Origin of the sequence: Pseudoalteromonas amylolytica, from assembly GCF_001854605.1 — a bacterium.
GTDB classification, from domain to species: domain Bacteria; phylum Pseudomonadota; class Gammaproteobacteria; order Enterobacterales; family Alteromonadaceae; genus Pseudoalteromonas; species Pseudoalteromonas amylolytica.
In genome coordinates this window covers 189139-304481 of the sequence record NZ_MKJU01000027.1, presented here as the reverse complement: position 1 = coordinate 304481, position 115343 = coordinate 189139, and the positions used below count along the sequence as shown (strand labels likewise).

Sequence of the window (115343 nt, the reverse complement as noted above, 5' to 3'; positions counted from 1 at the left end):
TGTTATAGGTGGTGGACAGTTAATACTGTCTGGTGCGGCATTCCCGCCAGCACTATATGCATGGTCTTATTACGCTAAAAAAAGCGGTACTCCACTTTATCTACTCGGTGTAGGTTGTGGAGAGCATTTCCACAAAAGTGAATCTTGGTTAGTTCGCCGCGCATTAAAGCTAAGCAATCGAATTTGTGTCCGAGAAAACGAATCAATCACTAAGCTAAGCACATACTTTGACGCCAAAGCTGAATTTTGCCCTGATCTAGCATTCGGCTTACAACCGCTTAAAAGTTCAGCTAAACGTTCAGGGCTTATGGTTGGAATGACCGATTATGCAGTATTTCAGCGTTATCACCATGAGGTAAAAGCGCCAACAATTAACAACTACCAAGAGTATTTAACCGCTTGGTATGACAAAGTGATGTCAGTGCATATGTCTGGCGAACCGATTGTGTTGGCGTCTACGACACTGACCGATGCCCAGTGCAACAGAGACCTATATCAGCTGTTGTTAAATAGCCCCGCCAGCAATGACGTACGGCTAATAGATGGTGTTTTACCGCTAGACAAGTACCGTCAGGAATTGTCACAAGTCCGCAGTGTCTTTTCAGGCAGAATGCACTCTTTAATTTTAGGAAAAATAGAAGGTGCAACTATAGAGCCTTGGATAATTTCCAAAAAAATAGAAAACTTTTTAGGACTCTATGCACAAAAAGACCCAGCTGTTTTAAAGCAACAGCTGCAAGTTATAGCAAGTGAAATTGGGGCCTAAGGTGAGTAAGGCGAAAACAGTCTATCTTTTAAGTCATGAACAACCCCCTATGCTTGGTGGAGCAGGTGTTGTTGCGCTCACTATGTTTGACGGATTGCTTGCGATGGGAGTAAGAGTCAAAAAAAATATAGCGGCTATCGACTTAGAAGCCCGATTAGCACGATTTGCTGGTTTGTTTTTTGTACTGCGTGCAATGTTCGCAGACGTAATCATTTTAAACGACCTGTACTATAAAAAACTTTGGTTAAGACTCTTTCGCGGCCACTTTTGTCGACGCTGTATAGTATACTTGCATGGTTCTGAGCCAGAGTTTTTGATCCACGATACAAGATACCGTAAAGCATTTTTGACTATGTGTATGAATGCAAAAAGGGTCGTAGCTGTTTCAGACTATATGAAAGAGAAATTACTCGATAGCATCACTGACCAGACATACAAAGCACAAATAGAGAAAAATATTACTGTGATCCGTAATGGTATAGACACTAGCTGTTTTCAGTTGCAACCAAAGCAAAACATTTATCAGGGTCTTACCATCATCACTGCAAGTCGAATTGTAAAAGAGAAGGGCTACATTGAAGTCGCCCAGCAAATAGCTCAGTTACGCGACATGTTAGCTATACCAATTAGCTGGAATATCGTAGGCGATGGCCCTTTTACTAACGAGCTAAAAGCGTATGTTAAATCGTTAGACATGTCACATAATGTCCACTTTCTGGGAAGTTTAAACCATACTGAGTTAGCAAAAGCGTTGAACCAAGCAGATGTTTTTGTACTGCTATCTAACTTACGCGAATCGCTAGGTTTAGTCTTCATGGAAGCAAGCAGTTGTGGCTGCTGGTCTATCGGTTACAACCGCTTCGGCGCCAAAGAAGCCATAATACCGGGAGAAACAGGTAGCTTTGTAGACTCACCAGAGGCACTACCTCAAGCAATAGTAGACTTCTACAGCAATCCAATGAAAACGAGAAGCCAGATCAGCACTTGTGCACAAGCTCACTTTTCTTCAGTTAATGCTGTAACTCAGCTACATAAAACGATTTTAGGAATAGAAGAATGAACGTAATTTTTTACCTTGATGATTTATATGGCGGCGGCGTGCAAAGACGTACAATGCGCCTACTTCAAGGCATTAAAGATAACGATGACAACAATAGCCTTAATGTACAACTCATCGTCAATCAGCCTGGCGGTGAAAACAAGGCTATGGTACCGAAACAAGTTACCTACCACACGCTGGGGGGGATGACAGGTCGAAAATTGGATCTAGCTCTAGGTGATAAGCTATCATCACTGGCACCGGATATCGTTGTATGCTGTATGGGTCAGCAGTTTATGCAAGCCCTAAAACATCGCTCTCGCTTACCTCAGCACTGCAGATGGTATGTAATTCAGGCTGTACCAGTCAAGCTTATAGCTTATAGCTGGCTCAAAAACAAAATCAGAGAGCTGGCTATGAAGAGATACTACCCCAAAGCAGACAAAGTACTATGTGTCTCAGATGATGTGCGTGTAACCGTTGCACGCCTCAGCCCTGTGTTACAAGAAAAAGCTCAAACTATCTATAATCCGGTAGTTTCAGAAAACCTACTAACACTCGCCCAAGAGCCTGTAGAACATCCATTCTTCAATGCCGGCAATATTGTTTTAGTCGCCGCAGGCCGTTTAAACGTGCAAAAAGACTACGGTACGATGTTACAAGCTTTCGCGCTATTAACTCAACAGCACCCGAATAAACCTTTCAAACTCATTATTCTTGGTAATGGAGAGCTAGAAGCTCAGCTACAAAGACAGATAGAAACTCTTGGCATTAAAGACAAAGTAGATTTGGCAGGGTTTACTGATAATCCTTATAAATATATACGCCAAGCAGATGTATTTGTCATGTCATCTTTGTGGGAAGGGCTGCCGAATGCCATGATAGAATCGCTAGCAATTGGTAAACCTGTCGTCTCTTGTGATTGCGTCGCCGGACCCAGAGAAATTCTAAAAGACGGGCAATTAGGCACTTTAGTGCCTATGAAAGATCCGCAAGCCTTTGCTGATGGAATTATCACTGAGTTAGAACAGCGCAGAGATACCGAAAAGCTTCAAGCAAGAGGCTGGGAGTTCAGTGTGAATAATGCTGCATCAAAATACATCGAATTATTTAAAAGTAAATAGTTACAGGCTATATGGAACTTTAGCCTCAGGTAGTTGCTATAAAAGTTATCAAACTACCGTCTCATATTAATAGGTGGAGCTATAAATTATGAAAATAACCGTCGTGGGAGCAGGGTACGTAGGTATCTCCAATGCGGTACTACTAGCACAACACAATGATGTCATTGCTTTTGACGTCGATGAGCGCAAAGTGGCAATGTTAAATCAAGGTACGTCACCAATTGAAGATGAGTGTGTCACAGAGTTTTTACGTGAAAAAACGCTGTCACTAACCGCTACATCTGACAAACAACTCGCATATGAAGATGCTGATTTCATCATCATTGCCACGCCAACTGATTATGATCCCCAAACCAACTACTTTAATACCGAGACAGTAGAAAGTGTGATTAGTGAAGTTCTGGCGATTAATCCAACCGCAACGATGATAATTAAGTCGACTGTACCAGTTGGATACACCGATAGAGTTTCAGAACAATTTAACACAGAGAATCTTATTTTCTCGCCAGAGTTTTTGCGCGAAGGGAAAGCACTATACGACAACTTACACCCCTCACGAATTATTGTCGGTGAGCGTAGTGAGCGTGCTCAAAAGTTTGCCGAACTCCTATCGCAAGGAGCATTAAAGCGTGATATTCCTACCCTATTTACAGGAGCCACGGAAGCCGAAGCAATAAAGCTATTTTCCAATACTTATTTGGCGATGCGTGTTGCCTACTTCAACGAACTCGACTCGTATGCTGAGGCCCATGGACTAAATACAAAGCAAATCATTGAAGGGGTAGGCCTAGATCCTCGTATTGGCTCTCACTACAATAATCCTTCATTTGGTTACGGGGGCTATTGTTTGCCAAAAGACACTAAGCAATTACTGGCTAATTACAAAGATGTTCCCAATAACCTTATTCGCGCTATTGTAGATGCCAACACGACCAGAAAAGACTTTATTGCTGATGCTATCCTAAAGCGTAACCCCAAAACCGTGGGGATTTACCGCTTGATTATGAAAGCTGGTTCTGACAACTTCCGAGCCTCTTCTATTCAGGGCATTATGAAGCGCCTAAAAGCTAAAGGTGTCGAAGTCGTCGTATATGAACCAGTGCTTGAAGACGCTGAGTTCTTTGGCTCAAGAGTCTATCGAGATATCAACGAGTTTAAAGCCTATAGCGACGTGGTAGTTGCCAACCGTGTGGTCGATGAAATTAGAGACGTAGCTGACAAAATATACACTCGGGACCTTTTCGGTTCTGATTAACGGAGAATTTCAATGAACTATTTAGTGACAGGCGCAGCTGGGTTTATTGGTAGTGCTGTAGTAAAACGCTTAACCAATTTAGGACACAAGGTTATTGGTGTTGATAACTTAAATGACTACTATGATGTTTCGCTCAAAGAAGCACGCCTTAAGCGAATTGAACATACTAATTTCCAATTCATTAAGCTTGATATAAGCAACCGTGAACAAACACAAGCGCTTTTTGAGCAACACCTATTTGACCGTGTTATTCATCTTGCTGCGCAGGCTGGTGTGCGTTATTCAATTGCAAACCCACATGCTTACGCGGACTCTAACTTAGTTGGACATTTAAATATTCTGGAAGGCTGTAGAGCAACAGAAGTTAAGCATCTGATTTATGCATCATCTAGCTCTGTTTACGGCTTAAACCAGAAGGTACCATTCTCAACTGAAGACTCTGTTGACCACCCAGTTTCTTTATACGCTGCAACGAAAAAGTCCAATGAGCTGATGGCCCATAGTTACTCTCACCTTTATCAAATTCCCACTACTGGGCTGCGATTTTTCACTGTTTACGGTGCTTGGGGCAGGCCTGATATGGCGCCTCATATCTTTACTAAAAAAATCCTTGCTGGTGAAACCATAGATATAAATAATCACGGAGACATGTGGCGAGATTTCACCCATGTGGATGACATCGTTGAAGGAATTGTTCGAGTAGCTGACGTTCCACCTCAGGCTGATATTAACTGGACTGTGGAACAAGGCTCACCCGCCTCAAGCTCCGCTCCATACGCAATCTACAATATCGGCCATGGACACCCAATTAATTTAATGGAGTTTGTTCAAGCTATAGAGTCTGAGCTGGGTATGGAAGCCAAAAAGAACTTCCGAGGTATGCAAGCCGGTGATGTTTACCGTACTTATGCAGACACGACAGACTTATTCGAAGCTACTGGCTATAAGCCCAAAGTAACCGTTGCTGAAGGTGTCGCAGAGCTAGTTAGCTGGTTTAAAAGTTATTATAAAACCTAAAAATAGAGATAATTCTACAAGGGAAGCTTTAACCTAGCTTCCCTATCTTATATTCCAATGACAGAAAGCGCTACTCTACAGCCCTCTTCCTTGTACTTTGTTGTTTACCTTCTGCCCTTGTCCTTGGTAATCTTATGTTTCTTGGTCGAAAGATCTGATCACCACAAGGGCTTTTAGTTCATTTTCTTATGCGCAGCTCAGGTTAATTAATTGCCAATACTTATTCTTACAACGCCCCATGGTGAAACCTCACCTGCTGGATTGATCACTCGAAATGGGATCATATCGAACCTATTGACGCCTTGTGTGTTGTCTGCCATATACAAAAGCTTACCTTTGAATTTGATCCAGCGACTATCTAGGGTGTTGTACGCAACCGACTGACCATAAGCCGTTTCAGTTTTGTCATAAAAACTTATTTGCTCGTACGACTTATTAGGGTCAAGTTGAATACGTAATTCGCTATTTGGGTAATCAGGGTCAAATACATAAGCATCTGCAAACACGTTATATTCTTCTTGAATATACATTTGAGCATCATATTCCAGCGTTGCCTGACTAAGCTGAGGTGCAGCACTTGTTAGAGATGTGACTAATACAGAGCTTGCGCAAATTGCCTTTAACCAATGTGAGTATAATTTCATTTCAATATTTCCTTATTTTCATATGTTAACCCCACGAAAACAACGCTATCAAAATCAAATGCTTGAAGCAAATTTAATAAATTTTTTATGAGTATTTTTTCGTTTCAAGCGAACGGATTAATCAGCCTAAAAGGATTATAGAGTTCATGAAAAAACATTTAGTTAACATGGAAATGGCGCAGTATTTATTAACTTACGTGAGCCGTGTGGGCTCCTAAAACTTAGCATGTGAGTGAACTAAGTTAGGTGTGCCAAAGCAGGTCTACTGCAAAGAGCTTAAAGCACTGCCCCCTGACACCCCATGACAGTACGCTATCATCGGTGTTCATGTCATTCCCTGTTCGAATAGCACTTTGCTTATCCCAATCTAGTCCCTAAAAAATGAAAACCTTTCCTTTAGTTTTTTGCAGCAAAAATATATTTCGAATAAGCGAAACGTATTTAAGCTGGACCCCACCTTAAAAGGTGTTTCCAGTGAGCGAGTTAAACAATTCAGCCGCTTTTAAGTCGGATGGCGCTTCGCTTATGCCCACATACCATGTTCATTTTTGATTAGTGCCAACAATGAGCGGTGATAATGTCACGTTTATAGGTATCACAAAGTCAAACTAAAGGGTCGTAAATATACAACCCCTTTAGCTGTGTTGTGCTAGCTCTGATTGGAGGCCCGCTATGGTATGTTGGCTGAATACTTTAATACCTTCGCGTTTTAGCTGTGAGGCCGTGACGCCCAAACCATCTATTTTTGTGCCACTAAATGTACCATCGTAGATTTTTGAGCTACCACACGAGGGGCTACCCTCAGCAAGAATTGCGTACTTAATTTGTTGCGCTTGGCATAATTGCAATGCATTTTGGGCGCCAGCAACAAATTGTTCGGTAACATCTACACCATCATTTCCCAACACTTTTGCAGTACCGAGCAGGACGTCCTCTCCTTTACCTGCAATTATTTCTGCGGGGGCTCTGGGAATAAGCAGACCTGACGAAACTTCTGGACAAAAAACAACAAGTTCAACATGTGATTGTAACCAATTCCAATCTGGCTCTGACATTGATAAACAGCTCGCGTTGTATCGAACTTTGTTTCCGACCAAACACGAGCTGATCAAAACCTTTTCCAAAAGTAGCTCCTTCAACTTAGCAAAATAGCTGACTTGCGATTAATGGGTTAAAAGTACGGGCTAAGATTGAGCAAAGCGAATAGTGCGTCTGCCTTAACCCCAGCTTGATGACTCGTTCGGCTTAGACTAACTAAGGGTGTACCCTAGCGCCGCCAAATTCCTTTGCTAAGTAATTGATTATTTCTATTGGATCGGTAATCGTTTTACTTTTTTCTAATATAAGAACGGGTAACCATTGATTATCTTCACCCAATAACTCAACAACTTCTAATCGGGGTTTAGAAAAATCAATGCGGCGAATATCTACTACATCTTCCCAGTGCCTATTAACTGATAACGCACCTTCTATTAGCGCACAATGCGAACAAATCCACATTTCCCCCGGTCCATCTTCAAATGGCATTTTTAGAACAAATAATTTTGGCTTCACCGACTATAACTCTGTATTGATTTGCGAACCTCTTGGTCTTGTACGGTAGTCTACCTTGTATCGTTTGTATCTACCAGCGTCCCTTTTGTTAAAGGGTAGCGCGACATCCACCAATTAAACTTCAATACCGTCAATCAAATACAAGTGCTGCTATTCATTCCTACGGATTTGTATAGCTTATTCCAAATTGTTATATTGCGTCCGCAAATTGATTTTTGGCTCAATCTTTCATGTATTGTGCCCGTGATTTCTTTGCGTAATTAAACTTAAGGATGAAGATATGAAAAAATTACTCTTACCATTATTTATGGTTGTCGCCACAGCCGCCTTCGAAAGCGCGTCATCAGCGCAAGCATCTGACGTTAAAATGTTAGAAAAAGGCACTTCCGTAAACCTCTCTTTTGGAACATCAAAGGTAAAGCTGGGATTAAATTTACCATCAGGTCGTTTTGAGCCGATATTAGATACGCAAAATTTTACGCCAGATGATGTCTTCAGCTATAACGCAAGCACTGCTGCTTATGTTTGTACGCGTGGTGGCACTCAGCAGTTATTGCAAATCTACCTGCTTCGAGTTGACAGTTTAAAGTGGGATGCATATTTTAGCTTAGATGGCGAGTTGGTGAATATTGAAGAGGGCGCATTGGGTGGCTCTGGTGTTAATAAAGCATCTATCGAGTTTGACGCAAATGGTGAGTTTGTAAGGCAAATTCCTTATATATTAAACACGGTTACAATCCACGCTCCAAGATTAAAGCAAAAAATTGAGTTCGACTTTTACAGTAGCGAAACAACCAGCTTTGATGCGTATTTTGAAGTAAAAAACTTTGCTGTTAACGGATGCAGATAACATCTAGCTCTCACATGAGAAATACATTGTGTGAGTAATACATGGACACCCACCTTAACGTGCAAATTGGAGTGGGTGTCCACATTGCAAATTGTTAAGTTCTCAAACTGGAGTGGGCACATTACACGCAAAATACACGGATTTTTCGCGGGCGAGTCAAAGAAAAATACGCGTTCATAAAAGCTAGGCTCAAGAATTATCCAACAAAATTGATGTGTGAAGTGTTGTCGATACAACGATGCGGCTTCTATGCATGGATGGAAAAACCGAAATCAAAACGGCAGATGGAAGACGAGCGCCTGACGGGGTTAATTAAACATTCTTGGCTAGAAAGTGGCTATGTCTACGGGTATAGAAAAGTAACCAGTGACCTTAAAGATTTAGGCGAGGCTTGCAGCAAGCATCGTGTAGCCAAGCTGATGAAACTAGAAGGTATGAAGGCACAAGTCGGTTATAGAAAACACAAAGGACATTACAGCGGCAAACCAGCAGTTGTTGCAGATAACGTGCTAGATAGGCAGTTTACTGTTACTACACCCAACAGGTACTGGGTAACAGACATTACCTACATTCGAACCCACGAAGGCTGGCTCTACCTTGCGGTCGTCTTAGACCTTTACTCTCGCGCCGTTGTTGGTTGGTCGATGAGTTCTCGCATGGAATCAGAACTCGTTACTCAAGCACTTCTAGCTGCCGTATGGCGACGAAAGCCAAAAAAGCAGGTGCTCATACACTCAGTCAATTTACGGGTTATGAGTGGAGTGACTTCTTAACAGAGCACAATTTAAAGGCTAGTATGAGCCGTCGAGGAAACTGTCACGATAATGCGGTTGCAGAGAGCTTCTTCCAGCTACTGAAACGAGAGCGGGTGAAGAGAAAAATATACGTAACACGTGAACAAGCAAGATCTGACATATTCGATTATATCGAAATGTTTTATAACTCTAGACGCAAGCATGGTGAGGCGAATAATATGCCTCCTCTGGCTTATGAAAAGTTAGAAGAATTCAAGCAAAGATCTGTCTAGTAAAGACTGGTCGATTCACCTCCCCTGTCAATGGGAGTAACAAAGTGGCTCTATTGCTACCGCTGTCACTTAAGCACTCATAAAATCCCTTGCTAAAAAACCTCTTTTTTATCAATACACAAGCGTATTTTCATTAGAAAAAATCGATTTGTAATCGGCTGTAACATACATTTATTTACATACCTGCTACATTTATTTAGGTCTACAAGGATTGATGTACTGACGTTGTCGCGTGAAGGACCATGCGTGCTATACATGCTCAGTTTAAATCCATTAACAAGCAAAACGATTTATATCGCTAATCATGCAAGGAAGGCATCTGTTGTTACCAATGCTTTGTCGCTTACCTGCTTGATTTGTGACGCACAAACATTATCAAGGAACTATCATGACCCATTACAAGTTTGGCAGTGAGATTAAGAACAAATCGATACCTAAAAACGTAAAAGTCGCCATAGTTGGTGCTGGTATGTCAGGCCTTTACAGCGCTTGGCGATTAGAAAATGAAAGTAACATCAATGATTTTGCTATATTTGAGCGCTCAGATCGCACAGGTGGCCGCCTAGATTCAGACCTTATCAACTTCAAAAACCAAAAGTCAGGCCCAAATCAACCAAGCACTATCACGGTAAAAGAAGAACAAGGCGGAATGCGCTTTCTATTCGATGGCATGGACGATTTAATGGCGCTGTTCTTAAAGCTAGATTTGCAAGACCAGATTGTGCCATTCCCAATGAACAGCGGCGGCAATAACCGCCTGTATTTCCGTGGTGCAGGGTTTTCAGTCAGCGAAGCGGCAGACGATGAATATGCGATTTGGTCAGCTCTTTACAATCTAGACCCAGCCGAGCGCGGTATGAACCCAACCGAGATTGTGAATGTCGTGTTCAACCGTATCCTACAAGTCAACCCACACTTTAGCGAGCGCCCAAAAGTGAAAGGGCCAGAATTTTGGCAGAAATTCCGCTTAGACTGTCAATGGAATGGTAAACCTTTAAATGAATGGACGCTTTGGGATCTATATTCAGACATGGGTTATTCTCAAGAGTGTATCACCATGTTGTATCGCGCACTGGGATTCAACGGTACATTCTTATCAAAAATGAACGCGGGGGTTGCTTATCAACTCTTGGAAGACTTTCCAGCGGATGCGAAATTCCGTACTTTCAAAGATGGTTTTAGCACTTTGCCGAATGCGTTGGTAGATAAAGTCGGCACCGAGCGCATTCACCTACAAACCGAAATCGAAGCAATCGATTACGATGAAGAATGTAAAGAGTATATTCTACGCTACACCCACATTGATGAGCATGACCAAGAGCACCGCGGCCACATCCGAGCTGAAAAAGTCATTTTAGGCCTACCAAGGCTCGCTTTAGAGCGCTTATTTATTGGCTCGAACGCATTTCACCGCTTGCCAAAGCCAGAGTCACAGAAAATCTGGAACACCTTGCAAACCGCTACCAATCAGCCTTTGCTAAAAATCAATCTGTATTACGATAGTGCTTGGTGGGCAACGGGTATTACGGGTCGTCCTTCGGTTGAATTTGGCCCTAACTTTGCGGATTTACCAACAGGCTCTGTCTATCCATTTTATGCGGTCAACGACACCCTTGCAGCCGCATTGATGTACGAAGAACGTCGCACCAATCCAAGTAAAGAAACCCAAGCTAAACTGGATGAAATCAACGCTGAAAAGTACGAGCGTCCAGCGGCATTGACCATCTATTGCGATTATTTAAATATAAACTTTTGGAGCGCGTTGCAAGACAAGGGCGAGCTGTTCCACAATCCAAATCAAGATCGCTACGTGCAAAGTGTACCGTCAGACATTTACCCTGCATCTGTGGCTGTGGTTGAACAAGCCACCGCGTTTTTCAAGAAAATCTTCGACACACACTATGTGCCAGAGCCCGTGCTTACCAGCGCTCGCATTTGGGAAGGTAGTGTGGATTTCGATTTACCGCAGAGCCAACAATTTGGCTACGGTGTTCACCAATGGGCAGTGGGTGCCGACGACAGAGCTGTCATGGAAGAACTGACCGAGCCACTACCTAACCTATTTACCTGTGGTGAAGCATTCTCTGACTATCAGGGCTGGGTTGAAGGCGCACTACGTTCAACCGACCTTGTACTACAAAAAGGTTTTGGCCTTGCACCACTTAGCGAAGTGTATGAGCAACAAACTGGCGTTCCTCCTTCAATAGCAATTACCGCTGTATACGAAGAAAACGCCTCGAAACTTATCCATGAGTATATTGACCCACAACTGAGTCTCAGTGATGCACCGATTGATCATACCTGCGATAAACGCAGCGTATTGGGTGTAAACCTGACTTACTTCGACAAGATTTAAGAGCGCTCGTAGGAGGTGGCACACACCTCCTACTCAACACACAATCACAGAGAAATATTATGAACAATGTAATCAACGACTACTGTGTTGCTGACTATCTAAAAGCACGTCTGGAAGAAATTGGTGTCGAGCAAATGTTTGGCGTTGCAGGCAATTACACCGCCGCCCTACTTGATACCATACTGGCAGATGATAACTCCCCCATTAACATATCAGGTAACGCCAATGAGATTTGTGCGGGTTTTGCGGCCGATGCGTATGCTAGGTTGAAAGGGGTCAGTGCGCTGTACGTTACCTATAGCGTGGGCGCATTTAGTTTGCTCAACACCATCGCGGGCTCATTTGTAGAGCAGGTTCCTGTTATTTTGATCAACGGTGCGCCTACCAATAAAGAAGATCAAATATCTAAACAAGCAGGGCTGCTGTACTCTCACACTACCGGCTATGACTTTGTGGACATTCACATGTTCAAGCCCATCACGGTAGCAGCTGAGCGCATCACCAATGCGCAACAAGCACCATACCAAATTGATTCAGCCATCACCGCTATGCTGACGCAAAAGCGGCCAATCTACTTTGAGGTAGCCGAAGATGTTTGGCGTACCCCTTGCGCTAAACCTACCGGCAAACTTAGCTCTGGGGCAGAGGCAACCATTACGGTGAGCGAGGCAAGCAATGCCGCGCAAGCCACCGTTGAGCTAATGTTAAGTAAGCCAAACAGTATCTTTTGGGCGGGTATTGAGCTACAGCGTTATGGCTTGCAGGATAAGTTTTTGACCCTGCTAGATATCCTTAACCGCTCGCATACCTTGCCAAATCAGCATATCCATTTTGTTACCACCGCTTTGAGTAAATCCGTTATTGAAGAGACTCACCCATGGTTTGAAGGCTGTGTAACACTTAAAAATGAAGAGATTACCGATTTGGTCGGTGAAGACGGCGCGTTAATCGGTATCGGCGCGTGGACAACCGGCAAAGACACCGGTAATGAAGACATTCGCAGTGATAAAACTGTACTTGCAGCACATGGTGGCGTGTTTGTTGGTGCCAACTTCTATCCATCTGTTCAACTGGATCAGTACCTTGATGCGCTGATTGACAAGTTCACAGAGCTTGCCAAAGCCGAACCCGCTAAACTAGCTGGGCTTCGATTAACCAAACAATTAATGAAAACCGCAAGCCTAGCGCCAAACAGTGATAGTACGCTGGGCTATGACAATTTCTTTCACGCTATGAGCCAGTGGATCAGCGAAGATGATGTGATGATAGTCGATGCGGGATTTCCCCTGATTGGTGCACAAGGGGTTAAGATCCCAAGCCGAAATGGCTTTGTAGCACAAGCCGCTTGGTTGTCTATCGGTTACTCCGTACCTGCAGGTACAGGCGTAAAATGTGCGTTTCCCGATAAACGTTCAATCGTTGTAGTGGGTGACGGTGCTTTTCACGAGACCTGCCAAGCCGTGGCAGACCAACATACCTACGGGCAAAACACCGTGGTGTTTGTTATCGCCAATGGTATTTACGGTATTGAACAGTATTTGGTAAACCCCAACCCATTTAGAACGCCGCCAGTTGATTATGACGACAAGCTACTAGACGATGTTTATGCTTACAACGAGTTGCCTAGCTGGAACATTTCTAAACTGACCGATGCTTTTGGTGGAGTCGGTAGAAAAGTGAGCCATATGGGTGAGTTAATGGCGGTAATGGAAGAAATTCGCTGCAACCCAGAGAGTAACTTCTTGGTAGAAGTGGTGATCCCAAAAGAAAACGTGCCACTTTCTATTGCCCAAGAGGCTGGCAGTGCGGTGGGTGAAGATGAAATTGAAAACCCAAATTGGCCACCTGCTGGCAAATTCTAACCTCTCATAGCTTTTGCTTTATGAAGCCCACACATCTGTGGGGCTTCATTTCTCTCCCTAGCGATTATGGTCCTTTTTACACCGACCTTAACACAGCCCTCACACCTAAATAGCATCTCAACTTTTAATCATTCTTCATTTGATATACATTATTCCCTGTTTTAGAAAACACACGTTAAATCAATTGTTTCTAAACTCATTTACTTTGATCTCGCATTTATATAAGGAAGCACAATGCAATTCATCGTCACAGCCTATGACCACACCGATAGCGACGCACTTAACCGCCGTTTAGCCTGTAGAGAAGCCCACCTTGAAGGCATCAAACGCATGATCAAACAGGGGATTTTTTTAAGTGGTGGTGCCATGTTAGATGATCAGGGAAAAATGATAGGTTCATCCGTTCATTTACAGTTTCCAACCCGAGCCGCGCTTGATGAGTGGCTGGCCAAAGACCCCTATGTGAGTGAAAAAGTATGGGACCGTATTGAAGTTTGCGAGGCTCGCTTAGTACCGACTGAGCAGTTTAAATAGCGACGAGCTAGTCATTTTCATAGCCAAGCCCTGTGATTTGACTGTGGAAAATACTTGCAATACCCCAATGTAGGAAAGAACATGAAAACATTCATCGCTTTGTTAGCGTTTGTTACCAGCATTTGCCAAGCTAATGTAGAGCGCTTTTCAATCACCTCTAAAATCATTGATGAAACCACTACCGTGCGCGTTTCACTCCCCGATACCTATACCCACTCCAGCTCATTTAGTTACCCACTATTGATTGTGCTTGATGGCGCGACCCAGTTTCCACACGTTGCAGCAAGTACACAGTTTTTAAGCACCTATGCAATTTTGCCAGAAATGGTCGTGGTGGGAGTAAGCACCCACAAACGTCTACAATATTTCACCCCAACTGAGCATGAAGAATTTGTAGGGCGCTCTGGCCAAGCTAGCGCATTTAAGGGATACCTGCACAAAGAACTACTCCCAAGCCTAAAATCTAAATATCGGATAGCGCCGTATTATGTGATCTCAGGACATTCTATGGGCGGACTATTCACCAGCTATTTAGCACTGCAAAATGAGAACGAGTTTAACGCGCACATCGCAATTAGTCCCAGTCTCTGGTGGGATGAAAAAACACTGATGGATACTTATTTGTCCACCGAGCAGCTTACCCAGCCAAAGCGCTGGTTTTTGAGTATGGCCAACGAACCTGGCGAAATGAACGACTCGTATATTGCTATGCTTGATGCCTTAAAGAAGAAGCCAGTCAAAAACTTACACTGGTTTAGTCAGCGCTTTAATGGTGAAACCCATGACAGCACCCCATTGGTTGGCAATGCTCAAGCACTCAAGTCACTATTTCATAATTGGAATGCAGTGCCCGAGGTTGACGTGATGTCACTGCAGCAACTACAAGTGTTTTATCAACACATAAGCGGCGAGTACGGTTACAATTTCCCGTTATCAGCACATCAATACAATGTGTATGGCCTCAAAGCAGCCTACGAAGGAAAAACCGCTTGGGGCGTTGAGATTTTAGAACAAGGCGTAAAACACTTTGCTCAATCGGAAATCTTATGGGATAGCTTAGCGACGGCTTACAATCTCGATAACAAGCCCGTTAAAGCGTTGTCAGCCTCAAAGCAAGCGCTGCAACTGGCCAAAACAAATGACTCTATTTACCTTCATGAGATCACAAGCCAGAATAACCAACTGATGTCTAAGGTAGAATCGTTGAATGGCGTAGAATCACTGTAACAATACCAATAGAACAAAGCCTAAGTAACCGATGGTTTACCTATCAGTTTGGGTAAACCACCTACTACTTTTTGTCACAATTTGATAAAAATTCATCAAATCTAGCTATCTGATCCATGCTTTGTCTAACAGGCTCAGTGGCTACTCATGAAAATTCTGTACTTTCAACTGACTGCCTCTAATTAAAGTGGCAGCAATTATTTCTACTTAACCTGATGATATCGATTTGCCGGTCTATGGCGCTCAAAAGAGTAAACTTAATAAGCCATTTTGCGTGATTACCTCGAACAGTACACTCTCTGTATCCCACCAACTTAAGTTTGTTTGACCATACTTAGCACGACGCTTTGTGTACAAATCCTCCGTTCGAACACAGCATCGCACTGTGTTAAGTACACAGCGCTGAAAAGGACTCCATTAAGGAGATTCGTTAACCGGAATAAGGAGAGAGCCGTAATGAAACGCTTATTAGCATGTTGCATAGCTGCGTGCGCAATATCAAGCACAGCAGTACAAGCACAACTTTACAAACCAACGTTAACTCAAGAAGGTAATCAGTGGATGATCACGTTCCACGATGACCGTTCTTCCATTCATGCTCGCTGGGCCACACAAGGCCTATGCTTTTACTTTGTAGGCGTGAGTGGTACACATGAAATCTATCGCTGGGTTTCAAATACTTACCCCAACTGGAATGGCGTAGCCGAAAAAGAAGGTGATCAGGTCTTTATGTATGGTGACTTCTGGAACGAACGCGGCCATGATGGCATGGAATGGGAGCTGGTTACTCAAGTCAAAGACTCGCGCCCCGAAATCGGTGCTGGCCACTGGCATGAATGGGTGGAAAACTCCGCGTTTGGTAGCCTCTGGTTCTTTGGCAACGCGCATTTTGAACGAAAAGGATATTGTAGTATCAGTCGCCAAGGCGTAACAACGAAAAGTACCAGTGGCGAATCTTATGATGACGATGTAGGTTTACAGTTATCAGAGCAAGCGATGGAAAGATATAACACGCTAGAGCCACCAAGAGATGAAAAAGGCAGGTTGCTCTCACCTATGGGGCAAACTGAGCAGCAATAGCGAGTGCAATAAGATAAGCAAACGAGGCAGCCTGTTGGCTGCCTTTTTGGTTATATGTCAGATCAACAGACACCCGGTGATGTATAACATACTGGATAGCTATGTTGGCACATCCAAGGGGCTGTATATCCCCCACCCACCTGCTGAGTTTGCTGCTCATTTAGTTGTTTGTTGGTGTTTAAGTCTTTGATAGATTTTTTATTCAGTTTTATTTTCATTGTTTTGCTCCTTTATTGACTACAAAACAGCCTAATAAATTAATAAAACTTCATAAAGTGAATAAAATTCAAACAATAGCAATCTTAATACAAGCACCTTTTATAACATAAAAATTATTAATAATCGCGACCTACTCTGTAATATAAAAATTAAAATGAAGAGAAAAAAAGAAAAATATTATTAATTTTTATACAAACATCTGATCAAAGCTAAGATATCAATTAAAACCCATCATGGGGCACATACAGTAATTAAGCGTACAGGCTTTATAATCGTTAATTAGAGATGTTAAATACTTGCCAAAATGAAACTTATTCCATTTATCTCATTACAACCAAGTAAGGCCGTCATAGGGCTTTTGCTTTAATGTATTAAGACGGCTTTCTAAATTACCTACGTGTAACTCAAGCTTATGACCATCAGGGTCTAAAATATAAAGAGAAAGCCCTTCGCTTTGGTTTTTCTTCCACTGCGACACACCAGCCGACAAAACTCGGCGACTGAAGCGCTCAAAATCCGAAGGTGACACAGCAAAAGCAATATGTGTGTAATCATTCCTAGCGCAAGGTTTACCACAGCTCAGACACAGCCAAAGTTCCCCAATAGACAAGTAAGCACCGCCGTGCCATTTAACATGGGCCTTAAACCCCAATACATCCTTATAAAATGCTAATGAACGTGTCAGGCAGCTCACAGCAAGCGTGATATGGTTTAATCCTTGAATCATATTTTTTGTATGTTGTAGCGACGGGATGAAAGCAGCATATTGATTAACAAGTATTTTTGCAACGGTTCATTGAGGCGAATAATCCAGTCAAACATAAATAGAGCTTACTCACTACCACAATACAATCGATAGCCAATAAGCTCTCTTTAGCACTATTTACTTGGTTGCTTTTCTAGTGTGTTTATACTCACATGAGGCCATTTGATAAGGCCAGGCCCAATGGGACTGTCAAAAAACTCTAGCAATACCGTTTGAGTGTATTGCAACAACATTTTTGGCTCACCATTTGGGTGCTTTTCTTTAAGCTCATAAATCCAAAAGATAGAGCTCACTTCTGTTGCATTCGCTTGTCGAGTGATAAACGGAATATTGTTCACGCCACCACTGGCCAGTGCAGAATCAACTTTCAACTGCGTTACACTTTCTACTTTGTCTTGCTGGAAGAAAGGTAAAATCGCTTGATTGAGCAGCTCGTTGGGCTTGGTTGGGTCAAACACACCTTGGAATAGGTGCTCATGGAAGTGCAAATATGGATGCAGGTATGGATTGTCCAAGTTCTGATTGACACCAATTGGCAACCCACTAATGCTAGGAATGTCGAATCCCGTATGGTTTTTTTGGCTTTTCCCCAGTGCCATCACGGCATCACCATGCGGAATGCTGGACAGACGGGCTATATCTAAGTCCCCTGTTGTGTGATCTTTCATGTGCAGCCATAAACCCGGTTCATGGTGGATAGCAAGCCCAGGCTCCCCCGCTAATCCCGATTCTGGAAAATCAGCTGCTGCAATTTGTTCGATTGCTTGGACATAATCTACGGTAAATACTTCTTGATCGCCTCTCATGCCACGATTAGGCACATTTTTGTCGACCAGTTGAAAAGTGAGTGTTTCGTTGTATTGGTTATTGAGTAAACGGTAATCATGATTACCCGATGGAAAAGGTACTGCGATCATGTTCCAACCATGCCCATGAAACTGCCCCGAGTTTTTCCACACGCCAGGTAACTGGCTCAGTGGCCCTAACGCGGGCTCTGGGGTGCATGTGCTCTTAAGTGAACGTTTTGAAATTTTTTGCTCTGTGTGACCTGAATTAGACATATTCCCTCCTACTTTTCAGCTCCGTTGCTACAATTAGCCACTTATGTGTAGTTCAAATATGCCTGAATTGCTATTACATCCCCTTACAAATAAGGCGCTTTAGCGCGCCTTTATGATATGTAATTGTTTTTGCCTGCCATTTAGATATTTAACACCATCAGCATTAAAAAATGCGTCTTCTTCTAGCATGATGCGAATTTGCTTTTGCCACGCTTCTAGATAAACGTCATTGCTCAACTCTATTGAGTAGGCCGTATTTAAGTGTAAGGGATAGTCCCCATCACCAGGTTTACCTTGTTGCGCATCCCACATGCCAATTGTGGTGCCTGCCGCATGACCATGCAGACCAAGAGGATGTGTATATATGGTTGGTTTCAGCCCTCTTTCGATTGCAGCTTCGCGTGCCATTTTCAGTACTTCGTTACCTGTTCTTCCTGCCTTAAATTGTTCAACTAACGCGTCCTGAACTTGATTGCCCGAGTGTAACGCTGCTTGAAGATATTCAGGTGGTGACGTTTCGCCTGCTTTTAATACATAAGCGTGCTGCTGTGTATCAGTGTGTAATCTCAGATAAACAATACCAAAATCAACATGCAATAAGTCGCCCGGTTGAATGACATTGTCTCCATCCACGTTGGTAAAACTGGACTCATGGTCAAATTGACGTTTATCAGCGCGCTGAATCGACACGCTAGGGTGAAACCAAGTCTGTAGCTTTAATTCTCTAACGCGTTCGCGCAGCCACCAAACCAAATCATCGGTGGTGGTTTGCCCAGGCTCAATCACCTCGTTAGAAAAGCCTTGCGCAATAATTGCCTGCGCAATGGCAACGGCTTGTTTAAAATAAGGGATTTCTTCATTGATGCGCTGCTCAAGCCAACCAACCGCCAAACGTTCGGCCGAGGTTAGACGCTGCTGATATTTAGCTGGTATTTTGGCCAATAGTTTTTTCTGGTCGCTCACCACCAAGCCATCTGCGTGAGCCCAGTGCTTCGAGGTATTCACACCGATACGCTTAGGCTGGTACTTGTCTATCAAGTCCACCAATGCCTGCCACTGATCGGGTTGCGTATGTTTATCCCACGCACTTTTGAATACATTACCAATTTTATAAGGGGCAACTGCATAGGCATTGACCTGCCCTTGCTTATCAAGAGCAAAAACCAAAATTGTGGTGCGCCGTGCTGAAAGCCACGTGGCTGGCAGCATGGTTTTTAGAACTGGGTCTTCGTTGTATTCACGGCTAATCAAAACCCACATATCCAGATTGGTTTGCTTCATCAGTTTTGGTAGCAAAGTACTGACCCGCTTGGCGGTCAACTCATCAATCACAGCAGCGCGTTCTTTCATAGGCAAGATGCTAGAAAATAGCGCGTCACTTGCCATGCTAAAGCCACTAAAAACAATTAATGTCAGAAACTTAAACGGCAATAATGTGCGATATAAGGATGAAAAAGATCTACTGCTGGGCATATTCTCACTCCAATTATGAAACGTGTACAATTATCAGCCTATGCAAACTACTGACCTGCCACAATCACAATGAGATGAAGCCCCCATATTTACAGTTAGTTGAATTTTTTGGTTTTTTTAGGTACGAAGGTAGACTAGCTAAAAAGCGCTGTGCACATTAAGAGGCGCTGCGTATATTCAACTACTTAATGAAGATAACGCTACGCCTTAATCAATCACACAGTGTGAAAAGCCGTTTTAAGCTCTTTCATTTTCAAATAACCAAGCTTTAGCCTGTGAATACTCACTAAATTGCTCAACTTTTGCACCAATAAACCAACCCGCGATTTTAGCCAACGCGTCCTGCCAAGGTTGTGCGCCAATTAAAGCGACCTTTTCAAAATGAGATCCATATTTTAGTGCCAATTTAAAATCATCCCACGCAGCGTGCAATTCCCACCCTTCTAGGTGGGTCATATCTGCCAACACTTTCACGTGTGGGTGCTTCACCTGTTGAAAGGCGCCTTCAAGCATCGGGGTAATGGTTTTATAGTCTTCATGAGTAAGCGTACCAAATGCCTTCATGTGAATTACAAATTCGTCATTCATGCGACCAATGCCAATCGAAAATCCGTGTTGCTGTGACATACTTAATCTCCAGAGTATCAGTCAGTCCCATAATGAATTTAGTTGTACTTTGTAGACTCTACAAGCCGCAATACAAGCAGCTTTGATCGAACGCATTGTTTAAGGGGTTTTTTCATAACACCTACCTGTTATTGTTCCCCGCGGCATCATTCACTTGATCAATTGCACGTGCCTTTTTAGGCAGGTTACTCGCCAACGTGGCCCCCCCTAAAATCGTGGAGCTCGTCTTGCCCGAGTTGAGTCCTGTGACCCCCGCCCCTGTAGCAGCAACTAGTTCCAGCACATGTAAACCTGAATTTAACCATTTTAGTGCTTTCATACGTTTTGGATGCTTATGGTTACCCTGTTCATCCTTCACGTTCTGCAGGTAATCTGCATACGCTGTAGTTGCGCTTCGAAACGCTTTGATTGCACCAAACACAATACCAAAGACATTACCAGAGAACGCACCACCGACAATTGCCGAAATGGACTCTAAGGCGCGACATGCATCCATGATTGCCACTGCTGATTTCGATGGCTTGCCTTGACTTGTGTACGTTAAAATACCACGCAATATTTTTGAACCACCCACAATAATGGCTGCAATCGCAGGCACCGACAGAGCAAAATGGCTAGCAATTAAAACCGCCACCCCTGCAGCAAGTGTTAATCCACCCTCAGCAATTAACAGTCCTCCTTTGACCTTATGACCTAGGCCTGCGAGTTGTTTTGTGCCAAGTTCCTTGTCCTGAAATTGCGTAACAATGATGTTTTGTCCATGCTCGCATTTGCCATGTAACTGAGCCGTGGCCTGCTCTGAATGTTGCCACCTTTGATAAGTTTTGCGGCTCATGACGGCGTAGCCAATACCTTCAAGGCCAACGCTATCCATTGATTTAAATTGTGCAAACTCGCTGGTCTTCAAACGCTGCTGTTGTAAGGAAAAATTGGCTCCCGCGTATCTGTCATGGCTTGCACGCTGCAACGCTTTATTGCCCATTACTGTGGCTTCATGCTCAAGCGCAGCATTGTCGTTAACGTTCATACCGTTTACTTGTGTCGTTGGTTTAACACGCCCTTGCGCCTGTTGGACCACATGCCCCAATTCATGAGGTAAATGATGCGATTGCCCCGGAGCCAGATGAATGTCACTGCCTTGTGCATAAGCATGCGCTTGCACCATGGCGGGCTTACTAGAGTTATAGTGCACTTTTACATGATCCAAGCTCATGCCAGATAACGATTCCATCCCTGACTTTAAATTATCAGGCAGCCCTGTGGTATTGCGCTTTTGTCGCTGTACTGATGCCGGCCGATTATCAGCCAATACGCTTGCTCCTTGCAGCTGAGCCGCTTGTTGGGTGCTCGCTTTTTGTTTTCGTTGGTACTGCCGCTTGTTATCACTCATGTCACTATCCTTACTCTAAAACCAGTGGTTTATATCTGGCCCTGCTATTGCCTTGCGATCATTAGTTGATGCCTACGTCTTATTCAACGTAATGCCTCCACACCAGAGATATTGATTGTCTTATTATCCTTTTGAAACTCTTGACGAATACTCTCTAGTAAGTCGGCCTGATAGACCACACGTTCATCTCTGCGAATGGCCTGTAGAGCACATTGGCGTAAAACATTAATGATTTGTCCCCCAGCCAGCTCAAAGTCTTGAGCAATCCGCTCAAGGTTAACGTCTTCGGCCAGATCACAAACTTGATCAAAGGCGTTTTGCCACAGCTTTAACCGCTCTTGTGGTCCTGGGATGGTAAACTGCACCATATTTTGGAAGCGTCGGGTAAACGCATCATCCATATTGGCACGTAAGTTGGTGGCCAAAATGACCGTCCCCGGAAAATCTTCAATCCGCTGCAATAAATACCCTGTGAGCTGATTGGCGTGGCGATCATTGGATGAGCTCGTTGCGGTCCGTTTGCCAAACAACGAGTCCGCCTCATCAAAGAATAAAATCCAATCTTTGTAACTGGCGACATCAAATACACGTGACAAGTTTTTCTCGGTTTCACCGATGTACTTTGACACTATCATTGATAGGTCAACACGGTAGATTTCCCGCTCTGTCACTTTTCCAAGCAATGCCGCAGTCATGGTTTTCCCGGTTCCAGGTGGGCCAAAAAATACCGCGCGATAGCCCGGTTTTACTTTTCTGCCAAGCTGCCAGTCCGTCATCAATACATGCCCGTATGACAACCATGCTCGAATTTCATCGACTCGTTTCATTACCGCGTAATCAAGCACCAAATCGTGCCACTGGTGAGGGCTTTCTAAGGCATGCGCTGGAAAACTGGTACTGAGCTCAGGTTGTACATGATTACCCGTGAGTAAGAAGTTTAACCAGTGTTCAGTGATTTTATACACCCCAGCCCAGTGCGGTAGCGCGGCATCGGCGCTCATCAGCTCAGTCACTTGTTCCGCCATAAAGCGGTGACGGCTCGACAACAGCCTGTCAACGTATACGCGCCACGGCGGATCGTTGCCTGCAATCAAAAAGTTTAGTGTTTGCCCTGTGGGTAAAAAGCCACCAAATGCTTTGTCACTCACCCCACCAAACTCACTAAATCCCCTGTCAATGAGCTGATTGACACCAAACAGAATATCTAACACCTCAGGCTTGATGGCAGGCGCCATAGCCAAAGCCAAAGCTAACCGCTCAAAACTGTCTAGCTCCCATTCGAGCACGAGGTCTTCATATGCGCTCTGTTTCTGTTCAACGGTAGGTGGGGCCAATTCAAACCAATGGTTTTCATGCCCTTCCTGTTTTAGGTAATTACAGATCACTTGATTGACGACAGAATGTAACCAGTCCATTTCTCGATACAGTGCAGCCAAATTCTGTTCCAGAGGATAGCTCATGGTGCAGCCTCCTATCGCTGGGTTTGTGTTAACAGCAAAACGTCATCCAACGTGGCATCTTGCCATTGGAAAAAGTCCTGACAGGTGTTGATGTTTAATTGCTCGGTTGTCGCCAGACTTAATAAATTTGCGTGCAGCCAATTGTCGATAGGTAACTGAGGTTTAAAGGTGCCTCTTTTATACAAATCATATAAATATTCATCAAATTTACGGTCGCTGATGGTGAGCTTTTTGGCTTTAAAAAAGTAAATGGGTCGCTCATTATTGTGCTCAAAAAACGCCAACCCACTGCTGTTGGTGATGTTACAGTGTTGCTGTTCAAACAAGCAGCGACTATGTTCACGCTCCCCTTCAAGCATAAGCTCAGCCCCATCCGTTGCCGCCACAGCCAAGCCCCACCGGTACATTCGAGCCACCGCAGTAACCACATAAGCTTGACGAAAAGTATATTTACTTTGTGTCAACTTCACGATTAGCTCTGGCGCAAGTTGTGACCAATTACGCATATATGTGGCCGAGGGGTCATCTCCATAAAACAGATAGCCGCCCGGGGCACTAAAGCGAAAGGTTTGCTGACGCTTGATAAGTTGCTCTTCAAACTGCTGCTCTACAACAAGGCTGTCATCAACCTTTAAACACGCCCGAGCATGACGCCAATCATCTTGTCTTAGCGTAAAAGGTTCATTGGCGTGAATATGGTTCACTAAATCAAGATCACATCCAGCATTGAGCAACGTAAGCATGCGCCCTTGATGGATTTGAAACACATCGCCCAGCTCTGCTTGCGTGCCAAACGGATGCACTGGGATCCAGCCACTGTCGTTGTAGCTGTCGAAGAAGAAATCTTTGTATATCATTGCTAACTCCTTGCCAAACCTAGGCTTGGAACTTGCTGTACATCTTACTCAACAAGCCCCTGCCCAGTGCTCATCTTTAAGCTGCAAATGCTGCGGCTTTAGCGGCTTCTAAGCCCGCATTAAGCGATGCTAAGGTAGCTTTTGCTTCAGCCAGTTGTGCTTGTGCATCTTCTAGCTGCGTGTTCGCCATATTACTGGCTGACAGTGCTTGCTTGTAACTGTCTGTTGATGCTTCATATAAATCTTGCAACAAGTTCTGCAAATGAGTCACTTGCTCAGACAAATTATGCGCCTGAGTAGATTGCACTGTGGAAACTTCTGAGGTTTCTGCCACTGGTGTAATACTGGCATAGCAGCTTTGTAATGCAGTGAGTGTCAACGATACAGCATTATTCGATTCTGCCACCGCATTGTTTAAAAATGTGATGAGGTCATCTGGTATCACCTGATTAACTGCCTTTCTTCGATTCACAAAATCAGACAGCTTTTCAATCACATCTACTGAGAAAATCAACTTGTTTATCAGTTTTGACATGTATTCAGCCGTCTCTGACAGCTTTTGACTTAAAGATCCCGACGCTGCAGTATGGCCACCAATTTGAGTCGCCACGATGTCTACATATCTGAGCGTTTCAGTAACATCAGAGCTAAGCGTTTTGGCTTGATTGTAATGACTAAGCGATGTTGCTTGTTTGCTACTTGCTAAAGCCAGCAAATTGGCAAAATAGGCTTGCTTTTCTGTCAGCGATGCAACCACATTAGATAATTCATTGACCGTAAACTGAGCCTGTGTGACTTGATCCGTTAAAGATTGGATGTCTGAGTTTTTTGATTGGGCAACGCCATAGCTTAACTGGTATCCATGGCCTGCCGAATTAGTTGTATTTTGAGGCATAATGAATTCTCCTTAATTACTCTTGGTCTGTTTCGGCTGATTCGTTGTCACCCGATGCCTTTTTGCTCGCAGTTTTTTTCGCTGAGCTTGATTTTGTTGAGCTTGATTTTGCTGATGCTGAACTTACTGGAGGTGACACAGTATGTTGAGTCCCTGACGGATAAGTTGTGCCATCCAAGGTTAAGTGTGGTATGTAGCTCGTTTGATCTGCCGCATCCGCTGGTAAGCACAGTACAGCCACGTAATAAGTTGTTTCGCCACTCTTATCTAGCGGATCGCCAAAGTTATCCGTTGTGTCACTGGTAATATCCGCAGTGACAGAATTATTATTCACAGTGCCTTTGATATAGTTCGCACTCGACACTTGCTGAGCTATCGCTGTATTAAAATAAAATGGCACTGTGTCGTAGTCTGAGCAGTTCAATAGTCCACTCTCGTCGGGCTTGTCCTCAGGTAAAAGCATTACTCTACAGTCAAGATGCACCTCACCCTCATCATGGCAACTTGGCTGATCAAGCGTCACTGTAATGCTATTTGTGTCTACTTGAATTTGAGATACAGAAGGCACATTTAAAGCCGGTGTGAATGAGGCTGAAGGGCTGCTGATCACATTATCGTACACGCCAATGTAGCGCTGGTACTCTAAGCTCAACTCAACATATACATAAGCGATATATTGCTGACCTAGCGCAATTGCATGTCCATCAATATCTACCAAATTACTATTGTTGCTGCCCGCATAGTGTTTGGTTATGGATTGATAATGTTGATCATCACTCGGTGCCATCAAGTAAAAACGATTGGCTGGTGTTTCTTGGGCTGGCGTTTCTTGGTTGGAGCCTCCAGAGGCTGGGGCTTTATAGTATTCACCAAATAAGGTTTCAATCTGCTCCAGCGTTATACTCGACTGAGTACTTGCTTTGGCAAAAAATACGAATTGTTGGTTAGTTGCTGATGGAATGATTGGTAAGTTGGCGGGGTGACGATAAAATGGCCCTAGATACTCAGTACTAGCCACTTCTATTGACCCGCTTTGTGGGGTTAACGTGCAAGTAAGATCCAAGTTTAGGTTAGTATTAGCTGTTATAATTGAATCATCGACCCCTAGCAGCTCACTTTTGGCATCTTTAAGTACGCCTTCAGCTTTGCGTTCAGCTTTTTTATCATCGTTTTCTGTCAGCTGATCACTTTCGTATTGTGTGGTCAACTTGGCAACCTCATCGTTCAATTCAGTTAACAAAGCTTCGAGTGCATTTTTTGAAGTCGTCACATTCGCGACCACATCCGAGCTCATTAATTCAGAACTTTTACTAGATGCTTCCATCGCCAGTTTTGAAGTATACTCGGCTTCGTTTGCCGTCTCTGAAATGAAATGGTTTGCCTGTTGCGTCTTTTTGTAGATATCCGTGTTATAACAAGACGCCAAAGCGATATTGAGCGCACTCCCCACATTGGCCGCTATTTTCGAAATAGAATTTGACGCCGCTTTAATATTAGCTGCCGCCGTTGCCACATTGCTGATTGCCGTTGTGGTATTAGATTGCTGCTGTGTCGCGGTGTCCGCCAAGTTGACCACAATGTTGTCGCACAGCACCGCTTGTTCATTAACCGCTCTGGCCTGTGCTAACTGATCATGAGTGTGCGCCTTGTGATCTCCACAGCTGATCAGTGCACCTTGGGCATAATATAAGTTATATTCTGCACTGCGCTGGTCAGACTGAATTTTTTGTTCCTCTGCATACAAGCCGCCAAGCGTTGAGCTGACCGTTTTCTGCAGGTTTTCGGAGTATGTGTTCATACCTTTCACCTTATCCTTCTTTCATATCAATCAATGTGAATTACATCCTTGGGTTACATCACCAACTAGGTTGGCCAAGTTACGTAAATCGGTTTTTCCATCCAAGGTAACTTGACTATCGAATACGACAACGGTGAACGGCTGATCAAAATGTCATACACGCGTTTTTCGACGATCAAATCCCAATGATCTTGTGCTTCGGTTAGGGTGCCATTGCGCACTAACCAGTTTCCTCTAAATCCATCTACTGACGTTTTGCCAATTGCTGGCCAATAGTTACACACCGCTTCTATCAAGCTGTGTATAGTGTCTATGTCGCTTTGACTTAACGTTACTCCCGCTTCAACAGGCTGCGTGACGCCATAGCCACACATCAGCTTGTTTAAAATTAAATGATGCTCTTCTGTTGCACTTTGCCCGGTGACCAAAAACTGTAAGTAATGCACAGCAGCACGCTGTTTTTGCTCACTGACAAACTTGTCGTCACTGACCAAACCTAAACGCTCGAATAAATGGGGTATAAAACTTTGTATAAGCACCAGCCCTGCGTTGGGCACGCTCATCGGAAACTCTGTGGGCTGCTCTGGCGCGTTATTTTCCTTTTCACCTAACACTTGCGCTAGCGCCTCATGTTGTAATGGGCTGTCAGAGTGTCTTTTTGTACTTTGCTGATAACGAGATAACTGTTTGCGCAACTCACTCAACGCATTCATTACATGGGGTAAATTTGGTATTGCGTCTTGACCCAGCGCCCGAGCTAAGTCGTCAGCACTACACACTTGATGCTGTACTAATTGCCAACATATTGCTTGTAGCAGTGACTCGGCGCTAAGTTCTGCTAACTCATTGTTCGCTAGCGCTCGCAATAGGCATATCAGCAAAAATTGCTCACACTCTTGTTCATTTAGTGCAATCCCCGAGCTTGCAAACGCCTTGAGTACATGTTCTACCTCGCTGAACATAGTGAGTTGTAGCGAAGTCAACTTACCTGCTCGGGTAAGGGCATCAAGTAGTGTTAAAAGGGTGATGTGGTTGGCAACACGAGCACGAACATTATCGTCATCAAGCAAGGGAGCAAGCGTATCGCACCAAAGCTTAGGCTTATGCAGCTGCATATCATTTAGCAATCTTGCACCACTGAACGAGGCGTGTAGGTCGATAAAATGAGGTCGAACACCATGGCAAAGCCAATACTCAAAAATGGCTTTGATGTTGCTTCGATTGAGGTATACACCATCAAAATCTTGCCGCCAATCACAGTGGTCTGTGCCATCAAAATACTGTCGCTTCGGCTCACGACTTAACCCATCACCTTTGTGCAAATCAGCTTGCTTTACTCTACTTGCTTGAGCAGACACAACGCTTGTACCATCCGTTAAGCGCTTCGCTGTGTGCTCATCAGCAGAGCTTTGAGCCGATAAATTTTGTGCAATATCTGTAAAGCTGCCTTGGTTGGTCACACGTTTGAGCTTATTGACAATATTTGTCCATGATGACTGAGGCAGCACAAAGCCTAGTCCCTTGCTTTGCGAATACCGCTCAAGCTGTGCAACACTGAGCGCTAAGTTCAATGAATGTGCCTGAGTCCATCTTAAGATCAATATTGCAATTAACTGAGTTGCTAGCTCTTTGGTGAACATTGCACTGTGCAAAGAACGAGTAGCAGCGTGAAGACAACTATTAAAATGCTGTGTCAACAGTTGCCAAAATAGACTTTTAGCAAGCTTGGCATCATTTTTTTGAAGCATGTGTTGTGTTTTGAAAAACTGTAGATTGCTCTCATCACCCGCAGCTATCGCACTGTGCAACCATGTATGTATTTGTTGGCACCATTTGTCACATGCAGCCACACCTTGCCATATGTCAGGCAACACGGGGCGCAGCCAAGAACGTAATAAAGGACTTTGCAACAATGACTTAAGTTGTCCGTTAGGAGTGCTCATCACTGCAACTTTTTGCACTATCATGACACCTAAATGCTGTTGCTCATCACGAAGCTGCTTAACCACCATAGCAAACAATTCATCGAAATTAAGCGGCTTTTCAGACATACTCACTGAACCTTTTTTGCCTGACTCTGAGGCCAAATACAGTCGATACAACCAGCACGCTTTAGTCGCTGTATCAAAAGGGTTTAACAACCAGTTAAGTAGGTCTTTATGATCTGCGACCTTTGTCAGTTCATAAATAAATACATGCTTTGAACCTCGCATATTCAGCAAGCACGTCAACAGTTCAGACACCGATTGGCGGCTCAGCTTGAGGGCACGCTTATAAGCTTGCTGACTAAGCCGTATCCTATTGTTTAGTAAGTTTTCTTGTGCTTGTAGGACAAGTACAGTGTTAGCGGGTTTGCTGGTAGATGACAAAGGCGCGATAGATTTGATTTCTGCGGCCTTGGTCGCCACCGAACTGGATGTCATCTCACCAACAGAACCACTATTTTTTTCAGTGTACGTATGTGCCTGTCGGCGCGCTTCCATTTGCAAAACTGTTTGACTGATTTGCTTAATCGCAATACGTGACGTTTTGGGCTTTACAAGCGTGGTCATTTTGCCAACCATGGCATCTGTCGCTGACGCATCAGCAGAAACATCCTGCATTTTTTGCACTGAGCGGCGCATTGATGTTGTTCGAGCAAATTGTACAACTAAATAACGACGTAGCTTTGTTACTGGCAGCACGAAGTGAGTCGCAAGATGGTTTAAAAAAGATGTGACTTTTTGACCAGGCAACTCGGCAAAGCTTTTTATCTCTTTGTGTAAGCCCCCTTTACAGGCAAATTCAGCGCAAAGCTTTAATACCATCTCCGTAGGTAAATTAAAGCGTAATGCTAATGCTTTAAACGTCTTGATCAGGCTATAACTTAATGGCGCATAGATCACATGCTCTGGTACTCTGTCGTAAGTTGAGGGTAGCGCTAGTAAGTCTGCACTCAAGGCGCCTTTTAAGCTCTGTACCAATGACTTTTCTAATACTTCATGAGGCTGACTTTCCAACTGCACATTTGACCATATTTGCTGTAGCAGAGCACTGTGAGACAAAGAGAACCGTTGCGCTATATGGCCTGTTGTGCGTATAAACCATTGCTCAATACTGTTAACTTCTGGCTGATTCAGCAAACTAAAAGCGATGCTTTCAATTAGCTGCGTTAACGACCAATGCTGAGTAACCTGAGGCATGAGTCCTTGTTGCTGCCAGTTGTGTAGGGCGCTGATAAGCTGTATCGATTCAGATGCATAATTGGGCGATAAAGCGTGTATTAATTGCTTAACGTCACTCCACAGTAGCATTCCAGATGACGTCATTGCCGCCACCAGCTTTTGCGCAAGCTGATAACGCTGCGAGACACCCAAGTGATGGCGCTTTAGTAGACTATACAAGGAGCGAGGGCTGCCTACGGGGCGCACCATGATCATCCCTCGCAGTGCATGCTGCCAACTTAAAGTGTTTAACTGCCCGAACATAAGGGAGGGATAATCAGAGCTGTGTTGCACTTGCTCATCAATCAGCGCCCCGTACTGTTTCAACCAAAACGTATCATTGTGCTGCTCTTGCTTGGCTTGGCGTTGTTGTAAGTCAGCCAAGATGGTGAATAATTCGTATTGTTGGCCTGCTTTACTGGGCAGACTATTAGTTTGCTGTAATAACAGCAAAACTAAGTGGTAATCTACACCAAAGTGCTGGCTAACTTGCGAGAGGGTAGTATGCACAAACTGTCTGCGATTGAAATAGCTGCCCCTATTCACAAATAGATAAGCAAGCAATACACGCCAAATAACTTCAGGGTCTAAATGCTGCGCTTTAAGCAAGGTTTGCGTATGTGACACATGTGCCAAAATAAATGACGTATCGTGGGGTGCAACCACATCCACTATATGCGCCAGTTGTTGTTCATTAAATTGCTTAACGATGTGTACTCGAACCGCTTCGGCTTGGCCTTCTTGCTTCAGTGCAAGTGCCATCTTACTCGGCTCAACCTGCGCCAATCGAGTAAACAACTCCGTCAAATGGTAGGTATGACCATATTCTTGAATACTTGCTTGTTTGTCATGTAGTAGCCCTGAGAATATTGACCATAAATCGGTTTGTACATCGACTTTGGAAGCATCTTTGAGTTGCTGTTGTTCACTTCGTTGAATATCTATCAGCACCTGCAAAAATTGCGGCGCGACCAGCCCTGTCTCCTGCATGCGTTTTGCCACCTCACTCATCTGCTCAAGCAGGTCATGAAATGAGAGTTGATAGTGCTGTGCCATTTGCCAAAGCGTGGCACGCACAAATTGCGAAGTGTTAAACAGAGTACCTCGGTCTACCAGCAAATGGGTTAAAACCCAGTACCAAAGATGCGTTTGTAGGTTGCTATCTTTGGGGATACGGCTCTGTGGCTGTTGCTGTGCTAACAAAATATTGTCTGCATAACTACAAATAAACTGTGCATTCCATGGTTCAAGAATTTGTACCGTTTTACGAGTTCTCGCTTCTCCCCATTGCCAAACAATGCGCCGTCGCACCGCATCTCTGTGGCCAACATCACGAATAAGCGATGCTAGCGCATTGGGCTGTTGGCTCATTTGTGCGTCAACAACATGCAACGGGCTATTGTTGCCCACCACCCACCACGGCGATACGCCATAGAGCAAAAACCAGCGCAATAAAGCCAACTCAGACTCATCTTGCCCCACGATGGTCATCTTATTGCCACTGCCACTTTGTGAGTCAGCCCCATAGCGCTGTAACATTTTCAGTAGCGCTTGTTCGAGTGCTGCCGCCACTTTTATGGGTAATTGAGTATCTAGCTCACTGAGTGCCAACGTGCCCAAATCAATATGTAGCTGCTCAATGCGCCACGTTTGGGCGGCTGGGCAATAGCGCTCAAACACACTATTGAGCACACTTGGCAATATTTGGTTACTCCACTGGCTTAGCGCATCTTGTAACTGGGTAACGTTAGTTTGATCATCAAAACTGGTCTGCCACTGACACTGGCCAATCATATGTTTAGACATCATCATCGACGACCTCCTGCAAGTGCTGGAGTTTATCTTTTAGCCCATCTGATAATGCTTGTTGTGCCCCTTGTGAGCCCTGAATAGGATGGCGCTCAATCAGGCGTTGCTGGTTAAACCATTGGCAATAATTAGTGACTAACTCACTGAGCTGGCTGACATTAGCCGTTAATAACGTCAGTGTGACGTGGCTCGGCCAATGCAACTGTTGAATCGCTCGAATGCAATAAATAAATTTCGGCTGATGGACCAAGCACACATAATCAGGCAGTACGAGTGACGATGCCAGATAGTACCAATCATCACTATCCGCTGTTTGTAATGCGACTTGAACCGCAGCGCTTTGCAACAGCGTATGCTCAATCAGCAACATGCCTTTGCGGTATCCACTCAACCAAGCAAGCTGATCAATGTATTGCTGTATGTTTGTGACCTGCCAAGAGGTCTCAGGATTCACAAGCGTCATGACCTGCTGTCCACTGATACTAATGTTCAAAGTATCAGCACCACGTGTGGCAACAATATCATCGATGTTAAACGATGTAGGTTGCGTACTGTCGCGCTCTTCAACCGTCGTCGCTTGTTCCAACCAAGCTGCAAAGTCGGGGTCGTTAATAAGCGTTACTAAAGCCGCGGCCAAGGTACGTAGATGCGCAGCAAATCCTATGAGTAAATCTAACTTAAGCTCAAATACCGAAAAGTTGGCAAAGTCTTGGCTTGTCAGCTTGCCATAAGCATCAAGCGCCTGTGCATTATACTGGCCATCTAACATTAAGCGTTGTTGAACGTTTTCGAGCAGCTGTTGGTTACCATCCACCAGAGGAATTGAAGAGGCCAACGCACGGCTTTGTTTTACCACTTTGCTGGTATCGATTTTACCGTCTTTGCCCTTACTTTTGGCGTGCTTTGCTAATTGCTTCATTAACAAGGAGGCGATGGCGCGAGCCAGCTGACCTTTATCGGGGAAAGCTTGTTGGTAAACGCCACTGATGATTTTACCAAAGTCAGGACTCTTACTGGCAATGAGCTGCTTGTACTGATTAAAGCTCAAACGATAGCGTCCAGGGGGTGGCAACACTTGCGCCAACGCAAATTGTAATGCCTGCACGCGACGGTAGCTCAATTGCTGTAAGTTTTGTAACCAGATAGATTTAACAATAATACGCGTTTGTAGCTTGCTGCCATACCACTGAGATGCATCAATAATATCGTTGTATAGGTCCGCAGGTTCTCCTTGTCGTGCAAGCAAATGACTCAGCATGCTATCGCGGCGCTGCTGTGCCTCTTGTTGATTTTCTACTATCTGGCTCAAGCCATGATTGTATTGATTAAATGGGTCGTCTTTAAAGCGCTGCCAAGCCAGCGCATTTCTTTGCGCGGTGTCACTTGGGTCATCGGGATAGAAAAATTGATATTGTTGCTGACCTTTGAGCAACGCTTGTACATCAGGCACCTCATACAAAGGCTGATAAAAGTAGCTTCGAATAAAGCTTTGACTCGGAATAGCAGGCGGCTGAGATGATTTATCTCCATGGCCTTGTAGATAGAACGGCTGCTGGGAGGTCGGAACAATATCAAAACCAAAGGTGAACAAGTTACTTAAGTTGGCCAATTGCGAGAATTGATTTGCCAGCACTTGATCAAACAACAACAGGTAGCCTTTTAACTGTCGTGATTGAGCAACCCGGTGCTCGCTGGCATCTGACTCCAGTGAATTAACCCCTACCGCGTAAATGTCGGGAAAGGTGTTTTGGATTGAGTAGTAGCTTTCAATGTCACGATAGCGTCCAGTTGGCTTTTTCGGCGTTAAATCAACCTGCGCCGCAATACTTTGATTTTGGCAATGCAACTCAATTTGCGACAGTAAATTGGTCTGCTGCCAAGGCTGCATATTGAGCGGCGCTTGATGTTGTATCAAGGTAAAGCTCGCGTCTGGTTCCAACTGCGCTATGCTATCTGGTGCTATCGTCACCGAGTTCACGTCAGTTTGGCCATTTAAGGTGAACGACTCAACTGCTGTTACCCCACTGACTTGGCTTATCAAGGTGATTAACTCAACCTTTTGAACAACGCTTCGTTTGCTTCCCAATGGGTTACTGCCTAGCATCCAGCCATTTTGCAATTTTGGTCCATCAAAAATTTGCTCTGCCGACTCTTCCGAAGTGCACGCCTGTTGATAACCAACCCGCTTCACTTGTGGGCTAACGTAATCGGCCAGCGCTTGTACGATATCCACATATACCTGCTCAGGGTTGGCATCTTGTGTCAGCAACACTTCACCACTGAGGGTGATGCTTTGTTGATGTAACACTTGTGGCATTAAAAAGTATTCACCCACATTACGGTTTTTGTTCAACAGCTGATACACCGCACTGCATAACGCTTGTTGCGCCACAGTTACACCCTCTTGTAGGGTGAATAACTGGTGAGCATAAAGCCAAACTTGATATAAACCTGTGAGCTGCTCATCCACACTCAGCGGCTGCAAATATACATTGTCAATGTCATCTAGGGTATCAACCACCAGCTTTCTGTAATCGCTTGCGCTCACAGGGCCGGTAGTTAAAATCTCATCAATGGCATAAAATTGCTGTTGATAATCAATACTGCCATCGGGCTGGGTTAATACATCAGCGATATCAAAGGTATTCACATAACCCAGCTCGGTTAATGCAAACACAATTTGCTCTAAAATCGTAACGCCTGGGTCGCTGTCGTTGTAATTACTCCACTGTGATCCGGCGAGTGCTTTAAGGGTGTTAATGCCGGTATTTTTTAAGAACGTAAACTGTAAGGCTTCGGGCAAAGGTCCCGAACTAATACTATTTTGCTGTACTAAGGTGTCTAACGACATGGCTGCGGACTCACTCATACACCCGCCTCCAATAACGTATTTACTGGCAACGAAACCGCTTGCGCTGAGCTGTTATCCCCTTCTGGGTTCTGCTCGCCACCTGCTCTTAAAAACGTAAAGCTATGCTCGTTTGCAGGCACAAAAATAGCGTTGTCGCTACTTGGCGTCATAGTATCTACTTGCGCGCTAGTTTGTTTATTCAAAGAGTTATTCTGCGTATTAAGCGCTGCTGAGAATGAGATAGGCGCAGGTGACACTGCCAACTGTTGAATTGCTTCTACTTGTTTAAAACTGGCAATGTATGCTGCCAAGCCCGCCTTGCTCAAGCCACTGTTTAGGCAATATTGCGGTTGATTCGTCTTTATCCAAGGTGCTAAATAAACATTAACTCCTGAGGTTAGAACTAAGTTCAAGTCGTTAATATTGGTGTCTTTGCTGACCACTAACTCCGCACTAACGACGATGGTTTCATGCGCTAAGTTACATACCTCGACTTGGGTCATCGCCGAGACTCGACTCGACAAATAATCGCTGATTTGTAACTGGTATGCTTTGGGCATAACAGGTACAAACGCATTGGCTTGTGCAGGCGATGTGTACTGTTGCACAACCCCAAGCCTTACTGTGCCTGCATGTGTACAAGTCAGCCGCTTCACGTAGAAAACTCCACTATAAGCCTGTTTTACCAGCAAGCAGTAATCCCAGTCGCTGCTAGCGCGATTTTTTGTTTTCAACCGCTGACTTACCCGCTGTTCAAACTGGCTAGTATTCTCAGCAGCACGCCCCACCATAGATGCAAAAGGCTGAACGAGCTTACTGATCGCTGGCGTTTTCAAAGCAGGTGCTTTGACTTGTTCAGCCGCTAGGCTAGGGGCTGTTCCCAATGGTAATGAAATGGGCGCACAACGCTGAATTTTCACCGCTTGGGTGTTGCAATACACGCATTGTACTTGGCGCGGCTTTTCCTGTGTCAGCATCAACCACGCAGTATTCACTTCTTTACCCTGAGGTTTTGGCCAAATCGGCGAGTCCAGTGCAACATCTTGCGCTAAATCCAGTTCGATGATGCCAGAGCGAGTCAATGCACGTGTTTCATCCGCCAGAATATTCACCGCCTGCCAGCCACTGTTACTCCAATAAAATATGTCGACGAAATTTGTATGGCGGTCGCCACTGATGTCCTGCGCTAGCTCTACAAAAATACTCAGTCGGCAAGGTGGACTAACCTGCTCAAGCTGCATATATAAACTCAATGCAGGCTTACTGACTCCTTGATATAGCGCCAAACCAATATTTTCTTCGGGCTGCGCAGCAGATTGCATCATGGGGACTGCAGGAGCAACAGGTTGCAACTGTAGGTGACGTTCATCCACATTGGGGAGTTGCTGGCCTGCTTGCTGATAAAAATACAGGTAGTTTTGCCATGGGCCGATGTGTTGCAGCGCAAATCCTTGGCGTAATGTTGCCATGGGTGACGTAAATTGAATGGTTTGCTCCGCTTCATAGCTCATCGCGACGCGCTTGGCTTGCAACTGTAATGGGGCGTTAGGCATCGGTTTTAGTTTACCTTTGTCCGAGCCAAACAACTGTGCGGTTTTATTGACCACTGTAGTTAAAATGGCGAACAATCCCGATCCGGCAATCAGCGTTTGTGCATTTTGCAAACTGACATTATTCACAACAGCGCCATAGAGTTGCTCTCCAAAGCCCTGCGTAGGCGCGGTCAGTGTCATGCGTATGCTTGGGTTTTTGTTACTTGCCGTGTCGGTCGCTTTTACGTTTGCGCATTGCAAGGCGCTGGTGAGCGTAAATACAAACTCACTCGACTTAGCATTAATGTTTTGCCCAGAGGAGCCTTTGTGCTGCGCGAATAAACCATTGCTTATTTGTTTTATTGGAGTACCAATATTGCCATGAGTATCACCGCCTGTATCAGGCACAGTCGAAGTGCTATCGGTGGTTGATAGTGCCTCTGAGTTACTTGCAAACGAGGCGTTACTATCTTCAGAGCTAAAGCCCACTGTAGGTTCAATGCGGTTGCTAAAATCCGCCAGTTCACTGACGCCGCGGTCTTTGAAGTCATGCAGGGAGTCTGCCTGTGATGCCTTTAACTCATCCGGTAGCGTCAGCGCCACTTGCGCATCTTGCCACCCTGATGGCTGCATAACACTCCACGCCACTGTAAACACATTATTGCTGTAGACAACCGCATCACCTACTTGTGCTTTGTTATTATCGATATAGTCATTGTAGGCGTCATAATAGACACTGAAATCCTCGGGCACATTGTCCCAGTCCACTCGAAGTTTAAGCGACGTCACAGGTTTGGCGAAGGCTTCTGGATAACTAAGATAGAAATGGCTATCAACCTGAGGACGCGTCCCGAGCAAATACATGGCTTTGTTGTTGGTTAGCAGGCCGTTGTCATTGCTTGGCGCCAGTAACTCACTATCTTCAACCAAGACATGTAATTTAATGCTCAATAAGCGAGGCTGGGATTGCAAGTTAACCGAATTGGGCAACATCACCTTGCAATAAGGCATTTGCAACGGAAAGTCCACGTCAGGTTTTGCAAATGTTGTGATCGCTTCAAAGCTGCTGGAAAACTTCAAGGTCAGTTGTAGCTGTTTACTATGCGGCGCAGACCAGACCAATGAGCTGACAGGTTTAGGTCCAGAACCGACAGCCTTTGGCAAAATATCTACCCAGCCCTTTGCGCACGACACTGCAATCTGCGCATTTTGATAATGGGTAACTTCCATGTCGTGCGAAAAAGTAAGCGTCAAGGTAACAGTGCGATTGCCTGCATTTAAAAACAGCATATCACTTGCCAGTGCAAAACCTTGTTGTACTTGCTCTCCTTGATTGCTGGCAAACCAATCACTAGAAAGCACCCGTCCCGTTTGGCTTTTCCTGAGTTTGGTACTATCAGCAAATGTTTGCAAATACTGTTGCATATCATTACCGGCATCAGAGCTTGGCACGTAGCTCACACCGTACATACGTACAAACGATGCGTGATTAAGCTCTGTTTGCTCAGTGCTTGCAAACAACACGGGAGATTTATCAGGGTAAGCGCCCGCCGTGAATTGGGTGCCTTGTGGCATTTCATAGCTTGATACTGACTTGTGCAAGGTTAAACACAGATAGGTATAGTCTGGCTGTGCTGAGGCTGGTGTTTGCTTTAATAACGTCTTGTAGTAAAAATCCAAGTGCTTTTGCGAGTATTGATTAAATTGTTGCTGTGAATATGTAAGCAACTGGTTTGCAACAATAATAAGACTGGTATCAGGAAAGTCATTCTGCTGTACCACCATATCGTAAAAGGCGGGTTTGGCGCTTTGGATCACCTGTACAAAAAAGCGATAAACCTGCTGATAAATGTTCTCCAACCCTTGAATTGCGTCGAATGCATTCTCTACATGGGTATTATTTTTAGTGCGTTTATTAGTAAACCAGTTTGGATTAAAGTCACTAAAACGTGCCTCACTCGGCTTGGGTACGCACTCGCTTAGCTGGCCCGATAAATAGTCTTGTAATGCCAAACGTTGCCAAAGCTGTTTACCAATCGATCCGGTGATCTGCTGTAAAATATAATCCCGTAGGTCAAAGTCTACGGTGCTTAGTTCTAGATTTTCTACCCAGCTATTGATGGTTTCAAATAGCTGATCAAGTAACAACAGTAGCTGGGAGATACAATGATTATTCAGGCTAGGAGGTAGTACCAGTGCTTGTGCATCTTGCGGCTCCTTCTGTTGGCTCAACCAATGTTTTATGCGCGCTAACGGTCCTGTTATTTGATTAAACCTAAAGTACATGCTCTGATAAGCAGTTTTGCTTATCACCGCCAGCAAGATCACTGGATCTTTGAGCACCACACCGCGCCAATCTCCAGCGATTTGGTTTTGTTCATCATAAAATAGGATAAGCTCTGACAAAGATGCAACAAATGCAAGGCGATCACGAATATCACGTCCATCCAACGCAATAGAGTTCGGATCTAAGCGAGCATTTAGCTGCGCCTGCATCGTTACAAAGTCGAGCCTGTTATGCACCTTATGCCCTCACTGCCAAGTTGGTGCCTTCCAAAATTGAGAAAGGGAATACGTGGTTATGGCGGGTGTTGGTTTGTTTGATGGTGTATACAATACTGATCACCACTTTTGAGTCTGTGCCTGTGGTATAACTGACAACCACATCCTCTACTAAGATCCTAGGTTCATCATTGAGCAAGGTATAACGCACTGACTTTGCAATTTCTTCCTTGAGGGTGGCATCTTGAGCACGAAACAAGAAACTGCTGAGCTGACTGCCGTAATACGGCAACAGGCTGCGCTCCCCACGCCGGGTTTGCAAAATTAAGTCTATCGACTGATTGATGTTTATTTCACCTTCGTCCATCGCAACCTGATTAGAGACACTGGAAAAGGTTGGTGGAAACTGCCAGCCACGCCCTAAAAACTGACTCTGCTGTGCGGATGTCGATTTCTCTGCCATAAATTACCCGCCTATCATCACGGTAAAATCACCCAGTACAATCGAGCCACCATGCGCGGTGTTATCACCAATGCGCGCCGCTGGCATACCGCCAATCAATACGGTTGCCGAGCCTTTAATAATGCTATCTGGTGGGCCCACGCATACCAACATATCCCCGACTCTGGCCGCTGGTAACTTACCAATCAGTACGGTTGGACACCCAGGCCCCGAGATTGGCCCACCTACATGAGGAATAGGCGGTACACCCGGTGTTACCATCGGACACTCGTGAAAATCTGTTAGTCTGGCTGCTGGAGGCATAATGTTTTCCTATTAATTAATCATCACTATGGCGCCTTTGAGTGTAAGCTCTGCGCCCCCTTCGACTTGCGCTGACGCTGATCCTTTGGCACTGAGCTGTACGTCCGCTTCAGCGTTTACATTAAGCCCTGATACTTTCACATCGCCTGATTCAGCCTGCACATTTACCCCCATCGCACCTTTGATATTGACCGACTGGTCGGTCTGAATATTGATGCTTTTTGGGCTTTTCATATCAATGCCGGATTCGCTCATTAGGATGCTGTTTTCGCTCTGATCGGATATCTTGATCTGTTTATTTTTGTCATCCAGTACAATAGTATTGTTGGCATCTGTGGTGATGGTGAGAATGCTTTCTTTATCATCAAAAATGATCCGCAAGTTGCTTTTGGTCACGATGGCTTTTTTGCTGTTGTCAGAGTCGGGAGTCAACTCACTGTATGGTTTGCGATTTTCACTGTAGACACTACCAACAATAATGGGAAAACGAGGGTCCTGATTGAGAAAACCCACAATTACTTCATCGCCAATTTCAGGCAAAAAGAATGCACCGCAGCCACTGCTGGAATAAAAGTTAGTTAGTCTGGCCCATACGCCTTTGCCTTCATCGTTATAAAGCGGTAAGTCGACTAAAATTCGATACGCATTGTCAGGGTCTTCATCTATTTTTTTTACCGTGCCGTTATATAACCCACCTATTCCTGGTAAAAGTCCTGCGGCCTCGGGAGCGGTAACATCATGCTCTTGGACAAACCACACAGGCGATAACCCCAGTTCTACCGTGGTAAACCAGTTACCATCGGAAAAGTCATGTTCAACACTGGAAATGAAATGCTCCCCATTGAAGCGATCCCCCATGCCCGCAATGGTAATATATTTACCCACCTGAGCCTTGGCGTTGCCTTGAAAACGGGCATCGCCCATAATTTTTGACAGCTCACTTTTGAGCATTTGTCCTTTGGCCCATTGCGTCAGGTTATCGCTACTGACCGCTGCGGTAGTTTGCAACTCAAACTCAGATAACCCGACCACTTCAGCGAGTTTTTTACTGCTTAAATTACCAGGACCGGCAAGCGAGTTACTCGCCGTCGCCGAAATTATGGCTTGTGATTTAGCATCCCAAGCACTTGATTTTACTTCACTTAACTGAGTTACACTGTTGAGCTGAGCATTAATATGGTAAAGGTCTTCACCGTAAGTCACCGTCATTACAGAGCTGGTATCATCCGTTGGCGAAAATACCGACACCTTAGAATTGATTGTACTGACCACCATGCTGTTTACCTCAGCTCGACTGAGCAAAAAATCCCAATCTGAGGTGTAATATTGCACTAACTCAGGTAGCTCAACGGAAGTACTCGACACATCGGCGCTGAGGCTATACTGACCAATCAGCGTGCTGATAACATCACTGTCTTTTGTATTCTGATAGGCCGAATTTTTTCTCCCAACGGTCATTTTTATTGCCTTGTCGCGACACTCAACATTCAATAAAGGCCCGCTACCTGGGTTAACCTGCACCATTTGTTTGGTTACAATACCTGTAAATACGGTGCTGTTGGTTCCGTCATAACCCATAGCAATGCTGATTTCATTGCCCGGTACGAACGTGCTCGAACTGCTCACGGCAAAGCCTTCTTCTGAAGGATTTCCGTCTAATATTTCTATGGTGGCGCTGGCGATTCGATTGATATCCTGTCTGATCACCACACTGTGTACCTGCACCGTATCTGGAATGGTTGAGCCTTGCGATTTAATTTCCAGCGTGGCTACGCCACCGTTACTGTTATTACTCATGTTTGCTCACCCTGACTGCGCAATGGCGGTGCGCTTAACACACTACCCGCTTTTATATTTCTTAGCTTATTCAATTGATTAAATGCACCAAGTTGCACGTATAGGTCAGGATCTTGATAAACCTGTTGACTGATTTGTGGCAAGCTATCTCCCTCTACCACCGCGATGCGGTGCGTCAGATCAGGTGATTTTTTATCTTCTTCTTTGGCCGCGGTAGATGGGTCTAGATAAGAAGTAAAGCGCAATGAAACCTTGGCACGTAATGCGGTGCCATCTGGTTTGAAAAAGGTATAATTCGTATCAAATGCAGTCAGTACCCCCTGAAACGACAACCCCTGCCCCCAATACACTGTAACGTAGTTGGGCCGATGTATATCGCCATTGTAGGTGTACACCACTTTCTGTAATTGATTTAATTCAGTGGGTAAGTCGGTTCGTGTTGAGTCAACCACCCCCGTGCAATCCACCACTAAATCAAAACTCAACTTTTCGCCAGGCGTGGAACGATATTTAGAAGACAGCTTTCCCGAGTCGGGGGCTTGCTCTTCATTATAGTTAATACTTCGGTCTAGCTTCATTTGCTCTGGGTTGAGCATGACCACATACTCATCCACCTTAGACGTAAATTTTTCATCGCTGTATGCGACTATGCGCATTTTCTTTAAACTACCCACGCCACTATCTCCGTGCTTAATCTATGCCTTAGCGCTCGAATATTTTTTGCCTTTGTTTAAGGCCAAGCTGCTTCACACATTCTTGTACAATTTGCTGTTTAAGCTGCTGTACTTGTTGCTCTGTAAGTTCATGCCCCGGTGTTTCTTGGTGACTTTGGATGGCGGTTTTTATCACCAACTCTCTGATTTCAACGGCCATGCTCTGACTCCTCTAGTAAAGTGAGACCTAATCCAAACTACGCGTACAAGTCCATCTGTGGTGAGCGACTGTCTTCAACTTCAAAATATCGGTAGGAAAACTCGAGGGTTTCTATAAAAACCTCGCCATCTTGCGACTTCAGGTCGCTCGCTGACCATTTCACAGGGTAGGCTGCGATAAAATCCCACTGCATACTGACATTGCCCTTCTCATCCAATAGCCGAACTTTAATATCTTTGGTTTGGATGGGATTCGCTAAGCCATCGTCCAACGTGTCTTTTACCCAAGCGATTAATGACGACTCATCCGTGGTGACGCCCCGCTTGAGCACAAGGTTTGAGAAGGTTGTTATGGTGGGTAAACGGTATTTAAAACGGTTTTCTCCACCACACACCACATCCTCGCTCCCAAGCTCCTTGCTCAATCCCAGTACTTCCTGAAAAGCAGCATCACTGCTGCCCATCCCTGAGATTGAAACGCTGAAGTAAAAGCTAGTTTGTAGATTATGATCCATTGGTCACAATCAACTGTTCATGCGCTATTTCTAACGTATCAACGGCCACTTCATTACCATCCGACTTCAGATCCGTACCAGTGATTTTGGTCGGCCAAGCATTGTTAAGCTGCCATTGCATGGTGGTTTTGCCATCCTGATCGAGCAATTTGATTAACACCGTGCGACGCTTAATGGTGTTCATTTCAATCTCATCCATCCATTTCCAGAAATTGTTATCGTTAACAAAAATGCCACGCTTCATGGTGATATTGCCGTACTTAGCAATTCCCGGCATTTTGATTGTGGAGAACAACGTGCTGTTACTGTGACGGTACTCGATCACCTGAACTTCTTTGTCCATTCCTGAGACTTCCTGAAAAGCCACTTTTTGCAGTTCCGTTCCAAGGTCAACCTCGAAACGGAACTTGGGCATTGGCCACGTGCTGCCTTCTTTGCTGCCGTCATCTGCCATGGTATTTCCCCTTATATTTTTCTATAAATTGGTTAAACATAACTTCCTCAGCGCTGCGTGTTAGCCTGACTTAGCCATTTCCTGTTCGAATGAGATCACAATAAATTCGGCTGGGTGAACAATTGCAACTTTTACCGATACTTTCATAAACCCGTTGAGAATATCGTCGCTGGTCATGGTGGTACCTAAACCACACTCAACCTGAAACGCGTCTGACGCTTTGGCGCCTTGCAGGCCACCTTCTTTCCAGATACTCATTAAGAAACTGCCGATTTCACTCTTAACCGCACCCCAAGTGTTGGCATCATTTGCCGCAAACACGTATGCACGCGCGGCCAATTTGCAAGATTGCTCCAAGAAGGTCATGGTGCGGCGCACTGACACATAGCGCCAATCTTGTGAGTTACCGTCGAGCGTACGTGCGCCCCACACCAAAATGCCCTGTCCGTTGAAAAAGCGGATCGCGTTGATTGATTTACCAGACACCGCATCAACGTTCAGGCCAGCCTGCTGCGTATCATTCAAACGAATAGGCAATGAAGATGCACCAACAATACTGGTATTTGCAGGCGCGCCCCAGACACCTTTAACATTGTCATTAACGGTGTAAACACCGGCCATACCACCACTTGGCGGCAACAAATTGGCGTCGCTCAAAACATGATTAACAATTTGAGAATAAGTTTGAGATGCGTTTAATAGCGCGGCATTGAGTTGTGAGGTGGTCATCGAACCATCATTCGCTTCTATCATAGAAATGATTTTTGAAGCTGTAGGATTTGGCGCAGATGCAGGGTTCAACAGAGGCTCTAACTGTTTAACATCACCACCGAACAAGTTGGTGTAGTTAATCTCCGACGATTGCATAATAGTGGTGCCAATAAACGGGTAATACGCAACGCCGTAGTTCAAGCTGTTTGAACCAGTATTGTTTCTAAAGGTTTCTATGTCGTTGGTGTAGGTGATTGGGTCGGGCGTATTACCACCAATAACATCAAACATGCATACAGCCGTTTGCATAGAACCCGCTTGCAACAGCATTTCCTGCATCAAAGTACCGTTATCTGCAACCGATAATAGCGTCGCCTCTGGGCAGATATAAATTGTTGGCTCCTGCTCGTATTGCAACAGGTCAAGGCCACTTTTTAAGTCGCTCAACTTAACATTGGGGTTAACAATCTGCGCGCCCACATCGCCCGGCTTACCTGAAGCCGCACCATAAGTGCCCACTGACACAATGTATGCGTCTCCCCCACCATTTTGATAAAACAAACGCACACTGTTGTACAGGTAATAAATGCTATTTGGGTCTGGCACTATCGAATAATAACTGCCGCCGATCATCATGTAGTCGCCAGTAGTTGGCTTATCTTTTTGCTCTACTAAGTAATATTCAGGGCTATACTGGGTGGCTGGATCTGCCGGAGGCGGCGGATTACCATTCATGTAAATAGACTGAAATTCAGCGAAAGAGGTAATTTTTTGTGCCTTGTTGAAGTAAGACTTGCCCTGATACTCAGCCGTTGGTGTGTAACCAATGAACGCTGGTACCGCCGTTGCAACGGGGACCACTGAGTTAGGGAAGGCATTGACTTCATCAATGTACACACCGGGTGTTTTAATGTTGGAAGTTACCATAACATCGTTTGCCTTTTGTTCCTGTTTGACTAATTTCGTTTTCCTTCGACCAGTAAAGTGAAGTGAAAACCCTGCTTTGTCGTTACAGCTAGGCGTGAGTCACCACTGTATCGACTAGTTGTTTTACGGTATTTCACATGCCATATTTTTGAGTAAAACCCGTCAGATGGATTAACCCTAATCAAGCCATTGAGCTTGATACTAGTGTCACTCAATGGCTAAGCAACCTAGAAATAAACGTACATATGAGACTGCACACGCATCGAGCTCATCTCATTAAAGTCTTGCTGTGTTCCTAGGAACAATTGGTCGCATCTTGGCGCAGGTAACGCACTGATCACAGTACGTTTAATATAGTGTTCGCCTACCTTGTCTAAATGTTGAGTATCGACCAGTTCAAAACGAGGCTCTGGCACTTGCTTCAAGGGCAAGTTGAACTCTTTGCTGTCACTGAGCCAAGCAACCTCTCCGTCTTGAGTGGTATATGCATGGGGTTTTGAAAATGAAACCTCATTTAGCTTGTCGATTAACTGCGGATGAGATAAGCGCGTCTGTCCGCGCTGGATAAAGTGATATACCCACTGAGTTGAACGTGCCAATAAGCTTAAGCGATAGTGCTCAGTACGCATTAAATCACTAATATTGAAAACAACCTTTGCGATGGCCTGCTTGACAAAGCCCCCTTGCAAAGCGCCTTGTGATGCGCTATTTGTCAATAAAACCGCCTCTTGTCCATCAGATGAGGGGGCTGTTTTGCTACTGTCAAGTAGCAGTATGCCTTTCCAATCCATTGGCAAATCAGTAAAAGTTACAAACTCGCTCAGCGGCTGCAATATCCAAAACTCCAGTGCCGCTACCTCTTGGTTGTGGCTCAAGTAGTGCAAAAAGTCATCTTTAGAGGTGTTTTGGTTGCCATACAAACACCACGAGGAGTCTTCTTGGTGCAATGACATTTGATAACGGTTCAACCAGTGCTGGGTCGAAGGAGACGCCTGAAGTTGTGCATTTCGCCATTGATTATCAGCAAAATAGCTGTGCTCAAGAGTTAGACGAAAAAGCGTAAACATTACAGTGATGCCTCACTAGCTACATCCGTTACAGCACCCACACTGCCAGTCACTTGCAATGACTGCACCGCCACATGACGTATTTTATAGATGATCGATGGTTGATATTTCGCCCCCAACGCACTCCATAAATTATGCGTTTGCGTATAAGGCGAGTTTTCAATTTCAAACTGCAGTTGAACCAAATCCGACGGCATATTCGGAAAATCTTTTTTCGTCAAAGTGGGGTAGGCTTGGAAGAAAGCGACTGAGGCGCTTAAAAATTTCAACGCTTCATTGTATGAGTCAAAATGAGCCGTCAATAATATATCCAAGTTAAATCGTGTTGTTGGCTGTAACTGTTTGATCTGCTTGGATTGCACGGTTTGCTGACCACCATAAAACTGTTTATTCGTTTCATGTTCCAAATTGATTAACGTGATAACCAATTTGTTTTGATTGGCAAGCGGCGGTGTACCATTTGACTCGACCAAATGGTTCATAATCACGATGTCACTATCGAGGGCAAACTTTGTTCGTAATGTTTGGTTAAGTTGTTGCTCGACAAAACGTAAGGCTAAATCAATCACAAGGTCCTTCCAGCAAGAATCGCTCATCCATGTGGTTACGAATAAACAGCGTTTTAAAGTAAAAATAGTGTAACTAGAATGTTTAACAAAACAATTACACGTTATTACACGCTTTATGAATTTTTTCATAACCTACTGATTGACTGTAGAAAACACTTTGAAAATAGCAAGAAAAATAATAATTTTTCACTATCTTAGGTTACAAAGATAGTTATTTAGCACTTTATTACCACCTCTAAAAACACCCCAAATAAGTGCATAAATAGCAACAATCAAGATACTACTTTTGAGTTTAAATAGCCCATGTTGTTATAAAAGAAGGTTAAAAATTTAGGTAAACATATTGAGACGAGCTTGGTTGTTATTCATTTTGAGATAATGAGACACACCATCATCTGAAATTCTTGTAATGTGCTAATCGAATGCATAAGTATGTGAGGGAAAAGGGAGTGAACTCCCCTAGTCTATTGAGTTACTTACTAATTTCTTTCTCATTGGTACAAACTGAATACTTTCACCATTGTCCAGCGGGTAAGTAATCTCGCCACCGGTAACAAATCCATGGCGCTTGTATAACGGTATACCCGGTAATGTCGCCATCAACTCCAGAGCACGAAACCCTCTTGCTTTTACTTCACTTTCACAAGCGCTCATAATCATAGAAGCTATGCCTTTGCGAGCGAAGTCGGGTTTAACAAAAAATGCCCTGATCTTAGCAGCATCAAACTCTGGGTTTAGCACTTCTGCGCTTCTATTTTGTTCCTTATCGCTGCCAAATAGCGTTTTTCGGTAACTCCAGCCGCCACATGCAACCAATATCTGGCCACATTCCACAACAAAGTAAGTGCAATCAATAATAAGTTGAGAGTCTACTCCCCATGCATTTTTTAGCGCGCCTTCAATCTGTGCTTTGCTATACTTCTCGCATGCCAACTTACGCGCTGATTCCTCAATCAGCGCGCTTATTTGTGCAATATCGCTGTGCTTTGCTTTACGTATTTTAAATTCCATATATGCCTCGTAAAAGCGACATATGAATGCGACAATCGTGCTGCCGCATTCATAACTTACTGATAAACTTTACATGTTACCCAGTTCAATCATCATTGCTGTATACATACGTAAATTCAGTTCAAGCTGATCTACAGTGATATATTCATGTTCAGAGTGGCCGGTATACTTTTTACCAGGCATGGATGGGCCAAAACTGACTGCATTGTCAAATAACTTAGCATTAGTCCCCCCACCGATTGACACAAAACTCGCACTCTGATCGTTGGTATAGTGTTTAAAGATATCCAACAGTTTTTGAGCATGTGGCGCGTTGTCCAATAGCATAGGTTCACCTAACTCAACCTCAACATTGTGCAACGTCACTTGGTTGGTTTGCTGCCAGTTATCAATGGCTTGGTTAATTTGCTGCTCCAGCAATTGCGCTTGCTTGCCCACCGGTCGACGTAAATTAACTGATAAGACAATGTCATTGCCTTGACGTGTCAGCAGTGTCGGTGCAACCGTCATAGGACCCATAAACTCGTGGCTATAAGCTATTTCACCAAATTGTTGGCCATACAAGCCCGTCCCAATAAGCTGATTGATAAAGGTGACAGCCTGACCATCTGCGTTCGCTTCGAGGTTCACGCCACTGAACAATTGAGCAAGGTGAGCAATTGCGTTAACACCCGCTTCAGGCTCAGACGAGTGGGCTGATATACCTTTGACAGTCACCTTTACACCCTGAGTTTGTGGTGCAAAAGACACTTTAACCTCGCTCAAAGATTCGGCCTGTGCCTGCAACTGCTCGATAAGTGCCGCCGATGCATTATGCACGATTACGCTTGCGTCTTCAGGGATCTGGCTCTTAAATGCGCCGCCAGTCAACTCACTTACATATACGCCCGTACGTGCCGATTCACCTCTAAATGTGGGTTCGACCAAGCTCCAACCTTTTTCGGCAACCACAACGGGGTAACTGGCATCAATGGTTATGGCATACTTTGGCTGCTCATAGCTTTTCATGAATGCTTTTAGCGGTTCCCAGTCTGACTCTTCGGCCAAATAGATCATTAGTTCTATGCGATTGTTAAGCTCAACACCTTGATCTTTAATTGCTTTCATTGCGTAAAGCGCGGTTGCTATCGGACCCTTATCATCTTCAGTCCCACGCGCTATCAGCTTGCCAGGCTCCGTTGTTGAATCTAAGTGAAATGGACTTTTTTGCCATTTTTTAGGGTCCGCAGGCTGTACATCTCCGTGCGTTACGACCGTAACCTTTTGCGCTTGCTTGCCCAAGCCAATCAGTACCGTATGGCCTTCGTCTTGATAGTCCAAACCAAGCTGTGCAGCTTTCATCTTAAGCAGTTGTTTAAACCCGATAAAGTCTGGGTTGTCAGGAGTTTCTATGCCATCTTTATTTACCGTAGGAAACGACACCAGATTAGCAAGCGTATGGATCTGCGCTTGATGGTAATTATTAACTGCATACTCGGCGGTTTTCACACTGGTATCAGCTACATTAGCGTGAACGCTAGCTGCAAGCATCGTCGCTGCCATAAATACAAAACGATTCATGTTTATTTCCTTGATTCAATACACAACAAAGGGGGCTTGCGCCCCCTAATATAAAATTGGTGAAACGCCGCAATTAAGCTTATTTTTGCTTCTCAATCCAGCGTTTAACATCTTCTTCAACCAGTGCGAGTGGACGCGCACCCTTTAGCAAAATTAGATCATGGAACGCTTTTATATCAAATTTATCGCCTAGCGCATCTTTAGCCATGCTACGCAATTCAACGAGCTTTAACATACCCAATTTATAGCCCAATGCTTGTCCCGGCCATGCTATATAGCGATCAATCGCTGCAGTCACATCACTCATAGCGGTGCCCGTAGCCTCAGCAAAGTATTCTATGGCCTGCTGACGTGTCCATTTTTTATGATGTAGTCCCGTATCCACAACCAAACGTGCAGCGCGGTATACTTCTGCTTGCAAGCGGCCTAAATCGCCAAATGGGTCATTTTCATACATGCCCATTTCATAGGCAACCAGCTCTGAGTACAGTGCCCAGCCTTCAATGTAGCCATTGAATGACGCATTTTGACGCATCAGACCAATATCCGTTTGCAACATATTCAAAGCAATTTGAAAATGATGCCCAGGAACCGCCTCATGGTAGGTCAAAGTTTTCATTGCAAAACTCGGCACAGCTTTCATATCTTTTAAGTTAATTGCAAATATCCCAGGACGACTACCATCGAGTGATGGACCGTTGTAGTAACCACCTGGTGCACCTGCTTCAACGGCTTTTGGAATACGTTTTACTTCCACTTTTTGCGGTGGTAGCGTAGAAAATAACTCAGGTGCTCTTTTGTTAATGGTTTCAATTTCACCACGTAAGAAGGTCAGCAACTTTTCACGCCCTTCATCACTGTCTTCATATAAAAAGCGCGCTTCTTCATTAAGCTGCTTCATTCTATCGCCAACAGAACCTTCATTGTAGCCATTGGCTTTTAGGATCTCATCCATACGTTGTGTAATACGCTCAACTTCTTGTAAACCAACATTGTGGATTTGCTCAGCGCTCATGTCAGAATCAGCAAGATAGGTAATCGCGTGTTGATAATAGGCCTCGCCGTTTGGCTGTGCCCAGATCCCTACCTTTTCGGGCGCTTTACTCTCTAGCACCAGCATATCCTCGGTCACTCTCGCAAATGCTGGGTAAATTTTGTCGTTCACAATAGCCGTTGCTTGTTCGACCAAAGCCAGCTTAGCTTCTTGGGACAGCTCTGCAACTGCATCCAACTTGTCAGCAAACGACACTACCAGTGGGTGCTTTGGCGCATCCGGTGCGGTAAAGTTATTTAAATAACCTAACGTATTCGCAAACAAAGGTTTAGGTAAAATAACTCCTTTTTTTGCATCAGCATTCGCTTTTGAGCGCACTTGTTCTACCACTTTAGCAAAGGCATCGAGTCGGGCTATATAATCTTTAGCATCTTGCTCTGATTCAACCCCATGCTGATCTTTGAGGATATTAGGAAGATCCACTAACGGGCCAGACAACTGATTAATGATATAGGGTAAATGGCCACCCCACGTGTCAATATAGCCTGCTGAGAATTGACTGTGACCTGCATAATATCTCGCCAATACCTCATTCACTTTCACATGCAACATTTCATCTTCATTCAGCGGTAGACTCTGCAATTGTTTTAACTGCTTTGCCGCCTTGTTCATGTCAATTTGTAGCGCTTGCATACCCGCTAAAGAGTAATTAGGTAATCTAGAGGCATATTCACCATATTGCTCAGGTGAAAGTTTTAGCGATGTTGCTAAAGCAGGTTGATGAGTGATGAAAGTTTTTGTGTATTGGTCCACTACTTCGTTAACCGCATCGGTGCTCAATGTGTTGGCAACTTCAGTTGTGCTTTGGGCGACAGTTGAACCGGAACTAGTTTGGGCACTTTCTGATGAGCACCCAGCAAGGGCAAAAAGTACGGCAAAGCTTACTAAGCTCGCTTTTTTCATGACAAACTCCATTGGTAACGGGAAAAAGGCAACCCATTTAGTGTAATAGGTATCTGGTTTTTTATTATTATTAATACAAGCTCAATACCATTTTTTGCTTACAATATACAGTGTAATACGTTGAACGACGCTTAATTGAGTCGTTTAACCAATTTTACCAACGTCGCTGCTGTACAATATCAAGGGTGTGTAAAACTGCTAACTTGTGGCGTCATTGCTTTGGCAACTCAACAACATGTAGCGCATCTGCCTTGGCTGAAACCATTACCAGTAACTTATCGTTCAACAGTTCCACCATTGAAGAAACGCTGTGAATAGTCTGCTCTTTTGAATTATAACGGTTTGCAAAGTGCAACGAGCCATCCGGCTCAACATTAAACTGGACAAAACCAGTATCTTGCTCACCTGCTGCATAGAGTCGTTTACCATCGTGAGACAGCAATAAGCTGCCAGCTCCATTTAAGTCTTCATGAAAGACCGATTGAATAAAGGTATACGCATCATTTTTAAGAGAAAAAACTGAAATTGATGACCCCGCGGAATTGGCAACATAGACCATTTTTGCATTTGCCGATAACAGTAACTTTTGCGGTTTATTGAACAACCTTGGTTGTGTTGGCGTGTTTTCCAGCTGCTGTTTGAATGTCAGCTGACCATGCGTGTCTTTATGGTAGACGGTGAGAATATTTCCCTCATATCCAAGTATAAACATCCTATCGTTTGCATTTGACACAGCAATGCCAACGGGATTGCCCAACCCCTTTGGTTGTTTTGCCAACTTATGCACTTTATGGGCGAACTTAACCCCATCACTGGTGATGTTAAAAATCGCTATCGCGTCACTTTTGTAACTGGCAACAAACAACTGTTTATCATCGCGGCTTTTTGCTATATCCCACGCGCCCAATAAACCAAAGTTATCTTTGTCTGCCAAGGAGTCTGTACTTTTAAAAACTAGCGTTGGCGCTAAGTGGTAGCTGATCACTGTTAAAGGTGTTAATGGCTGGATGTCATTTTGCGCAAATAATGTGAGTGCGCCATTATAAAAACTGACCACAGCCAAACGGTTACTATCATCCAACACCGCTAAGCTCGAAGCGCCTTCTAAGTAAATACCCGCTTGTTTGTTACTTTTAACAAGGTAACTTTGTGATAGCGCTTGCTTGTGATTAATGTTAAATACCGACAGCGAATTATCGTCTCCACTTAACACATAAGCTGTGTTTCTATCTTTCGATAATTTGATTTGTCTGGGGTTGTCCAACCCATCATACTTACCTACCCCATCTTTTATAGTTTGAACAATTGTCACAGGTGTTATGGATTGCGCTGATTTTGCAGGTAAAGAGACAGTAAAAATCAATGATAAGCAGAGACTGAAAAACACTTTATACAACGACATACACAAATACTAAGCAATTGTTAATTAAGAATAAATCACAGCATAACACAAGAAAATAAACAGAGTATTAAGAGAATAGCCCCTCATAAACTAAAGAACTGAAATTAGGTTTCAAAGAGAGTGATAGTGCCCCTCACTATTCAAGTGGTGAGTTCAGCGCTTTAACAAAAATAATTTTTATAACTTTATTAGTCCGCCCTTTCATATTCCATCGGCATTTTAAACAACACATAGTGCCTACCACTCATTGAAATGGTCATAGGTACAGGTTATAAATAATTTTATACTCAGCGCGTTTGACCTACGCAGAATAACCGAGAACTGTTTTTATAAAAATAACAATGATAAGACGACTACTCACTTAGCGCTGTCACTTTAGGTCACTGAACATGTTATCTTTATCAAGCTGTAGCCACAAAAAAGTAAGCGTTTGAAAAAACAAAATAAACAAAAATGCAACCACCAATAGCTAGAAATGTTTGGGGGGGGTCATTAGCGAAAGGTAAAAAATGAAAATAACTATTGAACAATAAGAAACAAACTGATAAAAAGTATATAACTAATTAAAAGGAGTTATTAGCTTGATTAAACTACTCGTTAGGATGACAGAGGCTTGCGTTTTTAACCTGAACACCTCTTTTCTATTCTTAGTCAAAAAAATTGGCTACAACTTTTTATTTCTCCAAAAATAAAAACTTTAAAAGCTAGAGAAATAAATAAACTCCCGAAATTTACATCAAAAGTAATTTGGCTTAAAGGCCACTACAAGTTAAGGGAAAATAAACCTCAACTTTTTATAACAATAAGCTCTACGAGCAATAAATAATAAGGACTATAAAATGAAATTATCAATCAACAAAAAGAAACTAAAAACATTATCTTCAGATAAAAATATACTTTCTAAAAAATTGACACCAAATGTTGCCGGCGGTGTACTGGAGCCAGATACAGATCGCTGTAAAACGGACCCATACTTTTGTGGTGACTACACAAGAATGTGTACACAGTATTGCAACACACAAGACTGTTAATCTACCGATAAAAAGGAGTAATACACTTGTATTACTCTCTTGATACTTTCCACCTAATTCACTTACCTAACGCTATTATTCAAGCATAAATATAAAAATAACACCTGTTTACGCCTCATCTTCAATTTACAAAATGGCGTTAAGAAAGTAGTGGCCGCATATCCGTATACCAGCCACTCATTGCTAATAAATCAGTTTACTTTCACGCCCAAATCTTTGAGGCCCAAACTTGCTGAAACCACAGTGCCATCTTGTTGCAAAGCAGCCAGCACTTGCGCCAAGTTGTCTTGCTTTGAGGTCACCACATAGAAAGACTTATACGCCTGAGTCAGAGTCAAACCATGCGCTTTTGCTACTTCATCAGCATCAGCGAATGCGGCCAGTTGAATTAATACTTCACCTGTTGCCTGATAGGCATTTAAACCATTCTCACCAATGATCACTTGGTCTTTTCTAACTGATTGAGCACCATTTAGCTCATTTGTTTGGGTAAAACCAGATGATGGCAATTGACTGACATCTTTAATTTGTAGCTGTTGCAGCTCATTAACAGATACAGGGTTATTTGCCAATACAGCACTAGATGTGCTCAGCGCTACTAACATAAGTAATTTTTTCATTATCTACTCCTTAATGTCCGTAAATACGCAGTGACCAGTCTTTAAGCACGCCATCAACTGTATTGTTAGTACGATTAGTCGCAAACAAGCCAATCTCTGGGTTATAGATCAAAGTACTGCTAGTACCTTTATCTGTATCAAGCACCTTGAGTGTCCAATTACCTTGTGACTTCTCACCGTAAAATTGATGGCTCAACATCACAGTATCCGTATAGCCGCCGTCAGTGCCATCTAAAAAGCCTGTGCGAGCACTCATCATCACGCTGCGTGTACCCGATGGTGAAGTCAGTTCAATGGCAATATCACGAAGACGTTCATGATCCAGATTTAACTTAAGTTGCACCGCTTCAATGGTTAGGTTTTGGTCAATTCCCATAGTGCTTTGTGCACCAACTAGACTTGCATCTGGAACCGTAACGCCTGCTGTTTGCTTCTGCCACGGTGTAATTTGCAGCTGTGGTAAAGAAGCACCTGTAAACAAGGCTTTGTATACCGCATCATCGACGTTAACGGCACCAAGACCATAGAAGCTGTGAAAGTGATAACCTGCTGCGTTGGTTTGCCAACCAGGTACGGCATCATATGTGACGGTTTCTCCACTTGCAGTTTCAAAATCAAGACTCACACCTTGATGTTGTGGGTCAACTTTGCGAGCGGTAGAGGCCAGAATATGACGTACCGTTCTGGCATCAAGCGCTGGGTTTGCAGACATCACCGTCGCCACCGCACCAGCAACATTCGGACCCGCTGAAGAGGTACCGTTCATCACACCTGTAAAATCACAATTTGGATCAAGTTGTGAGCCACCATGTAGCGCATTCTTATGTATGCCCGTAACATTCATCCCTTGCTCACAACCAGTTAAATCAACTGTGACCATCGCTGGTTTGTCCTGACCATATTCCCCACCAGGTGCCGATAAAAAGATGTTAGCACCGGCCGATGAATAAGAAGACAAGTGACCATCAGCATTCAGTGATGAAACCACTAAATTCCAAAATAATGTGTTACCTAACTCGATATTTGCATTGTGAAAAGGCAATCCATTATTGTTGAAGAACTCATTGTTTTCATACGGAATAACATAAAACGGTATACCTTGAATATATGTATTGTAATAGCGGAATGAGTTACCCGCAGATTTTACATACGCAGCACCTCGTCCCCAATGACTGTCAAGTGAAATATCTCGCATCACTTGTTCAACCAAGGCATATTCTGGGTCTAAACTCAGATCACCGTTTGGTGGTGAAGACGGAGTACTACCATAACTTTGGTTAAATACCCGAGGATCGGTAAAGCGGTCAAGCACTCTGAAATCTTCGCTCAAGCCGTGTGACACCATCCAAGATGCCAATGATTGCTCACTCAAATAGTTAAAACCAATCAAGTTGGCATAAGGTGCTACACCCCGCCCTCCTAAATTATTGCCTTCTTCAGCCGCTATCAAACCAGCAACAGCTGTACCATGACCATGAGTATCCACTGGATAATCACTGCCATCAATCAGATTTCGTGAACCTGGTACAACATTGTTTTTCAAATCAGGGTGTGAAATTTCAACCCCTGTATCAATAACAGAAACAGTAATACCACGACCTTTGATACCCATACGATCCGCAAAGTCCAAGTTGAGATCTTCACCCACTTTACCCGCCGATAATGAGAACCCTGTTTGGCCCGTATTTTGTAGATGCCACTGCTGAAAAGTCAGTGGATCTCGCTTAATAAGATCTTGATCTGGCGATGTATTTGCATACACCGAGCCAGTCGCTGCCACCACGGCAAGCGCTAATAAACTCTTGTTGTTATTCATTACATTCCTCCACATGCCACTCCCCAAAAAGGGAACTAAAACATAACACTGAGATAACGAATGCGCAACAAAAAAGACACCGCTGTCAATTAATAAATTAACAAAATATTATAAAACAACCAGTTATAAACCCAAAAAAAGATACAAAAAGTACACTTTTTTACCCAAAAAAAGGACCCTTATATCTTAATGATGGCATGAGCAAATCATTTTTGTTTTATGGGCTTTGAGTGTAAAATACAGCCGTCGAAAAGAGAGATATTATGAATCGCAAAAAGAAGATTTACGAAACGCTGAAAAAGAAAGATAAGCGAGCCAATGCAAAACTGCATAAAAGCAATAAACCTCGCTATATTTCAAAGGCGCAACGTGCTGCGCTAGAAGAGGAACAAGCAGCCCAAACTACATCTACTGTAAGTGGCGCGTCAGACGCAACCTCGGAGTCACTTCGTGAGGATTAGATAAAAGTGCCACTAGGCACTTTCCATAAAACTATCCATTGTCGAGTAACTCGTTTAATTCATTGAGCATATCGTCGCTGAACATATGGTTTTTCATCAGACTTTTAAGCTTTTGATCGCCATGGTTGTAGAGCGCGAGTATTTGCTGTGCCACGCGACGGTTTAGATCAGGCTGCTTATTTTTTGACTGGTAATACTGCAGCATCAAACCATCGGCGGCCATGCTTCGCAAATAATCATTTTCTTCCCGCTCAACGATCGATACAAAACTATCCGCTACCCTCGCGTCTGTGAGAGGTGTGCCAGCAATCACTTCAAGCGCTTGTACTTTGAGCTTTTCGTCACTGCTTTGCTGAGCAATTTTTAATATTGCATCCACAGTTTCAAAGCTATAGTCGTTCATTTGAGTTTTGTTGAGCACATACATATTCATCTGAAGTTGTCCCATTGCTGAGAGTCTCTCTAACGCTGGTAAACTGCTATCTAGTACTTTCGCGTTTAATTCTCTATTTACTTGCTGCGCATAATCAGGGTCTGTTTTGAGCTTTATTTCATAGTCTTGAGGTAAGCTTTCATAAAATGCGTAAGCGGGGTCTTTGCTGCGCATTTCTTCGCGTTCTCGCGCTTGTTGCTGTTCAATGACATTCAACACAGCTTGTTCAAAGTTATCTCGGGGCGCCATATTCATATCGGAGCCATCACGGCTTTCCAGCATCTGTAATCTCGCTTCCAACTGCGATATCTGCGCATTAAGACTAACAATGGTGTCTGACTGAGACAGCTGTTGACGCTCGATACCACTTTGCAAAGTATCTTCCATAAACACACTCTCAACCTGCTGTGGGCGATTAAAAACACCATATAAAGAAACAACCAAGGCTAGTACTGAAATAATTAACGCCACACTGGCCGATTTGAACATACCTACTCCTATATTGTTAGGCGCACGACAGATAGTAACACAGCAAAATTCGTTTATTCGACAAGGCATCTATTGCTTGAAAGATACCTGTCTATTCTAGCGGCTTCTTGGTCCGTCTCCAACCTACTTAGCCAGCTCTTGGGATGGCAAAGATGAGCAAGCCAATTAAATAAAAATATGACTAAATTAAGGCATACAGTGCCGCGCATATAACTTATCTCGAGTTTAGGTTATTTAATGAAACTTTTAAGAATAAAGTCATGCAGTTGAAATAGTTTTGCAAGCAATCTATCACACCCACCCCCTAATATGTTTTGCCTCTAGCATGGACGACCATCGTTACCAGGAAGCACTACTTACTTTAGGAAATGACATGAATAAAATCAGCAGTATAATTATTGCACTTTTGCCTACGCTAGCGCTAGCACAGAGCGAGGTGCATTATGATCAGTGTAAAAACAGTTTTAACTATTTAGGCGCAGACTACCAAGGTACCACCAACAAAAACAACGATGGTAGTCAATGGTGTTACCTCAAAGATGCGCAAGAAGGCGCATATTGGGCTAATGTAAAAGTTGAGACCATTCCCCAATTTAAGACCAAAAGCGGTAAAACGTGTCGTGCACCTTCAAGTTACCAAGGGGAGCAATTTTATGGCTGTAGTTCTCGAAATCATACCACACCATGGTGCTATATTAGCGAGAGCGAATGGGAAGAGTGCGACCTTGCTGAGCCCTCTGAAATCCTAAGCCATACACATCCACAAGCGAGCAAGCGCCTTGATCGTGTTGCTTTAGGTTCTTGCTTTAAAACTAAAGGTGATATGCCAGAAGCGTTGGCACGTCTAATCACCCAAAAACCAGACTTGTTTCTATGGCTTGGAGATAACATCTATGCCGACACAACTGACATGAGCAGCATGCGCAGAAAATACAATGAGAAAAAGCAAAATGCTGATTACCATGCCTTTTTAGAAGCTCAGATCCCTGTGATGGCCACGTGGGATGATCATGACTTTGGTAGGAATAATGACGGTAAGCACTATCCCGAACGCGAGAACGCACAAAAAGAGTATCTGCGCCATTTCGATGTCCCACAGAACGACCCAAGACTTAACGGCCAAGCAGGTATTTACGAGGCGAAAATGCTGGGCGGCGACAATGAACAAACTCATGTCATCACACTTGATGCGCGTTACTTTCGCTCACCAACCTTTAATAATTATGGTCAGTGCGAAGGAGAGCAAAGTACTATACTCGGCGAACAACAATGGCAATGGCTCGAACAAGAGCTGGCAAAGCCTTCAGAAATCAAGTTAATAGCCAGTGGCATTCAAGTGCTTCCCCCCCTTTATCAAGGCCGCAGTATGACAAGTTACTGTGCTTATGGTAATGGCCAACAGTTTAAAGCTGCAATAGAGTCGCTGGGCGAAACAGCGATGTCTGGCACCAGTTATGAGTCTTGGGCGGAAATGCCCAGCGAACGTGAGCGCTTACTACGCATGGTGCAAAAGTCAATCAATGACGGAAAAACTAAAGTCGTGATTTTTCTATCAGGAGATCAGCACTGGGGTGAGTTATTACAAAAGGATATACCAGCAAGCAGCGAATTTGGAAAACAAGCCACAGTGTATGAGATCACTGCCTCTGGTTTTGGTCAAAATTGGCCATACCACATCGAAAACCCACTTAGATTACCTATCTACGCTGATACCAAAGGCGATGGCAGCTACACTAAGCAGTGTAAATTACCGTTTAACTATGGTGGTGTTACCTACCAAGGCTGTACCAGTAGAGATAACGATAAGCCATGGTGCTACACCCAAGTAGATGAAAATGGTAAAGGGGTGGAAGGACAGTGGGGTAACTGTGCGCCAAGTGGTGCGCAAATCCCAACGGGTTATGTGGGTACTGTAAGCCCAAGTATCAGCAACCTTACCACCAGCAATCGTCATTTAATTAATAAATCAGGTAGCAACTACGGTATGTTAGACATCGACTGGCAAAACCGTACTATCAAAATGTCGATTCAAACCGCTGACGAAGAAGCGGTTTCAACTATCATTACTTTTTAATCGCTTATGGCAGGGGAGCATGACTTCTCTGCCTTGATATCGAACCCAAGAGGCGATAGCACAGCTGTGTACCTCGGCCTCGGCGTGTCCAAGGTTCACGGATCATTGTTGGCTAATTGTCGGATATATTCAATACCTCGCACCACTCCTTAGATAAGCTTTTACCGAGCACTTAATTAAGGAGCATGACCATGACCTCACGTATCAATTATTTTAAAATCGCCCCTAAAGCGATGGACATCTTACTCAATCAAGAGCAATATTTATCAAATCAGTTTAGTAGCAGTGAGACACTCAGCGCGTCCTTGTGGGAGTTACTAAAGCTGCGTGTATCACAAATCAATCAATGTGCTTTTTGTATCGATATGCATAGTAAAGTAGCCCTTGAGAGAGGGGAGATGCCCGTGCGTATTTTAGGGCTAAATGCTTGGCGTGGGCTGCCCATTTATACGCATGTTGAGCGCAGCGCATTGGCTTGGGCTGAGTTAATCGTCAGCGATGCGCGAGTCAGTCAAAAAGAGTATGAGCTGGCTGTTGATGTGCTGACAGAACCAGGACTGCTAGACGTTACGCTTGCTGTCAATGCTATTAATAGTTGGAACCGTATATCAAAAGCATTCTCCCCTACTATTGAGAAAATGAGCGAATAGCTAAACAAGGAGCGCTGTCTGTGGGTTTGCGGCTAAACTTCACCATTTACAAACCAAAACATCATATCGCAGATTTTATTCAAGCAATATGGTGTGCAAAAACCTGTGATACAAATCACAGCGATGTAGTGCGTTGTTTAAATGGTGATGGCTGTATGGGGGTTTTATTTAACCTTAATAAGTCATTACGAATTGGTAACCAAGCACTACCGACGGGTGTACTGGTTCAGCCTGTTAGCATTCAAACCCACACTATCAGCATTCCTGCCGGTAGTACTGTAGTCGGTATACGTTTTCAGCCAGGCTTTGGAGTGAGCATATTAGATACGAAACCATGCCACCCAAAGGTTATTTCATCAGACAGCGATATTGGTCAGGTCCTACTTCCAATATTCCAGCAACTATCACATGCTAAGGGCAGTTGGACCCTGATTGCACTTATCTATAGATGGATATGCCAACACCTCGGACAACCACAACCATTGCCTCACTCTCTAAAACATGCAATTGACGTACTACAATCAACTGCGCATGAGCAACAGCACACCACCGTCTTCAATCAAAGGCAAATAGAACGACAATTTAAAACTTGGCTTGGTATCACGCCAAAGCACTTTCACAGGATCATGCGCGTACGCCACACCCTCGATGCATTAAAACAACACAATGAAGCACCACTTGCCGCGATAGCCCAACAGCTAGGCTATAGCGATCAGGCTCATATGACCAGAGAATTAAAACATATTGCTAATGTCACCCCTAACAAATACCGCCACATACTGAACTCTCAAGGGTGATACATTATTTGTTTGCAAAAATTTTACTGTTTGTACCAAGCAGCTATACTCTGTTCATTCAGCTATGAAATACAACAAGTTATAGAGGTATGCAGCGATGTATCAAAACGCTGTTCGCTTTTGGCAAAAACGCTCTCTTCGCTTTTGGCTCACCTCGGGGTTGGTAATGACTATTTCCCCCTTCATTGCTTTTTCTATTTTGACCTACCTATTTGTTAACGAACGCATCGTTAGTCCATTGTTGACCCTTTCCTCTGAACAGCTAGGTATCCTCAGCCCTGTCAATGCGCTACAAAAAAATGCTTGGGATGTATCAAGAGCAATTACAAACTTTGCAATAGACGGCGATGCCAATTATCGTGCTGAGTACACCGCTCATGCACAACAAATCGACGACGCATTCTCCCAGTTAAATCAATCTCCTAGCCTGGTGTACTCACGATTAAACGAAGATCTATCTATCGCGCAGCAACAGTGGACCAAGGTAGCCTCTCACTCTGAGGTTATTTTAGCCATGCCTCATAACCACGACTATTCCGAGTCAGGAAGTCGAGTCATTGAATTTGAGAATGAAATAAACAAACTGGGTTATGAGCTAGAACAAATATATGAAGACTTACAACAACACAATAAACAGTTGCACCACCAAGTAATAGAGACCATTGAACAAGCTGAACGAATGTATGTACTCGTGCTTTTTTTAGCCCTATTACTTGGCTTGCTGGGCCTTGTCATTATTAATCGCTCACTGCTCAGTAGCATGGATAAACTTACAGAGGGTGCTTCGAAATTTGCCACAGGAGATACAAACCACCACATTGATATCGGTATTCCCGTTGAGATGGCCAGTGTGGCACATACCTTCAACAGCATGAAAAATAAAATTATCGAACAGCATAAAGCGCTCAAACTGGTGGCCAACATGGACGGCCTAACCGGTTTACTTAACCGACGTAAATTTGATGAACAAATCGACCAAGAAATAAAACTTGCGCAACAAGGGCACTACCCCATAAGTATCATCATTTTAGATATTGACCACTTTAAGCAATTTAACGACACCTATGGACATCTTGGGGGAGATGAGGCACTAAAAACAGTCGCGCAAACACTCGCCAAAAGCCTAGGTAGTAACGATAAAGCCTGCCGCTATGGTGGTGAAGAATTCGTCGTTATCTTACCTCATTGTGCCAGTAGCACAGCCCTGCGTATTGCTGAAAAATTACGACAATGTGTAGCCTCTCAAGTGATCATCATTGAAGAACGTAAAGTCACCACCCTCACAGCAAGTTCAGGTGTTGCTACTTTCCCTGAGCATGGACAAACAACCCAAATGCTCATAAAGCGTGCAGACCAAGCGCTCTATAAAGCCAAAGCCAGTGGTAGAAATAGAGTAATGATGGCCACTATTAATTGTTAAACCGACGTGTTGCCTTGTACAAATAACTGACAAAGCGGCACTGAAAAGTGCCGCTTATTTACACATCTTTAAGTACAGCGTTATGATTGATTCCGTAACTGAGTGACTTGCTCATAGCCTATCCCCCAGTTATCTGTGTCCACTTCTTCAATCACCACAAAGGTGGTCTGTGGTTTTTTGCCCAAAACATCAACCATCAACTGTGTACAACCTTTGATAATCGCTTGTTTTTGTTCGCAACTTACCCCTTCATCGGTTACTTTGACATTTATATACGGCATAAAGTTAATCTCCTTGGATCATTCATTTTCAATGTGAGCAGACTTGACGTCGACATACATCTTATTGACGATACGCCAGCGACCATGCTCTTTCAGTAGTCCTAAAAAATCGATATAGATGAAATCAAACAATGGGCAATACGCTTTTACCATAGCTTGATGATGTATTACCTCAACTGATAACACCCGATATGCATAAGGTAGTCCTAACTGTGCAGGCACAGAGCGCTCCTTTACATCAGCTAGCCACTGCTTTAAATTACGCCGCTGCAAAGGGACTTTTAGCCATGCATCTGGGTGAAAAATCTCTGCTAACAGCGCCACATCCCCATTGTGTATACCCTCGAAATATTTATCGATAACGGCTGTGACATGAGCAAAGTCCTGCTGCTTGCCTTGGTTGTTCATGTTCACGAAGCTAGCTCGTCGGTCTGTGATTGCTCAGCAGCGACTGCCAATTGAAAACTTTCCATGCTTTCAACGTAGCTGATCATGCTTTGTGCACGCGTTCCAATAATTATTTCCACCGGAAAAAAACTCCCCCAATGGGCGTAAACTGCCAACAAAATATCCGCTGCGCTAGGTACGCCTCCCCCTAGAAATGGCTGCTTAGATAAGCGTGACTCAACCACCAGCCATAATTGAGTGAGGTGCTGTGCTGCCGCTTTCATTGCGTCAGTTTGAGCCACCCCCGCTGACATATTTTGTGTAATAAAGAACAATCTAGAATATGCAGGGTGAACCGTGGCATTGGCAAACATGATATCTTGCACAGCTTGCTGGTAGTCGTCCGCTTCTTTTGGAAGCATAGAGCTTCGATGTTTATGCAATAAATACAGTATGATAGCCGCGCCCTCTGTTAAGGTTTTCTCACCATCAAGCAGCACCGGAATACTGCCTACAGGGTTAATATCAGCAAAGCTTTCAATTGTGCTTTTATTAATTAGTGCTACCTGCTGTCCCAGCTCTCGCAAAATAACTTGAGTGGCCAAAGAGCAGGCTCTGGGTGAATAGTAAAGTGTATACATCTGCTTTTCCTCAAAGAATAGTTAAAATGTCATTATCACTACGCCTGTCATTTAGGCGTTTGAAAATCATAAACAGCTTGTTTGTTTTCATATATATCGATAATGTGAATGCACTGTTCTCAATTAGAGAACAATATATTTAAGGAACAGTGTTCTATGGATAAACTCAGAGCAATCAAATTATTTGTTCGCCTAGCCGACTTGGGTAGCTTTACCCGAGTAGCTGAGCTGACAAACTCATCGAAGTCGATGATCAGTAAAGAAATAAGCCGATTAGAAGAGAATTTGGGCGCTCGCCTGTTACATCGCACAACCCGAAATGTAAAGTTAACGCATATTGGTGAAGGATATTTGCAACGCGCGCGTGAAATCCTCGCTCAAGTAGAAGATGCGGATCAATTTGCGCAAAACTTACAACAAAACTCACGCGGTAAATTGAAAATCAATGCTCCGATGGCATTGGGGATCACCGATCTTGCTACATTGTTCGCTGACTTTATGCAGCTGAACCCTGAGATCGAGTTAGATATTCATTTGGGTGATGAAACGGTAGATTTGGTCGAGCAAGGATTCGATCTTGGCTTTCGTGCATCAAGTACGCAAATTGAATCCAATTATGTCGGCAGACCGCTTAGACGCTTTTCCTATAAAATCTGCGCTTCACCTGAGTATTTGAAAAAACACCCTGCAATTACATTACCGCAAGACTTAGCTTCACATAACTGTTTTATTTACAGCTACTTTCAAGGAAAAGATGTTTGGCCAATTGAGGAGGGAGTGAGCGTGTCGGGTAATCTAAAGGTCAACAGTACGCTGTTTATGATGCAATCCATAAAGCGTGGATTGGGCATCGGCTTTATACCAGATTTTGTTTGTGAAAACGCACTCGAACGTGGTGATGTGGTTGAAATACTACCACATACCAACAAGCCGCTATTAACCCTATACGCACTCTACCCTGCCAGACATTTTGTGCCTGACAAGGTTGTGAAATGTATTAGGTATTTAGAGCATTGGTTTGAGACAAAACATGCGGATAACTAGCTAGCTCACTCATGCTCCATTGTGACATGCTTAACACTTAATTGTTTTAAATGATGTGTATCTTTGAGTTCCATGTCGCCCAGCCTGTGGTGGGAGTGTATCGGGTAGAGAAAGCTCACCGCCATTGACATGCTTTGCACTAGAGCGTGAAAGTTCTTTTAGTTTTTTTGACTTGAGTAGTAGCGAAGTTTTCATGCTTTTTATTCCTTATTATTAAGCTATTTTGACTCCTTCAACTTCATTTAAACATAGGTACAACTCGTGCCCCAACACAACCATCTGGCAAAACCAACCCTATGAATTTTTAATTCCTTAACTGAAGTGGTAGAAGCGATAAACGGAACAATATCCTAAACCTGTCTCTTTATGTAGTGCAAGAGTAAGTCGCCATATTAGGTAAAAAATATTCGCTATTATGTAAAGAATAAACACCATGCTGTCGCCTATTCCACGACAGTCATGGTATTGGTAATGTGATAGCCTATTCTGACTAACTGATATTATTTGATTTTTATATTTTCACAACAAATAAAACAAAATTAGATGTGTATTGGTGCACTGATTATAATTGCTCACAAGACACAGCGCTGACCAATACATGAATGTCGTAATACACCGACATAGTTTTGAATACCTCACCGAACGTACTACCGTCTTTGGTACTAATTGTGACATGAGTATCTCTGTGCTGCGAAGATGCATAATTAAAGGGATACAAAATGCTGTGACGGCTAATACTACTTGGCTGTAATTCATAAGCACCGTTGCTGTTTAAATATGTAGACTCTACCTTAAGGTGGGCTTGCAGCTCACGATAGTAACGCTCATGACGATTCGTGCGATTGAAAGCGATACCCACACCACAATTACCACCCATTGGATAAATGTTGTTCACAAAAAATGTTACTTCACTGGCATCACGATGCAAGGTTGCAAAATCTCCGCTGCTTGCAAGCCAATCGGCAGGATTTGCAGATGCCGGTAAGCCACACATAATTCCGGTCAAAGCAGCTATTGCGCATTGAAGACTTGGTTTGATATTTCCTGTCATCATTTTCAATATTCCTTATTGTAGGCTGAGCTTATGCTCTATCATAGAGATAGCCACAATAAATGTAAAATAAAAGTTAACCACTCTAAACTAGTCAAGCAAGCATAGGTAAACACTACAACGCTTTACACTTTACTTATACAAAAGTAAAAAATTAACGCTTTAATTTATATAGAAAAAATTAGTCACCAACAGTCTGGACTTAGTATTTCAACAAACAAAGTTCCCATACGAGCCACATACCGATTATAGTTAACACCATCAATTAAAGTTAAAAATATGTGAAGGAAAACAATGCGACCATCATTTGATGATCTAAGTTATTTTGCAGAAGTGGCGACCACATTAAACTTCTCACGTGCGGCTCATCGCCTAGGTATCACGCAGCCTAGTATGAGTGCGGCGATAAAACGCCTTGAACAAAGCTTCAACACACAACTGGTGATTAGAAGTCGAAATGGCGTAAAACTAACGCGCTCAGGGGCTGCTTTGGCAAAACACAGCCGTAAATTTATGGCCGACTGGGAGCAGTTACAGGCAAATGTGATCCGCGCTGGAACCGATATGCTGGGCACGTTTTCTATCGGCTGCCATCCATCAGTAGCGCTTTATACCTTGCCTCGCTTACTCCCTGCTTTGAAAGACAAGTATCCAAACGTAAAACTAAACTTAGTTCATGATCTTTCAAGAAAAATCACCGAACAAGTCGTTGGATTTGAAATTGACTTTGGTCTTGTGATCAACCCAATCCAACACCCAGATTTGGTGATCCACAAGCTGTTTTTAGACGAGGTAACACTGTGGCGCGGTACAAACTTTGACGCAGTTGCAAAGACCGATGAGCGGGTCATTTTGTACTGTGATCCTAACCTCAAGCAATCTCAGGCATTGCTTAAGGCGATAGACTTGACCCACTTCCAAGTCGAGCACTCTAATAATCTAGAAGTAATCGCTTGCTTAGTTGCCAAAGGTATTGGCTTGGGAATATTACCGCAACGTGTTGCCAAGAAAAGTTCTGAGCCATTACACCGTTATGAACACAACGATGCAATGGTCATTGATGAGCTATGCCTCATCCACCGTTTTGACATTCAAAATAGTACCGTGAGTCATAACCTCAAGCAGGAAATCAAAGCGGTGCTGAGTGAGCCGCCAGATTAACTTCTTCGAGCTGCTGACAGGTCACAGCGCTGGTGAGCGCATAGATACTATTCCAACTTGACATACCATCGAATACTTCCCCAAAGGTACGGCCATCCTTGGTGTTGATGGTAACGTAGGTCATGTAGTATTGGGCTGTATAGTCGAATGAATACAATATGCCCTTGTCCGTAACCGATGAGGGTGATAATTCGTATAAACCACTGTCGGTCAAATAAATTGATCTAACATCTATATGCTCAAGTAGCTCACGATAATAGTGCTCTCGGCTATTGAAACCATTTAGCGCAATACCAATACCGCAATTTCCATCGCGAAGCTGCGGATAGTGAACGGCAAAACGTACTTCGGAAGCATTAGGATTTAGCGTGGCAAAATCACCACTGGTATTGATCCAATCTCCTGGGCTTGCCAAAACAGGCAGCGTCAGCACAGCCGAGGCAAGTGATAGCAGCGAGCGCCTGCTAAAAATGTGTGTGGTCATATTAAAGACTCCTTTTCATGTTGTGTATGGCGTAAATGATATTGACTTACCATCTCAACATAAAATAGGAGTTAGCAATGCGTAACATAGGGTCAATCTATGATGACGTACAACCATATTCACAGAGAATTATTAGAACCTTACCCTATGCACACTGATTGCTCGTTGTTTACCCTGTAGCGCTATCTCAGTGTCTTCCACATAATTGAGTCCTAATTTGCTAATAACCGCTCGGGAACGAATATTCTCTACAAAGTGCGTCGCTTCAAGCCCCTGTAGATTATGATGCTTTTTATAGTAGTCGACTAGCCCGTTTACTGCTTCAGGTGCGATACCTTGCCCCCAGTAATCACACCCTAACCAATACCCTAACGTACCCACGTTATTGACAATTTCTACAAAGCCTAGTGCGCCAATCACACTGTTATCGCCTCGCTGGGTGATGGCATATACCACACTTTCACCACTTTCATACTGAGACTGGTGAGTACTGATCCATTCGGTCGCCATGTCTTGTGAATAGGGATATGGAATATTCTTAGTCATATCACTGACTCGCTTATCTCCAGCCAGCTTTGCCACTATCGCTGCATCATCAAAGTTAAAAGGACGTAATGTTAAACGTGCTGTCGTGATAATCGGTTGCATCTGTCTTCCTTTGCTTATTAATTAATTAGCTTGCCACTAAAATTGCTTTTTCTCATATATATAGCATCTGGCAACTTATCACCATCAGGAAGTTGCGTTGAAACAAATCCAAAACGCTCATAAGCTTTGCTAGCAGATTGATTATCACTATACACAAACAACGAGCATTGCTGCACTTGAAGCGACTGTCAACCCCGTTTACACAACTCGCTCAGTAGTCTATCGACGAGCCTTTGGCCCCGATATGCTGGATTTACGGCTAAACGGGCAAGGTGACAACAGCCTGAACGTAAGCAGTATTGGCCAAAGGCCATTAATTCACCTTGCGATGATTGCAATGCTAGGCTATCCAGCTCTGTCAGTCTTAAGTCTGCCTTAAAAGAATTGAGATCAAAAGGGTAACGAAAGTTTGGTCCAGCCCACGTGAGCAAATCACCTCGACTGTTAAACCAAGTCATCAGTTGCATAATATGAGAGTGTGTTGGGGTAATTACGTCCATTTCGTCATCCTCAAGCGTTTCATGTTGCTAAAATAGCAAATTAACCCACCACAGCAACCATAACACTTACCACTAATGCCGAAGCAAACACCAAACGCAACCGCTTAGCTTGTTTTGGCTTTGCAAAGAAGACTCTCAACTTCGCCCCCGCCGCCATCCATAGCGTATCAACTATAACAGCAACTAGAAAACAAACAGTCACTGTTAACAGTAGATTAAGCAATGGGCTGTGCGTTTGCAGCATGTTGTTGGAAAAAATAGCTAAAAATGCGGCATACGCCTTAGGGTTAATCAGATTTAAGATAAACCCATCTTTAAATACGGGTGGCTGCCCTGTTTGAGATGTAATACCGCCTTCTGCTGTCGCGATTCGATAAGCCACAAAACACAAGTAACCGGCTGCCGCTAGCTGACAAACTATTTTAATGGTTGGATAAGCATTAAATAACGTGCCAAGCCCCGCTGCAACTATAGCGATCACCACCAAGAGGCCACCTAAAATTCCAGCCAAGAAACCACTTCCTTGACGAAACCCAAAACTCGCTCCAACCCCAGCCAAAGCCAATGGCGCAGGGCCAGGAGAGCCTAACAATAGCGCCGTCGTTAACGCTAAAGATAAAACCACTTCCATGGTGTTGTTTCCTAATTTAATTGTCGTGATAAAAAAGGCCCTATCTGGGCCTTGGTAACATTACCAACAAAATCTAAAGCGTACGTTGTTACAGTTGAGGCACTCGCACATTGCCTTCCATCAACACGCGCGCGCTGCGGCTCATCACCGCTTTTTCTGCTTGCCATTGTCCATCAATGTACTGTGCAGCTGCGCCCACTCGTAACGTGCCAGAAGGATGCCCGAAAGTAACACTCTCACGGGCACCGCCACCTGCCGCCAAGTTCACCAAAGTCCCAGGAATGGCTGCAGCAGTCGCGATTGCCACCGCAGCAGTGCCCATCATGGCATGGTGCAATTTACCCATCGATAGTGCGCGAACGCAGATATCTATGTCATGGGCGTTGATCTGTTTACCACTGGAGGCCAAATAACTTTGCGCTTTGCTGACAAAAGCAATTTTAGGCGTATGCTGGCGTGTAGCCGCTTCTTCTAACGAGCTAATTAAGCCCATCTTCAAAGCACCATGTGCGCGGATAGTCTCAAACCGTGCCAGTGCTGCATCATCACCGTTAATCGCTTCTTGCAATTCCGTGCCCGTATAGCCAAGTTCATCAGCATTAAAAAATAATGTCGGTATACCAGCATTAATCATGGTGACCGCAAACTTGCCAATACCAGGTACCTCCAACATGTCCACCAAGCTACCAGATGGGAACATAGCACCCTCGCCATCCGCAGGGTCCATAAACTCAACGACCACCTCGGCGGCAGGAAACGTGACACCATCAAGTTCAAAGTCACCCGTTTCTTGCACTTCCCCATCCGTAATAGGTACATGCGCGATAATGGTTTTCTTGATGTTAGCCTGCCAAATACGCACCACGGCGATACCATTTTGTGGAATGCTACCAGCATCAACCAAACCATTACTGATAGCAAACGAGCCCACTGCGGCCGTTAAGTTGCCGCAGTTCCCGCTCCAATCGATAAATGGTTTATCGATGGCCACCTGTCCAAACAAGTAATCGACATCATGATCAGCCTGTGTACTTTTTGACAAAATAACCGTTTTACTGGTGCTGGATGTGGCTCCCCCCATACCATCAGTATGCTTACCATAAGGGTCTGGACTACCAATCACACGTAGCAACAAAGCATCGCGCTCGGGGCCTGCCACCTGCGCTTGAGGTGGTAAATCAGTGAGGTTAAAAAATACCCCTTTGCTGGTGCCACCACGCATGTAGGTTGCGGGCACTTTAATTTGTGGCTTAAAAGACATTGCTTATTCCTGTAAAGCATCTTCCAAGACCCTGATAAACAGGGTCAAGTGTTGATAAAAGTTATGCGTTAGCTTCTAAAAAGTCTTTCGCAAAGCGCTGTAGTACACCGCCTGCTGAGTAGATTGACACCTCTTCAGCGGTATCTAATCGACATGTCATTGGCACTTCGACACGCTCACCATTTTTACGGTTTATCACCAGTGTTAGCGTTGCACCCGGACTTGGTTCACCCTCTACATCGAAGGTTTCTGTGCCATCTATTTTTAAGGTTTTGCGAGTCGTCCCCGCTTTAAATTCAAGCGGTAACACACCCATACCAATTAAGTTAGTACGGTGAATACGCTCAAACCCTTCAGCAGCAATCACTTCAACACCAGCTAAACGTACGCCTTTAGCAGCCCAATCACGCGAAGACCCTTGACCATAGTCAGCACCAGCCACAATGATCAACGGCTGCTTACGCTCCATGTAGGTTTCAATCGCTTCCCACATACGAGTTTCTTGACCTTCCGGTTCAAGACGCGCCAATGAGCCTTGCTTAACTTCACCGTGCTCGTCACGTACCATTTCATTAAATAGTTTCGGGTTTGCAAAGGTTGCACGCTGAGCCGTTAAATGGTCACCTCGGTGCGTTGCATAAGAGTTAAAGTCTTCTTCTGGCAAGCCCATTTTTGCGAGATACTCACCTGCTGCACTGCTGGCAAGAATCGCATTGGATGGTGATAAGTGATCCGTGGTGATGTTGTCACCCAATACCGCCAGCGGTCGCATGCCTTTCATGGTACGCTCAGCGGCCAAAGCGCCTTCCCAATATGGTGGACGACGAATATAGGTACTCATCTCACGCCAATCATACAGTGGGTTATTGTGCTCACCGTAATCAACCGTTAAGTCAAACATCGGCTCGTATACTTGGCGGAACTGCTCAGGCTTTACACTTTGTGCGATCACTGCATCAATCTCTTCGTCGCTCGGCCAAAGGTCTTTGAGGGTAACTGGATTACCTTGTTGATCATGACCTAAAACATCTTTTTCGATATCAAAGCGGATAGTTCCAGCAATAGCATATGCCACAACTAATGGAGGAGACGCCAAAAATGCCTGCTTTGCGTAAGGGTGAATACGACCATCAAAATTACGGTTACCTGACAATACAGCCGTAGCGTACAAGTCACGATCGATCAATTCTTGCTGAATTTTCGGGTCGAGGGCACCACTCATACCGTTACAAGTAGTACACGCAAATGCGACCACACCAAACCCTAATTGTTCAAGCTCCGGTAACAGATCTGCTTCTTCAAGATACATTTTTACTGCTTTTGAACCCGGCGCCAATGATGATTTAACCCAAGGTTTACGGGTTAAGCCTTTGGCATTTGCGTTACGTGCTAACAAACCGGCCGCAATGACGTTGCGTGGGTTACTCGTGTTTGTACAACTGGTGATAGCAGCAATGATCACCGCACCATCAGGCATTTTACCTTCTTCGTTCTCAACAACGCCTGCGATGCCCTCTTTGGCCAAATCCGCCGTTGCAACACGTTTATGAGGGTTAGATGGACCCGCTATGTTACGCCCAACCGATGATAAATCGAACTTTAACACTCGCTCATACTGAGCTGATTCAAGGCTATCCGCCCAAAGGCCGGTGTGCTTAGCATAGCTTTCCACCAAACGAACCTGCTCATCATCACGGCCCGTTAGCTTCAAATAATCAATTGTTTGCTGGTCGATGTAGAACATCGCTGCAGTCGCGCCATACTCAGGTGTCATGTTTGAGATGGTAGCTCTGTCACCAAGAGTCAGACTCGCCGCCCCTTCGCCGTAAAACTCAAGGTAGGCACCCACCACTTTTTCAGCACGTAAAAACTCTGTTATCGCAAGTACGATATCGGTTGCGGTAATTCCCGGCTGAGCCTTACCAGTTAACTCTACACCAACGATATCAGGCAAACGCATGTACGAAGCACGGCCTAGCATCACACTTTCGGCTTCAAGGCCACCCACACCCACAGCAATCACGCCAAGTGCATCAACATGTGGTGTATGGCTATCGGTACCCACTAATGTATCAGGAAACGCCACGCCATCTCTGGCATGGATCACTGGAGACATTTTTTCTAGGTTAATTTGGTGCATGATGCCGTTACCCGGTTGAATAACGTCAACATTTTTAAATGCGGTTTTGGTCCAGTTGATAAAGTGGAATCTATCTTCGTTACGCCTATCTTCAATCGCACGGTTTTTTTCAAACGCGTCTTTTTCAAAACCAGCGTGCTCTACTGCCAATGAGTGGTCAACGATTAACTGAGTTGGTACAACAGGGTTTACTTTAGATGGATCGCCCCCTTTAGCAGCGATTGCATCACGTAACCCCGCCAGATCGACCAACGCCGTTTGGCCAAGAATGTCATGACATACAACACGCGCTGGAAACCAAGGAAAATCTAAATCACGACGACGCTCAATGATCTGAGTCAAGCAGTCATCCAACTTTTCGCTCTCACAGCGACGCACTAGGTTTTCAGCAAGCACACGAGATGTATAAGGCAAGGTGTCGTAGGCACCTGGTTTAAGAGAATCAACTGCTTCACGTGTGTCATAAAAGCTCAGTTGCGAATTAGGCAACAGCTTACGGTATTTGGTATTCATAACTACATCCATTGGAATTTGATGACGGACAAAATTGCAAGCGGCTAACATAGGTTAGCCGCATCAATGCGTGATTAACGCGCTGAGATAGGCGTTACAGGACGTAACTCTTCGCCTGTATACTCAGCTGACGGACGAATAATGCGGTTATCCGCACGTTGTTCCATCACATGCGCAGCCCAGCCAGTTAAACGTGACATTACGAAAATTGGTGTAAATAGCTTAGTAGGAATACCCATAAAGTTATATGCCGATGCGTGGAAAAAGTCTGCATTACAGAACAGCTTCTTCTCGCGCCACATCACTTCTTCACAACGTACAGATACTGGGTAAAGTACGGTATCTCCCACATCTTTTGCTAGCTTCTCTGACCACTGTTTGATGATTTCATTACGTGGGTCACATTCTGAGTAAATCGCGTGGCCAAAGCCCATGATTTTTTCTTTACGCTCTAACATGCCCATCATTTCTTGCTCTGCGTGCTCAGCCGACGTGAAACTTTCGATCATGTCCATCGCCGCTTCATTTGCACCACCGTGAAGTGGACCACGTAGTGAACCAATCGCACCTGTAACACATGAATGCATATCTGAGAGTGTCGAAGCACATACACGAGCCGTAAACGTAGAGGCGTTGAATTCATGCTCTGCATAAAGGATCAAAGATACATGCATTACACGCTCATGTAGCTCGTTTGGCTTTTTACCATGTAACATGTGTAGGAAATGTGCACCGATTGAATTATCATCCGTTTCCACGTCAATGCGCACACCATCGTGGCTGAAACGATACCAGTAACAAATAATGCTTGGGAAACACGCCAACATGCGATCTGTCACTTTGCCCTGTAAGTCAAAGCTTGTTTCACCTTCTAAGTTACCTAGCATTGAGCAACCTGTACGTAGCACATCCATAGGGTGAGCATCAGCTGGAATACGTTCCAACACTTCTTTCAATGCTTGTGGTAAACCGCGCATCGAACGTAATTCGCCCTTATAGCTGTCAAGTTCAGCCTGAGTAGGCAAGTGACCTTTTAGAATAAGATAGGCCACTTCTTCAAATTCACAGTGTTCTGCCAACTCTTTAACGTCATAACCACGATACGTTAGACCTGAACCAGATTTACCCACTGTTGATAGTGCTGTTTTCCCTGCTACCTGGCCACGAAGGCCAGCACCGCTTAGTACTTTTGCCATTTTGTTGTCTCCTGAATTTTTACCTGCTGAATATTATTTTTCTCTAATGGGCCAATATTTTAGTTAACATCAGGCCCATCATAATGATTTCTTTAATTACTTGTTTTTACCTTCGGCAAACAATGAATCAAGCTTTTGCTCGTATTCGTGATAGCCAAGGTAATCATATAAATCCATACGTGTTTGCATGGTGTCGATGACCGCCTTTTGATCGCCGTCTGACAAAATTGTTTGATAGACCAACTCCGCCGCTTTGTTCATTGCACGGAACGCACTCAGTGGGTAAAGCACCATATCGACGCCCCACTGTGCTAACTGATCTTTGTTCCAAAGCTCAGTTTTGCCAAATTCGGTGATGTTAGCCAAAATAGGCACATCTAACGCTTCGCTGAACGCTCGGTAGTGCTCCTCAGTTTGCACAGCCTCTGCGAAAATACCGTCAGCTCCTGCTGCCACATAAGCTTTAGCGCGTTCAATCGCGGCTTCTAAACCTTCCTGTGCGAACGAGTCTGTGCGCGCCATAATGAAAAAGTCAGGATCCGTGCGAGCATCTACCGCAGCTTTGATACGGTCTACCATTTCTTCTGTAGAGACAATCTCTTTATTTGGGCGGTGACCACAGCGTTTCTGGGCAACCTGATCTTCCATATGTACGGCTGCAGCGCCTGCTTTTTCCATATCACGGATGGTTTTAGCGATATTGAATGCCCCACCCCAACCGGTATCAATATCTACCATCAGAGGTAAGTCACATGCAGCTGTAATGCGCTGCACATCTGCAATCACGTCATTAAGTGACGTCATGCCTAAATCTGGTAAACCGTAAGAAGCGTTTGCCACGCCACCACCAGAGAGATAAATAGCTTGATGGCCTATTTTCTTAGCCATAATAGCCGAGTAGGCATTGATTGTGCCTACAATTTGCAATGGTTGATTAGCCTCTAATGCCTCGCGAAACTTCTTACCTGCGCTTTTATATCCTGTCATGATGTTCTCTCTTATAAGCTGTTTTGAAGCTTAGCTTCGATATTATTTTTTGAATATGTGATATGTCGACGCATCAGCATTTCCGCTAATTCCGGATCACGATTGCTGATGGCTTGTACGATATGCTTATGTTCGTCAAAAGCACTGGTGACTCTTGGACCTGCCATACCTAATTGCACGCGATACATGCGCACTAGATGGTATAAACCATTCACTAACATAGAGATCAGGTGGCTGTTTTTACTGCCTAAAATGATTCGATAGTGAAAGTCCAAGTCGCCCGCTTCTTGGTAATAAAGCTCTGCGCTTTTCACTTCATGTGATTGGCTATTGAGTAATGCGTTCAGGTCAGCTACCTCTTCTGCACTCATGTGCAAGGCTGCTAAGCGCGCAGCCATCCCCTCAAGCGCTTCTCTTACCTGATAAAGCTCAGCCAAACCTTCGGGACTAAGTGATACAACACGCGCACCGACATTAGCCCTACGTTCAACAATATTACACGCTTCTAAACGATTGATAGCCTCACGCACCACAGCACGGCTCACTTGGTATTTTGTCGACAATTCGGTCTCACTCAGCTTAGACCCTGATGGGATCACCCCCTCAACAATCTCCTTGCGAAGACGAAAGAAGGCTTTATCCGAGGATGTTACGGCTTGCTCTTGAAAAAACTCCATCTTAGCCCACATATACTGAGTGATAAAAAGTTGTAGACAATATAGTGCCACTTTACGTTAACGTCAACCTAGAAACCAATAGATTGTCGACAATTTAACTTATAACCTATATAAATATGATGAATGATAATCACAATATTGAGCATAAGTCTGAAACCACATAACGCTATACAGCCGCCATTATGTCACCCAAAAGTTGCTATAAATACAACTACCCCAAACACACAGAAACACGATTATTGATACCAAAACCCCCGCTGAGCCTAAGTCTTTTGCCAAGCCTGATAAGGGATGTATCTCAAAACTAACACGGTCGATAGTTGCCTCAATGGCGGTATTGATGATCTCGGCAAACATCACAAATAACGTAGCGCATAACATAGCAACCTTTTCGTACAAGCCGATTTCAAGACTAAAAATAACCACTAAAGTGACGGCGAGTAGCGCCACTTCTTGGCGAAACGCAGACTCATTGCGGACCAACCATTTCAGTCCACGCATTGAATGTTTAAATGCAAAATATATACGTTTAAGTCCACGCGGTTTATGGCGAGTGTCAAATTCCAGCAAGGTCTTCCTCCGATATTCTGTAAGCATTTTATGTACCGTACCCACAAAATGTTGCAAAATTACTGACTCTTCACTCATTTATTTAGCGAACTGATTCCTACTTTATTTCACCGAAAAGCTGAGCTACAGGTAAAGGAGGTGAACCTATTCGCACATCATGAATTGATTAAAAGTCCTATGTAGCCTAATTATGAGAAGGTGAAGCGAGCAAAAACCTTTTAAAGAGTGGTAACTTATCAAGTTTTTGCATGAACTAACTCGCGCTGTTTCTAAACTTATTTGCTACACTTATAGTATACATATAATTTGGGTACTGCCGTGGTTGTAAATAAACGCCTTTACAGTTTGTTGCTTATGTCCCTGTTATGGTCTGGCTTATGTCTAAGCAGTGACTGCATAGCAGCGACTTTACCGCATTTAACCGTCGTAACCGAACTTTCGCCACCTAACCAGACTTATGATAATGGCGTTGTAGGCGGCACCAGTACCGAGTTGGTAAAGCAAATAGTGAGCAAAGCAAGCCTAGATGCGGATTACCACCTTTATCCATGGGCAAGAGCCTTTAAGGTCGCCAGTGAACGCAAAAACACTTTGATATACAGCATGGCCAAAACACCGTTAAGAGAGCAAAACTTTCATTGGATTGGTCCCGTGGCTAGGTTTGAACTGGGGTTTGTTACCAACAGTTATCGCCAAGACGTTAAGATTGAAGCGTTAGAAGATGCAAAGAAGTATAGGCTTGCCGTACAACGTGGAGATATCGCTGCAGAAAAGCTTGAGCAGTTTGGTTTCGATTATGTACTCACCGCAGATATCGAGCGTTCATACCAACTTCTCGTCACAAATAAAGTAGATTTAGTGTTAGATGACCCTCGATATATCCAACCTATGACAGACGCGCTTAACTTGCCAAAAGATCATTTCCGTTTTGTATTCAGTGTGCCGAACCTATCGGTAAGTGGGTATTTAGCCGCCAATATTGATACCTCAGATGAAGTAATAAACAAGCTACGTTTAGCATTTGAAGACGTAAAAAGAACCGAATTATATAAGCTTGTTCTGTCTGGTTATCATTAGCCGCCATTTGACTTTATTTCAGACACAAAAAAAGCAAGCCTTAGCTTGCTTTTTTTTACAGCACGAATGCTTAGATAACAGTGATGTTCTCTGCTTGAGGGCCTTTTTGACCTGTAGCAAGAGTAAACTCAACACGTTGGCCTTCAGCAAGAGTACGGAAACCGTCGCCTTTGATTGCGCTGAAATGAGCAAAAACGTCAGGGCCATTCTCTTGTGCAATGAAACCAAAACCTTTTGACTCGTTGAACCACTTAACTGTGCCAGTTACTGTATTAGACATATCTAGATATCCTGATTTAAAAATTTAACTATGCCCATCTGGGCGCATAGAGCAAAAATTAGACGGTACTTAAAAACTTCAGGACGGTACTACAAGTATGACTTATACAACAACGTAATGGAGATTTATAAACACTGACATATTTTTTGTCTAAGCCCAGTCTATCTAGATCAGACGCCAAGTCAATCAATTTTGCGACCAATGAAATGAAATTTCTGTGACACTCTGTTAACACAATAATTTGGTCCTATGCGTTAATAGGTAAAACGAATCAAAAATAATTTTGCAGGCAAATAAGAGACCTAACCCTCTGAGCTCTATAGAAAGCTAATGCAACAGTACACCACTCTATCAAACGCTCTAACGCAAACACCAAAATAAAAACTAATCTAAGTTAGCCTGCTAGCCGTAATGCTTATTAGCTGCTGGCTTTAAACACATTTGCACTAGCTTTAGGTTAGCTTGCACCATTCAAATAGGGGTCGTGATTCATGAGTAACAAACCATCGAATATAGAAGAAACAGCATTTTTTAGTCAGCTTATGCACAGTTGCTCTGTGCTCCAGTTACTAAAACAAGTACTCATGCATTCTCATCATGCGATTGTCATCACGACTGCCGACCATACTAAGGGCTATCCAATCGTCTATGCCAACAAGGTATTTTGTCAGCATACTGGCTATGAGTTAGCCGAGCTTGTAGGCCAATCTCCTCGCATCCTACAAGGCTCCGGCAGTAACCACAAAGTGATCGCGAAAATTACACCTGCGCTGAAACAAAGCGGTTACTTCTACGGCTCCTCGATCAACTACCGAAAAGACGGTTCTGCATATCCGGTAGAGTGGAACATTTCAGAAATTAGGAACGAAGAAGGTGAAGTCACTCACTACATATCCATGCAAAAAGATCTGACGAACCTCAAGCGTATCGCCGAACAAATCAAAGATACCAATGAACTATTTAAACGCTTTTATGCTGTGCAAGCAAAGGAAAATGAAAGCAAAATAGAACTAAACAAACAAGTCGTTGAAAAAATTAAAGAAAATGAAAAAATATATAACGGTAACTTGCGTTCAAACGACAACATTGAGCTGTTCGAAGAGGCATTTTTCGACTTTTCTCCAGGGGAGATGGGGGCATTAGGAAATAAAATGGACAAAACACCGATTAGTGCAGACCAGTTTTGGCAAGAAAGCCCCATCGCTCAAGACGACATTATTTCTCTGACCGAATCCATTCGAGATCTAGACGCCGAAATCGGTCTGACTGAAGCGCTAAACAACCAAAGAAACTACCAAGCGATTGCTAACTATATGAAAGAAGTCGCCAATTGCTTATATTTTTGTGTTGAATTCAACGATGGAGCCCTGATCATCGACGAAGTCGCTAATAAACTGGCACAACTAGATAGCACGGACGATGTGCCAACAGAGATGCTCGCAATGTTTAACAAAGATGTATCCGACTGGATTGATAGTGTTTTTGTGCTAAAAAATGCCGAAAATATCTTCTTAGGTGAAGACAACACCATCGCCGCTGGCAATCAGTTACTGGCGTTACTTAGATGATCATTAACCCTGTTAACGAAGACTCTTATGAGTTTATCCTTGCGGTTCAAAATGGATAGGCTGAATTAGTGGGGGGTTATGAATTAGTTCAGACAAAATCTGACAGGCGTATTGGCGCTTGTAAGTGGTCGTTCAAATAAAGGTGAAAATGTAAAACATAGCACCCATAGTGCAAAACTGTAAAACGTCGGATAGCCCGTCGCTTATACCAAGCTAAAATTTATATAGTACAAGCAAAGCCAACTGATTTTTGTCCGCGTTTACAACTTTGATATGTATGCTGGCCTCAAGCTAGCTCTTGATGAAAATTAAAGATCTCACCTAAGTTAAATAGCACAACTTTACCATTATCGGGCCCCACTTTTTTTGATTCCACTTTTATAGCAAAAGAAAGATTAGAATCATCCGCAACTTCAAATGACAATGAACCACCCTCTCTCCCAGTTATGATCATGCGAGCTTTAGATATCTCGGGCGTGGAGCCTAAAGCTTTAGTTACTAATTTAACAAACTCTTGAGACTTACCATCTTTTTTATATTTTAGATACTTACCTAACGCAACTTCATTTCCAACAAATTTAATTTTAGACAAGATAAAGTAATCAGAATCATCATCCTCACTGATAACATCCATATTTATTTCTACAGAGTTTTTACACGTTGATATATCAGAAGAGAATGAGGTTTTCTTATCTTCGTTCGTTATAGCTCCTGAGTACAAATTGTACATATCCCTCACAGCATCTACGATCATGTCTAAGCCAGAGTTAAAATCCTGTCTAAAATCTGCATACAGTTTACTTCTGAGAAACAAAGGTAGTTTACAATCGTCAATGACCAAGGGAAGAATTGATATTTTGTTAGGTTCCATCTCTCTTTGTAATGATGCGTGGATCTCTCTTTTTACCCAATCGGATTTCAAAGCATTTTCAGATAGGACAATACAAACAAAAGAGGCTTTCTCTTACGCATCTTTAACACAAGCGCTAATTGAATCGCCTAAACCTAGCTGCCATTTATCACGCCATACAGGTATATTGCGCTCCATTAAAGCAAGCCCTAATTTTTCTACAAAATCTTCATCATTATGATTGTAACTAATAAATACCGACATAACTTACCCCGTTCTGACACAAATGCTTAATTAGCACATATAGCAGCTTACTCTGTCCCTCTTTGGTGGTTCATAACACACCAAAACGGCTTATATTGCATGCTTTAATAATTCCACCAATAATTTCCATTGTAAACAGGTGGTTAACAAACGGCAAGATCAGAGTGCTTGTATAAAAGCATGACGTTATCTTTATCAACGACGGCTCTTCATTATTCATTCTTGTCATTCAAAAAACACACAAGCTTACTCATTTAAATTTTAAGTCTAGGCAGGAACTGTAAGACTAACCCGACCTTAACTCCAATAAGATGTCTTTCGCCTTTTCAAATTCAAAGTCATTGATAGTAGTACGAACCAACTCTAGCTGTTCTTTAGAAACAACGTCTTGCTCTGATAGCTTATCGACTAATTCAATTGCCTGTACATCGCTATTCTCTACCAACTCCAGGAGCTCAGTAAACAGCTTATCTAACTGTGCTTTTGGCATAGTCGCTTTACTGCTGTTCGTCGACTCTGATTGCTGTACTTTATCCTGATGATTTTCCAGTTCCTCATGTACGGCGCGCAGATACTCTATCACTTCATGCAATTGCCCAACATCGACTTTACCAGATGTTTTGATTTGCTCTTCAAACGAGGCTCCTTGCTCCGATAGATAATTTGCCGATAGGTTAGCCGCTGAGCCTTTGAGTGAATGCGCGATGCGTGAAGCATGCTCAGAGTCTCCAATGATCAATGCTTGCTCTAGATTGATCAGTTCCTCAATTTGCGTATGAATAAATTTACCGAGAATATTCCAATAGGCTTTCTCATTGCCACCGATCCGCTCTAGCCCTTCATCAATATCGATGCCATCAAGTTCAAAGTTGTCCTCAACACTGACTTTATCTGGCGCTTTTGGAGCTGGTTTTCCATCTGCTTTTTTAGCCTGTTCGCTCGCATTGAGTTGCGCAGCAATTGTAGACACCATTTTATTGAAATTTATCGGCTTACTAATATGCGCACTCATACCCGCAGACAGACAACGCTCTATATCTTCACGCATTGCATTCGCGGTCATGGCCACTATAGGTAAATCTGAAAATTGGGGTTGTGCTTTAATTTTTTTGGTTGCCGTTAAACCATCCATCACCGGCATTTGCATGTCCATAAACACCAAATCAAATTGCTCTGCCTGTTCGAGGATTTCTAGTGCTTCTTTGCCGTGATTAGCAATCGTCACATGCAAATCGAGAGACCGCAGCATTTCAGTTGCTACTTCTTGATTGGTGACATTGTCTTCAACCAACAATACTTTAGCCCCAGCAAATGATTCATTGCGACCTGAGTGCTGCTCAGATTCGACCGTTTCACGCCCTTTTATATCAAAGCAATCGACAACGCAGTCAAATACAATCGATGCATTAATTGGTTTACTGATAATACCATCCAATTTACGCGTCAGTTCTTCATCAATATCTAACTCACGGCTATGTGCTGTCACTAAAATGACTTTTGGCTTGGGTTGTAAGTTGAGATCGAAGATGCGTGATGCTAACTGGCAGCCGTCTATTTCCGGCATACTCCAGTCAGTAAAAACCAACTGATATGGCCGCCTTGCAAGTTCGTCGAGCGCTTCTTGAGCACTGGCTACTGTGTAGGTTGTAAACCCTAATCCTTTTATTAGATTCGAGATAATCTCTCTGGCGGCATCATTGTCATCCACCACTAACACTGCAGTATTTCTGATAATAGACTCAGGACACAACCATTGCTTTCTCGGCCTAGCTTGCAAACCAACCTTAACTGTAAAATAAAACTCTGAGCCAACGCCTGCCTCGCTGCTGACACCTATCTGCCCACCCATTAACTCAACCAAGTGCTTTGATATACTCAAACCTAACCCTGTGCCACCATATTTACGCGTGATAGAGCTGTCGGCCTGAGAAAAGGCTTTGAACAGTTTATCTTGCTGCTCTTGTGTCAACCCAATACCAGAGTCTTTAACGGAAAACCGCAGTATCGCTGTATCCAATGTTTGCTCTACCACATTTGCAGTAATGATCACCTCACCTTGCTCAGTGAACTTAATGGCATTGCCACAGAGGTTAATCAATATCTGCCCTAAACGCATTGAGTCGCCGATTAGATTGGTAGGGACGGTGGAAGGGATGTCTAACAGTAACTCTATACCTTTGTCCTCCGCTTTCACCGAGTTAACCACCGAGACATTATTCATGACATCATCTAGGTCAAATTTCTCGTCCACAATAGCCATTTTGCCCGATTCAATTTTAGAAAAGTCTAATACGTCGTTAATGATCCCAAGCAGGTTATTCGCTGCCATATCGATTTTTTTTATGTAGTTCATTTGCTGTTTTGATAGCTTGGTGTTGAGCACTAAATGGCTCATACCTATGATGGCATTCATTGGTGTGCGGATCTCATGGCTCATATTCGCCAAAAATTCACCTTTGGCTTTACTGGTACTGTCTGCTTTGGCTTTTGCTTCGCGAAGTTGTGCCTCCATTTCCTTACTTTGGGTAACATCAAGTAGCAAACCTACAATACCAGCAACGCGATTATCCGCATCGCTAAAAGTAGCCTCATAGACCACCATTTCCCGCAAGTTGCCGTGCACATCCTTGAGGCGCATCTCATAATTGTGACTACCGGGTTCGCTTAGTAACTTACGTTCTGACTCGTTAAAACGATTGGCAATTTCAAAACTAAAAATATTGTCGGGTCTAGCACCTATAACATCCGCTTCAAAAGTACCAACAATTTCATGAAATTGTGAGTTCACCCCCATATAGATACCTGCTCGGTTACGGTAGTACATGGGGTTGGGAATAGCATCAATGATTTTTCGGTTGAGCTCCAATTGCTCCACTAACATACGCTCAGTCTTACCTTGCAGTTCCTGATTACGCGCCAAGTGTAAGCCCACTGATAAGTCTCTGATGATGAAGTTCAGCCAATAGAACTCTCTTTCACCTATGTTATAAAAACTCCCCAGCTCCAGCAGGCCAATACAGTTTTCGGAAACACTCAGAGGAAAGTAATGTAACTCTTTGAGAAATATATGCTTACCGTGATGTTCAATGGCATATTGCTCACCTAGATTTATGGAGTACTTACTGTTCATTTTAACGGCATGAAAGTAAACCGAGTCAGAATCATGATAAGTGCTTTGCGCCCCCTGCTCATATCCTATACCCGAAACCCTGACCAATTCCCCCTCATGGCTTACGTATAAACCCACTAAAGGAATAGATAGCCTTTGACAGATAAATACAGTTATCTCATCACCAAGTTCTTGCGCGCTATTTTTACCGCGTAACGCTAAGTTAAGATCTTTAAGAATGTCACTATATTTCAGTTGTTCATTGATGTTCCCCAATAAGCGGTTCATAGCTTGAGCAAATACACCCAACTCACCTTTGTAATTTTTCTCAAGGCGGAACTCGAAATTATCACTATCCACCTGCGCGACCAATGCTTTTTGCATCCTTGAAATCGGCCAAATGTAATAGCGCCACAAGAAGTAAAACGACAGTGCGATGATGACCAGTAACACGCCTATGATGACATTTTGTACTTGCTTTGCAGCATTGAAGTAGCGCTGGTTGTCTTTAACCTGCGCTTCAAAACGAGTCAACATACTCCGCTCAACTTTGCTAAGTGTGGACATGGCATCGCTTTTTGTTGCCAAATAGGCCTCATCAAACAAAACGCTGCGCTTGTCAGCTAACATCACCTGAGCATGTTCTGATGCTGTACCACCGTTGTTCAACAGCTTTTGCATATTTTCAATTGCGCCACGTTCAATCTCAATCAACGCATTATCCATCTCTAAGGCTTGCTGTACCTGATTTAGTTCATAGCTGGTAATATCAAGTGAATGAAAGCGCTCTAGAAAAGATATGCCCAGCTCGCTGCTTTGCAACTTTGGAACCTCCACATGGCCCAGCGCGAGGTTATCCCAATAATTTAAACTATGAGCGTCAATATTGGGGGCTTTACCCGCACTCACGGCAATTGCATAATCAAACAGTTTCAACCAACGCGGCTGTGCTGTAATAATATAAGCGCGTGCAAATAAACTACGATGGTCAGAAACCTGTTTAAGCTCCTCAGTCAGCTGATTGAGTGTGGCTAATTGCTGACGAGCGACTGATTCTGATGTTTGGGTGGTATCGATATATCGTGAAACAAACATTAAGGCGATGCTGGTCACAAACATAAATCCAAATAAAACAACAAAGAGTAATCTAAGCTGTAGCATTATTTCGTTCCGCTCAATTGGCACTAATAAAAAGATAGACCTAATATTGACTCTATGTTTGTATTTAGTGTGAGGCGGCATATATGGCTGAAAAGTTCACCGTATTGCTTGTTGATGACACATCCCTAAACCTTGCATTGATGTCAGAGATATTAAAAGACGAATATCGAGTGATCGCCGCCAAAAGTGGCGAAAGCGCATTAAATATATTGAACACTAAACCTGTCGATATCGTACTACTAGACATCATCATGCCTGAAATGGATGGCTATGAAGTGATAAAAAAAATAAAAGCCACCGAAAAGCTAGCCGATATTCCCGTTATCTTTTTAACTGCCAAAAATAGTATACAGGACGAAGAGTTAGGGTTTTCACTTGGTGCGTGCGATTATATCAACAAACCAATTAGCCCACCGATTGTTCAATCTCGCATACGAACACATATCCAAATTAAACGTCATAGAGACCTGTTAAAAAACCAAAACGCGTATTTAGAATCCGAAGTACAAAAGAGAACCAAAGAACTGTCAGATGCACAAGATGCAACCATTACTGCAATGGCCTGTTTAGCTGAAACCCGCGATCAGGAAACAGGGAATCACATTAAACGAACACAGCTGTATGTAAAAGAACTGGCCACCAGATTGGCAACCTTACCAAAATACGAGCATGTGCTTACCAAAGAAGTCATTGAGCTGTTTTACAAATCGGCTCCGTTACACGACATTGGTAAAGTGGGTATTCCAGATGCCATTTTACTTAAGCAAGGCCGCCTAACAGACGTTGAATTTGAGGTTATGAAAACCCATGCTCAACTGGGATATGAAGCCATTGCTAAAGCTGAAGAGGAGCTCTCTGGTGAGATAAAGTTTTTAGAAATAGCTAAAGAGATAGCACGCTCTCACCATGAAAAATGGGATGGTAGCGGCTACCCCTTAGGGTTGTCTGGCGAAGATATTCCTCTAAGCGCAAGACTCATGGCAATTGCCGATGTGTATGATGCCCTGATAAGCAAACGAGTCTATAAAGATGCCATGCCACATGCACAAGCATTGAGCATTATCAGCGAAGGACGAGGCAGTCACTTTGACCCCGAAATACTCGATGAGTTTTTAGCAATAGAAAAGGTTTTCTATTCTATTGCTCAGCAATACGCTGATTAACCAGAATTAACCTACAGCGCTGCTACTTTTTGCATAGTTCACGGCGAGCTCGTGTAAGTAATCGTGGTATTACTTGCGAATTCAACGCAGGAATATATAAAAAGCGTAGTGATGTAGCTTATCCCTAGTTCAGGTTGATTAATCCACCCACGCTGAACACACTCAACGTCAAATCATAATGCAGGCTAAACAGTAATCTAAAACTGCTCAGGTGGTAGCCGATAAACTGTTCAGGCTTTATTCAACGCCTGTAACGCTTTTTTATAAAGCTCGATAACGGGCTCTATACTATTGGTTTCTATAAAGTTATTAAACTGAGGAGAGGCATTGAGTTCGATAATATACATCTCGTTTTTATCATCAACAATGATATCGTAGCCAACCCACCCCATCGGGAACTCGTTGTGAATAGGCGCAACAAAATCAGCTAGCTGCTTGAACAACGCCTCGTCAGTTACATGAATAGCTTGTTCGCCGCTTTCCCAATATTTTGCATTAAAAGCAGATGCTGCATTACCTCTTCGGTATGCAAATACAGGTTCGCCATAAGCACATAACAGCCGGTACTCAGCTTTCGTCGCAACAAACTGTTGTGCTAATGCTAGGTAGTCATAACTTTTTGATTGATGGTTAAAAATGGCTTTCAAGGCCGCTTCTGTCTCCAGTGCGTCCTGACACAAAAACACGTTGTCTCCTAGTGCACCTTTGTTGCGCTTAACCACGATGGGATATTCAAGCTCTTCATCAATACGCACCAGCGCTGCAGCAACACTGTTACAGTGCTTATATTCGCTGTACTTAGTCGCCACGTTAAAATCTAGAAAATCTAATGTTTTAGGTACCCGAACAATATTCTTAAGTAACTGATATGTATGACTCTTGTCCTTACAAACACAAAACGCCACTTCACTGTTAAACGGTGTTTTATTCAGTTCAAAATATTGCCAGCCTTGATCCATTTTTACGCGCACAAAGTTTTGGTCCAAGTCTATAAATTCATATTCAAAACCAACTGCATCACACGCTTGGGTGAGACATTTTATATTATTTTCCATTTGTGATTTGATCTCGTTAGTAAACAGATTGGGCATATTGAATGCGCTTTGACATACAGCGATCCAAATTGGAGGTACACATACATTGACATGCTTAAAGGTTTTATGGTGCGAGCACCCAATAACTGTGCTCGCCAATGGAGTCGTAGATTAATCTGCGCGACCCATAAACTTTTTCTCATCAGTATTGACTCGGATCTTGTCACCTGCTGAAATATGCTCAGGTACTTGAACAACTAAACCCGTTGTTAATGTTGCAGGTTTAGTGCGCGCACTGGCTGAAGCCCCTTTGATTGATGGTGACGTGTCTTCAATAACAAGCTCAACACTTGAAGGCAAATCTACAGAAACCGGGCGTCCCTCTACAATCACTGCCAGTAACCCTTTGGTATCTTCATTGATGAACAGTACTTGTTCTTCAATGGTGCTCTTGTTTAAGTTATATGGTGTGTAGTCTTCTTCATCCATAAACACATATTCATCACCGTCAATGTATGAGAACATCACTGGACGACGAACTAAATCTGCAAGTGTTAACATTTCATCTGCTTTGAATGTTTCATCAACTTTGCCGCCGTTAACAACATCGTACATGCGCATACGATATAAGCTACCACCAGCTCGACCTTGTGGCACCGAGCGCTCAATGTCTCTTACGATCATTACGCGGTTGTTGTACTCAATCGCAGCATGTTTTTTAATTTCACTGGCCTTAGGCATGACTATTTCTCTTAAAATTATTTTGGCAAAAAACTACCACGATCTTGCCACATAACCAAGCACCAAGGCCAGATAATTTGAGCTGATTAAATCACTGTGACTAACGTAAAATTAGCCATAGCGCATGTATAATCCCCGGGACAAAAAACAAAATACTTAATAGTACGTTTATAACTAAGTCTTTCCCTACCCCATTGTTTAATGCCACTGCAATCGGTGGAAAGATAATTGCTAAAATAATCAACACCAGTTTATTCATTTGCTTCTCCATGACTAAGAATATGCGGGTAAAAGCACGCGACGCCATGTCTGCTTGCCCACCCACATTAAAGGCTAATCTAAAAAACACGCTTTGCAATTTATTCTGGCAAGTTAATGAAGATAATAGATAAAAACCACCAAATTTATGCCCAATGGTTCTTCGTAAACATGGCGCTACTCAATCAAAAAAGTCAATGGCCCTACTATAATTGCTAGAATTCAAATTCCAGAGCTAATCTAAAACTGTGATCTTTTCCACTATGCGCTACTTCGCTAGCAAAGCCGATTTCCCATTTTAGTTGGCGTTGTCCTGCAAACCGATATAACCCGATAACCGCAGGCCCTATTCCGACAAAGTCTTCCCCTGTATACACTTCAATAGCGGGTTGAAACGCGGGGTCGAAGCGATAACGTAACTGTGCCCTAAACTCACTTTCCCACTCATTCTTAATCGCCCGTCCCCATTCTCTTACAGCGAAAGCATTCATAGTTAGGCTGACTTTGCCAAATTCTTTTTCAAACAACACTCCTAGGGTTGCTTCATAAGCTGATACTTTATGGCGTTTTTCAAGTTCGAATAGCATCCCCCAATCGGCCCAATAGCGCCCTTGTTCAACCACCTGCCAGCGCGCCTCTAGCTCATAAGCGGCTAAATCAAAGTTATCATCTTGGTCACGCTCGCCTATCATATACCCTTCAACGGTCACAGTCTCAGCGATAGCCCAACCAAGTCCAGCCCGCTGCGCCAACTCATTGCGATCATCAGTTTGACGAGATAACAAACGCCACTCCACTTCTCTTTCAAATGGCAAGACATATGGGTGGTAAACTTTATCAACCACCATGCCATCGGCTCGCGCACTCACTGACATCAAACCAAGTGCACCGCACAACAACATTCTGATGAAAAGCGATTTAGTCATGCTCCAACTCCTTCACGACCTCTTGTGTGTTCACCTGAACACGCCAACATATCACTACTCCCATTAAGAGTAACGCCGATAAAAATGCGACTAGATTAGCCTGGCTGGGGGAGGCTTCGTACCCGAATAACGACTTTAAAATGCGTCCAACAATACCGTGCTCGTCTAGCCAAGCTCGTATATCAAAAGCAATTTTACTACTGGGTAACAGATCTATTTGTGCCGATAAATCAACGGCGTTTGCAATTTTACTAGCACTATGACAAGCCAATAAGGTCAGTACTAAAAACTGTAAATGATGTGTCCGTAGCCAAGCCAAAATAAAATACAGTAAGATGCAAAAACTCAAACAAATTCCCAGCCCAAGAATTGAACCAATCAATAAACCTTGCTTGGCATCTTGCCCCCAGTAACTGCCCAGATACATCACGAAATGACTCAGGTACAGCATGCTCGCTAAAGTAATCGCCACCAGCTTATAAGCACCTGATTTATAACTAGTAATAACACCAAGTACAGAGACATAAATGCCAACAAGCAGCACGATTTTACCGACCTCTAAACCTCGGTAGTCGAACCATTGACTGATTGAGCCCGCCGCAGCTAAAAATAAGGTAACTGCCACTGAGCTGTATAATACAGCTCTCCAAACAGAGATCCGAGATAACGAAGGCCCTATGTCACATTGCAATAACAGCACCCACAACAGTGCCATTGGCAAGAATTGATTTAAACTAATGATAACCGTGTTAAGGAGCATTTGAAGACTCCTTAACGATCACTTTACCCTGTGCGGTATTCGGTGAGAACTCACCAAAGAACCGATACTCACCCACGCTCAACGGGCCTATATAGATAGTACTTTTACGATGAGGAAATAGCACTTTTTCTCGGTTTAGGTCGAAACTATCAAACTCTTCCGCTGTGTCATCTTGATTGTCTATAATCAACCGCACTTTTTTACCCGCAGGAACTTCTACTTCGGCGGGCAAAAATAAATGATTTCTTAGCACAATATTTACCGAGTCAATCGCCTGTACTTTGCATGTAAAAAATAAGTAGAGTGTTACGCTAAGAGATACTAAGGTGCGCGTCACTTGCATAGATGCTCCTTCAAAAAGGTTACTCGTACTTTCAATCCTCCTAATTGGGCACGCTCTAGCTTAATTTGGGCCCCGTAAATTTCAGCAATTTGCTGAACTATCGCCATCCCCAGTCCGGCACCTTTTTCTCCTGATGGATGTTTGTCGCCTCCTACACGATAAAAGCGGTCAAAAATGCGCGCCATTTGTTTACTATCCATGCCGGGTCCAGAGTCTTCTACAATCCAACTAATTCCAGACCCTTGGGCGTCAATGGTAAGTTTTATTTTTCCACCCACAGGAGTGTACTTCACTGCGTTTCCAAGCAGATTCACAAACAAGGTTTTAAGTGTAAATTCACAGCCGAGTATAACCTGTGGCTTAGCATCCAAGCTTATTTGTAACTGTTTTTCGTCGATGCGTTGATAAAGTTGCGCCACAACTTCCTGACTCAGTTGTTCAAGGTCAACCGGATGAAAATTAACATGCCACCTATCAGGCTCAGTGCGCGCCAGTGTCAGCATTTGCTCCACAATATGGTTGAGCTGTTCAACTCCTTTTTGCATCGCCTGCAGGCTTGGATGATGTACCTCTTGCGCTAAGTTGTGAAGATTGATTTTTAAACTGCTAATCGGGGTTTTAAGTTCGTGAGCTGCGTCCGCTGCAAAAAAACGTTCACGCATATAAGCTTTCTCAACCTTGCCAAACAAGCTGTTTAATCGCTCTATCACGGGGGCTACTTCAGCATCTTCACTGGTAATAACCAACTTACTAAAGTCGCGTGCATTTCGTTCTTTTAGTTCGTGAGATAAAGTCGTTAAGGGCCGAAGCGCACGGTAGATGTACCAAGCAATAAACACAGCTAGTAACGGCATTGCCATCACCAATGGCGTCATCGCTGAGAGGATCAAACTTTCTGAAAGCAAATAACGTTTTTGAATAGGTTCTGCCAATAGTAAGCGCTTATCTTGCTTATGTAATACAAAAATTCTCAAGCGGGTGCCAGCAATATTCTCAGTCGCAAAACCAACTTCGTCCATAAGTGATACAGGCATTTTTGCAAGCAGCTTTGCCGTATAGACCAAGTGGTCTTGGCGCCACAACTGCCCGTATAAACTTTGTTGCTCAGGCCAATGTTCCGCGGGAGTCTCAATCAACACCTGTGCCATACTCATTAACTGCAAATCTAATTGTCGCTGCGCTTCTTCCATGCTCCTGTGATAACCATTTAGCAACGCCATAAACGCAGTCAAAATCACCATAGAGAGCAAAATCATGGTCAATCTGCGGCTAATAGATAGACGCCCCCTTCTTTGCGATGTCGCGATCGTTTGTATTTGTGAGCTATTTTGCAACGACATAACCGATGCCACGCAGCGTCTTGATAAAATCTTTTGGTAACTTTTTGCGCAAGTTATGGATGTGAACTTCAATAGCATTGGAACCGAGCTCTTCTCCCCACTGATATAGCTTACTTTCCAACTGATTTTTTGACAGTACTCTCCCTGCATTTTCCATCAGCGCTTTCAACAACATAAACTCTTTTCTCGGTAACGATATAGGAAGTGCATCAACACACACTTGATGAGCGGCCAAGTCCAATTGCACATTCTGACATTGCAAAATACTACTGCTTTGACTACCCAAACGCCTACTGATAACTCGCAGACGGGCAAATAGTTCTTTAGCCTCGAACGGTTTGGCTAAGTAATCATCAGCTCCTAAATCGAGCCCCCTGATTTTATCTTCTACGCTATCTCTGGCAGTTAAAATAAGCACTGCTAACTGATTTTTTTGTTTTTGTATGACCTTTAACAAATCCAAGCCATCACCGTCAGGCAGTCCTAAGTCGAGCACTACAAGTTCAATTTCCCCATTGTTGAGCATCTTATTAGCCTCATTGGCGGTGCCTGCATGCTCAACCGTATATCCTTCTTTTTGTAAGGAATGAACCAGGCCCTGAGCCAACAAGGCATCATCTTCAACCAGTAATAATCTCATCGTTTATGTGTTAACTTTTTCTCAACTTTGGCTATTAACATGTCTACTTCCTGTTGGCGATAAAAGTCAGCCTTTTCTCGGCCTTCACGAGCTGACGCTTGCTTCGCTAACTGTAGGTGTTTTAGCGCTTTTTTGTAGTTTTTCTCATGATAGAGAAATTCTGCATAGAAGTAATTAATATCTAGCCCAGATGGGTTTATTTTTAAAGCTCTATGAAATAACTTTTCCGCTTCTTTATCACTACCAAACCCAATTGGCCAGCCAGGAACTTTGCTGTATAAAGTGCCTAGACTCGTTAGCGCTGAGCCGCCCAGTGCAGATTCATCTATCGCAATAGCCGCTTCTAGTTCTGACTTTGCAGCTTTTGCTAACCCAAGGGCACCTAAACCACCTTTAACTCCAGCATAGCTTGATTGCACAATACCGTACCAAATATGGCTCTGTGCTTTCTTTGGATACTCCGCAACCAATGCTTGGCAGTCTTTCAGCAAAGCTTCAAATGCCTTTTCCTGTGCATCATCTTGCAATTCATAGTTCACGCTTGCCCAAGATTTTTGCACCATTGCTAACTGGTGATTAAAATCTGTTTTAGCAAACCCGCTGGCACTCACTAACAAAATTATTGCTAACACTATATAGATAGCTTTCATGAGGATGACTCCTTAGTATTGAATTGACCACGAATACAACGCGTGATGGTCTTTAGTTGCTTAATTATGGCGCTATCAACAAGCTCTGGTAGCAAACCATTGATTCTGACAAATGCTTTCTCAGGAAAGCCTACGACCCAGCGGCGCTTACGGCTATTGAGTAGTTGCATAAACTCTTTTGCGACACGTTCAGGAGAATCTACGTTGTTACCCAACTCTTTGTTCAACGAGCGCATATCATCATCGTTAAGGCTCGTATCTGTAGCTCGTGGGGCAAAATACTTCACGTTTACCCGACCATCGAGCTCTCTTGATAAGGCTTCACTAAAACCGCGTAAACCAAATTTACTAGCACAATAAATGCTTTGATATGGAAACCCGATGTAACCAAATGCCGATCCGACGTTGATGACTGTCCCTGAAGATTGACTAAGTTGCACCAAAAAGCTCTGGGTTAACAACATCGGAACGTGGAGGTTAAGCACTAACTGTTGCTGAATATCCTCGGGCGACATATCTGAAAATGCGCGTACCTTATTCCCTCCCGCACAATTAACCAGCAGGGCTACTCCACCCATTGTGAGCGCATGTAAAACCACTTTTCTATGGCTTTGAGGCTGTGCCAGATCAATTGCCAGATACTCATGTTGAGGCCCCAGTTGATGCCGCAATAAAGATAACTTTTCTTCATTTCGCCCTAATAGCAAGCAGCGCCAACCAGCGTTACTAAGCTGTCGTGCGATGGCTGCACCTATGCCACCCGAAGCGCCTGTGACAACTGCAAGTTTACTTTGTGTCATGAGTCGCTCTCTCTATTACTATCTAGCTGTGGCATAGCCGTTATGCTTCGGAAGACATCCCCATAGAGACGATAGAAGCATTTCGCGCTGTGAACGATAAGTGCTTGTTCTTCTTTGCATTCAATCCTATTCATTAACCCTTTGAAAAAATCAATGTGTTCAATATCGAGTGCACCGTGAGAGGTTAAATAGCTGAATGCGCGTTCAGGCAGGTTTAGCTGCTCACTAATGTTCTTAGCGGCTTTATCTGCCAATGCTATCGACGTACCTTCGAGCACATTAACCATGCCAAAAAAGCACAAAGGGTTGACGCGGTGGATACTGTCATAGGCATAACTGACCATCATTTCGGTTGCGAAACTTGGCATTGAATAGCGGATGGCTTCTTTGTCAAAACCACACGCTTCTAGATCGTTTAAGATCCATTCCTGATGCCCCATTTCCTCTTCAATGTAGTGACCAATAGCTTCTCGCAGCCATTCTTTTGATTCATCCAGTTTGCTACCACATGCCATCAGTAATGGTACGGTGTGTTTAACATGATGATATGCTTGTTGTAAAAACGAACCATACTGGCCCAACGTTACTTTTTGCGCGAGCACATCTGTTATGATAGGCGCCGCTAATAAATACTCACGTTCAGCTTGCGTGTGTACTTGTAGTTGTTCGAAAAAGTCACTCATTTCTTTGTCCTATTATTGAAGGTATAGACCGTTGATCACATCCGCATAAAAGTCGGCAATCGCTGCTCTTTTGGGCCGTATATTGTTGCTAAGTAACCCCTGTTCAATGCTCAGCGGCTTGCTAAGACGGTGCCAACGCAAAACCCGCGCATAATCGGGTAGGGATTGGTTGACCTTGATCAAATGCTGCTCAAATTGTTCATCTGAAATTGTCTGAGGCATCCACACCAAGGCACTCAAGAATGCTCTTGCTTCGCCACACACCACCACTTGTATTGGCCAAGACGTGTTTTGTAGTAAAGACTCAGGCCATTCAGGGCTGACATTGCGACCAAAACTATTGATGAGCACATGCTTTTTTCTCCCGATAATGCTCAGTGACGAGCCTAAATCGCGCTGCTCAATGGTTACAAGGTCGCCTGTGGCATACCAATGTGTTTCGTCATGAGGTTGCTCGTTGAGATAACCCAAAAACAGTGGCCCACGAATATATAATTCATTATCAATCGCTTTAAATTGAATATGCGCTAGGGGCTTACCAACACTACCGTCTTGCTCCACATCTGTGTTTAGACTCACCACCGAGCACGCTTCTGACAGCCCATATCCTTGGTGCACAGGTATGCCCAAAGCGCTGGCACGGTTAAGCATTTGACTAGACACTAATGCCCCTCCTACCGCTACAAACTGCAGTGATTTTGGTGGAAGCCAACCTTGCTCTGCAGCCAAAATCAAAATCTTTAATATTTCTGGCACTAGGACCAAACTATTTGGCTCGTACTGCGTAATCGCATTTAGAAGCAATTGATGATCAAAAACTTGGCTTCCTATGAATCCAAGTTCCTCAGCAGATAGAACCTTGACTTGTCCACCGCTGAGCAATGGCGCATAGATACCCGCTATGTTTTCTAGCAATACTCCAAGTGGTAATACACATAGATGTTTAGGTGCCGGTAAAGCGACACGTTCACATAAGCTACTGGCAACCGTAAATTGGCTACTCAAAGACAAGCAACACCCTTTAGGTTCTCCTGTAGAGCCCGATGTAAATGTAATTTTCTGGGTGTCAGGAAATAATTCCGTGGTTCGCAAGCCTTGCAGATCGTATACCCAAAGGGTTTGGCCAAAGATATTTAATGTTGTTAACATCGCCAAATTCGACTCTGCTTGATCACTAATCAGCCATTGAGCACCTGCCTTATGCATCGCAAATTCACACTGAGCGTGCGTAAAAAAAGTCGGTAGCGGGAGCGCTGCGCTGTCTGTCATAGTTAAGGCTAAATCTAGTACCACCCATGCGATGCTATTATCTAATCGAAATGCTACGCAGCTTAACTGCTGTGTACCAATGAGATCCGATATTTCAGTCGCTCGCGTAGTTAACTCTGCGCTAGTGATACTTTTTTCGCTGTCTAACAGCACAACCTGCTCTGGCGATTTTTGTAACTGCTCAACTAACATATTCATACACACAGCCCTTTTTTCAATTGTTCAGCTTCTCGTGCATAGAGATCAGCCAACTTGGAAAATAGCTTATTGTTTGCTACCACTTGTTGTGCGCTGCGCAAATCAACCACACATACTTTTGGGTCCGCTGCATAGTAACTGCCATAATCCAAAGCACTGGCTACGCATTCGCTCTGCGCCACACTGAGTTCACAAATGGGCACCTCACACCATGCCATTAAATTGCGTACCTGTAGTGTTCCAGTAAAAGCCAAATACTGTATGTCGGTATCTAAAAAAGCACGTGTGACAACAATGAAATGACCGAGCGTAGCGCTGCGATGAGTGGAATATAAGTTGCCGAGTTCAGCTATCTGAGCGCGTGTCTGGCATTGCGGTAAAAACCTTTCAATTGGCTGTTGTAAGTACTGTTCAACAAATAAATCTGCGTTTGCTGCAAGACGGAGCCCGAGCACACAATCCCCTTGTGATGTTGATAAGCGACTTAGCAAAGGATAAAAATCATGTAGGTTCGCTTGGTAAGCACTAGCAAACCCCGACTTCACTGTTTGCTCAAGCTCGTCTCGGCCAATTTGTCCCACTTTTGCCCATAGCAAAGCACTGGCAGAAATCGTTTGATTGTGAAGGGGTATCGCGCTCATAAGCAGTTCCTCTAACGGTGATGAACTGACTGTAGATCGCCAAAATTAAGTAAACCTTAAGCGTATTTAATTTTGTAAAAAAGTTTGTTTCATGAATGGGTGCCTGAGTGTGAGGTAGTCATGTACTACAGGAGAGTACGAGACTGAACGATAGAAACCCCAGCCTCAATAATAGAATCAATAGCACGTGCACTTTTAGGCTTTGAGAAGTAATAACCCTGCAACTGATGACACCCAGCATCAGCTAGTATGCGTGCCTGTTCAGCAGTTTCGACGCCTTCAGCAACACAGTTAACCTGTAAGCTTTGTGCCATGTGTACAATTACAATTGCCAGCTCTCCGCCATCAATGTTACCAGTTAGGTCAGAAACAAACTTTTGGTCGACCTTGATGGTATCAAAACTCAGGTGTTTTAAATAACTCAAGCTAGAATAACCCGTTCCAAAGTCGTCGATTGCCACACGGATACCATGGCTTTTAAGGTCCAATAATGTTTGTTTCATAGTGTCTAGGTTAGAAACTAATGAAGACTCAGTGATCTCTATTTCTACGTTTATAGGGGGGACATTAAAGCGCTTGAGTGAGCATAAAAAGATATCAATAAATTCGGGTTCAATTAATTGCAATACAGAAATATTGACACTTAAGGTCAGTGAAGGCATTTTTTCCAGCCATGAAGAAAAATCTCTGAACGCCTTTTGAAGTAACTGCTCACAAACCTTGCCAATAAGGTTTGCTTCTTCTGCTGTGGCAATAAATTGATGGGGTCCAGCTAACTCCCCATCATGATCCCACCTTGCTAACATTTCGAGCTTTTCTAGTAAAAAACTCTGCGCATTAACAACTGGCTGATAATAGGGAATGAATTCACTGTTTTTTATGCCTTTAGCAATCGCTGACTCTTGCTCTATTTTAAATTCAGCATCCTTATCAAGCTCGACGCTGTAAAACTGATAATTACTTCTGGCGACTTTCTTAGCGCGGTACATCGCAGTATCGGCATGTTTCATCAAAGCGTCTGCTGAGTCACCATCTTCCGGATAGATGGCAACACCAGCACTGACAGCCAGCTCAACCTGCACTGTATCTAGCTCATAACATCCCGAAACAGATTCAAGGATCTTTTCAACAACTTTACCCACCTGCGCTCTGCTGCGAACCGCATCAAGCAACAAAACAAACTCATCTCCCCCCATACGAGATACTGTGTCACAGCTACGGATACAATTAGTTAATCGCTTTGCCACTTTTTTTAGCAGCGAATCTCCCACTGCATGTCCCAAGGAGTCATTGATTTTTTTAAACTTATCCAAGTCAATAAAAACGACCGCAAAATTATGTTCTTCTCTTAGTGCTCGCCTGCAAAATTGCGACAAGCGGTCTTGCAACAATAATCGATTCGGTAAGCCAGTCAGCACGTCATGGTGGGCCAAATGACTCAATTTTCGTGACATAATGCGCGATTCCGTCACATCCTGAAATACCATTACAGCACCCACTATTTCTCCGTTTTTAAGGTAAATAGGAGAGATTGAATCTTGGATGGCGAACTCTAATTTTAAGTGATTCTTTACGCAAGTTAACTCAGGTAGCTCCATTAGCTTATTGTTCTTAATGCAGTAATCAGTCAACCCTCTGATAGGCTGCTTGGTATCTTCGTTGTACAGTGGCATCACTTCATCAAACGGCAAACCTTTTACTTCCCGAGTCAATTTTGCCAGTACCGCTTCAGCAACTGGGTTCATGTAAGTCACTTTGCTATTTACATCAGTGCATATCACTCCATCGCCAATCGAACTTAGTGTTACTTCTAACAGCTCCTTTTCCTGTTCTAAAACTTCTGCTAGTTCTATTTGCTCTGAAATATCTTGCAAGAAACATAACGTACATATTCCACTTGGTGTACCAAACAATTCAGCTTTTAAATTAACGGTTAAGATTTCCCCTTCACTTGAGAGTAATTGTAAATTGGACAGCACAAATTTACTCTCGACATCTAAAGCATGCTTGGTAAATGCTTGCTGACCTTGTGCGGTCATAAAATCAGTAAATGGCCTTCCACAAAGAAGCTCTTTAGGCTCCCCAATCGCGTCTGCAAACCCTTGACTAACCTCTTGAACTGTACCAGACGAATCTATTGTCAGGAGCATTTCAGGGCTAAGCTCAAATGTGTGTTTAAAGCTCTCATGCAATTGCGATAACTGAGCACTTGAGTGGGCGACAAGCTTCTTGTAGCGCCATACAAACAACGCAGTTACATAACCCACCGCAATAGAAGTGAATGCATAAAAGCCCGAGTCTAATAGCCCACTGTCCGCATTGATATAATGAAAGTTAAGGGCTGCACTTACCAGCCCCCCAACAGCAAAGCTACATAAATTCAACGCCTTGAAATCATAAAAAACCACTGACAATACAAACAGCGCCACCGTTGCGGCGCTAAACAAATGCCATGAAATGGCCGCAGTGGCCACCATTGAACTGATCACAACGACACAAAACATCACATGACGAAACTGATACACCGATTGTAGATATGCGTCACCTCTGCCCATAAAGGCTAAAACAAAGGGCGTTCCAACAAACAGTGCCAATGAAGTACCTACCACAGCGCTAAATAACACGGTTTGTGTCGCTATTGTGGTTTGATACAAAACCAAAGAAACGCCAATAGCACCAAAAAGCATCGCTGGGATAAATACATAGGTAAGAATACTCGTGACTATCCGCAAAATGGAATGCTGATGTGAATCAATATGATGGTAACGTTCCAGTAACTCGCAGATCACGATTACTGCTATCATGTTGATCACTATCAAGGATGTGCTGAGTAAATTGAGCGCGGAAAGATAGGCTAAAGCAGCCCCATTAATCATTGCGATACATGTACACACAGCAACACGTACGACTAACCGTTGATTGATAAGCGCCCCTATCAACCACAAACTCACACCACCTAACGAAATCACACCGAGCGCAGTTGGCGAATGAAATAAATACAATAAAACTGTCGCTAAATAACCCAAAACCCAAAATAACAGGTGTTTCATTTGTATAACCTAACCTTGGTTGACGTTGACGGGCTTGTGCTTAGTAAAAATATGAGTGAGATCTTGTGATTTATCAAGGTAAAGGCATGATACAAGCGGTTTTCGAGTGATTTATTGGGCGAAAGACTAAAATTTATCTATGCTCATAAAACCGTAACAGTTGAGTTTCACCCATGACCAAAAATGATGAAGCCGCCCAGGCTGTTAGAAATTTTGTACGAGTAGCAAACATAATCGCAAACTTAGATACTATTTTAACCGAAGCCAAGAATCTCTCTCTTACGGCAAAAAATGCGAGAGTTGTCGCACTCAGAGCCGGTGACTCTGCTTTTGGCTTTAAACCTATCACCAACTTTATCGACGAGTTTTCTGATCTCACCATCAAAACAACTAAACAAATATCACAACTATCCAGTCAGTTGTTTTCAATTGCCTTATCGGTGGTCAGGTGTAGTGATTTTCAACATCACTTAAATGCCTGCGCAAAGCACTCTCAAAGTAAAGCAATTAACCACCTACAGCGAGGAATAAATCGGGAGCTTATGCAAACCATCAAACAGCTGGAGTCGGTAATTGACCACCTAGAAAGCTACTTTGAGGATATTAAAAAGCAAATGCGCAGTGCCGAGTATATTGCCGTCACAAGCCGTGTGGAAGCATCCAATGCCGGAGAGTTTAGTGAGAGCTTACAGTCAGTATCTGACTTTATCACGGGGGCAGCAAAGAAAATAAAATCAGCTATTCATAATAATTTAAAAGAAATTAACCAGTTAAAAGGAGCATTACGTTGAAAGCAACCGAAATCTACAGCAGCGCTACACATATTTGGCTGGTACTTGGTAGAGACTCAAACAAACCAAATAATATCATCGACACCAATCAGTATTTAATAAAAAGCGCTAACGAAGCAATCATTTTAGATCCAGGTGGCATCGAGCTATTCTCACCCATGCTCGCAAGCATACTCAAACATGTTTCTTTGGAGCAAGTCACAACCTTGTTTGCGTCGCATCAAGATCCAGACATTATTTCATCGCTAGGACTTTGGGATAAAGCTTTACCACAAGCGACGCTTCATGCCCCTTGGCTATGGGAGGGCTTTATTCGCCATTTCGGTATGGACAATATCAGCTATCAGCCAATTAAAGACGAAGGTGGTGAAATAAAAATTGGTAAAACCACACTGCGATTTGTACCCGCCCATTACTTACATTCTTCCGGCAACTTTAATGTTTACGACCCGACCGCAAAAATATTAATGAGCGGTGACATTGGTGCAGCTCTTGAAAAGGGTGAGCCGCCCATGTTTGTCGAAGACTTTGCGAGCCATGTTAAACATATGGAGTATTTTCATCGTCGCTGGATGCCATCAAACCGTGCGAAAGAAAATTGGATAGCCCGCGTTAAAGAACTGGAAATCGATATCATGGCACCGCAACATGGCCGTATTTTCAAAGGAGAGACGGTACAAGAATTTTTAGAGTGGTTTTCACGCTTGGATGTTGGTTGCGCGTGTAAATAACCTCAGTTGCACATAAACGAATTTGCGGCTGAGGTTAAATAAATCACACTTGCGCTGTGTAAGTTACTAGCAATCAGACCACACAGCTAACTCATTCCCACTGGGCTCAATAAAGTGGAATCTACGCCCCCCAGGGAAGCTGAATATATCCTTACTGATAGAACCACCGGCTTGTTGCACAAGCTCCAGTGTTTGTTCAAGCTGGTTACTGTAGATAACCACCAGCACACTGCCACTGGCGACACTTGCCGATAGTTCAGCCCGATAAAAGCCACCTTCAAGCCCAGAATTACTGAACGCAATGTAATCTGGCCCATAATGTTCGAATAACCAACCAAAAGTGCGACTAAAAAACTGCTCCGTTGCAGCTAAATCGTGAGCAGCAAACTCCACATAATTTATATGATGTTGCATATTCCTCTCCTTGTTTCGACGTATCATGAATTAAGAGCATTTCAGTATAGCTCCACTCCCGCAAATTCTTTCATGATTACTATGTGATTCAATACATTAGTATAACTCTCGGAGGAAGACTTGTTCCTGCATTAGACCAAAGTATATTGGTTAAAAATAGCACAGCACCGTACCTTTTAACGTGATACAACATGTTAACAATAGGAGATCGTCATGATCAAGAAGATACTTAGTCTTATCACTTATATATATTTATCATTTTTTAATTCATATGGTTACGCTAATAATTGTAATGGCATCAACGAATACCCTAACTGGACACAAAGTAATTGGGCTGGTATTTACGACCATGCTATTAGTGGTGATAAGATGCACCACTTAGGTACACTTTATCGTGCTAAATGGTGGACCAACTCCAAACCTGGCAGTAGCAGTGCTTGGGAAACGCTCGGCGCGTGTCAAAGCACACCACCTGTTAGTGAAGGGCCCTTTAGCCGTCACGGTAAATTAAGTGTATGTGGCACTAAGCTGTGTGACAAAAACAATACACCAGTACAACTTAAGGGTATGAGCAGCCATGGCCTGCAATGGTATGGCTTGAATAAGTGCTTAACTGCAAAGTCACTTCAGGTACTAGCTCAGGATTGGCAAGCAGACATCATACGCCTGAGCCTCTACGTCCAAGAGGGGGGATATGAAACCAACCCTCAAGCATTTACCAATCAGGTGAATGAATTGATTGCCATGGCCAGCGATTTAGACATGTACGTACTGGTTGACTGGCATCAACTGAACCCAGGAGACCCGAATTTCAACCTCGCCAATGCCAAACAATTTTTTAGCGATATCGTTAGCGCAAACAAGGCAAGAGACAATGTCATTTATGATATCGCCAACGAGCCCAACGGCGTCAACTGGCAACGTATTTATGACTACGCCGTTGAGTTAATACCCGTCATTCGCGAAATTGACCCTAACGCGGTAGTGCTTGTCGGCACTCATGGCTGGTCTACATTCGGTGCATCCGATGGAGGTTCATTCAACGACGTATTGCTACAGCCGCTGCCATTTGAAAACATCATGTACACTTTTCACTTTTATGCTGCATCGCACTTAGACTATCACCGTGACATGCTGGATAAAGCATCTGATGTTTTGCCCGTATTTGTCACCGAGTGGGGCACCCAGAATTATAAAGGAGAGGGTGACAATGACTTTGTTAGCGCTCAAGCCTATCTTGATCTGATGGCCCGCAAGCATATTAGCTGGACGAACTGGAACTATTCAGATGATTGGCGCTCTGGAGCCGTATTTAAAGTAGGTTCATGTGCACAGGAACTTTATGGTGACGAGCAATTAAAAGAGGCGGGTGTGTGGCTAAAAGCGCAAATAAAGCAGGGACACTAGGCGGTTAAGAGTACAGGCTAGCAGCTATTAGCTGTTAGCCTGTGTTCACTGCGTTAAAATTTACCAACGACTTTTACCGCCGAGGTAACCTTGGCACTATCAACATAGCCAATGGCATCACTGTTTTGCGCAACAAAATCCAGCACTGCCTGCTCGTTATCAAGCCCTTCGGGCGGTGTGCCCTTGCCCGTAAAAATCAATTTTGACCAATAGGCTTTATATTGACTGCTTGATTTACCAAGTACATTGCTGGTGAACTCATCGACAACACTTCCGCTACTTAATCCCACTGCCTGTACCTTGGTTCCATCACTAAATGATTTGGCTTTGCCTAGGTAGATTTTGGCGATACTGTCTTTATCAAGTGCATTGCCGTTGCTAGGGTGCACAATCACTGAAATCTCGGCAGCACAATGAGCACTTGCAGCCAGCAATACACAAGTTGCAATAGTTTTTTTCATATTTGCCTCCCTAGAACACCAAGTCAATTGCAACCGCGATAACATCGTTATCTTGATTTGTCACGTCATTATCCAAGCGACTCCAGTCAATTTTAAATGCAGCCGAAGGATGAAAATCATAACGAGCCCCCAAGGTCACCGTGTTGGTGTTGACACGAGTTGCATTCAACGCGCCATTCATAAGGTCTCGGATAAGTGGGGCATTTGGGTTACTTGGATCCGTCGAAACGGGTACTACAGCGCCATTTGCAAGCGTGATTGTCGTTGGCACTTGGTTAAAGCGGCCATTTGGGTGCTTATCATCGTTTTCTTCATAAGTAACGTGTAGCGTCCAATCATCAAGTCGATAACCTGCAGACACATAATATTGCGATTGCTCTGGCAACAAACTATTGTCTACTTCAACTTCTGTATACTCACCATCGAGTAGGAAGTTGTTGTAATCAATAGCAAAACCTAGCCCTAAGAACGAACCATCGTCTTTATCCACCACCAGTTGGCTGAGCTGTTCTTGTAAACCATAATTTTGCAACGCACCAGACAAAGCGACCAATGGCGCAGAGTTATTTAGACTGATGCTCGTCTCAGCAACCACATAGGATGCACGTAACGTTAGCCAGTCTTTAGACATGGTCCAATTAAAGCCAGTAATGTCATTGAGGGTCGCGTCATCACTGTCTGTGATAGCGTTGGCCTTCCCCTCATAGCGCCCATATACAAATTGCAGCGATGAATCCCACTGCCCCAGCTGTGATGTGTAGAGCAAACTCATCCCCGTAGGTGTGGTTGATGCGAAACTATAGACCGATGTGGGTGGGCGAACCCAACGATACGCATAGCCTACTTCTATAAAATCAGAGTATCTAAACAAGGGTAAACGCATTTTACCCGCACTCAGGCGTAGGTGCTCATTAATATCGTATGATATATATGCCCACTCAAATTCAGCATCGTAATCCTCATGGCCTCGGGCCACGATTTGTGCAGTGGCGCTAATTCCGTCCCCTAAATCGGACGAAACTTGCAGTGCAAACATGCTCTCGTTACTGAATGAAATTTCATCTTCGTAGCCGAATACGCTCATGTTATCGTCGGTGGTAGACCCTGCAACTATTGAAGCAAAGCCATTGATGCGCAGGTCTGCGCCGTATGCGGTACCGTTTATAGCACAACATAAAGCGACAGCTAATAATCGTTTTTTCATCGTGTCATCCCAATTGATAAGTTGTTAAACATCAATATCTTCATGAGTATAGAAGCGAATTTTGCTTTTACCTTAATTTACTCAGCTAAGTACGCTAAAAAACGAATATTTTTTAATATGTTATCAAAACAGGTATATGAAAATATGTAACTTCACATACTAAAAAGCCTTCACAGCTGTGAAGGCTTTTTTGGCTAACATTAAGAGCAATATTGCTTGAACCGTCAGGCGATTTTTCGAAGTAGCCCTTGGGTATTTTGCCGCATTGTTTTGGCAACCATAAAATAACCAATAACGGATACAAATCCAGCGCCGCTCAGCGGACCCAGAAGCCAAATGTAAGGGTGCATTTTGCCAGCTACATCAAACAATTGCTGCTGTATAATCAACAGCGCAATATCGCTAACGATAGCCGCGACAAGCCCTGCAATTGCGCCTAATAGCAAGAATTCATACAAAGTCGCCAATTTTATCAATTTTCCTTTCGCACCCAAAGTGCGCAAAATAACGACTTCTTGCATTCGTTCTGCAAGGCTTGCCTGAACTTGAGAAACCAATACCAATGCTCCACTTATCAACACAATCGCAAGTACAAACCCAATCGCCAAAGATACTTGAGCAATAATCGACTGAGCCTGTTCAAGACGGCTTTTTATGTCAATCATGCTGATCGTCGGATATTGCTGGAGCATACTGCTGATGGCTTTAGTATGCTTATCTTCGAGCTTAGCAGCACTAAAATAGGTGACTGGTATCTGGCCTGCCATATTTGGGCTTAAGATCATCACAAAATTTGGTTTAAGACTTCCCCAGTCCACACTTCTAAAGCTAGTGACAACAGCTTCAAAACGCTGCTCATTAACCAAAAAGCCAACTGTGTCACCGAGCTCCAAATCGAGCTGCTCTTTCCAACCTTCAAACACAGACACTTCAATACGGCCATCTACTGTATTGTTGCTAAACCATTCACCTTCAGTAATTTCATTGCCTTGTGGTAGCTGCGATAGCCAAGTAAGATTCGGCTCGCGATTGACGCCACGGCGTTCGTTTTCATCTTTTTGCTCTTGTTCTCCCTCTTGCTGAGAAACCCTACGCTCCAACTCTTCACCATTTATTGAGTCAACTCGCGCATTAAACACTGGATAAAAGTCTTCATGGGTGATGTTGTGTTGCTCGAAAAATGATGTCAGTGGCTGAACTTCGTCCTGCGCAATATTGATGAGGAACATGTTTGGCGCGTCCTCAGGCACTTGCATCTGCCAGTCTGAGATCATGTCATTTTTAAGCACCACCAAGAAAAGCATTAGTTTGATTGCTAAAGCAAAACTAATTAGCTGTATGGCATTAGCGTTGGCGCGCTTTTGTAGCGTTGCTATCGCTAAAGACCAGCTAGAACCGGGACTCAAACCTAGCTTCCTACCCGCACTAAAAATGAGTCGAGACAAAGCAAACAGCACCGCTATGACCAGTAATGTTGATCCAAACAGGATTAGCGTTGTAACCAACTGCGCGCTAAACATCCACATTAGCAAGAAAATCGTCACCAAAGACAGGCCAACATGCAAACGACTTAACGTCAGCTGATCACCAAGATTGCGCCTTAATACTCGCAATGGTGGAATGTCGAATAAATCTAGTAGTGGCTTAAGCGAAAACATCAGTGCGCACACAATGCCAATAAAGATAGATATCAGCCAAGGTCTAAAGCCCGCTGCAGGTAATTCTGCGTCCATAAATTTAGCTAGATAATCAGCGCCAATATGCTGTAAAACAAAGCCAATTAGCAAACCAACCAAAATAGAAAAGCCAGTGACTAAGCTCAAATGCAGTAAGAAAATATTGCGAATAACCGAACGACTGCCCCCCAACGTCTTCATCATAGCAACAGGGTCATACTGGCGCTCACAATAACGCTTCGCTGAGACAGCCATCGCCACCGCTGCCAGCATGATACCAAACAGCCCCGCTAGCAATAAAAACCGCTCAGCGCGCATGAGGTTGTCTCCCAATGGAGATTGCCTATCTTTAACACCTTGCCACGTTTGGTTCGCCTTCATTTGCGGTTTCAACCATGTATAAAACTCACTCAACAGCTGCTCTTCACCTGCAAACAGCAAACGATGAAATACGCGACTACCAGGCTGCACAGCACCAGTGGCGGCTATGTCCTCATAATTGAGCAACACACGGCGATTACCCGCCAATGAAAAGAAGGGTGCATCCGGTTCGCTAACCAATACTTTGCCAACGATAAAATTGCCAGCCCCGAGCTCCACGCTGTCACCCACTTTTAGTCCCAAGCTATAAAACAGCCCTTCGCTTAACCACAACTGCCCTACCTCTGGCGCGCCACGAATCTCGTACGGCTGTCCATCCAAGCTGTCTTTCAGTGTTACCTCTCCGCGCAAAGGATATGTGTTGGACACCGCTTTGACTGAGCCTAGAACCAGTTCGTCATTGGCAAATAGCATAGAATCAAAATATATCATCTTTGCGGTTTGCAGCCCAAGCGCTTTACCGTGTTCTAAAATTTCAGGGCTGATGGCATGATTGCTCGATAAACGGCGATCTGCGGCGATAAAGTCACTGGTTTTTTGCTCTATATTCAAACCGATACGTTCAGTCACCGAAGACAAGCTGAACACCGTCAACACAGCAAGTGCGATCGCTGCGAAAATAATCGACAGCTCACCCCGTTGAAACTCTCTTGAAAATAGTTTTAATGCTAATTTAACCCACATTGGCAGCCTCTCCTTCACGAATCGTTTCGAGTTTTCCGCCCTCAATATGGATGATTCGGTCGCATTGATGAGCAAGCTGTTCATCATGGGTTACCAGTACCAAAGTGGTGCCATTTTGTTTGTTTAAATCAAACAGAAGTTTTTCTATCATGTGGCCATTTTTGCTGTCGAGGTTAGCTGAGGGTTCGTCCGCAAACAAAATCTTAGGCGTGCCAATAAATGCACGAGCGATAGCCACTCGCTGCTGCTCCCCGCCTGATAGCTGAGAAGGATAGTGCTCTAAGCGATGAGACAAACCTACTTTTTCTAACAAGTCGATGGCTTGCTGTTTGGCATTTTTGTCACCTGCAAGCTCAGCTGGTAACATTACATTCTCAAGTGCCGTTAAGCTTTGTACCAGCATAAATGACTGAAATACGAAACCGACTTTCTCAGCTCGTAACTGAGCACGTTGCTCTTCGTCCATCTCCCCTAACGGCTCAGAATCTAAGATAATTTCACCTTGCGTCGCGACATCTAGACCAGCCAACAAACTCAATAATGTTGACTTACCTGACCCTGAAGCGCCCACAATCGCAACTGACTCCCCCGACTTGACAGCAAAATTGATATCACTGAGGATAGTGAGCTCGCCCTCAAAGGTGTTTACACGCTTGGTAAGCCCCGAGACATTAATAATATTTAACTGAGAAAATACTGACATGACACGTTTTTTCCTAAAGTTCTTTGTAGTTTTCTTGCTGACTGTGCAACCGTTCAGCAGCTTCGCAAAAGATAAAATTATGATAATTGGTGATAGCTTAAGCGCAGGCTACGGACTTGAACAAGCACAAGCTTGGGTTAATTTGTTACAAAATAAATACGTTGCTCAGAAAAAACCGATCGAAATTATTAATACGGCGATTAGCGGACAAACCACAGACAACGCGCTACTTAAGATTGACGCTTGGCTGGCAGCACATCAACCGAGTCACGTACTCATAGAGCTGGGCGGTAATGATGGTATTCGTGGCTTTCCAATAAAGTTATTGCAAAAACACCTAAAAGAATTAGTCACAAAAAGTCAGCAAGCGGGCGCGCATGTGGCGTTAATGGAAATTCAGATCCCGCCTAATTTAGGACCTAGATACACCACGATGTTCACCGACAGTTACAAAAAGGTAGCTGACAGCACAGACGCATACTTGATGCCCTATTTTATGGAACCTGTGGCCGTAGATCCAACGCTGATGCAGGATGATAACTTGCACCCTAACGCAAAAGCTCAACCCATTATCAGAGACTTTATGGACAAGGAAATCACTGCTTGGCTGAAGCACACCAAGAAATAGCTAAGGAAGTAAAGAAAATTGTTAGGTGTCTAGCTCTGGTCGCTAAAAGCTGACTGTTCGCCATGTTTAAACGCTAGAGCAGACACCACTCAGTATGATTAAGCTGACGTTTTAGTCAGCCATTTAATAAAGCTTCTTGCATCACTTGGTGAGGCAAAACGGGTATTTCTCATACCCATTTTATCGGCAAAGATAACATTACTTTTATTTACTGAGATTGACAGCACAGGCTGTGCAATTTGGATCACAGATCCGTTATATTCATATGACATAGAAAACTCACAAATTTATGTCGAAAATCGACAAATTAATTAAATAAGCTTCACTACAGTGTTGACGATATTCCCATCGATTAACGCCTAAAAAGGCTCGGTCCAGCCACGAGGATATTCTGGCTAAGTGGTCGCCGTACAATAATTCAGCTTTTGATTTTTTAATGCTGGCTTACTGGATCAGGGTAAGAAAGGACATTATAAACTGACCGCACGCATAGGTAGCGTTGGCCCAAGGGAAGAAATCTACCACCGAACCCAAATAAAAAGCAAGCAATTTTTGTTATTTTTTAAAATTCCAACAATATTGCCTGCTATGGTATCCAAATAACTGGCTTTATAAACCTGTCACCTTCGACAGATGTGTGCCTAGAGTTAGATCAATTTGACTGCTTGGTGCCTGTAATTCCACCAGAGCGTCATCAAAGTCTCCCTTACTAAAATGGTCATAGATATTGTTAGATAACGCATACGGCTCACTGGGCATACCTAAAAACGGAAATATCATTCGATCAAGTTCACCGTCTGCGTCTTTATCATGGATCACATTAATGGCGTACTTACCCGCAGGTATATTCTCAAACACAACGACCGTATTTGGTGCAACTGGCGCAACTACTTTTTTTAAAAAATGCTGTGCTTTAGGGTCATTAATGTTTAGATCTGCATGGTAATCAGCGCTGTTGTCGTGGATCATTACCAGCAGCTGTCCTTCTTCACTCGTTACATTGCTTATATTTACAATCAGCCTAGTTGCGTCCCCTGGCGTTGGGTTTATGCTCAGTTTACTGGTTGATTGACAACCGCTCAAAACAATAGCAGCTATAATCATTAATATATTTTTCATGCTTATCTCCTTATAGTTTGAGTGATTAAATTAGCAGCTCTACACCTTGATAAATATGATTAAGGCAAGGTATTTTTGTAAAAAAATGTAGTGCGTATCACTGCTTTACCATCATGACTTTCAATATTTATAAGGCAATTTTGAATGACTAAACCTCGTATTACTATACATTACTGTGTGCTATGTCAGTGGTTATTACGAAGCGGCTGGCTTGCCCAAGAATTACTTTCAACATTTTCTGATGAACTGCAAGAAGTCGCAATTTCGCCAGCATCAAAAGGCGTATTTCAGATTTACTATAATCACGAACTGATCTGGTGTAGAGAGCAAGACGGCGGCTTTCCAGAAGCTAAAATATTAAAGCGCAGAGTCAGAGATAAGTTAGATCCAGCCAGAAACCTTGGCCATATTGATAATTAGACGATTAAATCAAACGCATTTTGATTGATTATTAATCAACATTTAGTTAATTTAAATAAAACCTTTGAAACTGAGTATTAATAACATAAGGTTAACCTTAACAAATAACATGCATTCGACGTTGTTTTGCAATGTTCTCAATATGCTGTTATAAATCATCATAAAATAGGTACATCCATACAAACTGGATCAATAACAAAAATGAAATTCCGTTTTAGCCATTTTGAATTTGACTGCGAAGCTTTAGTTTTAACCAACAATGGTAAAGTATTCTCGCTAAATGAAAAACCTGCCAAATTGCTGGCTCTACTACTTACCAATGCTGAACATATTCACAGCAAAGATGAAATACTCGAAGCCGTGTGGCCAGGGCGTGAGGTCACGAACCAGGTTGTTTTTCAGAGCATTGGCCACTTAAGAGCACTGTTTGGTGATGATGCAATAAAGACTTTTTCTCGCAAGGGCTATCAATGGCAATTACCTCTCACCGAAGTGACTGACGATGAAGTCCCCTCCGCAACTTCACCTCAAGTTGAGACTCCCAAGCAAGCTGCAAACAATGACAATAACGAAGATCTCTCAATACCGTCAGCACCTGAAGATAACATCGCCACTGACACGCCAAAGCCTGCGTGGCCTCTGGCGGCTGCAACCTTGCTTGGCTTACTCGCTGGTGCTTACTTTTTTATATGATCTCTTACAGCCACCACGTCCGCAAGCTCTGGATTTAGCAAAATATTATGCTCAAAGATTCAGACTGTGGGCTAGTCGTAATTGACGTACAAGGTAAGCTTGCCAGAATCATTGATAACAGCGAGCAAACTTTACGCAACATAAGTGCACTCATACAAGGTGCTAAGGCCCTTGATTTACCAATCATCTGGCTTGAACAAACGCCCGAGAAATTAGGCCACACCGTGCCTGAGCTGGAAACGTTACTTTGCGATGAGCAAGTCATTACAAAAACCACTTTTAGTGGCTTCCTCAATCAAGCGTTTCAGACAAGGCTGGCCAATGAACAGAGGCGTCACTGGCTTATTTGTGGCATAGAAGCACATATTTGCGTTTACCAAACGGCAATGAGTCTATTGGATAATAATTTTGACGTTACATTGATAACGGATGCAATTGCGTCTAGAAACGTGCAGCACAAGCAGCTCGCCATACAAAAGCTTACACACTGTGGTGCACAACTGAGTAATGTAGAAATGCTCTTGTATGAGTTACTCGCCGATGCCAATCACCCTAAATTCAGAACCATATTGCAATTGATAAAATAGCGTGCCCAACGCGACAATCACACTATCAGAGTGTTCGCGATAGAACATTGACTGCATATGCATTAGTTCGCTTTTTTACTTTTTATGTGAAGGGAAAATAGGTTTATTGGTCGCTCAGTTCAATTGCCTGAGTGGCTAGAACGGTTTGCAAAGCTTCATCCATTTTTTCTATAAAATCATGCTTGTATGGATACCTATCGGTGGCGTCTTTAACATAGCCAATATGCGCAGTTCGCCTCAAAATAACACGATCTTCTACAATATTACTCAAGTCTAATTCCGGATGAATACGTTTAAGATTTCTTAATCCTAATAACGTAGAAAGCCTATCGTTAACGTAACAATCAATACGCTTTTTAGCTAACTTCATCACGTTCGAGAACGTATCTTTATTTTCCCAAAGGTGGATCTTGCTTTGCTTGTGAGCTTGTCTGAGCACATCATCAAGTATCATATAGCCCGCATTCAGCCCAACGTTGATAGGGGAAGCAGTCGTGTCTTCAGAGTCTATCCGCTTGAGTGAAAAGCCTTGATTACAAAATGCAACAATAACTTCTTCCAGTAGCGGTACTGAGTAAGGCCAAATAAAGGGCCGGCGTTTGATGTGAACATATGGAGGCATCAACGCAAACGCTTCACCATTTTGTAATGCTGAAACCCCCCTTTTCCAAGGCACCGGATGTAGTTCCACCAAGTATTTGTCGTCAATCAGTCGCGCAGCTTGTTTTACTAAATCAACATAAATACCTTTTAATTCTCCATTGCTGTAATAAGTATATGGAGGATAGCTCTCGTCCACTAAAATCGTGACACGATATTGAGGGTTTGCATGACTTTTCAACGTGATAAACATACACAACAGCAGTGTCATACTGATGTGAATAAGTGGTGGTAATTTATTCTGATACCCTGCAATCATAAATATCTTCTAGGTTGTATTATGAACATGCCACACATGTGCCGCTGTGACTCTGTATCTGGACAACTCCAAAGCCCCAATGAAACTATAGCTCAAACATTCAGACGATGTTTAGGTGCCTTTCACTTTAATCAAGGAGCAATAATGACATGATAGCAAGTATGACCAATGGAGTTGCTTGGCAACCATTGGAGTCACACTCATTAAGTTAACGGATTTAAAGACGCGCTGAATTACACGCGTTGTCTATAATGCAGTAATTAGCAATGACTTACAGGCACAACAATGCGAAGCATTTTATCCTACCCATTGCCCAAAATAATGATGATTTATTTAATGTTTTGTCCACCGCTTTTGGCGGCTGAACGCACCGTTACATGGGCTGACATTCAAGCGCTCGAAGCTCAACTAAAAGAGCTAAAGGCCAGGTTCTTAAAACAAAATCCAAACGTTCTCGACATAAAATCACCCAAACCCAGTGTCTCAGCTAGTACACAGAAAAATCATTCTCAAGTCGATGTATACGCCACGATAAGACCCACATTCGGTATTATTGATGAACAATCTTACAGTTACTGGGATGTGAGAGACGCGCTGTCTCATGCAGGCATTAAGGCTGCGACAGAATTTGCTACTGGATGGTCTGCTCAACTCCATGGTGAATGGAGCATTGATTTAGCAAATCAAGGGAACTTTGGTAAATCTCGACGTGTTTACACCGCAATCAGCACGCCATTTGGGCGCTTTGGGATAGGCAAGCAAAGACCACCTCAGTATCTTTTTATTGCCGAATATGTAGATATTTTTAATCATGCGAGTAGCCCTTTTGCATATGACCCACAAAGCATCTTCTTTGTCGATAATTTAATATCCTATCGCTTAGACAGTGACCCCTTCACGTTTATCGCTGTGGGTCAATATGCGGGAGATACAGACGACAATCAAACCGACTTGTTCAATGTAGGGGTAAGCTATGATGTTAACGGGCTTCATGCTGCGCTTACCTATCAGCAAAACGATGTCCATGTAGAAAAAGTTTACCTAGGTGAAAACAGGGTCTGGGCAACATCTTTGGCTTATCAATTCAACCCCCGACTCTATGGCGCAATATCATATCAAGCAAAGGACTACCGACGTGTCGCTGTAAGCGAAACTCGCAAAGGGCATACTATTGATTTTTCTATGGCATATCAATTAGCTACAGATTACAAGCTTAAAACAGGTTTCTTTGAGTTTAATGACGGTTATCATTTTGACGATACCAGTAATCAAAGTTTTGATGGCTTTAATATTACTTTGGAATGGCTTCCTACCCCTCCACTGAGGGTACATTTGGAATATTTAAATAAGTCTTACTTCTATCGCTCCGATATTGAGTCTTTCTCCGTCGGTTTACGATATGATTTTAAACGACATTGGCAATTCAACTAAACTTGCAATTGTGCTGTTCAAACACTTTACTTACTTTAGATATATCACTTACAGCAATCTCAAGCTGGCGATTTGTGGCCTACCGTTAACATGAGACAACACGGCTAGTTTACACAAATATTCTGCGACTTTTTATCAGGTAAAATGAATATATTCACGATTTGTGAATCTATGTAACAGGTGCTAAATGGCTATATCAACCACTCCACAATCGATTAATCTTAGTGCTAAAAGTTGGTACTTGGTTGCTTACGCTCAAAAAGTCACTCGTCCTCTTGGTTTAGTTGGTGCTCTATTTGGCCTTGCCGTGTTACTGGGTTATACATTTGAAATTGAAGTTTTATATCGTCCATTTGCATATGGCCCAGCCACCAATCCAGCTACCGCGTTATGTATATTCGTTATTGGAATTATGCTCACCCTAAGCAACAAGGCTAAACAAATACCCTACCTCATTATTCTGCCCTCTTGTGTCGTCATGCTTACTATCGTGAGAATGCTGGATATTTTCTTAGAATCGTCAGCGCTTATCAGTTTGACCCCGTTCTCTCATATCGTAGAAGTTGAGCTGTTAGCGGGCAAAAGCAATACGATGGGCTTAAACTCAAGCGTTATGTTATTGGGATTCGCACTCAGCCAAGTGTTTTACAATCTAAACTATATACTTATTTCTCAGAGTTTTGCGTTTATCTCATTGGCTATTCCGATGACTTCTTTGACTGGTTACGCCTACAACATTGATAACTTCTACGGACAGATGTCTATTATAACAACCACTATAGGACTTGCTTTAGCAGTTGCCTGTTTAACTACCACTGCTAACTGTGGTGCTTTAAGAGCAATTTTAAGCCCCTACATTGGTGGGAAAATAGCCCGACTGCAAACAGTAGTAGGCTATGTATTTCCCACTGTGATGGGATATCTGCTAGTTAAAAGCCTTAGCAACCGTGAAAGCGACTTGATAGGGCTTTTTGTCGTTGCTACCTGTTGGATTATTATTCTCATCGTGGCTGCCTCGGCTATTTTTCATGATCGCAGTGACCGAAATCGTAGAATTGCCGAGAGCCATCTGTTCCAAGCTACAATGAAAGAGCCTCTTACGGGTCTGCCAAACCGTATCAGGTTTAATCAGGTTGCGGCACAAACATTCACTGACATTGAAAACACGAACCAAAACATGTGGCTGTTCATTATCAATCTCGATTTATTTAAAAAAGTAAACGATCTAGGCGGCCATGACGTCGGAGATAGGGTGTTGATTAAAGTCGCCAACACGATTCAAAGTTCTGTTCGAGCAGAAGATCTGGTTAGTCGAATTGGCGGGAAAGAGTTTGCTGTCATCTTGAAAAACTTAGACTCACAGACCGCATATGCCATAGCACAGAGCATACGACAAAACATCGAGAATATGTTTATCGAATATTGGAGCGAACAGCATGGTCCGATCACAGCTTCAATAGGGTGTAGTTCAAGTTTGGGTCAAAACAACATAAAACACATTCATAAAGTTGCTGATATGGCGCTGCATCAGGCCAAAAATAATGGTCGTAATCAGGTGGTATTCCTGCCACAGGTAAGCGATGTTTAATATGAATACAGAATATGTTGGCTGGCCAATAAGATAATCTATTTGCCAGCCAACACTCATTCAATCGATACTGTTAGAAACGATACGCAAAACCTACTGTTGTACTCTTCCACTTCTGGTCATAAGCGATAGCAACGTCAAAGTCAGGTAAGATTTGATGATCTACAAATACTGTGAAGTTGTCATTCAGTTGATATTCAACCCCAATACCATAACTCAATCCTCCTCGAGTCCAGCTACTTTCGTTGTGATATTCCAGTACTACGTTACCTAATTCGTTCGTTTGGATGCCTTTACTTTCAAACTCAATTTTGGAGCGCGTGTATCCAGCTAAACCATAGACGTTCAGCCC

Annotated in this window: 104 protein-coding genes and 2 pseudogenes (2 of these 106 only partly in view); 32 read left to right on the top strand and 74 right to left on the bottom strand. The window is 43.5% G+C overall.

The window, feature by feature from the left end:
- From BET10_RS13380 to BET10_RS13360, 5 genes are all read left to right on the top strand, one after another.
- A protein-coding gene (locus BET10_RS13380) for a polysaccharide pyruvyl transferase family protein (protein ID WP_070986083.1) crosses the window boundary here: on the top strand, window positions 1–766 show its 3' portion. Its footprint begins 299 nt before the window's first position; only the last 766 of its 1065 coding nucleotides appear in the window; its start codon lies beyond the left edge, outside the window; it ends in the stop codon at window positions 764–766.
- Window position 767: 1 nt separating this feature from the next.
- A complete protein-coding gene (locus BET10_RS13375) occupies window positions 768–1826 on the top strand; it encodes a glycosyltransferase family 4 protein (RefSeq protein WP_070986082.1) in 1059 nt (352 codons plus the stop codon).
- A complete protein-coding gene (locus BET10_RS13370; protein WP_070986081.1) occupies window positions 1823–2929 on the top strand; it encodes a glycosyltransferase in 1107 nt (368 codons plus the stop codon). Before BET10_RS13375 ends, BET10_RS13370 begins: the two co-directional genes overlap by 4 nt.
- An 88-nt stretch (window positions 2930–3017) precedes the next feature.
- Complete coding sequence (locus BET10_RS13365) at window positions 3018–4184, top strand: nucleotide sugar dehydrogenase (protein ID WP_070986080.1); 1167 nt, start codon at window positions 3018–3020, stop codon at window positions 4182–4184.
- A 12-nt stretch (window positions 4185–4196) separates the two neighbouring features.
- Complete coding sequence (locus BET10_RS13360) at window positions 4197–5201, top strand: NAD-dependent epimerase (RefSeq protein ID WP_070986079.1); 1005 nt, start codon at window positions 4197–4199, stop codon at window positions 5199–5201.
- A gap of 206 nt (window positions 5202–5407) precedes the next feature.
- Here BET10_RS13360 and BET10_RS13355 read toward each other — a convergent pair whose 3' ends face one another.
- The 3 genes from BET10_RS13355 to BET10_RS13345 all read right to left on the bottom strand — a co-directional run bounded on the left by BET10_RS13355 (window position 5408) and on the right by BET10_RS13345 (window position 7399).
- A complete protein-coding gene (locus tag BET10_RS13355) occupies window positions 5408–5845 on the bottom strand; it encodes a hypothetical protein (protein WP_070986078.1) in 438 nt (145 codons plus the stop codon).
- A 635-nt stretch (window positions 5846–6480) separates the two neighbouring features.
- The gene (locus tag BET10_RS13350) at window positions 6481–6969 is read right to left on the bottom strand and encodes a 2-thiouracil desulfurase family protein (RefSeq protein WP_070986077.1); all 489 of its coding nucleotides are present in this window, start codon (window positions 6967–6969) and stop codon (window positions 6481–6483) included.
- A gap of 130 nt (window positions 6970–7099) precedes the next feature.
- Window positions 7100–7399: a DUF3088 family protein gene (locus BET10_RS13345; protein ID WP_070986076.1), complete on the bottom strand. Its 300-nt coding sequence runs from the start codon at window positions 7397–7399 to the stop codon at window positions 7100–7102.
- A 280-nt stretch (window positions 7400–7679) separates the two neighbouring features.
- Between BET10_RS13345 and BET10_RS13340 the strand changes: the two genes are divergently transcribed.
- The 7 genes and pseudogenes from BET10_RS13340 (at window position 7680) to BET10_RS13310 (ending at window position 16335) form a co-directional block, all read left to right on the top strand.
- Window positions 7680–8249 carry a flagellar basal body FlgE domain-containing protein gene (locus BET10_RS13340; RefSeq protein ID WP_070986075.1) on the top strand — a complete coding sequence of 190 codons (570 nt, stop codon included), beginning with the start codon at window positions 7680–7682 and terminating at the stop codon, window positions 8247–8249.
- Between the two features lie 110 nt (window positions 8250–8359).
- Window positions 8360–9276, top strand: a pseudogene (locus tag BET10_RS13335) (IS3 family transposase); the annotation flags it as partial.
- Between the two features lie 388 nt (window positions 9277–9664).
- A complete protein-coding gene (locus tag BET10_RS13330; protein WP_070986074.1) occupies window positions 9665–11632 on the top strand; it encodes an FAD-dependent L-amino acid oxidase in 1968 nt (655 codons plus the stop codon).
- Window positions 11633–11691: 59 nt separating this feature from the next.
- A complete protein-coding gene (locus tag BET10_RS13325) occupies window positions 11692–13494 on the top strand; it encodes an alpha-keto acid decarboxylase family protein (protein WP_070986073.1) in 1803 nt (600 codons plus the stop codon).
- Window positions 13495–13728: 234 nt separating this feature from the next.
- Window positions 13729–14028: a YciI family protein gene (locus BET10_RS13320; RefSeq protein WP_070986072.1), complete on the top strand. Its 300-nt coding sequence runs from the start codon at window positions 13729–13731 to the stop codon at window positions 14026–14028.
- Window positions 14029–14109: 81 nt separating this feature from the next.
- A complete protein-coding gene (locus BET10_RS13315; protein WP_070986071.1) occupies window positions 14110–15255 on the top strand; it encodes an alpha/beta hydrolase in 1146 nt (381 codons plus the stop codon).
- Between the two features lie 456 nt (window positions 15256–15711).
- On the top strand, window positions 15712–16335 hold the full coding sequence (locus tag BET10_RS13310) for a hypothetical protein (RefSeq protein WP_070986070.1): 624 nt from the start codon (window positions 15712–15714) through the stop codon (window positions 16333–16335).
- 62 nt (window positions 16336–16397) lie between these two features.
- Here BET10_RS13310 and BET10_RS21515 read toward each other — a convergent pair whose 3' ends face one another.
- From BET10_RS21515 to BET10_RS13185, 27 genes are all read right to left on the bottom strand, one after another.
- Complete coding sequence (locus BET10_RS21515) at window positions 16398–16553, bottom strand: hypothetical protein (RefSeq protein WP_170829155.1); 156 nt, start codon at window positions 16551–16553, stop codon at window positions 16398–16400.
- Window positions 16554–16882: 329 nt separating this feature from the next.
- Entirely contained in the window at window positions 16883–17281 is a 399-nt protein-coding gene (gene fos, locus BET10_RS13305) for a fosfomycin resistance glutathione transferase (protein ID WP_070986069.1), read from the bottom strand.
- 152 nt (window positions 17282–17433) lie between these two features.
- Complete coding sequence (locus BET10_RS13300; protein WP_070986068.1) at window positions 17434–18381, bottom strand: heme-binding protein; 948 nt, start codon at window positions 18379–18381, stop codon at window positions 17434–17436.
- Between the two features lie 99 nt (window positions 18382–18480).
- Window positions 18481–19854, bottom strand: a complete 1374-nt coding sequence (locus tag BET10_RS13295; protein WP_070986067.1) for a M24 family metallopeptidase — start codon at window positions 19852–19854, stop codon at window positions 18481–18483.
- Window positions 19855–20091: 237 nt separating this feature from the next.
- Window positions 20092–20481 carry a SpoIIAA family protein gene (locus tag BET10_RS13290; protein WP_070986066.1) on the bottom strand — a complete coding sequence of 130 codons (390 nt, stop codon included), beginning with the start codon at window positions 20479–20481 and terminating at the stop codon, window positions 20092–20094.
- Between the two features lie 121 nt (window positions 20482–20602).
- A complete protein-coding gene (locus BET10_RS21865; protein ID WP_083330544.1) occupies window positions 20603–21871 on the bottom strand; it encodes an eCIS core domain-containing protein in 1269 nt (422 codons plus the stop codon).
- Between the two features lie 83 nt (window positions 21872–21954).
- A complete protein-coding gene (locus BET10_RS13280; RefSeq protein ID WP_070986065.1) occupies window positions 21955–23331 on the bottom strand; it encodes an ATP-binding protein in 1377 nt (458 codons plus the stop codon).
- A gap of 11 nt (window positions 23332–23342) precedes the next feature.
- The gene (locus BET10_RS13275; RefSeq protein ID WP_070986064.1) at window positions 23343–24188 is read right to left on the bottom strand and encodes a hypothetical protein; all 846 of its coding nucleotides are present in this window, start codon (window positions 24186–24188) and stop codon (window positions 23343–23345) included.
- 76 nt (window positions 24189–24264) lie between these two features.
- Window positions 24265–25083, bottom strand: a complete 819-nt coding sequence (locus tag BET10_RS13270; protein WP_070986063.1) for a hypothetical protein — start codon at window positions 25081–25083, stop codon at window positions 24265–24267.
- Window positions 25084–25099: 16 nt separating this feature from the next.
- The gene (locus BET10_RS13265) at window positions 25100–26881 is read right to left on the bottom strand and encodes a hypothetical protein (RefSeq protein WP_070986062.1); all 1782 of its coding nucleotides are present in this window, start codon (window positions 26879–26881) and stop codon (window positions 25100–25102) included.
- Window positions 26882–26946: 65 nt separating this feature from the next.
- Window positions 26947–31896 carry a contractile injection system tape measure protein gene (locus tag BET10_RS13260; RefSeq protein ID WP_070986061.1) on the bottom strand — a complete coding sequence of 1650 codons (4950 nt, stop codon included), beginning with the start codon at window positions 31894–31896 and terminating at the stop codon, window positions 26947–26949.
- Complete coding sequence (locus BET10_RS13255; protein WP_070986060.1) at window positions 31883–34762, bottom strand: hypothetical protein; 2880 nt, start codon at window positions 34760–34762, stop codon at window positions 31883–31885. The genes BET10_RS13260 and BET10_RS13255 overlap by 14 nt, the downstream gene beginning before the upstream one ends.
- The gene (locus BET10_RS13250) at window positions 34759–38799 is read right to left on the bottom strand and encodes a baseplate J/gp47 family protein (protein ID WP_139158578.1); all 4041 of its coding nucleotides are present in this window, start codon (window positions 38797–38799) and stop codon (window positions 34759–34761) included. Before BET10_RS13250 ends, BET10_RS13255 begins: the two co-directional genes overlap by 4 nt.
- Window position 38800: 1 nt before the next feature.
- Window positions 38801–39241, bottom strand: a complete 441-nt coding sequence (locus BET10_RS13245) for a GPW/gp25 family protein (protein ID WP_070986058.1) — start codon at window positions 39239–39241, stop codon at window positions 38801–38803.
- Between the two features lie 3 nt (window positions 39242–39244).
- A complete protein-coding gene (locus tag BET10_RS13240; RefSeq protein ID WP_070986057.1) occupies window positions 39245–39544 on the bottom strand; it encodes a PAAR domain-containing protein in 300 nt (99 codons plus the stop codon).
- Between the two features lie 12 nt (window positions 39545–39556).
- The gene (gene vgrG, locus BET10_RS13235) at window positions 39557–41341 is read right to left on the bottom strand and encodes a type VI secretion system tip protein VgrG (protein ID WP_070986056.1); all 1785 of its coding nucleotides are present in this window, start codon (window positions 41339–41341) and stop codon (window positions 39557–39559) included.
- Window positions 41338–42015 carry a CIS tube protein gene (locus BET10_RS13230; protein WP_205987532.1) on the bottom strand — a complete coding sequence of 226 codons (678 nt, stop codon included), beginning with the start codon at window positions 42013–42015 and terminating at the stop codon, window positions 41338–41340. Before BET10_RS13230 ends, vgrG begins: the two co-directional genes overlap by 4 nt.
- A 28-nt stretch (window positions 42016–42043) precedes the next feature.
- Window positions 42044–42214 carry a DUF5908 family protein gene (locus BET10_RS21510; RefSeq protein ID WP_170829154.1) on the bottom strand — a complete coding sequence of 57 codons (171 nt, stop codon included), beginning with the start codon at window positions 42212–42214 and terminating at the stop codon, window positions 42044–42046.
- A 37-nt stretch (window positions 42215–42251) separates the two neighbouring features.
- Entirely contained in the window at window positions 42252–42728 is a 477-nt protein-coding gene (locus tag BET10_RS13225; RefSeq protein WP_070986054.1) for a phage tail protein, read from the bottom strand.
- Window positions 42718–43182: a phage tail protein gene (locus BET10_RS13220; protein WP_070986053.1), complete on the bottom strand. Its 465-nt coding sequence runs from the start codon at window positions 43180–43182 to the stop codon at window positions 42718–42720. The genes BET10_RS13225 and BET10_RS13220 overlap by 11 nt, the downstream gene beginning before the upstream one ends.
- A gap of 60 nt (window positions 43183–43242) precedes the next feature.
- A complete protein-coding gene (locus BET10_RS13215; protein WP_070986052.1) occupies window positions 43243–44820 on the bottom strand; it encodes a phage tail sheath family protein in 1578 nt (525 codons plus the stop codon).
- 227 nt (window positions 44821–45047) lie between these two features.
- Entirely contained in the window at window positions 45048–45887 is an 840-nt protein-coding gene (locus BET10_RS13210) for a hypothetical protein (protein ID WP_070986051.1), read from the bottom strand.
- The gene (locus BET10_RS13205) at window positions 45887–46456 is read right to left on the bottom strand and encodes a Pvc16 family protein (RefSeq protein ID WP_070986050.1); all 570 of its coding nucleotides are present in this window, start codon (window positions 46454–46456) and stop codon (window positions 45887–45889) included. Before BET10_RS13205 ends, BET10_RS13210 begins: the two co-directional genes overlap by 1 nt.
- 459 nt (window positions 46457–46915) lie before the next feature.
- Window positions 46916–47467, bottom strand: coding sequence for a GNAT family N-acetyltransferase (locus tag BET10_RS13200; protein ID WP_070986049.1), 552 nt, complete (start codon window positions 47465–47467; stop codon window positions 46916–46918).
- Between the two features lie 69 nt (window positions 47468–47536).
- Window positions 47537–49027, bottom strand: coding sequence for a dipeptidase (locus BET10_RS13195; protein ID WP_083330543.1), 1491 nt, complete (start codon window positions 49025–49027; stop codon window positions 47537–47539).
- 79 nt (window positions 49028–49106) lie between these two features.
- Entirely contained in the window at window positions 49107–50984 is a 1878-nt protein-coding gene (locus BET10_RS13190) for a DUF885 domain-containing protein (RefSeq protein WP_070986048.1), read from the bottom strand.
- A 211-nt stretch (window positions 50985–51195) separates the two neighbouring features.
- Entirely contained in the window at window positions 51196–52386 is a 1191-nt protein-coding gene (locus tag BET10_RS13185; RefSeq protein ID WP_070986047.1) for a lactonase family protein, read from the bottom strand.
- 839 nt (window positions 52387–53225) lie between these two features.
- On the opposite strand from BET10_RS13185, the gene BET10_RS13180 reads away from it, so the two are divergent.
- Window positions 53226–53417 (top strand): hypothetical protein, encoded by a 192-nt coding sequence (locus BET10_RS13180; RefSeq protein WP_070986046.1) that lies wholly within the window; start codon window positions 53226–53228, stop codon window positions 53415–53417.
- 191 nt (window positions 53418–53608) lie between these two features.
- Here the strand turns inward: BET10_RS13180 and BET10_RS13175 are convergent, their stop codons facing one another.
- On the bottom strand, window positions 53609–54037 hold the full coding sequence (locus BET10_RS13175) for a hypothetical protein (protein WP_070986045.1): 429 nt from the start codon (window positions 54035–54037) through the stop codon (window positions 53609–53611).
- 10 nt (window positions 54038–54047) lie between these two features.
- Window positions 54048–55853 (bottom strand): S8 family serine peptidase, encoded by a 1806-nt coding sequence (locus BET10_RS13170; protein WP_070986044.1) that lies wholly within the window; start codon window positions 55851–55853, stop codon window positions 54048–54050.
- Between the two features lie 263 nt (window positions 55854–56116).
- Between BET10_RS13170 and BET10_RS13165 the strand changes: the two genes are divergently transcribed.
- Window positions 56117–56314 carry a DUF2986 domain-containing protein gene (locus tag BET10_RS13165; RefSeq protein WP_070986043.1) on the top strand — a complete coding sequence of 66 codons (198 nt, stop codon included), beginning with the start codon at window positions 56117–56119 and terminating at the stop codon, window positions 56312–56314.
- Window positions 56315–56345: 31 nt separating this feature from the next.
- Here the strand turns inward: BET10_RS13165 and BET10_RS13160 are convergent, their stop codons facing one another.
- Window positions 56346–57236: a hypothetical protein gene (locus BET10_RS13160; protein WP_070986042.1), complete on the bottom strand. Its 891-nt coding sequence runs from the start codon at window positions 57234–57236 to the stop codon at window positions 56346–56348.
- A gap of 373 nt (window positions 57237–57609) precedes the next feature.
- On the opposite strand from BET10_RS13160, the gene BET10_RS13155 reads away from it, so the two are divergent.
- From BET10_RS13155 to BET10_RS13140, 4 genes are all read left to right on the top strand, one after another.
- On the top strand, window positions 57610–59310 hold the full coding sequence (locus tag BET10_RS13155) for an alkaline phosphatase D family protein (protein ID WP_070986041.1): 1701 nt from the start codon (window positions 57610–57612) through the stop codon (window positions 59308–59310).
- Between the two features lie 191 nt (window positions 59311–59501).
- The gene (locus BET10_RS13150; protein WP_070986040.1) at window positions 59502–59960 is read left to right on the top strand and encodes a carboxymuconolactone decarboxylase family protein; all 459 of its coding nucleotides are present in this window, start codon (window positions 59502–59504) and stop codon (window positions 59958–59960) included.
- A 20-nt stretch (window positions 59961–59980) separates the two neighbouring features.
- On the top strand, window positions 59981–60757 hold the full coding sequence (locus BET10_RS13145) for a helix-turn-helix domain-containing protein (protein WP_070986039.1): 777 nt from the start codon (window positions 59981–59983) through the stop codon (window positions 60755–60757).
- 97 nt (window positions 60758–60854) lie between these two features.
- Window positions 60855–62177: a sensor domain-containing diguanylate cyclase gene (locus BET10_RS13140; protein WP_070986038.1), complete on the top strand. Its 1323-nt coding sequence runs from the start codon at window positions 60855–60857 to the stop codon at window positions 62175–62177.
- Between the two features lie 80 nt (window positions 62178–62257).
- Here the strand turns inward: BET10_RS13140 and BET10_RS13135 are convergent, their stop codons facing one another.
- From BET10_RS13135 to BET10_RS13125, 3 genes are read right to left on the bottom strand one after another with little or no spacing between them, the layout of a single operon-like run.
- Window positions 62258–62458 (bottom strand): tautomerase family protein, encoded by a 201-nt coding sequence (locus BET10_RS13135; RefSeq protein WP_070986037.1) that lies wholly within the window; start codon window positions 62456–62458, stop codon window positions 62258–62260.
- A gap of 18 nt (window positions 62459–62476) precedes the next feature.
- The gene (locus BET10_RS13130; RefSeq protein WP_070986036.1) at window positions 62477–62866 is read right to left on the bottom strand and encodes a nuclear transport factor 2 family protein; all 390 of its coding nucleotides are present in this window, start codon (window positions 62864–62866) and stop codon (window positions 62477–62479) included.
- Window positions 62867–62868: 2 nt separating this feature from the next.
- Entirely contained in the window at window positions 62869–63486 is a 618-nt protein-coding gene (locus BET10_RS13125) for a glutathione S-transferase family protein (protein ID WP_070986035.1), read from the bottom strand.
- A gap of 156 nt (window positions 63487–63642) precedes the next feature.
- On the opposite strand from BET10_RS13125, the gene BET10_RS13120 reads away from it, so the two are divergent.
- Entirely contained in the window at window positions 63643–64530 is an 888-nt protein-coding gene (locus BET10_RS13120; RefSeq protein ID WP_070986034.1) for a LysR family transcriptional regulator, read from the top strand.
- A 30-nt stretch (window positions 64531–64560) separates the two neighbouring features.
- Here the strand turns inward: BET10_RS13120 and BET10_RS21505 are convergent, their stop codons facing one another.
- A complete protein-coding gene (locus BET10_RS21505) occupies window positions 64561–64725 on the bottom strand; it encodes a hypothetical protein (RefSeq protein WP_170829153.1) in 165 nt (54 codons plus the stop codon).
- A gap of 367 nt (window positions 64726–65092) precedes the next feature.
- A complete protein-coding gene (locus BET10_RS13115; protein WP_070986033.1) occupies window positions 65093–65584 on the bottom strand; it encodes a hypothetical protein in 492 nt (163 codons plus the stop codon).
- 291 nt (window positions 65585–65875) lie between these two features.
- Here BET10_RS13115 and BET10_RS13110 point away from each other — a divergent pair, with 291 nt between their 5' ends.
- The gene (locus BET10_RS13110) at window positions 65876–66742 is read left to right on the top strand and encodes a LysR family transcriptional regulator (RefSeq protein WP_070986032.1); all 867 of its coding nucleotides are present in this window, start codon (window positions 65876–65878) and stop codon (window positions 66740–66742) included.
- Here the strand turns inward: BET10_RS13110 and BET10_RS13105 are convergent.
- From BET10_RS13105 to BET10_RS13060, 10 genes are all read right to left on the bottom strand, one after another.
- The gene (locus BET10_RS13105; RefSeq protein WP_070986031.1) at window positions 66711–67226 is read right to left on the bottom strand and encodes a hypothetical protein; all 516 of its coding nucleotides are present in this window, start codon (window positions 67224–67226) and stop codon (window positions 66711–66713) included. The two genes, BET10_RS13110 and BET10_RS13105, sit on opposite strands and share 32 nt — an antisense overlap.
- Before the next feature lie 132 nt (window positions 67227–67358).
- Window positions 67359–67874, bottom strand: a complete 516-nt coding sequence (locus BET10_RS13100) for a GNAT family N-acetyltransferase (RefSeq protein ID WP_070986030.1) — start codon at window positions 67872–67874, stop codon at window positions 67359–67361.
- Window positions 67875–68062: 188 nt separating this feature from the next.
- Window positions 68063–68374 (bottom strand): GNAT family N-acetyltransferase, encoded by a 312-nt coding sequence (locus BET10_RS21860; RefSeq protein WP_070986029.1) that lies wholly within the window; start codon window positions 68372–68374, stop codon window positions 68063–68065.
- Between the two features lie 40 nt (window positions 68375–68414).
- Window positions 68415–69005 (bottom strand): LysE family translocator, encoded by a 591-nt coding sequence (locus tag BET10_RS13090; protein WP_070986028.1) that lies wholly within the window; start codon window positions 69003–69005, stop codon window positions 68415–68417.
- Window positions 69006–69093: 88 nt separating this feature from the next.
- Window positions 69094–70266, bottom strand: coding sequence for a 2-methylaconitate cis-trans isomerase PrpF (prpF, locus tag BET10_RS13085; RefSeq protein WP_070986027.1), 1173 nt, complete (start codon window positions 70264–70266; stop codon window positions 69094–69096).
- A gap of 61 nt (window positions 70267–70327) precedes the next feature.
- A complete protein-coding gene (acnD, locus tag BET10_RS13080; RefSeq protein ID WP_070986026.1) occupies window positions 70328–72919 on the bottom strand; it encodes a Fe/S-dependent 2-methylisocitrate dehydratase AcnD in 2592 nt (863 codons plus the stop codon).
- Between the two features lie 74 nt (window positions 72920–72993).
- Window positions 72994–74115 (bottom strand): bifunctional 2-methylcitrate synthase/citrate synthase, encoded by a 1122-nt coding sequence (prpC, locus tag BET10_RS13075; RefSeq protein ID WP_070986025.1) that lies wholly within the window; start codon window positions 74113–74115, stop codon window positions 72994–72996.
- Between the two features lie 96 nt (window positions 74116–74211).
- A complete protein-coding gene (gene prpB, locus BET10_RS13070; protein ID WP_070986024.1) occupies window positions 74212–75102 on the bottom strand; it encodes a methylisocitrate lyase in 891 nt (296 codons plus the stop codon).
- Between the two features lie 11 nt (window positions 75103–75113).
- Complete coding sequence (locus tag BET10_RS13065; RefSeq protein ID WP_070986023.1) at window positions 75114–75779, bottom strand: GntR family transcriptional regulator; 666 nt, start codon at window positions 75777–75779, stop codon at window positions 75114–75116.
- Window positions 75780–75959: 180 nt separating this feature from the next.
- A complete protein-coding gene (locus BET10_RS13060; RefSeq protein WP_170829157.1) occupies window positions 75960–76376 on the bottom strand; it encodes a diacylglycerol kinase in 417 nt (138 codons plus the stop codon).
- Window positions 76377–76667: 291 nt separating this feature from the next.
- Here BET10_RS13060 and BET10_RS13055 point away from each other — a divergent pair, with 291 nt between their 5' ends.
- Entirely contained in the window at window positions 76668–77426 is a 759-nt protein-coding gene (locus tag BET10_RS13055) for a substrate-binding periplasmic protein (RefSeq protein WP_240503699.1), read from the top strand.
- A gap of 70 nt (window positions 77427–77496) precedes the next feature.
- On the opposite strand, the gene BET10_RS13050 is transcribed toward BET10_RS13055, so the two are convergent.
- Window positions 77497–77706: a cold-shock protein gene (locus BET10_RS13050; protein ID WP_070986022.1), complete on the bottom strand. Its 210-nt coding sequence runs from the start codon at window positions 77704–77706 to the stop codon at window positions 77497–77499.
- Between the two features lie 491 nt (window positions 77707–78197).
- On the opposite strand from BET10_RS13050, the gene BET10_RS13045 reads away from it, so the two are divergent.
- Window positions 78198–79274, top strand: coding sequence for a PAS domain-containing protein (locus BET10_RS13045; protein ID WP_070986021.1), 1077 nt, complete (start codon window positions 78198–78200; stop codon window positions 79272–79274).
- A gap of 286 nt (window positions 79275–79560) precedes the next feature.
- Here the strand turns inward: BET10_RS13045 and BET10_RS13040 are convergent.
- Window positions 79561–80388 (bottom strand): annotated as a pseudogene (locus BET10_RS13040) (toll/interleukin-1 receptor domain-containing protein).
- A gap of 286 nt (window positions 80389–80674) precedes the next feature.
- Complete coding sequence (locus BET10_RS13035) at window positions 80675–84658, bottom strand: hybrid sensor histidine kinase/response regulator (protein WP_070986019.1); 3984 nt, start codon at window positions 84656–84658, stop codon at window positions 80675–80677.
- An 83-nt stretch (window positions 84659–84741) separates the two neighbouring features.
- Here BET10_RS13035 and BET10_RS13030 point away from each other — a divergent pair, with 83 nt between their 5' ends.
- Window positions 84742–85821, top strand: coding sequence for a response regulator (locus tag BET10_RS13030; protein WP_070986018.1), 1080 nt, complete (start codon window positions 84742–84744; stop codon window positions 85819–85821).
- Window positions 85822–86051: 230 nt separating this feature from the next.
- Here the strand turns inward: BET10_RS13030 and BET10_RS13025 are convergent, their stop codons facing one another.
- The 14 genes from BET10_RS13025 to BET10_RS12960 form a co-directional block, all read right to left on the bottom strand.
- On the bottom strand, window positions 86052–86912 hold the full coding sequence (locus BET10_RS13025; RefSeq protein ID WP_070986017.1) for an ATP-grasp domain-containing protein: 861 nt from the start codon (window positions 86910–86912) through the stop codon (window positions 86052–86054).
- Window positions 86913–87026: 114 nt separating this feature from the next.
- Window positions 87027–87596, bottom strand: coding sequence for an elongation factor P-like protein EfpL (gene efpL, locus BET10_RS13020; RefSeq protein ID WP_070986016.1), 570 nt, complete (start codon window positions 87594–87596; stop codon window positions 87027–87029).
- A 100-nt stretch (window positions 87597–87696) separates the two neighbouring features.
- Window positions 87697–87855, bottom strand: coding sequence for a YqaE/Pmp3 family membrane protein (locus BET10_RS13015; protein WP_070986015.1), 159 nt, complete (start codon window positions 87853–87855; stop codon window positions 87697–87699).
- A 214-nt stretch (window positions 87856–88069) separates the two neighbouring features.
- Window positions 88070–88756, bottom strand: a complete 687-nt coding sequence (locus BET10_RS13010; RefSeq protein ID WP_096348952.1) for a hypothetical protein — start codon at window positions 88754–88756, stop codon at window positions 88070–88072.
- Window positions 88757–88772: 16 nt separating this feature from the next.
- Complete coding sequence (locus tag BET10_RS13005) at window positions 88773–89540, bottom strand: hypothetical protein (protein ID WP_070986013.1); 768 nt, start codon at window positions 89538–89540, stop codon at window positions 88773–88775.
- Window positions 89530–89877, bottom strand: coding sequence for a cupredoxin domain-containing protein (locus BET10_RS13000; protein WP_070986140.1), 348 nt, complete (start codon window positions 89875–89877; stop codon window positions 89530–89532). The genes BET10_RS13005 and BET10_RS13000 overlap by 11 nt, the downstream gene beginning before the upstream one ends.
- Entirely contained in the window at window positions 89874–91223 is a 1350-nt protein-coding gene (locus BET10_RS12995) for an ATP-binding protein (protein WP_083330539.1), read from the bottom strand. The genes BET10_RS13000 and BET10_RS12995 overlap by 4 nt, the downstream gene beginning before the upstream one ends.
- Window positions 91207–91863: a response regulator gene (locus tag BET10_RS12990; RefSeq protein ID WP_070986012.1), complete on the bottom strand. Its 657-nt coding sequence runs from the start codon at window positions 91861–91863 to the stop codon at window positions 91207–91209. The genes BET10_RS12995 and BET10_RS12990 overlap by 17 nt, the downstream gene beginning before the upstream one ends.
- The gene (locus BET10_RS12985) at window positions 91860–92513 is read right to left on the bottom strand and encodes a tetratricopeptide repeat protein (protein WP_070986011.1); all 654 of its coding nucleotides are present in this window, start codon (window positions 92511–92513) and stop codon (window positions 91860–91862) included. Before BET10_RS12985 ends, BET10_RS12990 begins: the two co-directional genes overlap by 4 nt.
- Window positions 92510–93313 (bottom strand): SDR family oxidoreductase, encoded by an 804-nt coding sequence (locus BET10_RS12980; RefSeq protein WP_070986010.1) that lies wholly within the window; start codon window positions 93311–93313, stop codon window positions 92510–92512. Before BET10_RS12980 ends, BET10_RS12985 begins: the two co-directional genes overlap by 4 nt.
- Window positions 93310–93996 (bottom strand): iron-containing redox enzyme family protein, encoded by a 687-nt coding sequence (locus BET10_RS12975; RefSeq protein ID WP_070986009.1) that lies wholly within the window; start codon window positions 93994–93996, stop codon window positions 93310–93312. Before BET10_RS12975 ends, BET10_RS12980 begins: the two co-directional genes overlap by 4 nt.
- Before the next feature lie 12 nt (window positions 93997–94008).
- Window positions 94009–95463, bottom strand: a complete 1455-nt coding sequence (locus BET10_RS12970) for an AMP-binding protein (RefSeq protein ID WP_070986008.1) — start codon at window positions 95461–95463, stop codon at window positions 94009–94011.
- On the bottom strand, window positions 95460–96104 hold the full coding sequence (locus BET10_RS12965) for a thermostable hemolysin (protein WP_070986007.1): 645 nt from the start codon (window positions 96102–96104) through the stop codon (window positions 95460–95462). The genes BET10_RS12970 and BET10_RS12965 overlap by 4 nt, the downstream gene beginning before the upstream one ends.
- Before the next feature lie 125 nt (window positions 96105–96229).
- Window positions 96230–99154 carry a bifunctional diguanylate cyclase/phosphodiesterase gene (locus BET10_RS12960; protein WP_070986006.1) on the bottom strand — a complete coding sequence of 975 codons (2925 nt, stop codon included), beginning with the start codon at window positions 99152–99154 and terminating at the stop codon, window positions 96230–96232.
- A gap of 173 nt (window positions 99155–99327) precedes the next feature.
- Between BET10_RS12960 and BET10_RS12955 the strand changes: the two genes are divergently transcribed.
- Both BET10_RS12955 and BET10_RS12950 read left to right on the top strand, forming a co-directional pair.
- Window positions 99328–99945: a chemotaxis protein gene (locus BET10_RS12955; protein WP_070986005.1), complete on the top strand. Its 618-nt coding sequence runs from the start codon at window positions 99328–99330 to the stop codon at window positions 99943–99945.
- On the top strand, window positions 99942–100676 hold the full coding sequence (locus BET10_RS12950; protein WP_070986004.1) for an oxygen-binding di-iron domain-containing protein: 735 nt from the start codon (window positions 99942–99944) through the stop codon (window positions 100674–100676). The genes BET10_RS12955 and BET10_RS12950 overlap by 4 nt, the downstream gene beginning before the upstream one ends.
- A gap of 66 nt (window positions 100677–100742) precedes the next feature.
- On the opposite strand, the gene BET10_RS12945 is transcribed toward BET10_RS12950, so the two are convergent.
- A complete protein-coding gene (locus BET10_RS12945) occupies window positions 100743–101090 on the bottom strand; it encodes a VOC family protein (RefSeq protein ID WP_070986003.1) in 348 nt (115 codons plus the stop codon).
- 213 nt (window positions 101091–101303) lie between these two features.
- Here BET10_RS12945 and BET10_RS12940 point away from each other — a divergent pair, with 213 nt between their 5' ends.
- Window positions 101304–102497, top strand: a complete 1194-nt coding sequence (locus BET10_RS12940) for a cellulase family glycosylhydrolase (RefSeq protein ID WP_083330538.1) — start codon at window positions 101304–101306, stop codon at window positions 102495–102497.
- Window positions 102498–102550: 53 nt separating this feature from the next.
- On the opposite strand, the gene BET10_RS12935 is transcribed toward BET10_RS12940, so the two are convergent.
- The 4 genes from BET10_RS12935 to BET10_RS12920 form a co-directional block, all read right to left on the bottom strand.
- Entirely contained in the window at window positions 102551–102958 is a 408-nt protein-coding gene (locus tag BET10_RS12935) for a type 2 periplasmic-binding domain-containing protein (protein WP_070986002.1), read from the bottom strand.
- A gap of 10 nt (window positions 102959–102968) precedes the next feature.
- Window positions 102969–104162: a porin gene (locus BET10_RS12930; RefSeq protein ID WP_070986001.1), complete on the bottom strand. Its 1194-nt coding sequence runs from the start codon at window positions 104160–104162 to the stop codon at window positions 102969–102971.
- A 224-nt stretch (window positions 104163–104386) separates the two neighbouring features.
- Complete coding sequence (locus BET10_RS12925; protein ID WP_070986000.1) at window positions 104387–106903, bottom strand: ABC transporter permease; 2517 nt, start codon at window positions 106901–106903, stop codon at window positions 104387–104389.
- Entirely contained in the window at window positions 106893–107606 is a 714-nt protein-coding gene (locus BET10_RS12920; RefSeq protein WP_070985999.1) for an ABC transporter ATP-binding protein, read from the bottom strand. Before BET10_RS12920 ends, BET10_RS12925 begins: the two co-directional genes overlap by 11 nt.
- Here BET10_RS12920 and BET10_RS12915 point away from each other — a divergent pair.
- The gene (locus BET10_RS12915; RefSeq protein WP_070985998.1) at window positions 107605–108234 is read left to right on the top strand and encodes an arylesterase; all 630 of its coding nucleotides are present in this window, start codon (window positions 107605–107607) and stop codon (window positions 108232–108234) included. The genes BET10_RS12920 and BET10_RS12915 overlap by 2 nt on opposite strands.
- Window positions 108235–108332: 98 nt before the next feature.
- On the opposite strand, the gene BET10_RS21500 is transcribed toward BET10_RS12915, so the two are convergent.
- Both BET10_RS21500 and BET10_RS12910 read right to left on the bottom strand, forming a co-directional pair.
- Window positions 108333–108506 (bottom strand): hypothetical protein, encoded by a 174-nt coding sequence (locus BET10_RS21500; RefSeq protein ID WP_170829151.1) that lies wholly within the window; start codon window positions 108504–108506, stop codon window positions 108333–108335.
- A gap of 337 nt (window positions 108507–108843) precedes the next feature.
- Entirely contained in the window at window positions 108844–109353 is a 510-nt protein-coding gene (locus BET10_RS12910) for a DUF2141 domain-containing protein (protein WP_070985997.1), read from the bottom strand.
- Between the two features lie 144 nt (window positions 109354–109497).
- Here BET10_RS12910 and BET10_RS12905 point away from each other — a divergent pair, with 144 nt between their 5' ends.
- From BET10_RS12905 to BET10_RS12895, 3 genes are all read left to right on the top strand, one after another.
- Window positions 109498–109773 (top strand): Rdx family protein, encoded by a 276-nt coding sequence (locus tag BET10_RS12905; RefSeq protein ID WP_070985996.1) that lies wholly within the window; start codon window positions 109498–109500, stop codon window positions 109771–109773.
- Between the two features lie 201 nt (window positions 109774–109974).
- Window positions 109975–110466, top strand: coding sequence for a winged helix-turn-helix domain-containing protein (locus BET10_RS12900; RefSeq protein ID WP_070985995.1), 492 nt, complete (start codon window positions 109975–109977; stop codon window positions 110464–110466).
- A gap of 47 nt (window positions 110467–110513) precedes the next feature.
- Window positions 110514–111053 carry a hydrolase gene (locus tag BET10_RS12895; RefSeq protein ID WP_070985994.1) on the top strand — a complete coding sequence of 180 codons (540 nt, stop codon included), beginning with the start codon at window positions 110514–110516 and terminating at the stop codon, window positions 111051–111053.
- A gap of 103 nt (window positions 111054–111156) precedes the next feature.
- Here the strand turns inward: BET10_RS12895 and BET10_RS12890 are convergent, their stop codons facing one another.
- Entirely contained in the window at window positions 111157–111972 is an 816-nt protein-coding gene (locus BET10_RS12890; protein ID WP_240503698.1) for a substrate-binding periplasmic protein, read from the bottom strand.
- A gap of 285 nt (window positions 111973–112257) precedes the next feature.
- On the opposite strand from BET10_RS12890, the gene BET10_RS12885 reads away from it, so the two are divergent.
- Together BET10_RS12885 and BET10_RS12880 are read left to right on the top strand one after the other, a co-directional pair.
- Window positions 112258–113403, top strand: coding sequence for a porin (locus BET10_RS12885; protein WP_070985993.1), 1146 nt, complete (start codon window positions 112258–112260; stop codon window positions 113401–113403).
- A gap of 187 nt (window positions 113404–113590) precedes the next feature.
- A complete protein-coding gene (locus BET10_RS12880) occupies window positions 113591–114991 on the top strand; it encodes a GGDEF domain-containing protein (RefSeq protein WP_070985992.1) in 1401 nt (466 codons plus the stop codon).
- Window positions 114992–115064: 73 nt separating this feature from the next.
- Here the strand turns inward: BET10_RS12880 and BET10_RS12875 are convergent, their stop codons facing one another.
- Window positions 115065–115343, bottom strand: partial view of a porin family protein gene (locus BET10_RS12875; RefSeq protein ID WP_070985991.1) — the 3' end only. 312 nt of this gene lie beyond the right edge of the window; 279 of the gene's 591 nt are visible here — the last part of the coding sequence; its start codon lies beyond the right edge, outside the window; it ends in the stop codon at window positions 115065–115067.

Coding starts and splice junctions, on each gene's coding strand:
- BET10_RS13325 (WP_070986073.1), top strand. CDS start 11,692: ATGAACAATGTAATCAACGACTACTGTGTTGCTGACTATCTAAAAGCA.
- BET10_RS13300 (WP_070986068.1), bottom strand. CDS start 18,381: ATGTCTAATTCAGGTCACACAGAGCAAAAAATTTCAAAACGTTCACTT.
- BET10_RS12925 (WP_070986000.1), bottom strand. CDS start 106,903: ATGTGGGTTAAATTAGCATTAAAACTATTTTCAAGAGAGTTTCAACGG.
- BET10_RS12975 (WP_070986009.1), bottom strand. CDS start 93,996: ATGAGTGACTTTTTCGAACAACTACAAGTACACACGCAAGCTGAACGT.
- prpB (WP_070986024.1), bottom strand. CDS start 75,102: ATGACAGGATATAAAAGCGCAGGTAAGAAGTTTCGCGAGGCATTAGAG.
- BET10_RS13160 (WP_070986042.1), bottom strand. CDS start 57,236: ATGTTCAAATCGGCCAGTGTGGCGTTAATTATTTCAGTACTAGCCTTG.
- BET10_RS13210 (WP_070986051.1), bottom strand. CDS start 45,887: ATGTTTACGCTTTTTCGTCTAACTCTTGAGCACAGCTATTTTGCTGAT.
- BET10_RS13125 (WP_070986035.1), bottom strand. CDS start 63,486: ATGTATACACTTTACTATTCACCCAGAGCCTGCTCTTTGGCCACTCAA.
- BET10_RS13195 (WP_083330543.1), bottom strand. CDS start 49,027: ATGAATCGTTTTGTATTTATGGCAGCGACGATGCTTGCAGCTAGCGTT.
- BET10_RS21860 (WP_070986029.1), bottom strand. CDS start 68,374: ATGGACGTAATTACCCCAACACACTCTCATATTATGCAACTGATGACT.
- BET10_RS13030 (WP_070986018.1), top strand. CDS start 84,742: ATGGCTGAAAAGTTCACCGTATTGCTTGTTGATGACACATCCCTAAAC.
- BET10_RS12985 (WP_070986011.1), bottom strand. CDS start 92,513: ATGAAAGCTATCTATATAGTGTTAGCAATAATTTTGTTAGTGAGTGCC.
- BET10_RS13370 (WP_070986081.1), top strand. CDS start 1,823: ATGAACGTAATTTTTTACCTTGATGATTTATATGGCGGCGGCGTGCAA.
- BET10_RS12955 (WP_070986005.1), top strand. CDS start 99,328: ATGACCAAAAATGATGAAGCCGCCCAGGCTGTTAGAAATTTTGTACGA.
- BET10_RS21510 (WP_170829154.1), bottom strand. CDS start 42,214: ATGGCCGTTGAAATCAGAGAGTTGGTGATAAAAACCGCCATCCAAAGT.
- BET10_RS13190 (WP_070986048.1), bottom strand. CDS start 50,984: ATGAAAAAAGCGAGCTTAGTAAGCTTTGCCGTACTTTTTGCCCTTGCT.
- efpL (WP_070986016.1), bottom strand. CDS start 87,596: ATGCCTAAGGCCAGTGAAATTAAAAAACATGCTGCGATTGAGTACAAC.
- BET10_RS12945 (WP_070986003.1), bottom strand. CDS start 101,090: ATGCAACATCATATAAATTATGTGGAGTTTGCTGCTCACGATTTAGCT.
- BET10_RS13005 (WP_070986013.1), bottom strand. CDS start 89,540: ATGCTCCTTAACACGGTTATCATTAGTTTAAATCAATTCTTGCCAATG.
- BET10_RS21505 (WP_170829153.1), bottom strand. CDS start 64,725: ATGAAAACTTCGCTACTACTCAAGTCAAAAAAACTAAAAGAACTTTCA.
- BET10_RS13315 (WP_070986071.1), top strand. CDS start 14,110: ATGAAAACATTCATCGCTTTGTTAGCGTTTGTTACCAGCATTTGCCAA.
- BET10_RS12880 (WP_070985992.1), top strand. CDS start 113,591: ATGGCTATATCAACCACTCCACAATCGATTAATCTTAGTGCTAAAAGT.
- prpF (WP_070986027.1), bottom strand. CDS start 70,266: ATGTCTTTTAAGCCACAAATTAAAGTGCCCGCAACCTACATGCGTGGT.
- BET10_RS13175 (WP_070986045.1), bottom strand. CDS start 54,037: ATGAAAAAATTACTTATGTTAGTAGCGCTGAGCACATCTAGTGCTGTA.
- BET10_RS13290 (WP_070986066.1), bottom strand. CDS start 20,481: ATGTCACAGCAACACGGATTTTCGATTGGCATTGGTCGCATGAATGAC.
- BET10_RS13100 (WP_070986030.1), bottom strand. CDS start 67,874: ATGCAACCGATTATCACGACAGCACGTTTAACATTACGTCCTTTTAAC.
- BET10_RS13010 (WP_096348952.1), bottom strand. CDS start 88,756: ATGTTGTTGTGCGGTGCACTTGGTTTGATGTCAGTGAGTGCGCGAGCC.
- BET10_RS13185 (WP_070986047.1), bottom strand. CDS start 52,386: ATGTCGTTGTATAAAGTGTTTTTCAGTCTCTGCTTATCATTGATTTTT.
- BET10_RS13220 (WP_070986053.1), bottom strand. CDS start 43,182: ATGGCAGATGACGGCAGCAAAGAAGGCAGCACGTGGCCAATGCCCAAG.
- BET10_RS13025 (WP_070986017.1), bottom strand. CDS start 86,912: ATGCCCAATCTGTTTACTAACGAGATCAAATCACAAATGGAAAATAAT.
- BET10_RS13015 (WP_070986015.1), bottom strand. CDS start 87,855: ATGAATAAACTGGTGTTGATTATTTTAGCAATTATCTTTCCACCGATT.
- BET10_RS13180 (WP_070986046.1), top strand. CDS start 53,226: ATGAAATTATCAATCAACAAAAAGAAACTAAAAACATTATCTTCAGAT.
- BET10_RS13065 (WP_070986023.1), bottom strand. CDS start 75,779: ATGGAGTTTTTTCAAGAGCAAGCCGTAACATCCTCGGATAAAGCCTTC.
- BET10_RS13090 (WP_070986028.1), bottom strand. CDS start 69,005: ATGGAAGTGGTTTTATCTTTAGCGTTAACGACGGCGCTATTGTTAGGC.
- BET10_RS12890 (WP_240503698.1), bottom strand. CDS start 111,972: ATGATTGCAGGGTATCAGAATAAATTACCACCACTTATTCACATCAGT.
- BET10_RS13280 (WP_070986065.1), bottom strand. CDS start 23,331: ATGAGCTATCCTCTGGAACAGAATTTGGCTGCACTGTATCGAGAAATG.
- BET10_RS12920 (WP_070985999.1), bottom strand. CDS start 107,606: ATGTCAGTATTTTCTCAGTTAAATATTATTAATGTCTCGGGGCTTACC.
- BET10_RS21865 (WP_083330544.1), bottom strand. CDS start 21,871: ATGAGTGATAACAAGCGGCAGTACCAACGAAAACAAAAAGCGAGCACC.
- BET10_RS13135 (WP_070986037.1), bottom strand. CDS start 62,458: ATGCCGTATATAAATGTCAAAGTAACCGATGAAGGGGTAAGTTGCGAA.
- BET10_RS13120 (WP_070986034.1), top strand. CDS start 63,643: ATGGATAAACTCAGAGCAATCAAATTATTTGTTCGCCTAGCCGACTTG.
- BET10_RS12970 (WP_070986008.1), bottom strand. CDS start 95,463: ATGAATATGTTAGTTGAGCAGTTACAAAAATCGCCAGAGCAGGTTGTG.
- prpC (WP_070986025.1), bottom strand. CDS start 74,115: ATGGCAAAAGTACTAAGCGGTGCTGGCCTTCGTGGCCAGGTAGCAGGG.
- BET10_RS13110 (WP_070986032.1), top strand. CDS start 65,876: ATGCGACCATCATTTGATGATCTAAGTTATTTTGCAGAAGTGGCGACC.
- vgrG (WP_070986056.1), bottom strand. CDS start 41,341: ATGAGTAATAACAGTAACGGTGGCGTAGCCACGCTGGAAATTAAATCG.
- BET10_RS13340 (WP_070986075.1), top strand. CDS start 7,680: ATGAAAAAATTACTCTTACCATTATTTATGGTTGTCGCCACAGCCGCC.
- BET10_RS13150 (WP_070986040.1), top strand. CDS start 59,502: ATGACCTCACGTATCAATTATTTTAAAATCGCCCCTAAAGCGATGGAC.
- BET10_RS13270 (WP_070986063.1), bottom strand. CDS start 25,083: ATGCCTCAAAATACAACTAATTCGGCAGGCCATGGATACCAGTTAAGC.
- BET10_RS13200 (WP_070986049.1), bottom strand. CDS start 47,467: ATGGAATTTAAAATACGTAAAGCAAAGCACAGCGATATTGCACAAATA.
- BET10_RS13240 (WP_070986057.1), bottom strand. CDS start 39,544: ATGCCTCCAGCAGCCAGACTAACAGATTTTCACGAGTGTCCGATGGTA.
- BET10_RS12895 (WP_070985994.1), top strand. CDS start 110,514: ATGCTCAAAGATTCAGACTGTGGGCTAGTCGTAATTGACGTACAAGGT.
- BET10_RS13170 (WP_070986044.1), bottom strand. CDS start 55,853: ATGAATAACAACAAGAGTTTATTAGCGCTTGCCGTGGTGGCAGCGACT.
- BET10_RS12960 (WP_070986006.1), bottom strand. CDS start 99,154: ATGAAACACCTGTTATTTTGGGTTTTGGGTTATTTAGCGACAGTTTTA.
- fos (WP_070986069.1), bottom strand. CDS start 17,281: ATGATTCAAGGATTAAACCATATCACGCTTGCTGTGAGCTGCCTGACA.
- BET10_RS13360 (WP_070986079.1), top strand. CDS start 4,197: ATGAACTATTTAGTGACAGGCGCAGCTGGGTTTATTGGTAGTGCTGTA.
- BET10_RS12965 (WP_070986007.1), bottom strand. CDS start 96,104: ATGAGCGCGATACCCCTTCACAATCAAACGATTTCTGCCAGTGCTTTG.
- BET10_RS12930 (WP_070986001.1), bottom strand. CDS start 104,162: ATGAAAAAACGATTATTAGCTGTCGCTTTATGTTGTGCTATAAACGGT.
- BET10_RS13130 (WP_070986036.1), bottom strand. CDS start 62,866: ATGAACAACCAAGGCAAGCAGCAGGACTTTGCTCATGTCACAGCCGTT.
- BET10_RS13060 (WP_170829157.1), bottom strand. CDS start 76,376: ATGCTTACAGAATATCGGAGGAAGACCTTGCTGGAATTTGACACTCGC.
- acnD (WP_070986026.1), bottom strand. CDS start 72,919: ATGAATACCAAATACCGTAAGCTGTTGCCTAATTCGCAACTGAGCTTT.
- BET10_RS12900 (WP_070985995.1), top strand. CDS start 109,975: ATGAAATTCCGTTTTAGCCATTTTGAATTTGACTGCGAAGCTTTAGTT.
- BET10_RS13255 (WP_070986060.1), bottom strand. CDS start 34,762: ATGAGTGAGTCCGCAGCCATGTCGTTAGACACCTTAGTACAGCAAAAT.
- BET10_RS12905 (WP_070985996.1), top strand. CDS start 109,498: ATGACTAAACCTCGTATTACTATACATTACTGTGTGCTATGTCAGTGG.
- BET10_RS12990 (WP_070986012.1), bottom strand. CDS start 91,863: ATGAGATTATTACTGGTTGAAGATGATGCCTTGTTGGCTCAGGGCCTG.
- BET10_RS13365 (WP_070986080.1), top strand. CDS start 3,018: ATGAAAATAACCGTCGTGGGAGCAGGGTACGTAGGTATCTCCAATGCG.
- BET10_RS13320 (WP_070986072.1), top strand. CDS start 13,729: ATGCAATTCATCGTCACAGCCTATGACCACACCGATAGCGACGCACTT.
- BET10_RS12995 (WP_083330539.1), bottom strand. CDS start 91,223: ATGTCGTTGCAAAATAGCTCACAAATACAAACGATCGCGACATCGCAA.
- BET10_RS13155 (WP_070986041.1), top strand. CDS start 57,610: ATGAATAAAATCAGCAGTATAATTATTGCACTTTTGCCTACGCTAGCG.
- BET10_RS13165 (WP_070986043.1), top strand. CDS start 56,117: ATGAATCGCAAAAAGAAGATTTACGAAACGCTGAAAAAGAAAGATAAG.
- BET10_RS13045 (WP_070986021.1), top strand. CDS start 78,198: ATGAGTAACAAACCATCGAATATAGAAGAAACAGCATTTTTTAGTCAG.
- BET10_RS12910 (WP_070985997.1), bottom strand. CDS start 109,353: ATGAAAAATATATTAATGATTATAGCTGCTATTGTTTTGAGCGGTTGT.
- BET10_RS13265 (WP_070986062.1), bottom strand. CDS start 26,881: ATGAACACATACTCCGAAAACCTGCAGAAAACGGTCAGCTCAACGCTT.
- BET10_RS12885 (WP_070985993.1), top strand. CDS start 112,258: ATGCGAAGCATTTTATCCTACCCATTGCCCAAAATAATGATGATTTAT.
- BET10_RS13295 (WP_070986067.1), bottom strand. CDS start 19,854: ATGCCCAGCAGTAGATCTTTTTCATCCTTATATCGCACATTATTGCCG.
- BET10_RS13035 (WP_070986019.1), bottom strand. CDS start 84,658: ATGCTACAGCTTAGATTACTCTTTGTTGTTTTATTTGGATTTATGTTT.
- BET10_RS13105 (WP_070986031.1), bottom strand. CDS start 67,226: ATGACCACACACATTTTTAGCAGGCGCTCGCTGCTATCACTTGCCTCG.
- BET10_RS13330 (WP_070986074.1), top strand. CDS start 9,665: ATGACCCATTACAAGTTTGGCAGTGAGATTAAGAACAAATCGATACCT.
- BET10_RS13275 (WP_070986064.1), bottom strand. CDS start 24,188: ATGATATACAAAGATTTCTTCTTCGACAGCTACAACGACAGTGGCTGG.
- BET10_RS12940 (WP_083330538.1), top strand. CDS start 101,304: ATGATCAAGAAGATACTTAGTCTTATCACTTATATATATTTATCATTT.
- BET10_RS13310 (WP_070986070.1), top strand. CDS start 15,712: ATGAAACGCTTATTAGCATGTTGCATAGCTGCGTGCGCAATATCAAGC.
- BET10_RS12980 (WP_070986010.1), bottom strand. CDS start 93,313: ATGACACAAAGTAAACTTGCAGTTGTCACAGGCGCTTCGGGTGGCATA.
- BET10_RS21515 (WP_170829155.1), bottom strand. CDS start 16,553: ATGAAAATAAAACTGAATAAAAAATCTATCAAAGACTTAAACACCAAC.
- BET10_RS13050 (WP_070986022.1), bottom strand. CDS start 77,706: ATGTCTAATACAGTAACTGGCACAGTTAAGTGGTTCAACGAGTCAAAA.
- BET10_RS13115 (WP_070986033.1), bottom strand. CDS start 65,584: ATGATGACAGGAAATATCAAACCAAGTCTTCAATGCGCAATAGCTGCT.
- BET10_RS21500 (WP_170829151.1), bottom strand. CDS start 108,506: ATGTCATATGAATATAACGGATCTGTGATCCAAATTGCACAGCCTGTG.
- BET10_RS13260 (WP_070986061.1), bottom strand. CDS start 31,896: ATGATGATGTCTAAACATATGATTGGCCAGTGTCAGTGGCAGACCAGT.
- BET10_RS13140 (WP_070986038.1), top strand. CDS start 60,855: ATGTATCAAAACGCTGTTCGCTTTTGGCAAAAACGCTCTCTTCGCTTT.
- BET10_RS13225 (WP_070986054.1), bottom strand. CDS start 42,728: ATGGATCATAATCTACAAACTAGCTTTTACTTCAGCGTTTCAATCTCA.
- BET10_RS13355 (WP_070986078.1), bottom strand. CDS start 5,845: ATGAAATTATACTCACATTGGTTAAAGGCAATTTGCGCAAGCTCTGTA.
- BET10_RS13245 (WP_070986058.1), bottom strand. CDS start 39,241: ATGGCAGAGAAATCGACATCCGCACAGCAGAGTCAGTTTTTAGGGCGT.
- BET10_RS12935 (WP_070986002.1), bottom strand. CDS start 102,958: ATGAAAAAAACTATTGCAACTTGTGTATTGCTGGCTGCAAGTGCTCAT.
- BET10_RS13215 (WP_070986052.1), bottom strand. CDS start 44,820: ATGGTAACTTCCAACATTAAAACACCCGGTGTGTACATTGATGAAGTC.
- BET10_RS12915 (WP_070985998.1), top strand. CDS start 107,605: ATGACACGTTTTTTCCTAAAGTTCTTTGTAGTTTTCTTGCTGACTGTG.